Source organism: Paraburkholderia sp. RL17-380-BIE-A, assembly GCF_046028085.1.
Classification (GTDB): Bacteria; Pseudomonadota; Gammaproteobacteria; order Burkholderiales; family Burkholderiaceae; genus Paraburkholderia.
Genome location: NZ_JARESQ010000020.1, coordinates 1 through 111,374 on the forward strand (window position 1 = coordinate 1; position 111,374 = coordinate 111,374).

A 111,374-nucleotide genomic window follows, 5' to 3' on the forward strand; every position below is an offset into this window, starting at 1 on the left:
GCTGAAAACACTATATAAGTGAGAACCTTGGGTTTGGAACGGTCAAGCAAGTCTTGACAACAAGCGGTTGTTCCACCATAATCATCAGTTCTCTGCGGAGGGGTGCCCGAGTGGCTAAAGGGGGCAGACTGTAAATCTGTTGGCTTACGCCTACGTTGGTTCGAATCCAACCTCCTCCACCAGAATGCAAGTTGCAGCAGTTGTTTGGGAATCCATGGATCCTTGCGGGTGTAGCTCAATGGTAGAGCAGAAGCCTTCCAAGCTTACGACGAGGGTTCGATTCCCTTCACCCGCTCCAGCAACACAGAAGTAGCGCCCATGTGGCTCAGTGGTAGAGCACTCCCTTGGTAAGGGAGAGGTCGGCAGTTCGATCCTGCCCATGGGCACCAGAAGTACTCGGTGATTGTTTGCGCCCGGCGCAACGTACGGAAAAATCCTCTTAGGAGTCGAAAATGGCCAAGGGTAAGTTTGAGCGGACCAAGCCGCACGTGAACGTCGGCACGATCGGTCACGTTGACCACGGCAAGACCACGCTGACGGCAGCGATCACGACGGTTCTGACGCAGAAGTTTGGCGGCGAAGCGAAGGCATACGACCAGATCGACGCGGCGCCGGAAGAAAAGGCGCGTGGTATCACGATCAACACGGCACACGTCGAGTACGAAACGGCTAACCGCCACTACGCACACGTCGACTGCCCGGGCCACGCTGACTATGTGAAGAACATGATCACGGGCGCAGCGCAGATGGACGGCGCGATCCTGGTGTGCTCGGCCGCTGACGGCCCGATGCCGCAAACGCGTGAGCACATCCTGCTGGCGCGTCAGGTTGGCGTTCCGTACATCATCGTGTTCCTGAACAAGTGCGACATGGTGGACGACGCTGAGCTGCTGGAGCTGGTCGAGATGGAAGTTCGCGAACTTCTGTCGAAGTACGACTTCCCGGGCGACGAAACGCCGATCATCAAGGGTTCGGCCAAGCTGGCGCTGGAAGGCGACAAGGGCGAGCTGGGCGAAGTGGCGATCATGAATCTGGCCGACGCGCTGGACACGTACATCCCGACGCCGGAGCGCGCAGTTGACGGCGCATTCCTGATGCCGGTGGAAGACGTGTTCTCGATCTCGGGTCGCGGCACGGTGGTGACGGGTCGCGTTGAGCGCGGCGTTGTGAAGGTTGGCGAGGAAATCGAAATCGTCGGTATCAAGCCGACGGTGAAGACGACCTGCACGGGCGTGGAAATGTTCCGCAAGCTGCTCGACCAGGGTCAGGCAGGCGACAACGTCGGTATCCTGCTGCGCGGCACGAAGCGTGAAGACGTGGAGCGTGGCCAGGTTCTGGCCAAGCCGGGTTCGATCAACCCGCACACGCACTTCACGGCTGAAGTGTACGTGCTGAGCAAGGATGAAGGCGGTCGTCACACGCCGTTCTTCAACAACTACCGTCCGCAGTTCTACTTCCGTACGACGGACGTGACGGGCTCGATCGAGTTGCCGAAGGACAAGGAAATGGTGATGCCGGGCGACAACGTGTCGATCACGGTGAAGCTGATCAACCCGATCGCGATGGAAGAAGGTCTGCGCTTCGCAATCCGCGAAGGCGGCCGTACGGTCGGCGCAGGTGTGGTTGCCAAGATTCTCGAGTAACGCCAGACAGTTCTCGTTGATCGGTAGTTTCGGGGTTGGCGGTGTCGTCAACCCCAAAATGGTTTAGGGGTATAGCTCAACTGGCAGAGCGTCGGTCTCCAAAACCGAAGGTTGGGGGTTCGATTCCCTCTGCCCCTGCCAACTCTCGCGCCTTATGTGGCGCTTCGTTAAGGTGTTATGGCGAATCCTTCCGTCGAAACTGTAAATACATCCGGCGATAAGCTGATGCTCGTCGCGGGCGTATTGTTAGTCTTGGCCGGGTTCGTGGGGTTCTTCTGGCTTGGTGGCCAGGAATGGTACGTCCGCGGAGCCGCCTTGGCTGTAGGTGCGATCGCGGGTGTTGCAGTCGGTCTTCTCTCCGCGCCTGGCAAGGGTTTCATCGCTTTCGCCAAAGACTCGTATAAGGAAGTCCGTAAGGTTGTTTGGCCTACCCGCAAAGAGGCTACCCAGACAACGCTCGTAGTGTTCGGCTTCGTGTTCGTCATGGCGATCTTTCTCTGGGTTAGCGACAAATCCATTGAATGGGCGATTTTCTCGGTGATTCTGGGTTGGAAATGATATGAGTGATACTCCGGCATCCCCGAGCGGCAAGCGTTGGTACGTCGTGCACGCCTACTCCGGTATGGAGAAGAGCGTGCAGCGTGCGCTTCAGGAGCGTATCGAACGTGCCGGCATGCAAGACCAGTTTGGTCAAATCCTCGTTCCGACTGAAGAAGTGGTCGAGGTAAAAGGTGGTCACAAATCGGTGACCGAGCGTCGTTTCTTTCCGGGCTACGTGTTAGTCGAGATGGAAATGACCGACGAGACGTGGCACCTCGTGAAAAATACGGCGAAGGTGACGGGTTTCGTAGGTGGTGCGCGTAATCGCCCGAGTCCGATCTCTCCGCGCGAAGTCGAGAAGATCATGTCGCAGATGCAGGAGGGCGTGGAGAAGCCACGTCCGAAGACCCTGTTCGAAGTCGGCGAAATGGTGCGAGTGAAGGACGGTCCGTTCACGGACTTCAACGGTAGCGTCGAAGAAGTGAATTACGAAAAGTCGCGCGTCCGTGTTTCCGTTACAATCTTCGGCCGCGCGACACCGGTCGAGCTGGAATTCGGCCAAGTCGAAAAGCTGTAATCCAGAATTCTACGGAGCGCACCAGTCGGTGCGCTCCGTATTTCGCGCTTACGGTCCGCGTAATGGCCGTTGAGGAGCGTCAGTATCCGATTTTCCGGGGAACACGCGCTACTACTCACTGAACAACCGCATGTGCCCATGTGGTGTTCCAAAGAGGTTTTCAACATGGCAAAGAAAATCATCGGCTTTATCAAGCTGCAGATTCCTGCAGGTAAAGCCAATCCGTCGCCGCCGGTCGGTCCGGCACTGGGTCAACGCGGCCTGAACATCATGGAGTTCTGCAAGGCGTTCAACGCGCAGACCCAGGCACTGGAACCGGGTCTTCCGATTCCGGTCGTGATCACCGCGTTCGCGGACAAGAGCTTCACGTTCGTTCTGAAGACGCCGCCGGCAACGGTTCTGATCAAGAAGGCAGCGAAGATCGACAAGGGTTCGAGCAAGCCGCATACCGACAAGGTCGGCAAGATCACCCGCGCTCAAGCTGAAGACATCGCCAAGACCAAGATGCCCGATCTGACGGCAGCTGATCTGGACGCAGCGGTTCGTACGATCGCTGGTAGCGCCCGCTCGATGGGCATCACCGTGGAGGGCGTGTAAATGGCTAAGCTTTCAAAGCGTCTGCAAGCATTTGCAGCCAAGGTTGATCGTCAAAAGCTCTACGCGATTGACGAAGCTCTGTCACTCGTGAAGGAATGCGCAAGCGCGAAGTTCGACGAGTCGATCGACGTCGCAGTGCAACTCGGCATCGACGCGAAGAAGTCGGACCAAGTGGTTCGTGGTTCGGTCGTTCTGCCGGCTGGTACCGGTAAGTCGGTCCGTGTCGCCGTTTTCGCACAAGGCGAAAAGGCTGAACAGGCTCGTGCGGCTGGCGCTGAAGTCGTCGGTATGGAAGACCTGGCCGAACAAGTCAAGGCCGGCAAGCTGGACTTCGACATCGTGATCGCTTCGCCGGACACGATGCGCGTTGTCGGTACGCTCGGTCAGATCCTCGGCCCGCGCGGCCTGATGCCGAACCCGAAGGTCGGTACGGTTACGCCGGACGTCGCGACTGCGGTGAAGAACGCCAAGGCTGGTCAGGTGCAATTCCGTGTCGACAAGGCCGGTATCATCCATGCCACGATCGGCCGTGCTTCCTTCGAGCCGACGGCTCTGCGTAGCAACCTGAACGCTCTCGTCGACGCGCTCCAAAAAGCGAAGCCGGCAACGAGCAAGGGTGTTTATCTGCGCAAGGTTGCACTGTCGAGCACGATGGGCGTCGGCGTTCGCGTCGATCAGGCATCGATCGCAGCGCAGTAATAGAATTCATCGCCTCGGCGAGAGTCGAGGCGGTTTTATGGGCTTTGGGCGGTCGCAAAGTGGCAGTCTGCATTGAGCGACCGGTTGTCAAAGACCGTTGGCGGGCACGCAGCAGGTAGGCGGGTCCTTAATGTAAAGCCAACGCAGATGGCGAACCCGAAAAGGTTTTGTAGTGATGAAGCCGGTCGATGTCCGCAGCAATGCGAATGTCGGGCGGTTGAAATACTCCTGACTGGTCGGACGCCGTTATTGAACGCGGTACACAAGGCGCACGCTACGTGTATCGAATCTGGAGGTTAACCGTGCCACTTAACAAAGAAAGCAAGCAGGCCGTCGTCGCTGAGGTTGCCGCGCAAGTCGCGAAAGCCCAGACCGTGGTTCTGGCTGAGTATCGTGGAATCGCGGTTGGCGATCTGACCAAGCTGCGCGCGAAAGCGCGTGAGCAACAGGTTTACCTTCGCGTGTTGAAAAACACACTGGCGCGTCGCGCTGTTGAAGGTACCCCGTTTGCTCCGCTGGCAGAGCAGATGACTGGCCCCCTGATCTACGGCATCTCGGAAGATGCAATTGCTGCTGCTAAGGTCGTCAATGACTTCAGCAAGAGCAATGACAAGTTGGTCATCAAGGCTGGTTCCTACGAAGGCAAGGTGATGGACAAGGCTGGCGTGCAAGCGCTGGCGAACATCCCGAGCCGCGAAGAACTGCTCTCCAAGCTGTTGTACGTTATGCAAGCACCTGTTTCCGGCTTTGCGCGCGCTCTGGCCGCGCTGGCAGAAAAGAAACAAGGCGAAGAAACCGCTGCGTAATGCACTTCAGTCGAGCGTGATTGATCGCTGGCTGTATCCGAATTCAATTTAGGAGTATTTCAAATGGCAATCGCAAAAGAAGACATCCTCGAAGCCGTAGGCTCGATGTCGGTTCTGGAACTGAACGAGCTGGTTAAGGCGTTCGAAGAAAAGTTTGGCGTGTCGGCAGCTGCTGTTGCAGTGGCAGGCCCGGCAGGCGGCGGCGCTGCTGCTGCTGCTGAAGAGCAAACCGAATTCACGGTCAACCTGACGGAAGTCGGCGCGAACAAGGTTTCGGTCATTAAGGCTGTTCGTGAACTGACGGGTCTCGGCCTGAAGGAAGCGAAGGACCTGGTCGACGGTGCACCGAAGCCTGTTAAGGAATCGGTACCGAAGGCTGCTGCTGAAGAAGCCAAGAAGAAGCTGGAAGAAGCCGGCGCGAAGGCTGAAATCAAGTAAGTTTCAGCGCGCTGTGCGAAGGCTGGCGGTTTTCCACCGCCGGCCTTTTTGTGCTTTGTGGGGACCACGTTTTTGTCAGCTAATTTCGGCAAAAACTGAAGCCCCAGAAGCCAAAGAAAATCGCCATTCGGCAACATTGACCGGCGATTCTCTTTGTCTTCTGAAGCGACTGCAGAAGGCAAGTTTGGTCGGGTAGCGGGCAACATAGGCATCCGCTGCCGTCAGCCAGCGGTTGGTAGCGGCCAACCACCAAGCTTCTAGGCTCGTTCAAGCCATCGGACGGCCATCGGGTCTCAGTCGGTGAACACTCGGGTTGTCTCATCAAGGTATCCTGCCTCGACAACAATGCCCGCCGTGATTCGGAGATCGTATGCAATATTCCTTCACCGAGAAGAAGCGTATTCGCAAGAGTTTTGCGAAGCGCCCCATCGTTCACCAAGTACCTTTCCTGCTGGCTACCCAGCTTGAATCATTCAGCACGTTTCTGCAAGCAGACACGTCGTCGACGCAACGCAAGCCGGAAGGCCTGCAAGCTGCGTTTACCTCCGTTTTCCCAATTGTTTCGCATAACGGGTTCGCTCGTCTAGAGTTCGTCAGCTACATGCTGTCGCCGCCGGCATTCAACATCAAGGAATGTCAGCAGCGCGGTTTGACGTACTGTTCGGCCCTGCGCGCGAAAGTGCGTCTCGTGCTGCTCGACAAGGAATCGCCGAGCAAACCGGTCGTGAAGGAAGTGAAAGAACAGGAAGTGTACATGGGCGAAATTCCGCTCATGACGCCGACGGGTTCGTTCGTCATCAACGGCACGGAACGTGTGATCGTTTCGCAGTTGCACCGTTCGCCGGGCGTGTTCTTCGAGCACGACAAGGGTAAGACGCACAGCTCGGGCAAGCTCCTGTTCTCGGCACGTATCATTCCTTACCGCGGTTCGTGGCTCGATTTCGAGTTCGACCCGAAGGACGTGCTGTACTTCCGCGTCGACCGTCGCCGCAAGATGCCGGTCACGATCCTGCTGAAGGCAATCGGCCTCACGCCGGAACAGATCCTCGCAAACTTCTTCGTGTTCGACAATTTCACGCTGATGCCGGAAGGCGCACAGATGGAATTCGTGCCGGAGCGTCTGCGTGGTGAAGTCGCGCGTTTCGACATCACGGACCGTGATGGCAACGTGATCGTCCAGAAGGACAAGCGGATCAACGCGAAGCACATTCGCGACCTCGACAACGCCAAGACCAAGTTCATCTCGGTTCCGGAAGACTATTTGCTCGGCCGCGTGCTGGCGAAGAACGTCGTCGACGGCGACACGGGTGAAGTCATCGCTAACGCGAACGACGAAATCACGGAAACCGTGCTCGAGAAGCTGCGCGAGTCGAAGATCAAAGACATCCAGACGCTCTACACGAACGATCTGGATCAAGGTCCGTACATCTCGTCGACGCTGCGTATCGACGAAACCGCGGACAAGATGGCCGCGCGCATCGCGATCTACCGCATGATGCGTCCGGGCGAACCGCCGACCGAAGAAGCGGTCGAGGCGCTGTTCAATCGTCTGTTCTATAGCGAAGACGCATACGACCTCTCGAAGGTGGGTCGTATGAAGTTCAATCGCCGTGTCGGCCGCGACGAAATCGTCGGACCGATGACGCTGCAAGACGACGACATCCTCGCCACGATCAAGATCCTGGTCGAGCTGCGTAACGGCAAGGGCGAAGTGGACGACATCGACCACTTGGGCAATCGTCGTGTGCGTTGCGTCGGCGAACTGGCGGAAAACCAGTTCCGCGCGGGTCTCGTGCGTGTCGAGCGTGCTGTGAAGGAACGCCTCGGCCAGGCCGAAAGCGAAAACCTGATGCCGCACGACCTGATCAACTCGAAGCCGATTTCGTCGGCGATTCGCGAGTTCTTCGGTTCGTCGCAGCTGTCGCAGTTCATGGACCAAACGAACCCGCTGTCGGAAATCACCCACAAGCGCCGTGTTTCGGCACTTGGCCCGGGCGGTTTGACGCGTGAGCGCGCTGGCTTTGAAGTCCGCGACGTGCACCCGACTCACTACGGTCGCGTGTGCCCGATTGAAACGCCGGAAGGTCCGAACATCGGCCTGATCAATTCGCTCGCTCTGTACGCGCACCTGAACGAATACGGCTTCCTCGAAACGCCGTATCGCAAGGTCGTGGACAGCAAGGTGACGGATCAAATCGATTACCTGTCGGCGATCGAAGAAGGCCGTTACGTGATCGCTCAGGCGAACGCGGCCGTGGCGGAAGACGGCTCGCTGACCGACGAACTGGTGTCGTCGCGTGAAGCAGGCGAAACGCTGATGGTCACGCCGGACCGCATCCAGTACATGGACGTGGCGCCGTCGCAGATCGTGTCGGTGGCAGCATCGCTGATTCCGTTCCTCGAGCACGATGACGCGAACCGCGCATTGATGGGTTCGAACATGCAGCGTCAGGCTGTGCCGTGTCTGCGTCCTGAAAAGGCCGTGGTCGGTACGGGTATCGAGCGCACGGTGGCAGTCGACTCGGGTACGACGGTTCAGGCATTCCGCGGCGGTGTGGTCGATTACGTCGACGCAGGCCGTATGGTGATTCGCGTGAACGACGATGAAGCCGCTGCTGGCGAAACCGGCGTGGACATCTACAACCTGATCAAGTACACGCGTTCGAACCAGAACACGAACATCAACCAGCGCCCGATCGTGAAGGTCGGCGACATCGTGTCGCGTGGCGACGTGCTGGCTGACGGTGCATCGACCGACCTCGGCGAACTGGCTCTCGGCCAGAACATGCTGGTCGCGTTCATGCCGTGGAACGGCTACAACTTCGAAGACTCGATTTTGATCTCGGAGAAGGTGGTTGCCGACGACCGTTACACGTCGATCCACATCGAAGAACTGAACGTCGTTGCTCGTGATACGAAGCTCGGACCGGAAGAAATCACGCGCGACATCTCGAACCTGGCTGAAGTGCAACTCGGCCGTCTCGATGAGTCGGGCATCGTCTACATCGGCGCAGAAGTCGAAGCAGGCGACGTGTTGGTCGGCAAGGTCACGCCGAAGGGCGAAACCCAGCTGACGCCGGAAGAAAAGCTGCTGCGCGCGATCTTCGGTGAAAAGGCTTCGGACGTGAAGGACACGTCGCTGCGCGTGCCGTCGGGCATGAGCGGCACCGTGATCGACGTTCAAGTGTTCACGCGTGAAGGCATTCAGCGCGACAAGCGCGCGCAACAGATCATCGACGATGAACTGAAGCGCTATCGCCTCGACCTGAACGACCAGCTGCGTATCGTGGAAGGCGACGCGTTCCAGCGTCTCGCACGTATGCTGACCGGCAAGGTCGCGAACGGCGGTCCGAAGAAGCTCGCGAAGGGCACGAAGATCGAACAGGCTTACCTGGAAGATCTGGATCACTACCATTGGTTCGACATCCGCCTCGCGGACGAAGAAGCAGCGGCACAGCTCGAAGCGATCAAGGACTCGATCGAACAGAAGCGTCACCAGTTCGATCTGGCGTTCGAAGAAAAGCGCAAGAAGCTCACGCAAGGCGACGAATTGCCGCCGGGCGTGTTGAAGATGGTCAAGGTGTATCTGGCAGTCAAGCGCCGCCTGCAGCCTGGCGACAAGATGGCCGGCCGTCACGGTAATAAGGGTGTGGTGTCGAAGATCGTTCCGATCGAAGACATGCCGTACATGGCCGACGGCCGTCCGGCTGACGTCGTTCTGAACCCGCTCGGCGTGCCGTCGCGGATGAACGTGGGTCAGGTTCTCGAAGTGCATCTGGGTTGGGCCGCGAAGGGTCTCGGCTGGCGTATCGGCGAAATGCTGCAGCGTCAGGCGAAGATCGAAGAACTGCGCGAATTCCTGACCAAGATCTACAACGAGTCGGGCCGCGCCGAAGAGCTGGACAGCTTCACGGACGACGAGATCGTCGAACTGGCGAAGAACCTGCGCGAAGGCGTGCCGTTCGCTACGCCGGTGTTCGACGGTGCGACGGAAGAAGAAATGTCGCGCGCGCTGGATCTGGCATTCCCGGACGACATCGCGAAGAACCTCGGCATGACGCCGTCGAAGAACCAGGTGCGTCTGTACGACGGCCGCACGGGCGAAATGTTCGAACGTACGGTGACGGTCGGCTACATGCACTACCTGAAGCTGCACCACTTGGTCGACGACAAGATGCATGCGCGTTCCACGGGCCCGTACTCGCTCGTGACGCAGCAGCCGTTGGGCGGTAAGGCGCAATTCGGTGGCCAGCGTTTCGGTGAAATGGAAGTGTGGGCGCTCGAAGCGTACGGCGCATCGTACGTGCTGCAGGAAATGCTGACGGTGAAGTCGGACGACGTGACAGGCCGGACCAAGGTTTATGAAAACCTGGTCAAGGGCGATCACGTGATCGACGCCGGCATGCCGGAATCCTTCAACGTGTTGGTGAAGGAAATCCGCTCGCTCGGTATCGATATCGACCTCGACCGCAACTAATCGGACTACGGAGAGAAAGCAATGAAAGCTCTGCTCGATCTATTCAAGCAAGTCCAACAGCCTGAAGTTTTTGACGCGATCAAGATCGGTCTGGCTTCGCCGGACAAGATCCGTTCGTGGTCGTTCGGTGAAGTGAAGAAGCCGGAAACCATCAACTACCGGACGTTCAAGCCGGAACGCGATGGTTTGTTCTGCGCGAAGATCTTCGGGCCGATCAAAGACTACGAATGCCTTTGCGGCAAGTACAAACGCCTGAAGCACCGTGGCGTGATCTGCGAGAAGTGCGGCGTCGAAGTGACGCTGGCGAAAGTGCGTCGCGAACGCATGGGCCACATCGAACTGGCCTCGCCGGTTGCACACATCTGGTTTTTGAAGTCGCTGCCGTCGCGTCTGGGCATGGTGCTCGACATGACGCTGCGCGACATCGAACGCGTGCTGTATTTCGAAGCATATGTGGTGATCGATCCGGGCATGACGCCGCTGAAAGCGCGGCAGATCATGACCGAAGAGGATTACTACAACAAGGTCGAAGAATACGGTGACGAATTCCGTGCCGAGATGGGCGCGGAAGGCGTGCGCGAACTGCTGCGCGCGATCAACATCGACGAACAGGTCGAGATGCTGCGCACCGAACTCAAGAACACGGGTTCGGAAGCGAAGATCAAGAAGTACGCGAAGCGCCTGAAGGTGCTCGAGGCTTTCCAGCGTTCGGGCATCAAGCCTGACTGGATGGTGCTCGAAGTGCTGCCGGTGCTGCCGCCGGAACTGCGTCCGCTGGTGCCGCTGGACGGCGGCCGTTTCGCGACGTCGGACCTGAACGACCTGTATCGCCGCGTGATCAACCGTAACAACCGGTTGAAGCGTCTGCTCGAACTGAAGGCGCCTGAAATCATCGTCCGCAACGAAAAGCGGATGCTGCAGGAAGCCGTCGATTCGCTGCTCGACAACGGTCGTCGCGGTAAGGCCATGACCGGCGCGAACAAGCGTCCGTTGAAGTCGCTCGCTGACATGATCAAGGGTAAGGGCGGTCGTTTCCGTCAGAACTTGCTCGGTAAGCGCGTTGACTACTCGGGCCGTTCGGTGATCGTGGTCGGCCCGACGCTCAAGCTGCATCAGTGCGGTCTGCCGAAGCTGATGGCGCTCGAACTGTTCAAGCCGTTCATCTTCAACAAGCTCGAAGTGATGGGTGTCGCTACCACCATCAAGGCTGCGAAGAAGGAAGTCGAGAACCAGACGCCGGTGGTGTGGGACATTCTCGAAGAAGTCATTCGCGAACATCCGGTCATGCTGAACCGTGCGCCGACGCTGCACCGTCTTGGCATTCAGGCTTTCGAGCCGGTGCTGATCGAAGGTAAGGCAATCCAGCTGCACCCGCTCGTTTGCGCGGCGTTCAACGCCGACTTCGACGGTGACCAGATGGCTGTTCACGTGCCGCTGTCGCTGGAAGCGCAGATGGAAGCGCGCACGCTGATGCTGGCGTCGAACAACGTCCTGTTCCCGGCCAACGGCGATCCGTCGATCGTGCCGTCGCAGGATATCGTGCTCGGTTTGTACTACGCGACCCGTGAAGCCGTGAATGCTAAGGGCGAAGGCCTGACGTTCACCGGCGTTTCGGAAGCGCTGCGTGCCTACGAGAACAAGGAAGTCGAGCTCGCCTCGCGCGTCAACGTGCGGATCACCGAAATGGTCCACAACGAAGACAAGTCGGAAGGTGCGCCGGCGTTCGTGCCGAAGATCACGCTTTACCCGACCACCGTCGGCCGTGCAATCCTGTCGGAAATTCTTCCGCCGGGCCTGCCGTTCTCGGTGCTCAACAAGCCGCTGAAGAAGAAGGAAATCTCGCGCCTCATCAACACCGCGTTCCGCAAATGCGGTCTGCGTGAAACGGTGATTTTCGCCGACCAGTTGATGCAGTCGGGTTTCCGTCTGGCAACGCGCGCTGGTATCTCGATCTGCGTCGACGACATGCTCGTGCCGCCGCAGAAGGAAACCATCGTCGGCGACGCCGCGAAGAAGGTGAAGGAATACGACCGTCAGTACATGTCGGGTCTCGTCACGTCGCAAGAGCGCTACAACAACGTGGTCGACATCTGGTCGGCAACGTCGGAAGCGGTCGGCAAGGCGATGATGGAACAGCTGTCGACGGAGCCGGTCACGGATCGCGACGGCAACGAAACGCGTCAGGAATCGTTCAACTCGATTTACATGATGGCGGACTCGGGTGCTCGTGGTTCCGCGGTTCAGATTCGTCAGCTGGCCGGTATGCGTGGCCTGATGGCGAAGCCGGACGGCTCGATCATCGAGACGCCGATTACGGCGAACTTCCGTGAAGGCCTGAACGTGTTGCAGTACTTCATCTCGACCCACGGCGCACGTAAGGGTCTGGCTGATACGGCACTGAAGACGGCTAACTCGGGTTACCTGACGCGTCGTCTGGTCGACGTGACGCAGGATCTGGTGGTGGTCGAGGACGATTGCGGTACGTCCAACGGCGTCGCCATGAAGGCGTTGGTCGAAGGCGGTGAAGTCGTCGAAGCGCTGCGTGACCGTATTCTCGGTCGCGTGACGGTGGCTGACGTCGTCAATCCGGAATCGCAGGAAACGCTGTACGAAACGGGCACGCTGCTCGACGAAGACGCGGTCGAAGAAATCGAACGCCTCGGCATCGACGAAGTGCGCGTGCGTACGCCGCTGACTTGCGAAACGCGTTACGGTCTGTGCGCAGCCTGCTACGGCCGCGACCTGGGCCGCGGCTCGTCGGTCAACGTCGGCGAAGCAGTTGGCGTGATCGCTGCGCAGTCGATCGGCGAACCGGGCACGCAGCTTACGATGCGTACGTTCCACATCGGTGGTGCGGCATCGCGTGCGGCGGTTGCTTCGTCGGTTGAAGCGAAGTCGAACGGTACGGTGCGTTTCACGGCAACGATGCGTTACGTCACCAACGCGAAGGGCGAGCAGATCGTCATCTCGCGTTCGGGCGAAGCCATGATCACCGACGACCACGGTCGCGAGCGCGAACGTCACAAGGTGCCGTACGGCGCGACGCTGTTGCAACTGGACGGCGCGCAGATCAAGGCCGGCACGCAACTGGCAACGTGGGATCCGATGACGCGTCCGATCATCACCGAGTGGGGCGGTACGGTGAAGTTCGAAAACGTCGAAGAAGGCGTGACGGTTGCCAAGCAGATCGACGATGTGACGGGTCTGTCCACGCTGGTCGTGATCGACGTGAAGCGTCGTGGTTCGCAAGCTTCGAAGACGGTGCGTCCGCAGGTCAAGCTGCTCGACGCGAACGGCGAAGAAGTCAAGATCCCGAACACCGAGCACTCGGTGCAGATCGGCTTCCAGGTCGGCGCTCTGATCACCGTGAAGGATGGTCAGCAAGTGCAGGTCGGTGAAGTGCTGGCACGTATCCCGGTTGAATCGCAGAAGACGCGTGACATTACCGGTGGTCTGCCGCGTGTGGCTGAACTGTTCGAAGCACGTTCGCCTAAGGACGCGGGTATCCTGGCGGAAGTCACGGGTACGACGTCGTTCGGTAAGGACACGAAGGGCAAGCAGCGTCTCGTTATCACGGACCTCGAAGGCAACCAGCACGAGTTCCTGATCGCGAAGGAAAAGCAGGTTCTGGTGCACGATGGTCAGGTCGTCAACAAGGGCGAAATGATTGTCGACGGTCCTGCCGATCCGCACGACATCTTGCGTCTGCAAGGTATCGAAGCGCTGTCGCGTTACATCGTGGACGAAGTGCAGGACGTGTACCGTCTGCAAGGCGTGAAGATCAACGACAAGCACATTGAAGTGATTGTTCGTCAGATGCTGCGCCGCGTGCAGATTACGGACAACGGCGATACGCGTTTCATCCCGGGCGAACAGGTCGAGCGGTCGGATATGCTCGATGAGAACGACCGTATGATCGCGGAAGACAAGCGTCCGGCAACGTACGAAAACGTGCTGCTCGGTATCACGAAGGCCTCGTTGTCGACCGATTCGTTCATCTCGGCGGCGTCGTTCCAGGAAACGACCCGCGTGCTGACCGAAGCGGCGATCATGGGCAAGCGCGACGACCTGCGTGGTCTGAAGGAAAACGTGATCGTCGGCCGTCTGATTCCGGCCGGTACGGGTCTCGCGTTCCACAAGGCACGTAAGAGCAAGGAACTGTCCGACCGCGAGCGTTTCGATCAGATCGCAGCGGAAGAGTCGTTCGAGTTCGGTACGCCGGAAACCCCGGCCGCCGAACAGCAGCACTCAGGCGAGTAAGCTCAGGTCAGTAGGTCCAGGCGGTGCAAGCCGCTTGGAGCTCTAGCCAGCGAAGCCGCTCAGTTTCGACTGAGCGGCTTTTTTTATGCGCTTTCTTTTTGTGCGCTTGCCCATGCTTTGTTAGCCCGAATGGCTAACGTTGCAGTAAAGCGCGGGCGCAGCACGAATGCGTTGGTAAAATTCGTGTCACCGGCATCACGCTGCTTCTCTCAAATTCATGTCCCGTCCGCTCGAAATCCTCAACGAAGTCTTCGGTTACCCCGCGTTCAGAGGACAGCAGGGCGAAATTGTCGAGCACGTCGCCGGCGGCGGCGATTGCCTCGTGCTGATGCCGACGGGCGGCGGCAAGTCGCTCTGCTATCAGATTCCGTCGCTGGTGCGCCGTGAAGGCGGGTTCGGAACCGGCATCGTCGTTTCTCCGCTGATCGCGCTGATGCAGGATCAGGTGGCCGCGCTTACGGAAGTGGGTGTGCGGGCGGCGTATCTGAATTCGACGCTGTCGAGCGCAGAGGCGATGGCGACTGAGCGCGCATTGCGCGACGGTGAGATCGACCTGCTTTACGTGGCGCCGGAGCGTTTGATGACGCCCCGTTTCCAGGAGCTACTGGAGCGTACGCGCATCGGGTTGTTCGCCATCGACGAAGCGCATTGCGTGTCGCAATGGGGGCACGATTTCCGGCCGGAATACATCCAGTTGTCGGTGCTGCACGAGCGGTTTCCGAACGTGCCGCGCATCGCGCTCACAGCTACCGCGGATGCCATCACGCGGGACGAGATCATCCACCGTCTCGCCTTGGATGACGCACGTATTTTCGTGTCGAGCTTCGACCGGCCGAACATCCGCTATCGAATTGTCGAAAAGGACAACGCGCGTACGCAGTTGCTGGACTTCATCCGCGCGGAGCATTCGAAGCCGGACGGCACGACTGACGCCGGCGTCGTCTATTGCCTCTCGCGTCGCAAGGTCGAAGAGACTGCGGAGTGGTTGAAAGAAAAAGGGATGCGCGCGCTGCCGTATCACGCCGGTATGGAGTTTGAAATCCGCCAGAAGCATCAGGAGATGTTTCAGCGTGAAGAGGGAATCGTGATGTGCGCGACGATCGCGTTCGGCATGGGCATCGATAAGCCGGACGTGCGCTTCGTGGCTCACCTGGACTTGCCGAAGAGCGTCGAAGGCTATTACCAGGAAACGGGCCGCGCGGGACGCGACGGCATGCCGGCGAACGCATGGATGGCCTACGGTCTCGGCGACGTCGTCCAGCAGCGCAAAATGATCGACGAATCCGACGCCGACGACGCGCACAAGCGCGTGCAAACAGGCAAGCTGGACGCGCTGCTCGGTCTGTGTGAAGCGGCGACATGCCGGCGAGTGCGACTTCTCGCGTATTTCGGCGAGTCGAGCAAGCCATGCGGCAACTGTGACAACTGTCTTGAGCCACCGGCTACATGGGATGCGACGCGGGAGGCGCAGATGGCGCTCTCGTGCGTGTTCCGTGCTCAGCGGGCGAGCGGTTTTCATTTCGGCGCCGGCCATCTGATCGATATTCTGCGCGGCAACAGCAGCGAAAAAATCCTTCAGCGAGGTCACGAGAAGCTGACCACGTACGGTATCGGTTCGGCGCTCGGCGAACCGGAGTGGCGCGCGGTGTTTCGCCAGCTTGTCGCGTTCGGCTATCTGACCGTCGACCACGAGGGATTCGGCTCGCTGGTTCTAACCGAGGCAAGCAAACCGGTGCTCAAGGGCGAGCAGAACGTCACGATGCGCCGTTACGTCAAGCCGACGCGTACCCGTCCATCGTCCGGGCGCACCAGTGAGCGCGCCGACCCGACAATCGGCATGGGCCCGCGCGAACGTGCGCGCTGGGAACGGCTGCGTGCGTGGCGCACCGAAACGGCGAAGAGCGACGGCGTGCCGGCGTACGTGATCTTCCACGACGCGACTTTGGCTGAAATCGCCCGTAACGGCCCCGATTCCATCGAAGATTTGCGCGGCATTCCGGGTATGGGTGCGCGCAAACTCGACCGTTTCGGCGACGAGTTGCTAGAAGTCGTTGCCGCTGACTGAGCGCTCAGCGAGCGCCTGGGCAGCTCCGCAGGGGTGCGAAACATCGCAACCTGTTGACTCCCTTAGTAATTTCGGAATATTATGCTAGGTTCCGGTTCTTGGAATGCCTGCGCGCGAAGTCAAATCATGCGCTGGCGGACGGGTCCGGAAGTTCGATGCGCAATCGTTTCTGCTTTGCCCGGAAACAGATGCGTCGATTTTGTTCAATTTCAGGAATAAACAATGCCAACCATCAATCAACTGGTTCGCAAAGGCCGCGCGTCGGAAACGACGAAGAGCAAGAGCCCGGCTTTGCAGGACTGCCCCCAGCGTCGCGGCGTGTGCACCCGTGTGTACACCACGACGCCTAAGAAGCCTAACTCGGCACTGCGTAAGGTTGCCAAGGTTCGTCTGACGAACGGCTTCGAAGTCATTTCGTACATCGGTGGTGAAGGCCACAACCTGCAGGAACACTCGGTCGTGCTGATTCGCGGCGGCCGTGTGAAGGACTTGCCGGGTGTGCGTTACCACATGGTTCGCGGCTCGCTGGATACCCAGGGCGTCAAGGATCGTAAGCAGGCTCGCTCGAAGTACGGTGCGAAGCGTGCAAAAGCTGGTAAATAAGCTGGCAAGTAATTAGCCGGTCAGTAGTTTCAGGTCGCCTGCATAGGCGGTAATAGCGGTGGTGCCGGAATCGCCGGTGCTGTCGAGTAAGTGGTCACCCGACCAGGCTGGTAAGTCGTCAGAGATGAATCGGGTTAGTTGGTGGCCGCGGGGCTAAAAATAGCTCCAACTGAAAAGTTAAAGGAAGAAACATGCCGCGTCGTCGCGAAGTCCCCAAGCGGGAAGTGTTGCCGGATCCGAAGTTCGGTAACGTTGATGTAGCTAAGTTCATGAACGTGCTGATGCTCTCTGGCAAGAAGTCGGTTGCCGAGCGTATCGTGTACGGCGCTTTCGAACAGATCCAGACCAAGGGTGGCAAGGACCCGCTGGAAGTGTTCACGGTAGCGCTCAACAACGTCAAGCCGGTGGTCGAAGTGAAGAGCCGCCGCGTTGGTGGTGCGAACTATCAGGTTCCGGTCGAAGTGCGCCCGTCGCGTCGTATGGCATTGGCGATGCGTTGGCTGCGTGAAGCCGCGAAGAAGCGCAGCGAGAAGTCGATGGCCCTGCGTCTGGCAGGTGAACTCTCCGAAGCGGCCGAAGGCCGTGGCGGCGCAATGAAGAAGCGCGACGAAGTTCACCGGATGGCAGAAGCCAACAAGGCGTTCTCGCACTTCCGTTTCTAAGCTTCCCGAACCCGGGATTAGCAGAAAAAACGGAAAGAAATTCCGGGCGGGTGCGCTTACAAAGCGCCTCGCCCGTTTGTGTTACAGCGCGATGGGTATTTTCTCGCATCGCGTCATCCCAATAGAGGATCAAAGTGGCTCGCAAGACACCTATCGAGCGCTACCGTAACATCGGTATTAGCGCTCACATCGACGCCGGCAAAACGACGACGACCGAGCGCATCCTGTTCTACACCGGCGTGAACCATAAGATTGGTGAAGTTCACGACGGCGCTGCCACCATGGACTGGATGGAGCAGGAGCAGGAACGCGGCATCACGATCACGTCCGCTGCTACCACGGCGTTCTGGAAAGGCATGGCCGGCGACCGCGCTGAGCACCGCATCAACATCATCGACACCCCGGGCCACGTTGACTTCACGATTGAAGTCGAGCGCTCGATGCGCGTGCTCGACGGCGCGTGCATGGTTTACTGTGCGGTGGGTGGCGTTCAGCCCCAGTCGGAAACCGTGTGGCGTCAGGCTAATAAGTACAAGGTTCCCCGTCTCGCGTTCATCAACAAGATGGACCGCACCGGCGCGAACTTCTTCAAGGTTTACGACCAGCTCAAGCTGCGTCTGAAGGCGAACCCGGTTCCGGTCGTGGTGCCTATCGGCGCGGAAGAGAACTTCACGGGCGTCGTCGATCTGCTGAAGATGAAAGCGATCATTTGGGACGAAGCGTCCCAAGGCACGAAGTTCTCGTACGAAGAAATTCCGGCGGAACTGGCTGACTCGTGCACGGAATGGCGCGAGAAAATGGTCGAAGCGGCTGCCGAGTCGAGCGAAGAATTGATGAACAAGTACCTGGAAGAGGGCGAGCTCTCTGAAGCGGAAATCATCAAGGGTCTGCGCGACCGTACGATCGCTTGCGAAATCCAGCCGATGCTGTGCGGCACCGCGTTCAAGAACAAGGGCGTGCAACGCATGCTGGACGCCGTGCTCGACTTCCTGCCTTCGCCGATCGACATCCCGCCGGTTACCGGCGAGCTGGAAAACGGTGAAAAGGGCGAGCGCCGCGCTGCCGACGACGAAAAGTTCTCGGCACTGGCATTCAAGATCATGACCGACCCGTTTGTCGGCCAGCTGATCTTCTTCCGTGTGTACTCGGGCGTCGTGAATTCGGGCGACACCGTGCTGAACGCGACCAAAGACAAGAAGGAACGTCTGGGTCGTATTCTGCAGATGCACGCGAACCAGCGCGAAGAAATCAAGGAAGTCCGCGCGGGCGACATCGCAGCAGCAGTCGGCCTGAAAGACGCGACGACCGGCGACACGCTGTGCGATCCGCAAAGCCCGATCGTGCTCGAACGCATGATTTTCCCGGAGCCGGTGATTTCGCAGGCTGTTGAACCGAAGACGAAGCCTGACCAGGAAAAGATGGGTCTGGCGCTGAACCGTCTGGCACAAGAAGATCCGTCGTTCCGCGTTCAAACGGACGAAGAATCGGGCCAAACCATTATTTCGGGCATGGGCGAGCTCCACCTGGAAATTCTGGTTGACCGTATGAAGCGCGAATTCGGCGTGGAAGCGACTGTCGGCAAGCCGCAAGTTGCTTACCGCGAAACGATTCGCGGTAAGGCGGAAGACGTTGACGGCAAGTTCGTCAAGCAGTCGGGTGGTCGCGGCCAGTACGGTCACGCGGTCATCACGCTCGAGCCGAATGAGCAAGGCAAGGGCTACGAGTTCCTCGACGAGATCAAGGGCGGTGTGATTCCGCGCGAATACATCCCGGCGGTGGACAAGGGTATCCAGGAAACGCTGAAGGCAGGCGTGCTGGCAGGCTTCCCGGTCGTCGACGTCAAGGTTCACCTGACGTTCGGTTCGTACCACGACGTTGACTCGAACGAAAATGCGTTCCGCATGGCCGGCTCGATGGCGTTCAAGGAAGCAATGCGCAAGGCTCAACCGGTCATCCTCGAACCGATGATGGCTGTGGAAGTCGAAACGCCTGAAGATTACATGGGCAACGTGATGGGCGACCTGTCGGGTCGTCGCGGCATCGTGCAGGGCATGGACGACATGGTTGGCGGCGGCAAGATCGTTCGCGCCGAAGTCCCGCTGTCGGAAATGTTCGGCTACTCGACGTCGCTGCGTTCGCTGACCCAAGGTCGTGCAACGTACACGATGGAGTTCAAGCACTACTCCGAAGCACCGCGTAACGTGTCCGAAGCGATCATCAACGCGAAGTCGAAGTAATCGCGCGGCAAGTCATTCAACGATTAACTTTTTGAAAGAAGAGAAACATGGCTAAAGGTAAATTCGAACGGACCAAGCCGCACGTGAACGTCGGCACGATCGGTCACGTTGACCACGGCAAGACCACGCTGACGGCAGCGATCACGACGGTTCTGACGCAGAAGTTTGGCGGCGAAGCGAAGGCATACGACCAGATCGACGCGGCGCCGGAAGAAAAGGCACGTGGTATCACGATCAACACGGCACACGTCGAGTATGAAACGGCTAACCGCCACTACGCACACGTCGACTGCCCGGGCCACGCTGACTATGTGAAGAACATGATCACGGGCGCAGCGCAGATGGACGGCGCGATCCTGGTGTGCTCGGCCGCTGACGGCCCGATGCCGCAAACGCGTGAGCACATCCTGCTGGCGCGTCAGGTTGGCGTTCCGTACATCATCGTGTTCCTGAACAAGTGCGACATGGTGGACGACGCTGAGCTGCTGGAGCTGGTCGAGATGGAAGTTCGCGAACTTCTGTCGAAGTACGACTTCCCGGGCGACGAAACGCCGATCATCAAGGGTTCGGCCAAGCTGGCGCTGGAAGGCGACAAGGGCGAGCTGGGCGAAGTGGCGATCATGAATCTGGCCGACGCGCTGGACACGTACATCCCGACGCCGGAGCGCGCAGTTGACGGCGCATTCCTGATGCCGGTGGAAGACGTGTTCTCGATCTCGGGTCGCGGCACGGTGGTGACGGGTCGCGTTGAGCGCGGCGTTGTGAAGGTTGGCGAGGAAATCGAAATCGTCGGTATCAAGCCGACGGTGAAGACGACCTGCACGGGCGTGGAAATGTTCCGCAAGCTGCTCGACCAGGGTCAGGCAGGCGACAACGTCGGTATCCTGCTGCGCGGCACGAAGCGTGAAGACGTGGAGCGTGGCCAGGTTCTGGCCAAGCCGGGTTCGATCAACCCGCACACGCACTTCACGGCTGAAGTGTACGTGCTGAGCAAGGATGAAGGCGGTCGTCACACGCCGTTCTTCAACAACTACCGTCCGCAGTTCTACTTCCGTACGACGGACGTGACGGGCTCGATCGAGTTGCCGAAGGACAAGGAAATGGTCATGCCGGGCGACAACGTGTCGATCACGGTGAAGCTGATCAACCCGATCGCGATGGAAGAAGGTCTGCGCTTCGCAATCCGCGAAGGCGGCCGTACGGTTGGCGCAGGTGTGGTTGCCAAGATTCTCGAGTAAAATCGCGGATTGACGTATTTGCTGTAAGTGGTGCCCGGAGCCGGGCGCCCGCCCTCAGCGGGCATCCGGCTCTACGTTCTTTTACTGTCTGGCGGTGCAATATCGCCTCGCTCTTTCCAAGGAATTGTCATGCAGAACCAGAAAATCCGTATTCGCCTGAAGGCTTTCGACTATCGCCTGATCGATCAATCGGCTGCTGAAATCGTCGACACGGCAAAGCGGACTGGCGCAATCGTTCGTGGTCCGGTTCCCCTGCCGACCCGTATTCAACGCTTCGACATCCTGCGTTCACCGCACGTCAACAAGACGTCGCGCGACCAGCTCGAAATCCGTACGCACCAACGTCTGATGGACATCGTCGATCCGACGGATAAGACCGTTGACGCATTGATGAAGCTGGACCTGCCGGCTGGCGTGGACGTGGAAATCAAGCTGCAATAAGGCTTCAAAGCGTTGCCTGGCGTACCTGGCAACGCTAAGTCATTGATTGCTTGCGGAAAACGAGAGGCCTCGCTATAATAGTGGGCTTTTCGCGCATTTGCGCAAAAAAGTCGGTGTGCTGCAGCATGAATTCATGCCCGAAACGGCACCGGCATTTTGTAAATTAGCCCCGACCAATCGCAGTCGGGAATGGAGAAAACGATGAGCCTTGGACTCGTAGGTCGCAAGGTTGGCATGACCCGTATCTTCACGGCAGAAGGGGATTCGATTCCCGTTACCGTGCTGGACGTGTCCGACAACCGCGTGACGCAGATCAAGACTGTTGAAACCGACGGCTACACGGCCGTGCAGGTTGCATTCGGTACGCGCCGTGCATCGCGCGTGACGAAGCCGTTGGCCGGTCATCTCGCCAAAGCCGGTGTTCAAGCCGGTGAAATCCTCAAAGAATTCCAGATCGATGCTGCCAAGGCTGCCGAGTTGTCGAACGGCACCGTGGTCGGTCCCGACCTGTTCGAAGTAGGCCAGAAGGTCGACGTGCAAGGCGTGTCGATCGGTAAGGGCTACGCCGGTACCATCAAGCGTTACAACTTCGCATCCGGCCGTGCATCGCACGGTAACTCGCGCTCGCACAACGTGCCGGGTTCGATCGGTATGGCGCAGGATCCGGGTCGTGTTTTCCCGGGTAAGCGCATGACCGGTCACATGGGTGACGATACGGTAACCGTGCAAAACCTCGAAATCGCTCGTATCGACGCTGACCGCAAGCTGTTGCTGGTCAAGGGCGCCGTTCCGGGTGCGAAGGGTGGCAAGGTATTCGTTACGCCGGCCGTGAAGACGCGTGCCGTGAAAGGAGCGAAATAATGGAACTTAAGCTCCTGAATGCCAATGGTCAGGAAGGTGCAGGCGTTAGCGCGTCGGACGTCGTGTTCGGCCGCGATTACAACGAAGCCCTGATTCACCAGGTGGTGGTGGCGTATCAAGCGAATGCCCGTAGTGGTAACCGCGCGCAGAAGGACCGTGAGCAAGTCAAGCACACGACCAAGAAGCCGTGGCGCCAGAAGGGTACGGGCCGCGCCCGTGCCGGTATGTCGTCGAGCCCGTTGTGGCGCGGCGGTGGCCGGATCTTCCCGAATTCGCCGGAAGAAAACTTTTCGCACAAGGTCAACAAGAAGATGCATCGCGCAGGTCTCTGCTCGATCTTCTCGCAGCTGGCCCGCGAAGGCCGTATCTCGGTAGTCGACGAGCTGACGCTCGAAGCGCCGAAGACGAAGCTGCTGGCCGAAAAATTCAAGGCGATGGGTCTCGACTCCGTGCTGGTGATTACCGACACGGTTGACGAAAACCTGTACCTCGCGTCGCGCAACCTCGCCCATGTGGCAGTTGTCGAGCCGCGTTACGCCGACCCGCTGTCGCTGATCTACTTCAAGAAGATCCTGATCACGAAGGCTGCGGTCGCCCAGATCGAGGAGTTGCTGTCATGAGCGAGATTCGCAAGAACGATCATCGTTTGATGCAGGTCCTGCTCGCGCCGGTGATCTCCGAAAAGGCGACGCTGGTGGCCGACAAGAACGAGCAAGTCGTGTTCGAAGTCGCGCCCGATGCCACGAAGCAGGAAGTGAAAGCTGCAGTCGAGCTGCTGTTCAAGGTGGAAGTCAATTCCGTCAACGTGCTGGTCTCGAAGGGCAAAGCCAAGCGCTTTGGCCGCTTCATGGGCAAGCGCAAGGACGTGAAGAAGGCGTATGTCTGCCTGAAGCCCGGCCAGGAAATCAACTTTGAAGCGGAGGCCAAGTAATCATGGCAATCGTTAAAGTTAAGCCGACTTCGCCGGGCCGCCGCGCGATGGTCAAGGTGGTCAACAAGGATCTGCATAAGGGCAAGCCGTTCGCACCGCTGCTCGACTCGCAATCCACGACCGCCGGCCGTAACAACAACGGCCACATCACGACCCGTCATAAGGGTGGTGGTCACAAGCATCACTATCGTGTCGTCGATTTCCGTCGCAACAAGGACGGTATCGCAGCGAAGGTCGAACGCCTTGAGTACGATCCGAACCGTAGCGCGAACATTGCGCTGGTTCTGTACGCAGACGGCGAACGCCGCTACATCATCGCTCCGAAGGGTATCACCGTCGGTCAGCAACTGATGTCAGGTTCGGAAGCGCCGATTCGTGCAGGCAACACGCTGCCGATCCGCAACATTCCGGTCGGTACGACGATTCACTGCATCGAAATGCTGCCTGGCAAGGGCGCGCAAATGGCGCGTTCGGCTGGTACGTCGGCGATGCTGCTGGCTCGTGAAGGCATCTACGCACAGGTCCGCCTGCGCTCGGGTGAAATCCGCCGCGTCCACGTTGAGTGCCGCGCGACGATTGGTGAAGTTGGCAACGAAGAGCATAGCCTCCGTCAAATCGGTAAGGCTGGCGCGAACCGCTGGCGCGGTATCCGCCCGACGGTGCGTGGCGTTGCAATGAACCCGGTCGATCACCCGCACGGTGGTGGTGAAGGCAAGACGGCTGCAGGTCGCGATCCGGTGAGCCCGTGGGGCACACCTGCTAAGGGTTATCGCACCCGCAGCAACAAGCGCACGACGAGCATGATCGTCCAGCGCCGTCACAAGCGTTAAGGAGTAGGCAATGGCACGTTCTGTAAAAAAAGGTCCGTTCTGCGACGCCCATTTGCTGAAGAAAGTTGAGGCGGCAGCAGCTTCGCGGGATAAGAAGCCGATTAAAACCTGGTCGCGTCGCTCGACGATCCTCCCGGATTTCATCGGTCTGACGATCGCCGTTCATAACGGCCGTCAACACGTTCCGGTGTACATCTCGGAAAACATGGTCGGCCACAAGCTTGGCGAGTTCGCACTGACCCGTACGTTCAAGGGTCACGCAGCCGACAAGAAGGCTAAGAAATAAGGGGCTCATGATGGAAGTGAAAGCAATTCATCGCGGTGCCCGCATCTCGGCGCAGAAAACGCGCCTTGTGGCTGACCAGATCCGCGGTTTGCCGGTCGACAAGGCGCTGAACGTTCTGACGTTTTCGCCGAAGAAGGCTGCGGGAATCGTGAAAAAGGTCGTGCTGTCGGCGATCGCGAATGCGGAGCATAACGAAGGCGCCGATATCGATGAGCTCAAGATCACGAGCATCTACATCGACAAGGCTGCGTCGCTCAAGCGTTTTACCGCGCGCGCTAAAGGCCGCGGTAACCGCATCGAGAAGCAATCCTGTCACATCACTGTGACGGTCGGGAATTAAGGGGTCATACGATGGGACAGAAAATTCATCCGACTGGCTTCCGTTTGGCCGTCAGCCGCAATTGGGCGTCGCGTTGGTACGCGAACAACAACAATTTCGCGGCGATGTTGCAGGAAGACATCGGTGTTCGTGAATACCTGAAGAAAAAGCTGAAGAACGCGTCCGTCGGCCGCGTTGTGATCGAGCGTCCTGCAAAGAACGCCCGTATCACGATTTTCAGCTCGCGTCCGGGTGTCGTGATCGGTAAGAAGGGTGAAGACATTGAACTGCTGAAGTCCGAGCTGCAAAAGCGCATGGGCGTTCCGGTTCACGTCAACATCGAAGAAATCCGTAAGCCGGAAACCGATGCGCAACTGATCGCGGATTCGATCACGCAACAGCTCGAGCGCCGGATTATGTTCCGCCGCGCGATGAAGCGTGCGATGCAAAACGCGATGCGTCTGGGTGCTCAAGGCATCAAGATCATGAGCGCTGGCCGCCTGAACGGTATCGAAATCGCTCGTACGGAATGGTATCGCGAAGGTCGCGTGCCGCTTCATACGCTGCGTGCTGATATCGACTACGCAACGTCGGAAGCAAAGACGACGTACGGCATCATCGGCGTGAAGGTGTGGGTCTACAAGGGCGACACGCTCGGCCGCAACGACGCACCGGTGGTTGAAGAAGTCGCCGAAGAAAAGCGTCCGCGCCGCAACGCACGTCCGGGTGGCGATCGCCGTCCGCGTCGCGATGGTGAAGGTGGTGGCCCGGCAGGTGCACGCCGTGGCGCTCCCCGTCGTGCTGGCGGTGCCGGCGACGGCGGGAAGACTGGAGAATAACGATGCTGCAACCGAAACGCAGAAAGTATCGCAAAGAGCAGAAGGGTCGTAACACCGGTATCGCTACCCGCGGCAACGCGGTGTCGTTCGGTGAGTTCGGCCTGAAGGCTATCGGTCGTGGTCGCTTGACCGCGCGCCAGATTGAAGCGGCACGTCGTGCAATGACGCGTCACATCAAGCGTGGTGGCCGCATCTGGATCCGCATCTTCCCGGACAAGCCGATCTCGCACAAGCCGGCTGAAGTACGGATGGGTAACGGTAAAGGTAACCCTGAGTACTACGTCGCAGAGATTCAACCGGGCAAGATGCTGTACGAAATGGACGGCGTAACCGAAGAGCTGGCACGCGAAGCGTTCCGTCTGGCTGCAGCTAAGCTGCCGCTCAAGACGACGTTTATCGTGCGTCAGCTCGGCGCCTAAGGAGCAAATGATGAAGGCTTCCGAACTTCACCAGAAAGATCAGGCCGCGCTCAACAAGGAGCTGTCGGACCTGTTGAAGGCGCAATTCGGCCTGCGCATGCAACTCGCGACCCAGCAGCTCACGAACACGAGCCAGCTGAAGAAGGTTCGTCGCGACATCGCACGTGTGCGGACCGTCCTGACTGAGAAGGCGAACCAGAAATGAACGATAGCGTAAAAACCTCGCTCAAGCGGACGCTGGTCGGCAAGGTCGTCAGCAACAAGATGGACAAGACGGTCACCGTGCTGGTTGAGCACCGCGTGAAGCACCCGATCTACGGCAAGTACGTTGTGCGTTCGAAGAAGTACCACGCGCACGACGATGCGAACACGTACAACGAGGGCGACCTCGTTGAAATCCAGGAAACGCGTCCGATTTCGAAGACGAAAGCTTGGGTTGTGGCTCGCCTGGTCGAGGCTGCTCGCGTCATCTGACGCCGCAATGTTGTAGAAGTAATTGAAATCGCAGTAAGTTTCGCTTGCAAGACCGAGATTATTTGTTATAATCTCGGTCTTCCCTCTTTTATGGGAGCCCCGTCGCGGGCGAAGTTGGTGGGGGAAGCGGATCGGGCGCCAGTCTGTTCCGAAGGATTCACCGGATTGCGATGGCGGGTTTCGTTTGCCGTCGCTGCTGTTCATACCCAAGCAGCCGATTGGCTGACGGGACCAAGACTGACCGGGTACGCCATGGTGGTGTGGCCGGATTAAGTTGGGAAAGATAAACCATGATCCAGACCGAAACTCGGCTTGAAGTGGCCGACAACACGGGTGCACGTGAAGTCATGTGCATCAAGGTGCTCGGCGGCTCGAAGCGTCGTTATGCCAGCATTGGCGACATCATCAAGGTGACCGTCAAAGAAGCAACGCCGCGCGGGCGCGTGAAGAAAGGCGAAATTTATAACGCCGTGGTGGTTCGCACCGCCAAGGGCGTGCGCCGTCAGGACGGCTCGCTGATCAAGTTCGATGGCAACGCCGCTGTGTTGTTGAATGCCAAGCTCGAACCTATTGGCACCCGTATTTTCGGGCCTGTCACGCGCGAGTTGCGCAGCGAACGATTCATGAAGATCGTTTCGTTGGCACCTGAAGTGCTGTAAGGAGTCGCGATGAACAAGATTCGCAAAGGTGACGAAGTTATCGTCATCACCGGCAAAGATAAAGGCAAGCGCGGCGTCGTGCTGTCCGTTGGCGAAGGCAAAGTGATTGTCGAGGGTATCAACCTCGTCAAGAAGCACGTCAAGCCGAACCCGATGAAGGGTACGACGGGCGGTGTGGAAGCCAAGACGATGCCGCTGCAAATTTCGAACGTCGCATTGGTCGACGCGAATGGCAAGGCGTCGCGTGTAGGCATCAAGGTCGAGGGAGACAAGAAAGTCCGTTTCCTTAAAACGACCGGTGCCGAGCTGAGCGCCTGACGCTGCGGAGTAAAAAAATGGCTCGTTTGCAAGAGTTTTACAAAGAAAAGGTTGTACCCGGCCTCATCGAGAAGTTCGGTTACAAGTCCGTGATGGAAGTGCCGCGCATCACCAAGATCACCCTGAACATGGGTCTTGGCGAAGCCGTTGCTGACAAGAAGATCATCGAAAACGCCGTTGGCGACCTGACGAAGATCGCAGGCCAGAAGCCGGTGATCACGAAGGCACGCAAGGCAATCGCTGGCTTCAAGATCCGTCAAGGCTATCCGATCGGTGCAATGGTCACGTTGCGTGGTCAAGCAATGTACGAATTTCTGGACCGTTTCGTGACGGTCGCGCTCCCCCGTGTGCGTGACTTCCGTGGCGTGTCGGGTCGTGCATTCGATGGTCGCGGCAACTACAACATCGGTGTGAAAGAGCAGATCATTTTCCCCGAAATCGACTACGACAAGATCGACGCACTGCGTGGGCTGAACATCAGCATCACGACGACTGCGAAGACCGACGACGAAGCAAAGGCTCTGCTCGCCAGCTTCAAGTTCCCGTTCAGAAACTGAGGTTACCGTGGCTAAACTGGCACTGATCGAACGTGAAAAGAAGCGTGCTCGCCTGGCCGCTAAGTACGCTCCCAAGCGTGCAGAGCTGAAAGCGATCATCGGCGATATGAGCAAGTCGGACGAAGAGCATTACGCAGCACGTCTGGAACTGCAACAACTGCCGCGCAACTCTAATCCGACCCGTAAGCGCAATCGTTGCGCAATTACCGGTCGCCCGCGTGGCACGTTCCGTAAATTCGGGCTGGCGCGTAACAAGATTCGCGAAATCGCGTTTCGCGGCGAGATCCCTGGCCTGACCAAGGCGAGCTGGTAATAGGAGAAACGTAAATGAGCATGAGTGATCCTATCGCCGATATGCTGACTCGCATCCGCAATGCGCAGATGGTTGAGAAAGTCTCGGTGACTATGCCCTCGTCGAAAGTCAAGGTTGCGATTGCGCAGGTCCTGAAGGACGAAGGCTATATCGATGATTTCGCAGTGAAGTCCGAAGGTGCGAAGTCTGAATTGAACATCGTGTTGAAGTACTACGCTGGCCGTCCGGTCATCGAACGCATTGAACGCGTTTCGAAGCCTGGTCTGCGTGTGTACCGCGGCCGTAACGACATCCCCGTGGTCATGAATGGCCTCGGCGTGGCAATCGTGTCGACGCCGAAGGGCGTGATGACGGACCGCAAGGCGCGTGCAACGGGCGTTGGCGGCGAAGTCATCTGCTACGTCGCTTAAGGCCGAAAGGAGAGAAACATGTCTCGAGTAGGTAAAAGCCCGGTCGCGCTGCAAGGCGCAGAAGTGGCCCTGAGCGACGATCGCATCACCGTCAAGGGCCCGCTGGGTACGATTACGCAGGCGGCAAACCGCCTCGTGAAAGTGGTGAACGACAACGGCACGCTGAATTTTGAGCCGGTTGACGAAAGCCGCGAAGCGAATGCGATGTCGGGCACGATGCGCGCACTGGTTGCGAACATGGTGAACGGCGTGACGAAGGGTTTCGAGCGCAAGCTGACGCTGGTTGGCGTTGGTTATCGCGCACAAGCGCAAGGCGACAAGCTGAACCTGTCGCTGGGTTTCTCGCACCCTGTGGTGCACCAGATGCCGGAAGGCGTCAAGGCTGAAACCCCGACGCAAACCGAAATCGTGATCAAGGGGATCAATAAGCAACAAGTTGGCCAGGTCGCTGCAGAAGTGCGCGGCTATCGCCCGCCGGAGCCCTACAAGGGCAAGGGTGTGCGTTACGCCAATGAGGTTGTGATCCTCAAAGAAACGAAGAAGAAGTAAGGGTGCGCAATCATGGATAAGACTCAATCTCGCCTGCGCCGCGCTCGTCAGACGCGTATCAAGATCGCTGAGCTGCAGGTCGCGCGTCTCGCCGTGCATCGCACGAACACGCACATCTATGCGCAAGTGTTCTCGCCGTGCGGCACCAAGGTGCTCGCCAGCGCGTCGACGCTCGAAGCCGAAGTGCGTGCGCAATTGGCTGATCAAACGGGCAAGGGCGGCAACGTCGCTGCTGCCACGCTGATCGGTAAGCGCATCGCAGAAAAGGCTAAGGCTGCCGGCATCGAATCCGTCGCCTTCGACCGTTCGGGTTTCCGTTACCACGGCCGCGTGAAAGCGCTGGCTGATGCGGCGCGCGAAGCCGGACTCAAGTTCTAAGGGAAGAATTCGTCATGGCAAAGATGCAAGCGAAAGTTCAGGCTGACGAACGCGACGACGGCCTGCGCGAAAAGATGATTTCGGTCAACCGCGTGACCAAGGTTGTGAAGGGCGGCCGGATTCTCGGTTTCGCCGCACTGACCGTGGTTGGCGACGGCGATGGCCGCATCGGCATGGGCAAGGGCAAAGCGAAGGAAGTTCCGGTTGCTGTTCAAAAGGCAATGGAACAAGCTCGCCGTAACATGTTCAAGGTGCCGCTGAAGAACGGTACGTTGCAACACGAAGTGCATGGTAAGCACGGCGCATCCGCAGTTCTCCTCGCTCCGGCGAAGGACGGTACGGGCGTGATCGCTGGTGGCCCGATGCGCGCAGTGTTCGACGTAATGGGCGTGCAAAACGTGGTTGCTAAGAGCCACGGTTCGACGAACCCGTACAACCTCGTTCGTGCAACGCTCGACGGTCTGCGCAAGCAGTCCACGCCGGGCGACATCGCGGCGAAGCGCGGCAAGTCCGTCGAAGATATTCTGGGCTAAGGTGGACACCATGTCTGATAAAACTGTCAAGGTCCAGCTCGTCAAGAGCCTGATCGGCACCCGTGAGACGCACCGTGCAACGGTGCGTGGCTTGGGCCTGCGCCGACTCAACTCGGTCAGCGAGTTGCAGGACACGCCGGCTGTGCGCGGCATGATCAACAAGGTTTCGTACCTCGTTAAGGTCATCAGCTAAGCGGCTGACCAGGACTCAAGGAGTTGATAATGGAATTGAATAACCTGAAGCCGGCTGAAGGCTCGAAGCACGCTAAGCGTCGCGTCGGCCGTGGTATCGGCTCCGGTCTGGGCAAGACGGCTGGCCGCGGTCACAAGGGTCAGAAGTCGCGCTCAGGCGGCTTTCACAAGGTTGGCTTCGAAGGCGGTCAAATGCCGCTGCAACGTCGCCTGCCGAAGCGTGGCTTTACTTCGCTGACGAAGGAATTCGTTGGTGAGGTGCGTCTCTCGGATCTGGAAAAGCTGCCGGTCGACGAAATCGATCTGCTGGCTCTGAAGCAGGCCGGCTTGGTCGGCGAGTTGATCAAGAGCGCCAAGATCATCGCGACGGGCGAGCTCAAGCGCAAGGTCGTTGTGAAGGGTCTGGGTGCGACGAAGGGTGCGCGCGCTGCTATCGAAGCAGCCGGCGGCTCTTTTGCCGAGTAACGCGCAAGCTAATTGCCGTCACTAGCATTTGCATCGGAGAAGGTACTTGGCTAACAGCCCGAGTCTCGCAAAACCCGGTCGCGGCGCGGCGAAGTTCGGCGATCTGCGTCGGCGGGCAGTGTTCCTGCTGCTGGCGCTGATCGTCTACCGTATCGGCGCGCATATTCCGGTGCCGGGTATTGACCCGGACCAGCTGGCAAAGCTTTTCCAAAGCCAGTCGGGCGGCATCCTTGGCATGTTCAACATGTTTTCGGGTGGCGCACTTTCGCGGTTCACGATTTTTGCGCTGGGGATCATGCCGTATATTTCGGCGTCGATCATCATGCAGTTGCTGGCGATTGTCTCGCCGCAGCTCGAAGCGCTGAAAAAGGAAGGGCAAGCGGGTCAACGGAAGATTACGCAGTACACGCGTATCTTCACGGTCCTGCTGGCGACGTTCCAGGCGTTCGGCATTGCCGTGGCGTTGGAAAATCAGCCTGGCCTGGTGATTGATCCGGGAATGGTTTTTCGGTTGACGACGGTCGTGACGCTGGTGACCGGCACGATGTTCCTGATGTGGCTGGGTGAGCAGATCACGGAGCGCGGGCTTGGCAACGGTATCTCGATCATTATTTTCGGCGGGATTGCAGCGGGCTTCCCGAATGCAATCGGTGGTCTTGTTTCGCTGGTGCAAACCGGTTCGATGAGTCCGATATCCGCGATTATCGTCGTCGCGCTGATTGCTGCTGTGACGTATCTGGTGGTGTTCATCGAACGCGGCCAGCGCAAGATTCTTGTGAACTACGCAAAGCGGCAAGTCGGTAACAAGATTTACGGCGGTCAGTCTTCGCATTTGCCGCTGAAATTGAACATGTCGGGCGTGATTCCGCCGATCTTTGCATCGTCGATCATTCTCTTCCCGGCAACCATCCTGAACTGGTTTAGTTCGGGGTCGCGTACCAGCTGGTTCGCAGACACGTTGCACAACGTGGCCGAAGCCCTTAAGCCCGGTCAACCCGTGTACGTGTTGCTGTACGCGTTGGCGATCGTTTTCTTCTGTTTCTTCTACACCGCACTGGTGTTCAACAGCAGAGAGACGGCCGACAACCTGAAAAAGAGTGGCGCTTTCGTCCCAGGCATCCGCCCGGGCGATCAAACGGCCCGATACATTGACCGCATCCTCACGCGTCTGACGCTGGCCGGTGCGATCTACATCGTGTTCGTTTGTCTGCTGCCCGAGTTTCTGGTGCTGCGCTGGAACGTGCCGTTTTATTTTGGTGGAACGTCGCTGCTGATCATTGTCGTCGTCACAATGGATTTCATGGCGCAGGTGCAGTCGTACGTTATGTCGCAACAGTATGAATCGCTGCTGAAGAAAGCTAATTTCAAAGGCGGCGGCGTCCCGATGCGTTGAAAGGACTTATGGCCAAAGACGATGTGATCCAGATGCAGGGTGAAGTCATCGAAAACCTGCCTAATGCTACCTTCAGGGTGAAGCTGGAAAACGGCCATGTCGTATTGGGACACATATCTGGGAAGATGCGGATGCACTACATCCGGATCTTGCCGGGCGACAAGGTGACGGTTGAATTGACGCCTTACGATCTGTCGCGTGCGCGGATCGTGTTCCGGGCGAAGTGATTTGAAAAAAGGGTAATATCATGAAAGTGATGGCATCGGTTAAGCGCATTTGCCGCAATTGCAAGATCATCAAGCGCAAAGGCGTTGTGCGCGTGATTTGCAGCTCTGATCCGCGCCACAAACAGCGTCAAGGCTGAACGCCGCGCTTTTGCTTGCGCTTTTTGTTTGAGGAAAAACAATGGCTCGTATCGCAGGGGTTAACATCCCGAATCACCAGCATACCGAAATCGGCCTCACGGCTATCTACGGTATCGGCCGCACGCGCTCGCGCGACATTTGCGTCGCTGCTGGTGTGGCATTTTCGAAGAAGGTCAAAGACCTGAACGACGCAGACCTCGAAAAGCTGCGTGAAGAAGTCGGCAAGTTCATCGTTGAAGGCGATCTGCGCCGTGAAACGACGATGAACATCAAGCGCCTGATGGATCTCGGCTGCTACCGTGGCGTTCGGCATCGTAAGGGCTTGCCCCTGCGCGGCCAACGTACGCGTACGAATGCCCGTACGCGCAAGGGTCCGCGTCGTGCAGCGCAATCGCTGAAGAAGTAAGCGGAACTGACAGTTACAGGAAAACGTAATGGCTAAGGCTTCGAACAACTCCGCGGCGCAACGCGTTCGCAAGAAGGTCAAGAAGAACGTCGCCGAGGGCGTGGTTCACGTTCACGCGTCGTTCAATAACACCATCATCACGATCACTGATCGTCAAGGCAATGCACTTGCTTGGGCAACGTCGGGTGGTCAGGGCTTCAAGGGTTCGCGTAAGTCGACCCCGTTTGCAGCCCAGGTGGCAGCCGAATCGGCTGGCCGCGTGGCGATGGAATACGGCGTGAAGAACCTCGAAGTGCGGATCAAGGGCCCCGGTCCTGGCCGTGAGTCGGCGGTGCGCGCGTTGCATGGTCTTGGCATCAAGATCACCGCGATCTCCGACGTGACTCCCGTCCCGCACAACGGCTGCCGTCCGCCGAAGCGTCGTCGTATCTAAGACGCTTGTTTTGCCAGCGCCTGTTGCCGCCCTGCGCGGCGGCAGGCTGCTTGCGCTATTGAATTGACTAAGCCCACCGTTCGACCCAAAGGGTTCGGACTAGCGCGAATGCATGCATTTGCGTGATTAATCATAGAAGGAATCAACGTGGCACGTTATATCGGCCCTAAGGCCAAGCTGTCCCGCCGTGAAGGCACTGACCTTTTCCTGAAGAGCGCCCGTCGTTCGCTCGCTGACAAGTGCAAGCTTGACAGCAAGCCCGGCCAGCACGGCCGCACCTCGGGTGCACGTACGTCCGACTACGGCACGCAGCTGCGCGAAAAGCAAAAAGTGAAGCGCATCTACGGTGTCCTCGAGCGCCAATTCCGCCGTTACTTCGCTGAAGCTGACCGCTTGAAGGGCAACACGGGTGAAAACCTGCTGCAACTGCTCGAATCGCGTCTGGATAACGTCGTGTATCGCATGGGCTTCGGCTCGACGCGCGCTGAAGCGCGTCAGCTGGTGAGCCACAAGGCGATCACGGTGAACGGCGTTGTGTCGAACATCCCGTCGATGCAAGTGAAGGCTGGCGACGTCGTTGCTGTCCGCGAACAGAAGAAGAAGCAGGCGCGTATTCTCGAAGCGCTGTCGCTGGCTGAGCAAGGCGGTCTGCCGAGCTGGGTCGCTGTTGATTCGAAGAAGTTCGAAGGCACGTTCAAGCAGAAGCCGGAACGCAGCGACATCGCTGGCGATATCAACGAAAGCCTGATCGTCGAATTGTATTCGCGGTAATCGGATTAACGGCCGGGGCACCTCGATTGCGCTAAGCAAGGGGGCGTCTCGGCTGTTTATTTTCAGGTTGTTACCGGTCAGCCTTATCGGTGTAACGAGCCGAGGGTATTGAAAAGGAAAACCTATGCAAACCAGTTTGTTGAAGCCCAAGATCATCGCTGTTGAATCGCTTGGTGAGAGCCACGCGAAAGTGGTCATGGAACCGTTTGAACGCGGTTACGGCCACACCTTGGGTAACGCGCTCCGGCGCGTGCTGCTGTCGTCGATGGTGGGCTATGCGCCGACCGAGGTGACGATCGCAGGCGTCGTGCATGAGTATTCGACGCTCGACGGTGTGCAAGAGGATGTGGTCAACCTGTTGTTGAACCTGAAGGGCGTGGTCTTCAAGCTGCATAATCGTGACGAAGTGACGGTTACGCTGCGCAAGGAAGGCGAAGGCGTTGTCACCGCTGGCGACATCGAACTTGCGCACGATTGCGAAGTGATCAACCCGAATCACGTGATTGCGCATCTGTCGAAGGGCGGCAAGCTCGACGTGCAGATCAAGGTCGAAAAGGGCCGCGGCTATGTGCCGGGCAATGTGCGTCGTTATGGCGAAGAGTCGGCCAAGATCATCGGCCGTATCGTGCTGGATGCGTCGTTCTCGCCGGTTCGCCGCGTGAGCTATGCCGTGGAAAGCGCCCGCGTCGAACAGCGTACCGACCTCGACAAGCTCGTGATGAACATCGAAACCAACGGTGTGATTTCGCCGGAAGAAGCGATCCGTCAATCGGCGCGCATTCTGGTCGATCAACTGTCGGTCTTCGCTGCTCTGGAAGGCACCGAAGCAACGGCTGAAGCGCCGTCGCGCGCGCCGCAGATCGATCCGATCCTGCTGCGCCCGGTTGATGATCTCGAACTGACGGTTCGTTCCGCGAACTGCCTGAAGGCCGAGAACATTTACTACATCGGCGACCTGATCCAGCGCACGGAAAACGAGCTGCTCAAGACGCCGAATCTGGGCCGCAAGTCGCTGAACGAAATCAAGGAAGTACTGGCGTCGCGTGGTTTGACGCTCGGCATGAAACTCGAGAACTGGCCGCCGGCTGGTCTGGACAAGTAATCCCGGGGCAGAACCCCGTCGCTGCACTGGCAAAGACGCGGATTTTCCTTTAAAATCCGCGTCTTGTCTTTTTTCACTACCGGCCCGTGCACTCGCTACCGTTGGGAAACCGCGGGAAGTTCGAGAGCGATAGAAGAGCTGGACCAAAACTTTGAATCGAAGGAATTAACATGCGTCACCGTCATGGTTTGCGGAAACTGAACCGCACGAGCAGCCACCGTCTGGCAATGCTCCGTAATATGTCCAACTCGCTGATCGAGCACGAAGTCATCAAGACCACGCTGCCGAAGGCGAAAGAACTCCGTAAAGTCGTCGAGCCGCTGATCACGCTCGGCAAGAAGCCGTCGCTGGCAAATCGTCGTCTGGCATTCAACCGCCTGCGCGATCGTGACTCGGTCACGAAGCTGTTCGAAGTTCTGGGCCCGCGTTACGCTACCCGCCCGGGCGGCTACCTGCGCGTGCTGAAGTTCGGCTTCCGCGTTGGTGACAACGCTCCGATGGCACTGGTCGAACTGCTCGACCGTCCGGAAGTTGAAGAAGTCGAAGTGCAAGAAGCTGAGTAAGCTTTTTAGCATCAAAAGAAAGCCAGGCGCCAAGCCTGGCTTTTTTGTTTCCAGCGCCATAACGCGCGCGCCAGAATGCGGTGCGCGCGGCCATCTGCCGCATCGCCGTCTGCGGTAGGGCAAGGCTAGGTGATACGATATCGGCACCTGAATCGTGCCTGGCCGGAGCCATCTGTGAGCGTGAATGTGACCTTGATTCTGACGACGGTGCCTGACGCGGCCGTGGCTCAGAAGCTTGCTGCGGATGCCTTGGCCACACGGCTATGCGCCTGCGTCACGCAGCTAGGTGCCGTGCAGTCCAGCTACCACTGGCAGGGCGCGATCGAAACGGCGCACGAGATCCAGTTGCTGTTCAAGACTAGCGCGGCGCGTGCGCTTGAACTGGAGCAGTTCATTCAGGCTCACCATCCCTACGACACGCCGGAGATCCTCTCGTGGCAAGCGACGGCATCGGCCGCGTACGGCCAGTGGATCACTGCTGAAACTCAACGTACCCTCCATGTTTAACGGTCTCGACCGACGCGCGCGCAATGCGCTGCGTACGCTATTTTTCCTAGTTGGTTGCGTGTTTTTTGCGCAGTTCGGCACGCTGGCTCGTGCTGCGGATGACTTCCTTGATCCGGCGGTCGCCTTCAAATTCAGCGCGAAGGAGAGGCCCGGCGAAGTCGAGGTGACCTACAAAATCGCGGATGGCTACTACATGTACCGCGAGCGCTTCGCCTTCGCGACCCGCAACGGAACGGCCACGATCGGCGAACCGCGATTGCCCGCGGGGCACGTCAAGTTCGATCAGACCTTTAACAAGGACGTCGAGACGTATCGGAACGAGTTGACGATCCGGATTCCCGTTAAGCAAGCGGCCGGACCATTTGATCTGGCGGTGACGTCGCAGGGTTGTGCCGATGCGGGCATCTGCTACCCGCCGATGGAGCGCGTGTACCACGTCAGCGGCGCGGCTCTGCAACCGGCTGGCAGCGCGCAAGGCCCGAGCGCCAATGGTGCGCAACAATCGGCCGCCGCAAGCACCTCATGGTTTGAGCGTGCCACCAGCGCGGACTACGCGCAGTCGCTGCTGCAAGGCGGCGGCTTCTTCGCGATCGTCGGACTTTATTTCATCGCCGGCGCAGTGCTGAGTCTGCTCCCTTGTTCGTATCCGATGATTCCGATTCTTTCGGCGATCATTATCGGAGAAGGCGCGCGAGTGACACGTGCTCGCGGATTTTCGCTGTCGGCGGCCTACGTGATCGGTATGGCGCTCGTGTACACGGCGCTTGGCATAGGCGCGGCACTGATCGGGCAAAGCCTCGGCGCGTGGTTGCAGAATCCGTGGGTGCTGGGTGCTTTTGCCGTGCTGCTGACGGTTTTCGCGCTGACCCTGATCGCCGGCTTTGATATCGCGCTTCCGCAGCGTTGGCAGGACGGCGTCTCGCGCGCATCGGCGGGACGCTCCGGAGGCAAGTTTGCAGCGGTTGCCGTGATGGGCGCGCTGTCCGCACTGGTGGTCGGCGCCTGCATGACCGCTCCGCTCTTCGCAGTGCTGGCGTTCATTGCGCATACGGGCGACGCGCTGCTCGGCGGCGCGGCACTATTTTCGATGGGACTTGGCTTGGGCGTGCCGCTGCTGATTCTCGGTCTTGGCGCGGGCACGCTGTTGCCGCGCGCCGGCGCATGGATGGACGGCGTCAAGGTGTTCTTCGGCGTGGTGCTGCTCGCGGCGGCGCTGTGGATCGTCTGGCCGGTGCTGGGCGCGGCGGCGACCATGCTCTTGAGCGCGCTCTGGTTGCTGGTCGCCGCTGTCTCCCTCGGTTTGTTCGCGGCACCGGCCGCGCAGGCTTCCGTGTGGCGCCGGCTCGGCCGCGGTATCGGCGTCGCGCTGGCCGTCTGGGCAGCGGTCCTGCTGGTCGGGCTGGCGGCGGGTTCATCGGATCCTCTGCGCCCGCTTGCCGTCCTGGCGGCGCGCGGCGGCGAGGCGGGCGTCGCGGGCGCTTCGAAAAAGCCGGGCAGCGCGCCGCAGAGCGATCTGACGTTCGCCCAGGTTCGGTCATCGAATGAACTCGACGAGGCTGTCAAAACGGCTGCACAGCCCGCTATGCTCGATTTTTACGCCGACTGGTGCGTCAGCTGTAAAGAAATGGAGAAATTCACCTTCAGCGACGCTCGTGTCCAGGCGAAATTGAAGCAGATGAATCTGCTGCGCGCCGACGTCACCGCCAATAACGCCGACGATCAGACGTTGCTCAAGCGTTTCAGCCTGTTCGGGCCGCCGGGGATCATCTTCTTCGATCGGAGTGGCAAGGAAGTGCTGCGCGTCGTCGGATATGAGTCAGCGGATAAGTTCTTGCGCAGTCTGGACCGGGCGCGTGAGCCCGGGGCATGACGGCTTATGAGGGGCGCGCTACGGCGCCTGGCGTGTCTGCGGTAGTCAGCGGCACGCGGTGACGGCACGGCGCGTCTTGCAGTCGAGGCGATAAAAGCCGAAGCGGATCACCACGATCGCTGGCTGGTCGACAGCCGGCCTATCGCTCAATCGGATCTCGGTTCTGATCCGCGGCCGGTTGGAGTTTTTCCTGAAACGGGGAATTGAGCGCGCAACGCAGCGGGTCGAGTTGAATGTCGAAGGCAAGACGATCGCGGTCGAATTCGATTAGCGAGAAATTCGATTAGCGAGTACCCATGCACCATGAGACGCGAACTAACCATGACTTCGCAGAGACTGACGGTGCGCGCCGACTCAAGCGCCAAACAAAAAACGGAGGCTCGACTCACCGGCTGGCCTCCGTTTATCCCAACGCCTGAGCCGCCGCGAAAGGCGGCGTGTCGGGTTACTTCTGCGAACGCAAAATCCGCGCGGCATCCAATGCGAAATAGGTCAGCACACCATCCGCGCCGGCCCGCTTGAACGCCAGTAGCGATTCCATCATCGCCTTGTCATGATCGAGCCAGCCGTTCTGCGCGGCCGCTTTCAGCATGGCGTACTCGCCGCTCACCTGGTACACGTACGTCGGGAACTGGAACTCGTCTTTCACGCGGCGCACGATATCCAGATACGGCATGCCTGGCTTGACCATCACCATGTCCGCGCCTTCGTTGATGTCCGCTTGCACTTCGCGCAGCGCTTCATTCGAATTGGCCGGGTCCATCTGGTAGGTCATCTTGTTGCTTTTGCCGAGGTTCGTGGCGGACCCTACGGCATCGCGGAACGGGCCGTAAAACGCCGACGCGAACTTGGCGGCATAAGCCATGATGCGAGTGTGGACATGATCTTCGCTTTCGAGCATCTCGCGGATGGCGCCGATGCGGCCGTCCATCATGTCCGACGGCGCGACGATATCGACGCCCGCTTCAGCCTGTGCACGTGCCTGCTCGACCAGAATCTCGACTGTCTCGTCGTTGATGACGTAGCCGGCTTCGTCGAGCACGCCGTCCTGGCCGTGGCTCGTGTACGGATCGAGTGCGACATCGGTCAGCACGCCCAGTTCGGGGAAGTTCTTTTTGAGTTCGCGAACCGCGCGCGGAATCAGACCGGCCGGGTTGGTTGCTTCGCGGCCGTCAGGCGTTTTCAGTGCAGGTTCGATGGCGGGAAACAGCGACAGCACCGGCACGCCCAATTCGACGCATTGCTCGGCCACGCCCATCAGCAGATCCACCGAGACGCGCTCGACGCCCGGCATCGACGGAACGGCTTGCCGCACGTTCGTGCCTTCGACGATAAAGACCGGGTAGATCAGATCGTTGGTGGTGAGGATATTTTCCCGCATCAGACGACGCGAGAAGTCGTCGCGGCGCATGCGGCGCGGACGGTGGTGGGGATAGAAGCTCATAGACGAATCGAAGAAACGTGGATGTGTGGAGTGGCCAAGTAACGCCTGTCTCCGCTGCCGGAAACTTTTCGAGACAATGGTATATCATACCGATCGAGCAAGGCGCCTTGCGCTGACCTCCCCGCTTCTCCTCCCTGAGCGGGTGCCTGTCGTTTTTTCGATTAGGCTGTTTGACCCGCCGTTAAAGCGGCGGGTTTTTTTATGGGCGGCCGCAATAGCGTTTTCTCCTATCCGGCAGCGCTCTCCTCGCTTACTGAGGGGCGTCTGATTCGCCCTTCGCGTCGGGGATCAGCCAGCTTTCGATCAACTCGTGCGCCTCGTCGATACCGACGCGTTTGAGCGCCGAGAACAACTGGGCAGTCAATTCTCCGCGATAGCCGGCGGCGCGATATTCAGCCAGACCTTTCTGAGTCGCGCGCAGCGCATTCACGCTTTCCTGACGGGTCAATTTGTCGCACTTGGTGAGCAGCGTGTGGATCGGCTTGCCGGTCGGCGCGAACCACTCGATCATGCGGCGATCCAGATCCGTCAGCGGGCGGCGCGAGTCCATCATCAGGATCATGCCGCGCAATTGCGAGCGCGACTGCAGATAGGTGGACAGCAGCGCTTCCCAATGCGCTTTGGCCGCCCCCGGCACTTCCGCGTAGCCGTAGCCCGGCAGATCGACCAGATGCGCGGTCGGCTCGTCCGCCTTGCCCACCGAAAAGTAATTGATGTGCTGCGTACGGCCCGGCGTCTTGCTGGCGAAGGCCAGCCGCTTCTGATTGCACAGAATATTGATGGCCGTCGACTTGCCTGCGTTCGAGCGCCCCGCAAAGGCGATCTCGGGTTGCGAAGTGGCCGGCAGATCACGCAAGTGATTGACGGTCGTGAAAAAGCGGGATTGGTGGAGCAGGAAGGACATGATCAGGCCAGGATTCGAGACGCCGGGGAACCCGGAGTGGGGACGGGTCAAGCCCGACTGGCGTCTTAGCGATTAGCGAGTTATTGTACAATACGATGGTTTACTGAAAACCTGAGGGGGCCAGCCCACGTGCCTTGGCGGCTCCTGGCGGTCACTCGGTCGCCGTCGTATTTTGCAAAACCTTCAAGAAAAACGCCGGGCCTGGCGCGATGCGGCAGGTTTGGGGGCTCTCTAAAAATCCCACAAGACGAGACAGGGTGTGCGAATGAATCGACTGAGCAAGACTCTGATGGTGCTTCATGTAGCGGCAGGTCTTTCAGGTTTGGCAATTCAGGCACGAGCAGCAGATCCGGCAAAGCCGGACGTCAATCGGGGGCAGGCAATCGCGGTGCAGGTTTGCGCGTCGTGTCACGGCGCGGACGGCAACAGCGCCGGCGGCGCGTATCCGAAGCTGGCGGGCCAACACCCTGAGTATCTCGTCAAGCAGCTCAAGGATTTCAAAACGCAGCCGGGCGCCAAGCAGCCGGCGCGCAACAATGCGATCATGGCGGGCATGGCGGCGGCGCTCTCCGATCAGGACATGGTCAATGTCGCGGCTTATTTCGCGGCGCAGACCCCGAAGCCTGGCTATGCGCACAACAAAGACACCGTTCCGCTAGGACAGAAGATTTATCGCGGCGGGATTGCCGACAAGGGCGTACCGGCATGTGCAAGCTGCCACGGGCCGACCGGTCAGGGAATTCCGTCGCAGTATCCGCGGCTGTCGGGACAGTGGTCGGAATACACGGTGGCGCAGTTGCTGGCGTTCACGCAAGGTCCTGGCGCACGTAACAACAACGAGGCGATGCATGCCATTGCAACGCGTCTGTCGGACAGCGAGATCAAGGCTGTAGCCGATTACATCGCGGGCTTGCACTAGGAATAGGAAGCCCGCACGCAAGTGCAACCGGCCCGGCGAGGCCGGTACAAAACAAGAAAAGGGTGGGGGCGTCGTGCCTACGACAGCCCTTCACCCTTTTTTGCTGTTCAGTCGGAGTATGAATGAGCGTCACCACGTCGGGTTTGCAGTCGAAGTCGGGCAATCGCATTACGCGTAGCGTCATCGAAGTCTTGAGCTCGATGCGTTTTGCCATTTCGTTGCTCGTGATTCTGTCGATCGCCAGCATTATCGGCACCGTCCTCACGCAGGACGATCCGTATCCCAACTACGTCAATCAGTTCGGCCCGTTCTGGGCGGACATCTTCCGCTCGCTGAGCCTGTACACGGTGTACAGCTCGTGGTGGTTCATGCTGATTCTCGGCTTCCTGATGGTGTCGGTGTCGCTGTGCGTGATCCGCAACGCGCCGAAAATGGTCGCCGACGCGAAGAGCTGGAAGGACAAAGTCCGCGAAGGCAGCTTGCGCGCGTTCCATCACAAGGGCGAGTTCGCGGTGCAGGGCACGCGTGCAGAGACCTCGGCCGCGCTCGCCAAACTCTCGGGCAAGCTCGGCTACAAGTTCGTCACGCGTGAGTCCGAAGGCGCGACCCTGATCGCCGCCAAACGTGGCGCGTTGACCAAGTTCGGCTACATCTCGGCTCACCTTGCGATCGTGGTGATCTGTCTGGGCGGGCTGCTCGACAGCAATCTGCCGATCAAGCTGCAAATGTGGCTGTTCGACAAGTCGCCGATCCGCGCCAACACGGTGATCAACGAGATTCCACCGGAACACCGTTTGTCGCAATCGAACCCCACGTTCCGCGGTTACGCATGGGTTCCGGAAGGGCAGCACGTTTCCACGGCGATTCTGAACCAGCCGGACGGCTCGCTGATCCAGGACCTGCCGTTTTCGATCGAGCTGAACAAATTCATCGTCGACTATTACTCGACGGGCATGCCGAAGCTGTTCGCGAGCGACATCGTGGTGGTGGATCACAAGACCGGCGCGCGCGTGCCGGCCCGCGTCGAAGTGAACCAGCCGTTCACCTACGACGGCGTGTCGATCTATCAGTCGAGCTTCCAGGACGGCGGCTCGCAAATGCAGATGACGGCCTTCCCGATGAGCGGCGCCAGCGCGAAGAGCGCGCCGTTCGGCGGCACGATCGGCGGCAATGCGCCGTTGAGCACGGCCACGCCGCTTGCGGACGGCCAGACGGTGGAATTCACCGATTTCCGCGCGATCAACGTCGAAAACATCCAGAACGGCAGCGGCCAGACCGATGCGCGCGGCGTCGCGGCGCACCGCACGTTGAAAGAAGCGTTCGACGAGCGTCTCGGCTCCGGCGCCAAGACCTCGAAGCCGCTCGATCTGCACAATGTCGGCCCGTCGGTGCAATACAAGGTGCGCGACAAGGACGGCCAGGCGCGCGAATACAACAACTACATGCTGCCGGTGGACGTCTCGGGCGAAAAGATGTTTCTCGCCGGCATGCGCGTGAATCCGGACGATCCGTTCCGCTACCTGCGCATTCCCGCCGACAGCGGCGGCACGGTCAAGGACTGGATGAATCTGCGCGCCACGCTGGAGGATCCGGCCATGCGCGCCTCGGCCGCTCACCGTTTCGCGCTGCGCTCGGTGCCCGGTTCGAACACCGAATTGCAGCAGCATCTTGAAGAAAGCGCGTTGCGCGTGCTGACCCTTTTTGCTGGCGCGGATAACAGTATCAAGATGCCGAACGGCCAGCCGGTCGGCGGCTTCCAGGCGATTGCCGGCTTTATCGACCATTCGGTGCCGAAGGGCGAGCAGGAAAAGGCGGCCGGGTTGCTGCTGCGCATGCTGGAAGGCTCCACGTGGGATCTGTACCAACTGTCCCGCCAGCAACTCGGCGAGCCCGAAGCGGTGGCCAATGCAGACGCCAGCCGCTTCATCCAGAGCTCGATCAACGCGATATCCGACAGCTTTTTGTATGGATCGCCGGTCTACTTGCAACTTGACTCCTTCAAGCAGGTGCAAGCTTCGGTATTTCAGTTGACGCGCGCGCCGGGCAAAAAAGTCGTGTATCTTGGCAGCCTGCTCCTCGTGTTGGGCATCTTCTCGATGTTCTACGTCCGCGAACGGCGCCTGTGGTTCTGGCTCAAAGACACCGATCACGGCACGAACGTCGTGATGGCGATGTCGAGCGCGCGCAAGACGCTCGATTTCGAGAAAGAGTTCGTTCAGACGCGCGACGCCGTAGGCGCCGCACTGGGCGCCAAACTCACTGAAGCATCCGACGCCGCCAGCGCTTCCGACAAATCCGGCAACGCCGGCGCGCCGTCCGCAAGCTCACAAGATTCGACCCGGTAAGATCATGGACTTGACTCAGGTTTCCTCCTCCTCCTCTTCACCCTCGCGGCCCAAGAAGGCGCCCGCGAGTGAAGCGCCCAACCTCGCCCAGTACGACGAGCGGCCATTTCTGAAACGGCTCGGTATCGTCGACTGGCTGTTTGCCCTCGCGATGGTCGCGGGCGCCGGGTTTGCGCTGTCGCGCTACCACCCGTTCATGAATTACTACGACAAGCTGGTGCTCTGCTGCGCCGTGCCGGTGTTCGTGGTGCTCGGCTGGCGCTGGAAACCGGTGCGCCCGCTGATGGTGGGGATCGCGGCGCTGTCGCTGCTGGCCATCCAGATCTATCACGGTGATCTGAGCCGCGCGGACAACGCGTTCTTCCTCAAGTACTTCCTGTCGAGCCAGTCCGCGATTCTGTGGATGAGCGCGCTCTTCGTGTTCGCCACCGTGTTCTACTGGATCGGCCTGCTGTCACGTTCGCCGACCGGCGCGGCGATCGGCTCGAAGATGACGTGGGCGGCGGTGCTGATGGGCTTTGTCGGCCTGATGGTGCGCTGGTACGAGTCGTACCTGATCGGCGCGGATGTGGGCCATATTCCTATCTCGAACCTGTACGAAGTGTTCGTGCTGTTCAGCCTGATCACGGCGCTTTTCTACCTGTACTACGAGCAGCACTACAACACGCGCGCGCTTGGCGCGTTCGTGCTGCTGGTGATCAGCGCCGCGGTCGGCTTCCTGATGTGGTACTCGGTGGCGCGCGACGCGCAGCAGATTCAGCCGCTGGTTCCTGCGCTGCAAAGCTGGTGGATGAAGATTCACGTGCCGGCCAACTTCATCGGTTATGGCAGCTTCGCGCTATCGGCCATGGTGGGCGTCGCGTATCTGGCCAAAGAGCGCGGCGTGCTGGCTGACCGCCTGCCGGCGCTCGAAGTGCTCGATGACGTGATGTACAAGTCGATCGCCGTCGGTTTTGCATTCTTCACGATCGCGACGATTCTCGGCGCGCTGTGGGCCGCTGAAGCCTGGGGCGGCTACTGGAGCTGGGACCCGAAGGAAACGTGGGCGCTGATCGTCTGGCTGAACTATGCAGCGTGGCTGCATATGCGCCTCATGAAGGGGCTGCGCGGCGCGGTCGCGGCATGGTGGGCGTTGACCGGCCTGCTGGTGACGACCTTCGCCTTCCTGGGCGTCAACATGTTCCTGTCCGGCTTGCATAGCTACGGCAAACTGTAAGATTTGCCGCTCTGAACCGACAGAAAACCGCCGTGTGCTGCGCACCGGCGGTTTTTTTGTGGCTGGCGGAATATTCGCTGCATCCAGAGTGTTCGCCCTGACAGTACCTATGGATGACGGGACGGACGCCCGGACGAGCGATCATCACTATGGCCCCGTAAGATGCATAGACCGATGGGCCGGCAAGGAGCACCACGATGTGGATCAAGCGTAGCGACAGAATTCAACTCAACGGCGACGACATTGCGCGCAGCGAAATCACGCCGCAGCGTGTCTTTCAGAACCGGCGGCGCCTGTTGCAGGCGGCCGGCGCGGCGGCGCTCGGCAGTTTGATCGGCGTGAACGGCGAGGCGCTGGCGGCTTACACGTCGCCGGACCCGAAGGCGCAAAAGCTGGTGGCGAAAACCAACACCCGATTCGTCGCGCTCGACAAGATCACGCCGTACAAAGACATCACCACGTATAACAACTACTACGAATTCGGCACCGACAAGGCCGATCCCGCGCACAACGCCGGGACGCTGCGGCCGCATCCGTGGAAGGTGAGCGTCGAGGGCGAGATCAAGAATCCGAAGGTCTACGACATCGACGAATTGCTCAAGCTCGCGCCGCTCGAAGAGCGCGTGTACAGGTTGCGCTGCGTGGAAGGCTGGTCGATGGTGATTCCGTGGATCGGCGTGCCGCTTTCGGAGTTGATCAAGCGTGTGCAGCCGACTGGCAACGCCAAATACGTGCAGTTCATCACGTTGGCCGATCCGTCGCAAATGCCCGGGCTGTCGACCCCCGTGCTCGATTGGCCGTACTCCGAAGGTCTGCGCATGGACGAAGCGATGAATCCGCTGACGTTGCTCACCATGGGCCTCTACGGTCAGGTCCTGCCCAATCAGAACGGCGCGCCGGTGCGCGTCGTGGTGCCGTGGAAATATGGGTTCAAGAGCGCGAAATCGCTGGTGAAAATCCGTTTCCTCGACAAGCAGCCGCCGACCAGTTGGAACACGTATGCGTCGAACGAATACGGCTTTTATTCGAACGTGAATCCGAATGTCGATCACCCGCGCTGGAGTCAGGCGACCGAGCGGCGTATCGGCGAAGACGGTTTCTTCACACCCAAGCGTAAGACGTTGATGTTCAACGGTTACGGCGATCAGGTCGCATCGCTTTATCAGGGCATGGACCTGAAGAAAAATTTCTGAGCGACGCGAGCATGGCTTCCGATACGGATACGCAACCTGTTACCCAGACCGAACGCATAGCGCCACGTGCGCAGGCGTCCGCGTCGAACGCGAAGCGGGCGGCAACCGGGGCGCGCTGGATCGTGCCGGCCAAAGTCGTCGTATTCATCGCGGCGTGGTATCCGCTTGCGCGTATCGTGGTGTTCGGCTTGACTGACCGGCTCGGTGCGAATCCGATCGAGTTCATCACGCGTTCGACGGGTCTGTGGACGCTCGTCTTTCTCTGCATCACGCTGGCCGTGACGCCGTTGCGGCGGCTCACCGGCGTCGCCGCATTCGTGCGCTTTCGCCGGATGCTCGGGCTCTACGCGTTCTTTTACGCGACGCTGCATTTCACCACTTACCTGTGGTTCGACAAGTGGTTCGATGTCGCCGAGATTATCAAGGACATCGGCAAGCGGCCGTTCATCACGGTGGGCTTCGCGGCATTCGTGTTGCTGATCGTGTTGGCCGTGACGTCACCGCGCGCGATGGTGCGCAAACTCGGGCGCCGCTGGCAGATGCTGCATCGGTTCATCTATGCGATCGGTGCGCTCGCGATCCTGCACTTCTGGTGGATGAAGGCGGGTAAACACGATCTGATCTTGCCGAAGATTTACGGTGCGATCATGGTGGCGTTGCTCGGCTGGCGTTTGCTTGTCTGGTTGCGTGACAGGATGTCAAAGGCGCGTTGACTCGCCACGGACGCAGCGGTCGATCACGCAAACAAAAAAGAGGCGATGCCGCAGTGGCATCGCCTCTTTTACGTTGCGCAACGATTGACGCGAAGTATGACGTTTACGCCGGCAGAATCGTTTCGCCCGCAAACAGCTGTTGCACCTCTTCGCGCGCGCGAACCACATGCACCTGTGTACCATCAACCATCACCTCGGCCGCGCGCGGACGGGTGTTGTAGTTCGAGCTCATCACAAAGCCGTATGCGCCGGCCGAGCGGATCGCCAGCAGATCGCCCGGTTCGACCGCCAGCAGGCGTTCGCGGCCGAGCCAGTCGCCGCTCTCGCAAACCGGACCGACCACGTCGTACACATGAGCCGGCACATCGCGCTTCACGACCGGGTCGATTGCGTGATACGCCTCGTACATGGCAGGGCGCGCCAGATCGGTCATGGCCGCGTCGACGATCGCGAAATTCTTTTCCGCGCCCGGCTTCAGAAACTCGACGCGCGTAAGCAGCACGCCGGCGTTGCCGACCAGCGAGCGACCTGGTTCGAAATACACTTCGCGATGGCCGTGGCCGCGCGCTTCGATGCGATCGAGCACGGTGCGCACGAACTCGCCGATTTCCGGCGGCGTTTCGTCGTCGTACGTGATGCCGAGACCGCCGCCCACGTCGATATGGCGAATCTTCACGCCGTCCTGCTCGATCTGCTCGACCAGTTCCAGAACCTTGTCGACCGCGTCCAGATACGGCGAGACCTCCGTGATCTGCGAGCCGATATGGCAGTCGATACCGACCACCTCGAGATTCGCCATCGCCGCGGCTGCCTGGTACGTGGCGCGCGCGTCTTCGAAGGCGACGCCGAACTTGTTCGACTTCAGTCCGGTGGAAATATAGGGATGCGTCTTAGCGTCGACGTCCGGATTCACACGCAGCGAGACGGGCGCCTTCTTGCCCATTTCGGCGGCGACCGCATTCAGGCGGTCCAACTCAGGGATCGATTCGACGTTGAAGCATTTCACGCCGGCTGCGAGTGCGTCGCGCATTTCGTCCGCGTTCTTGCCGACGCCGGAAAACACGGTGTTTTCCGCTTTGCCGCCGGCGGCCAGCACGCGTGCCAGTTCGCCGCCCGAAACGATGTCGAAGCCGGCACCGAGGCGCGCGAACACGTTCAGCACCGCGAGGTTGCTATTGGCCTTGACGGCGACGTGCACGCTCGCGCGGCGGCCGGCGCAAGCACCTGCGTAGGCGTTCCACGCAGCGGTGAGCGCGGCGCGCGAATATACGTAGAGCGGCGTGCCGAACTGCTCGGCGAGAGAGACGGCGGACACGCCTTCGGCGTGCAGCACGCCGTCAACGTAGTCAAATGCGGATCGAGTCATGCGAAAGTCTTATTGAGCGGGGGTGACGGCAGAAGCAGGCAGCGGCGCCGACGGAGCGGATGCGGCGGAGGTGGGCGGCGCGGCGAGTTCGTTTTCCGGCGCCAACGAAAGCGGTGTGCCGGAGGTATCCGGAACGGTGCTCATGTCGGTGGATGTTGCCGGGGCTGAATGTGCGACGTCCGGCGGCGTTTGCGTGCGATCGATCGGCTTGGCCGGTAGCGGCGGCACGGTGGGCAAATAGAGCGAACCGCGTTGTCCGCAGCCAGCGAGTGCACAACCTGCGAGAATGGCTAAAACCGCTACAATCGCGCGGCCGGGCGCCGCCGCGCGCATCCGAGATACGACTCGCATGACTGTCCCTGAATAAATAATCGATGGAGTTTAGCATGTCCGATAGTGAATACCTGACCCGCGCGGAAGCCGCGCTAGCCGCCATCGAACGTGCGCTCGACGACACCGATGCCGACATCGAACTCGAGCGCAGCGGCAACGTCCTGACCCTCGAATTCGAGAACCGCTCGAAGATTATCGTGAACCTTCAGCCGCCCATGAGCGAGATCTGGATCGCCGCGAAGGCGGGCGGTTTCCACTTCCGATTCATCGACGGCGAGTGGCGCGACACGCGTAGCGGCACGGAGTTTTTCGCCGCACTGTCGGAGTACGCGACGCAGCAAGCCGGCGAACCGGTTCACTTCGAAGCGTAGAAACCGCGGGACGAAGTGCGCCGCTCAAGCGGCCGAATCGATCGCCCAGACCGCACAAGCAAAACGGCCGCGCATGATTCGCGCGGCCGTTTTGCTTTTTGAGCGACTTCGAGCGGATGCGTCAGTGTCCGCGGAACAGATTCATGATGTCCTGCTTCTCCTGCTCGCCGACCTGCTCGGGCGCTGCCGCCGATGCGCCGCTCGCTTCGGCATCCAGCGCCGCCTGACTGATGCCGACCGTGGCGACGAAACCATGCCCCGGCGTGAAGTCGTCGAAATACAACTCCGCGCCGAGTTCGGTCAGGCCGTCGGGCATCGGCATCTTGTACTCCGGCACGCCTTTGAGCGCCCGCCCCATGTATTCGACCCACACGGGCAACGACAGGCCGCCGCCAGTCTCCTTGTCGCCGAGGCTGCGCGGGTTGTCGTAGCCGATCCACGCAATGGCCGTGAGCGTGTGCTGATAACCCGCGAACCACGCGTCGCGCGAATCGTTGGTCGTACCCGTCTTGCCGGCGAGGTCGGTGCGCTTGAGCGCATTGGTCTTGGCGCCCGTGCCGCGTTGCGCGACGCTTTGCAGCAGGCTGTTCATCACATACGCATTACGCGGTTCGATGGCGTGCGGCGCGCTTTGCGCGGCCACCAGCGGTTGCGCGTGCGCGACTACGATGCCGCGCTGATCGGTGACTTCGGCGATCAGATACGGGTTGATCCGATAGCCGCCGTTGGCGAACACCGAATACGCGCCCGCCATCTGCAGCGGCGTGACGAGACCTGCGCCCAGCGCCATTGGCAGATAAGCCGGATGACGATCCGCGTCGAAGCCGAAGCGCGTGATGTACTGCTGCGCGTACTTCGTACCGATCTGGTTCAGAATGCGGATCGACACCAGGTTTCTCGACCGCTGCAACGCGGTGCGCATGGTCATCGGGCCGTCGAAGCCGCCGCCGTAGTTCTTCGGCTCCCACGCCTGTCCGCCGGTTTCAGCCGCGCTGAAGAAGAGCGGCGCGTCGTTGATCACGGTTGCCGGCCCGAGCCCCTTTTCGAGCGACGCCGAATAGATGAACGGCTTGAAGCTCGAACCCGGCTGACGCCACGCCTGAGTTACGTGATTGAACTTGTTCTTGTTGAAGTCGAAACCGCCGACCAGCGCGCGGATCGCGCCGTCTTGCGGGACCACGGAAACGAACGCGCCTTCCACCTGCGGCAATTGCGTGATCGACCAGTTGCCGTCGTCGTTCTTGATGAGCCGGATGATCGCGCCCGGCCGCACACGTTGATTCGGCTGCGCGCGCGGCCCGAGAGCGAATTGCACATAGCGCAGGCCGTCACCCTGGATCGTCGCGACATTGCCGTCGATGAACGTGACCTGCACCTGCTTCGGACTCGCGGCGGTGACCACGGCGGCAATGATCTCGCCGTTGTCCGGGTGCTCGAGCAGCGCGTCGTCGATGGCCTGCTCACGGTCGTCGGCGTCGGAAGGCAGCTCGATGAAGGCTTCCGGGCCGCGATAACCGTGGCGCCGTTCGTAGTCCATCAGACCTTTGCGCAGCGCCCGATAGGCGACGTCCTGGTCGGCCGAATCGATCGTGGTCACCACGTTCAGTCCGCGCGTATAGGCTTCTTCGCGATACTGCGCGTACATCATCTGACGCACCATTTCCGCGACGTATTCCGCGTGCACGCTGAATTCCTTGCCCGCGCCCTTGACCACGAGCGGCTGCCTGCTCGCTTCGTCGTACTGTTCCTGCGTGATGTAGTGCAGCTCGTACATGCGCTGCAGGATGTACTCCTGCCGCACCTTGGCGCGCTTCGGGTTGACCACCGGGTTATACGCGGACGGCGCCTTCGGCAGCCCGGCCAGCATGGCGGATTCGGCCAGCGTCAGATCCTTCAGGTCTTTGCCGAAATAGACGCGCGCCGCGCTTGCGAAACCGTAGGCGCGCTGACCGAGATAGATCTGATTCATGTACACCTCGAGAATCTGATCTTTGGACAGCTTCGACTCGATCTTGTACGCGAGCAGCATCTCGTAGATCTTGCGCGTGTAGGTCTTCTCGCTGGAGAGGAAGAAGTTGCGCGCCACCTGCATGGTGATCGTGCTCGCGCCCTGGGTGGCGTGGCCATTGGTCAGCGCGACGATGCCCGCGCGCGCAATGCCGGTGAGGTCGACGCCGCCGTGATCGTAGAAGCGCGCGTCTTCAATGGCGAGGATTGCCTTCTTCAGACTATCGGGCACGTCCTGAATATGGACGATGTCGCGCCGTTCCTCGCCGAACTCGCCGATCAGCACGTGGTCGGCTGTGTAGATACGCAACGGCACCTTGGGACGGTAGTCGGTCAACGCATCGAGCGACGGCAGATTGGGCGTGGCGACGACGAGCGCATAGCCGAGCACCAGCAGCACGCACAGAATGCCTGCGACGATCAGACCCACAAAGCCGATGATGAGCTTCAGCCACAGCGGGCGTTTGCGCTTCTGCGGCGCGGGCGGCGGGGACGTAGGAGACGTGGATTGCATATGGGCACCAAAAAACAGTCCCGCGATTATAGCCGCCAGGCTTTTCAGCTTTCGGCATGCTTACTGACACGTCTTCACAAGTCTGCGCGCCGCGCGGGAATGACTTCACTGTAGTCCCTTTGATCGCCTGCGGGACGCGCATTCCTCAACGTTAGCCATTTGGCTGAGTGTCGCGCGGCGCCGCGTCTACGCACAATTCCTCCTCATCACTCGCGTTCGAATGGTTCGTCGCGTGAGTCAGAGGGAGGGCTTCATGGCATTAAAAAGATCCTGGCTTCAGGCAGTGCAACCCGGTGCGCATCGTTATGCCGCGGGGATCGATGTGGGTTCGCAGGCCGTGCGCCTTGTGGTGCTCAGTCATCGGGCGCGCCCGCCTGCAGCACTGCATATCGAATACGTGAGCACCGTGCCGCTTCCCGCCGGTGCCATGGCCGGCGCTGAAATCGCCGACCGGCATGCGGTGGCGCGTGCCTTGCGCGACGCGTTTGCCGGACTGCCGCACGCGTGTGCGACGCGCGCCTTGCGATGCGCGATGGCGCTGCCCGCGTCGGCTACCGTGACCGCCACGGTGCCGCTCGCGCGACTTGCCGCGCAGAGCGGTTGCGCGGAAGACGGCGGGCATCAGCTGGCTGAACTCGAGCCGGCGGTGATGAGTGAAGTCGAGCGCATTGCCGGCCTCGAACGGCATGCCCTTGCAGTCGACTGGTATGTCGACGAAACGCCTTCGCCAGTGCGCTGCGTGACTATCGCCGCGACCGCGCGGCAACATCTCGAAGCGCGAATCGAATGTGCGGCGATCGCCGGCATCTCGCTCACCGCCATCGACGGTGAGCCGCATGCCGCGTTGCGCGCCATGCGCTATGCGGCGAGTTATGAACTCGATCCGCACGAGCCCTATGTCGCGTTGTGGATCGGCGCGGACGGCGTGTATGGCTGGCGGATCGCCGACGACGGCATCGCCGGCGAAATGCGCTACCCGGCACCGGAACACGCCGATCTCGCCGATGCGTTACGCGACCTGGCGCACGGTCCCGAACTCGACTGCGCGTTGTTGAGCGGTGAGGTCGATCTGCTCGACGGCGTGGGTTTCTCGATCGCGGATATCGCGGACGTGCTCGGCTGCTCGGTGCTGCCGTTCGAATGCGCGGTGCTGGGTGGCCACGAGCGGCCGTTGAGCGACCCGCTGTTGCACGAGCCGTCCGGTGCGGTCGCATTCGGGCTTGCGTTGCGCGGGGTGCTCGAATGACGGGCGGCGTGTTGCACGCGGCGGTCTCGAACTCGGGGACACCGTTACGTGGCGCGCGTTTCGCACGAGGGTGGCTCGGCGGTTTCAACTTACTGCCTTACCGGCAACGCAACGCGCGGCTCGCGCGCCGGCGGTGTCTGCTCGAATGGATTGCCGCCGCTTTCGCCGGTTGTGCCGCTGTCTTCGCATTGGCCGGCTGGCAGGCGGTCGAGCGAGCGCGCCTCGATGCACGGCGCGAGTCGATCGAGCGATCGCTCGCGCAATTATCAGCGCCGCTCGCTGAGCACGCGGCATTGCTCCGCACGCGTGACGAACAACGCCAGCACGTGGCACGCGCAAAGAGTTTGTCCGACCCGCTCACGCATTTACGCGATCTGTTCGATGCGCTGAGTTTCGAGCCGGGTGACGGCGTGCTGTTGCAGCAGTTGCGCCACCGTGAAGATGAGACCGAGTTGCTGGCGAGCTCGCGCGGCCATATCGCTTCGGCCGAGTGGCTCAAACGCCTGAGTGCGATTCACGGCGTGAAAGGGGTGGAGGTGAGCGACCTGCATAGCTCGGCTTCGCGCGGTGGGGCCGCTGCGCAGACAAGCATGACTGGACCGGTCGAATTCGGCGCGCGTCTGCGGTGGAGCGAGACGGCGCAAAAAACGACCCGCACGGGCGGGTCTGCCGCACAGCGTTCTGTGAAGTCTGAACAATCAGGAGGTGCGAAATGAGTACGGCCTTTGTCGAATTTGGCGGCGTGGCGCGCGCGCGCTTTTCACTTTCTCATTGGATGGCGCGCGCGCGTTTGCCGCTCGACGCATGGAGCGGGCGCCGCCGCTGGGCGGTCGCTTTGCTGATTGCCGTGCTGGTGTTCGGCCTTGGTACACACGGCTGGATTGTCGCGGACCTCGGCGGTGTCGAAGCGAGCCGGGCGGCGTTGGAAGCGGGCAGCCTGCGTCTCGCGAACGCAAGGCGCGCGCTTGCGCAATTGCCAGCGCTGCGCCGCGAAGCCGCCGCGGGTCCGATTGGCGCTTCGCTTGTCTCTTCGCTCGGCACTTCGATCGCGCGGTCATCGGGGCCGTGGAGTTCCGCCGACGACGTAAGCATCGTCTCCGAACTGGCTGCGCAGAATAGCGTCGCGTTGCTCTCGGTGGAGCCTGGCGCCGCGAGCGGAGCGGGCGCTGAGCGCATGCGGCCGCTGCAACTGACTGCGCGCACAGACTTCGTCCATCTCATGGCGTTTATGCGCGGGCTGTCGGACCTGCCCGTGCTGATCGTGCCTGTCGATGTGACCGTCAAGCGCGAGGCCGCCGCACTGTCGGTCAGCGCCACGCTGCGCGTGTTCAATGCGCTGCGGCCCGCGCCATCGGCAGCCTCCGTAGATGCGTTCGTCGAAAACAGTCTCGATTCGGATGACGAAGAAAACGTCGTCTTCTTCGATCCGTTTTCGCAACCACAGATGCAGGCGGCGGGCGAACTGCCCGACGTTTCGCAACTGCGTCTGGTCGGATTGCTGCGCGATCGCGCGCGAGGGCTGGCATTGCTCGATACACCGGACGGCGTCACGGTCGTCGAGTCCGGAGAGCAGATCGGCGCCGAACGTGTCACGAGGCTGGACGCGTTCGGCATTACCCTCGTGAAGGGCGGCGCGACTCGCACGCTGGCACTGACGGAGACTTCGTGATGAGACTGGCGAAGCCGTTTCCCTTTGCGTCTTCGGGCGTCGATACGTGTGCGTCGGCAGGCCGGCGAGTGTGCCTCGGCCTATGGGTCAGCGCGGCGCTGGCTGTCGGCGTTGCACGGGCGTCGACTCAACCGCTGCCGCCGTTGCCTCCCGAGATGCCGCTCGATCGCGCGGTCACGCCGCTCGATGTCTCGTACGACGTACCGCCGCTGCCAGGCGACGCTTCCGCCGCGGTGCCTAATCCGTTCCGACAGGACGCCGCCGGCGATGCTGACGCATCGCGTGCGAGCGCGGCGGCCGGCGATGCTCACGCGGATGCGCCGTCCTCCGACGCGCGCGCTGCCGACGCCACCAACGCCGACGCCACCGGCGCCAGCCATGCCTCCGCCTCCGCCAGCGACACCATCGCCAGCGACGCCACCACCGCCACCAACGGCCCGGTGCCGCAGCGACGGCAATCCAATGCCGCGGCTCGCGACAATGCCACCGGCTCCGCCGCGCTCGAAGGGCCTCCGGTGCCGCTGCCGCCGCTCGCGCGTCTGAGCGGCGAGCTGCGCAGTGCCGCCGACGCAGGCCTCGCCCCCGACGACAAACCGATCTCGATGAATTTTCAGCGTGCAGAACTCGGCGCCGTGCTCAATGCGTTTGCCCGGTTCACAGGATTGAACATCGTCGCGAGCGAAAGAGTGCGCGGCGCTGTCTCGCTGCGGCTCGACAAGGTGCCGTGGCGCACCGCGTTCGATACCTTGCTCGACGTCAACGGCCTCGCGATGGAGCGCCATGGCAACGTGATCTGGGTCGCGCCGATTGCCGATCTGGCCGCGCGCGAGCGGCAGCGCTTCGAAGCGCACGCCCGGGCCGCCGATCTCGAGCCGCTCGCGAGCCGCACGTTCGAGCTGCACTATGCGCACGCCGAGGACGTCAGGCGGCTGCTGACCGGTTCCGGCGCCCAGCGGGTCCTGTCCAAACGCGGTGCCGCCACTGCCGATCCGCGCACCAATCTACTGTTCGTGACCGATCTCGAAGCGCGCCTCGCGCAGATTGCGGCACTGCTCGCCTCGATTGACCGGCCGACGCGCCAGGTGTTGATCGAAGCGCGCATTGTCGAGGGCGAACATGGTTTTTCGCGCAACCTCGGCGTGAAACTCTCGATGGCGGCCAGCAATACCGAGGGCACCGCGAGAGGTTTGACCGACGCCGTCTACGATCTGTCGGCCCGGCCGATTGCAGGCTTCGACGCGGCGACCGCTGGTCTGACGTTATTCGCCGCCGGCGCGACGCGGTTGCTGAACATCGAGCTGAGCGCGCTCGAAGCGCAGGGGCGCGGCGAAATCGTCTCGAGCCCGCGCGTGGTCACGGCGGACCGGATGAAGGCAGTGGTCGAGCAGGGCACCGAATTGCCGTATCAGGCGAAAGTGGGGCAAGGCGTGTCGGGCGTGCAGTTTCGCCGCGCTACCCTCAAACTGGAGGTCGAGCCGCAAATCATGCCGGACGGCCGGGTGGTGCTGGACCTCGACGTCGCCAAAGACAGCGTTGGCGAACAGACCGACGCCGGGCCCGCGATCAACACCAAACACGTGCAAACGCGCGTCGAAGTGGAGGATGGTGGTACGGTGTCGATCGGCGGTATTTACGCGACCGATGACCGGGACGATGTGACTCGAGTGCCGGTTCTGGGCAAAATACCGTTTTTAGGTGCGCTTTTCCGCCATCGGGCTCACCGCGACCACCGCAGCGAACTGGCTGTTTTCATCACGCCGCGCGTCGTTCAGACAAATTAGGGCACGCTCCCGCCGCTACCGGGAAAATGCTGGGCCGCCCTGGGTTTTTTGCTCCGCCGGACGTTCGCTTTGGGGATTCCCCGTTGCGGCGGCTGGCGCGAAGCGACAGGGCGGGTGGCGTTCCCAGGCGGCGCGCAGGCTCGACAAGGCAGCCGCTTTGCCAGTAAGCTGCGGCACGAACCATACCGGATTAGCCAGAGGACACCGTTGCAAGCGCGGGACGCACACGCCAATGTATTTTTCGTAGGGCTCATGGGGGCAGGAAAAACCACCGTGGGCCGGGCCATTGCGCGCCGTCTCGATCGCCCCTTCTTCGATTCCGACCATGAAATCGAGGCACGCACGGGCGCGCGCATCCCGGTGATCTTCGAGATGGAGGGCGAAGCGGGCTTCCGCGAGCGCGAAGCGAGCGTGATTTCCGACCTCACCGCGCGCGACAATATCGTGCTCGCGACCGGCGGCGGCGCCGTGCTGCGGCCGGAAAACCGCGAGGCGCTGCGAAATCGCGGTCTGGTGATCTATCTGCGCGCCAATCCGCACGACCTGTGGCTGCGCACCCGGCGCGACAAGAATCGCCCGCTTTTGCAGACCGAAGACCCCAAAGCGCGTCTCGAAGCACTCTACGAAGTGCGCGACCCGTTATATCGGGAATGCGCGCATTTCGTGATCGAAACCGGCCGGCCTTCGGTCAACGGACTCGTCAACATGGTTCTGATGCAGCTCGAGATGGCCGGCGTCGCCAAACTTCCTGCGTCATAATGGACCGTATGATTACCGTCAATGTCGAACTGGGCGAGCGCGCCTACCCCATCCATATCGGTGCCGATCTGATCGGCCAGACCGCGTTGTTCGCGCCGCATATCGCCGGCAGTTCGGTCACCATCGTCACCAATGCCACCGTCGACCCGCTTTATGGCGACACGCTGCGCGCCGCGCTGGCGCCGCTTGGCAAGCAGGTCTCCACGGTAGTTTTGCCGGACGGCGAGGCATACAAGAACCTCGAAACCCTGAACCTGATTTTCGACGCGCTGCTTGGCGCCCGGGCCGATCGCAAGACCACGCTGATCGCGTTGGGCGGCGGCGTGATCGGCGACATGACGGGTTTTGCGGCGGCCTGCTACATGCGCGGCGTGCCCTTCATCCAGGTGCCGACCACGTTGCTTTCGCAGGTGGACTCATCGGTGGGCGGCAAAACCGGCATCAATCACCCGCTCGGCAAGAACATGATCGGCGCGTTCTATCAGCCGCAGGCCGTGATCGCCGACATCGGCGCGTTGCGTACGCTACCGGCGCGTGAACTGGCGGCGGGCGTCGCTGAAGTGATCAAGACCGGCGCCATCGCCGACGCGGGTTTCTTCAGCTGGATCGAAGCCAATATCGAAGCATTGAATCGCTGTGAACCTGCAGCGCTCGCCGAGGCGGTCAAGCGCTCGTGCGAGATCAAGGCGTCGGTGGTCGCGCAGGACGAACGCGAAGGCGGACTGCGCGCCATCCTCAATTTCGGCCATACCTTCGGCCATGCGATCGAAGCCGGTCTTGGTTACGGCGAGTGGCTGCATGGCGAGGCGGTCGGCTGCGGAATGGTGATGGCGGCAGATCTGTCCGTGCGGATGGGCTATCTCGACGAAGCGGCGCGCAAGCGTCTGGTCGACGTGATCGTTGCCGCGCATTTGCCGATCCGTGCGCCGGCGCTCGGCGACGCGCGCTATGTCGAACTCATGCGGGTCGACAAGAAGGCGGAAGCCGGCGCGATCAAATTCATTCTGTTGAAGCGTTTCGGTGAGACGCTGATCACCCAGGCGCCCGATGCCGAGGTGCATGCCACGTTGGCCGCCGCCGTCTGAATCGCGCGAGGCATCCAGCAACGCATCACGCACCAGCGTCACGAGGCGCCGCCCATGTTTCGGAGAACCCGGTGACTGACAGGCGCAGCGACGTTGTAAAGCATGACCCGGCGGCACGCGCGGCGACAACCGGCGCGCCGACGCAGGAAGCACTCGAAGCCCATCTTGCGCCGTACGCGGCGCATTCCGCGCAATCGCGCGGCCGTCGCTATCCGGAAGCCGCGCCCAGCGCGCGCACCGAATTCCAGCGGGACCGCGATCGTATCGTCCATTCGACGGCATTTCGCCGGCTCGAGTACAAAACGCAGGTCTTCGTCAATCACGAGGGCGATCTGTTTCGCACGCGTCTGACTCATAGCCTGGAAGTGGCGCAGATCGCGCGTTCGGTTGCACGCAATCTGCGTGTGAACGAGGACCTCGTCGAAGCCATTTCGCTCGCCCATGATCTTGGCCACACACCGTTTGGCCACGCGGGTCAGGACGCGCTCAACGAATGCATGCGCGAACATGGCGGCTTTGAGCACAATTTGCAGAGCCTGGCGGTGGTCGACGATCTTGAGGAGCACTACGGCGCGTTCAACGGCCTGAACCTGTGCTTCGAAACGCGTGAGGGTATTCTCAAGCATTGCTCGCGCGAGAATGCGCGGCGGCTGGGTGCATTGGGCGAGCGCTTTCTCGAGGGGCGGCAGCCGTCCGTCGAGGCGCAGATCGCGAACGTTGCCGACGAGATCGCGTACAACAACCATGATGTCGACGACGGCCTGCGTTCGGGCCTGCTCACCGTGGAGCAGCTCGCTGAAGTGGAGTTATGGCAGGTGCACTACGAGGCGGCGCGCAACGACTTTCCTCAGATCGAGGGTCGGCGGCTCATTCACGAGACGGTTCGCCGCATCATCAATACGCTGATCGTCGATCTGATCGATACGACCAAGCTGAATCTCGAACGGCATGCGCCGGCGTCGCTGGATGGCGTGCGTTCATCGCCCGCGCTCGTCGCGCATAGCGAAGCGATTGCCGCGCAGGCGGCCGCGCTCAAGCGCTTTCTGTTCAAAAATCTGTATCGCCATTATCGCGTGATGCGCATGGCCAACAAGGCGCGCCGCGTCGTCGCGGGTCTGTTCGACGCATTCACCGACGATCCGCGGCTGTTACCGCCGAGCTATCAGTCAACGGACGCATCGCTGCAACCGCGGCTGATCGCCCATTACATCGCGGGTATGACGGATCGCTATGCGGTCAAGGAGTACCAGCGCCTGTTCGTGATTGACGATAACTGATCAGGCGTCGTTTCAGGTTTGCGTGCGGCTGGGCTGTCTTCTTTGATGTTCGCGTCCGCCGCACATTGCCTTGACGTCGACAGCACGCACGGAGCGGCTCTCCGCATCGATGGAGCGGCTGACCGCACGTACACGAGCTGATGACCGCGCACGCGAGCTGCTGACCGCGCGCGCCCAAGCTGATGACCGTACGCACGCGAGCCGCTGGCCGCACGTACCCGAGTTGATGATCGGTACGCATGCGAGCCGCTGGCCATATGCACGCAAGCCGCTGACCGTACGCACGCAAGCCGCTGACCGCACGCACGCAAGCCGCTGACCGCACGCACTCGGGCCGCTGATCGCACCTACGCGAACTGCTACCCGCACGCATGCGACTTGCTGACCGCACGCCCCTAAGCTACCGACCTACGCACCCGAGCCAGCATCGCCCTCCGGCGACAGCCCGCCGCAGCAGGAATCGCCCGTTCGAGGCGACCCCGCTCGTCGTCTGCTCGCGCTTTAGCGCAACCGCGAGGCGAACAGCGCGCCGGCAATCAACGCCACGCCGCCGACGATCGCAATCGTCTGCCACGGATTTTCATGCACGTAGTCGTCGGCATCCGAAATGGCGACTTCGGCGCGTTCGCGCACGGCTTCGCGCGTGTCGTTCAAGCGGGCGCGCGCTACCTCGAGTTGCTTGCGAAGTTTGCTGCGCAGCGCCACTGCATCGGCCTGGGTGCCGTCCGCCAGCGTCGATTCGAGTTCCGACATTAGCGTGCGCAGTTCGCCTGCGATATCTTCGGCCGCATGGCGGCTATGGCGAGCGATACGCCGCGCACGGCGGCTGGTGCTGGTCCAGGATTCGCCGAGGGCGTCTCGCGTATTCGGAAGTGCAGTCATGGTCGCTCCGTCGATGAGGTGAAAGGGTCCCGCGCGCTGTCACGAAGACGCACTCTCACGTCTGAACGCGGGAAACACCCGGTGAACGCAACTTTGGTGCCAAACCCGGAGGCCCCATCCACCGTGGCGCGGGCGCATATTCGTCAGCACATATTGCACTGGCTGGCGCGATTGCGGGTCAAATTTACAAACGCTTGCGCCTCGCCACGGCTTTGCCTGCAAAGGTGGCAAAGGAGACGCGTTCGGCGCGCGCCAAAAAGTAAAACGCCGCCATGGGATGCATGACGGCGTTGTCCAAGCCACGAAAATTCGACTACCCTAACTCAACGGCCCCTAATTTTCCGAAGCGTTAGAAACGGTAACCGATATTGACGTAGGAAACGATCGGGTTCAGTTTGATCTTGGTTTGCGATTGCACATTCAGCGTGCCGACGGGCGTGTTCGCAGCGGTGTTGAGCTTCGCGGTCGTGCTGAGCGGCAGGTAGGAAATCGATACGCCCGCGAACCAGTGCTGGTTGAAGGCGTAGGTGAAGCCGGCATTAAACACCGGCTCCCACGAACTATCCGTAGTGACGCTGGTCGGACCATGCAGAACGTTTGCCTCGAATGCGCTGTTGGTGATCTTTTCGTCGGTGAACCAGATGCGGCTCACGCCAACGCCGAGATACGGCCGGAACGTGGCGGTCGGCGCATTGAAGTAGTACTTGAACAGCAGAGTCGGGCTCCACTGTTTTGCCTGACCCAGCTTGCCGAATTGTGCGAGGCTGCCCGAACCTTCCAGGTCGAACGAAGGCGGTATGCCGATCACGAACTCCGCTGCGATGTGGTCGGTGACGAAGTAGCCGGCAGTGAAACCAAGGGTGTCGGCTGAACTGAGTGTTGCACCGGTATTGGCTTCAGTGATGTTGGTCGGGCTACCACCAATGCTTGTTACTTTGAGCGGCTCGCTGCTCGATTGAGGCGCAAGATGGAACCAGCCCGTCGTGACGAAAAAGCTTCCGGCCGATTGCGCGTGAGCTGCCGTTGTCATGCAGGCTAGCGCCGCGATCCCCGTTACGGCCTGTTTTAATTTCATAAGTGCTCCTCCAAAAAAGGCCCGCTCATTATGACGAGAACGTTTGAAACAAACCATACGCGGCGGTTAGAGCTTTCTCCCTAAGCTCCGCGCGGTTTCTGGCTCTGCCGCGCCGCGTCTAACCTTGCGCGGATGCGGTTCTTCGGACCTTCGGGTATGTACCAACGCGACTATTGGATACTCCAGCATGGCACGGCTTGCACGTCTCTATGTCCCTGACCAGCCGCAGCACGTCATCCTCCGCGGGCTCGATCAGCAGCCCGCATTCGTCGACGACCAGGACTACGAGCTTTTCATCGATTGTTTGAAAGCGGCTTCACGCGACCACCATCTGTCCATCCACGCGTATGCGTTGATGCCAGGCGCGGTGCAACTGCTCGTCACGCCGACCGAGGAGTCGAGTCTGCCGAAGGCGATGCAGGCGGTCGGGCGCCGATACGTGGCGCACTTTAACAGGCGCTATGCGCGCCGGGGCACGTTGTGGGAAGGGCGCTACAGAGCGACGGTGATCGAAGGCGAGCGCTACTTTCTGCTGGCGAGCCGTGTCGTAGAGATGTGCCCGGTGCGCGCCGGGCTCGTGAGCGCGCCGGAAGATTACCGCTGGTCGAGTTACCGTCATCACATCGGCCTGACACTCGACAGCCTGATTACGGATCATCCGCTGTACTGGTCGCTCGGCAATACCCCATTCGAACGGCAGCGCGCGTACCGGGAACTGTGCGAGCAGCCGCTCGATGAACGGGAAGCCAGCCAGCTTCAGCAGGCCACCCTGAAAGGCTGGGTTCTGGGCAGCGACACCTACCGCGAGTGGGCGGCGCGGGCCGCCAACCGGCGTGTATCGCCGCTGCCGCGCGGGCGGCCGCGAAAGGTGCGCGAGACGCCGCAACAGCAATAAAACGTTTCGCATCAAAGGGCTGCATCGAAACGGCATCTCCGCATGCCGTTTTCTTTTGCACGTTTTGGATGTGGCACCAATAAAAAATAGCCGCAATGCACCAACTTGATAATTGGGGTTCAATCATCACGTTTTATTTGCTATTCCATTGATTCGTCGCGTATATTCCGAATTCCGGCGCTTTTTGACACGCGTAGCATCGAGCGTTGAGCGCGCCGTCGCGGTTGCGAACTCGGTTGTGAATCGCACTGCGGCAATAGAAAAACGGTTTAACGGCCTGTCCGGCCCCTTACAGACGGTGTCCCCATGAACGACCACCAGCAACCGATCCACCCGGTTCCCGCCGCGCAAGGTCTGTACGACCCGCAAAACGAGCATGACGCCTGCGGCGTCGGCTTTGTCGCTCACATCAAGGGCAAGAAAAGCCACGAGATCATCGAGCAGGGCCTGAAGATTCTCGAGAACCTCGACCACCGGGGCGCTGTCGGCGCCGATCCGCTGATGGGCGACGGCGCGGGCATCCTGATCCAGATCCCGGACGGCTTCTATCGCGAGGAAATGGCCAAGCAGGGCGTGGTGCTGCCGCCGCACGGCGAATACGGTGTCGGCATGGTCTTTCTGCCGAAAGAACACGCGTCGCGTCTCGCCTGTGAGCAGGAACTGGAACGCACGGTGAAGGCGGAAGGCCAGGTCGTGCTGGGCTGGCGCGATGTGCCGGTCGACCACACCATGCCGATTTCGCCTACCGTCAAGGCGAGCGAGCCGCTGATCCGCCAGATCTTCATCGGCCGTGGCAAGGACATCATGGTGACCGACGCGCTCGAGCGGAAGCTGTACATCATCCGCAAGACCGCGAGCCACCGCATCCAGGCGCTCAAGCTCAAGCACGGCAAGGAGTATTTCGTGCCGTCGTGCTCGGCGCGCACGGTCGTCTATAAGGGCCTGCTGCTGGCCGGCCAGGTCGGCGTGTACTACCGCGACCTGCAGGACGAGCGCACGGTGTCGGCGCTGGCGCTGGTGCACCAACGCTTCTCGACCAACACGTTCCCGGCGTGGGAACTGGCTCACCCGTACCGCATGATCGCCCACAACGGCGAAATCAACACGGTCAAGGGCAACGTGAACTGGCTCAACGCCCGTACCGGCGCGATCGCATCGCACGTGCTCGGCGACGACCTCCCGAAGCTCTGGCCGCTGATCTATCCGGGCCAATCGGACACCGCCTCGTTCGACAACTGTCTCGAACTGCTGGTGATGGCCGGCTACCCGCTCGTCCACGCAATGATGATGATGATCCCGGAAGCCTGGGAACAACACACGCTGATGGACGACAACCGCCGCGCGTTCTACGAATACCACGCCGCGATGATGGAGCCGTGGGACGGCCCCGCTGCAATCGCCTTCACGGACGGCCGCCAGATCGGCGCGACGCTCGACCGTAACGGTCTGCGTCCGGCGCGCTACATCATCACGGACGACGACCTCGTCATCATGGCGTCGGAAGCCGGCACGCTGCCCATTCCCGAGTCGAAGATCGTCAAGAAGTGGCGTCTGCAGCCGGGCAAGATGTTCCTGATCGACATGGAGCACGGCCGCATCATCGACGACAAGGAGCTCAAGGACAATCTCGCGAACGCCAAGCCGTACAAGAGCTGGATCGATGCCGTGCGCATCAAGCTCGACGAGATCGAGGCAAAGGCCGAAGACGTCGCCACGGAACGCCGCGAGCCCGCCGCGCTGCTGGATCGCCAGCAGGCGTTCGGCTACACGCAGGAAGACCTCAAGTTCCTGATGGCGCCAATGGCGCAAGCCGGCGAAGAAGCGGTCGGTTCGATGGGCAACGACTCGCCGCTGGCGGTCATGTCCAACAAGAACAAGACGCTCTACCACTACTTCAAGCAGCTGTTCGCGCAAGTGACGAACCCGCCGATCGACCCGATCCGCGAAAACATGGTGATGTCGCTGGTGTCGTTCGTCGGTCCGAAGCCGAACCTGCTCGACACGAACAACATCAACCCGCCGATGCGTCTCGAAGTGTCGCAGCCGGTGCTCGACTTCAAGGACATCGCGAAGATCCGCGAGATCGATCAGTACACGGGCGGCAAGTTCAGCTCGTATGAACTGAACATCTGCTATCCGGTGGCGTGGGGCAAGGAAGGCATCGAAGCACGCCTCGCCTCGCTGTGCGCGGAAGCCGTGGACGCGGTCAAGTCCGGCTACAACATGCTGATCGTGTCGGACCGCAAGACCGATCGCGACAACGTGGCGATTCCGGCGCTGCTGGCCACCGCCGCGATCCACACGCACCTCGTGCAGCAAGGTCTGCGCACGAGCACGGGTCTGGTCGTCGAAACCGGCTCGGCGCGTGAAACGCACCACTTCGCGCTGCTCGCGGGCTACGGCGCGGAAGCCGTGCACCCGTACCTCGCAATGGAAACGCTCGGCCAGCTCGCAGCCGGCCTGAAGGGCGACCTGTCGCCGGAAAAGGCGGTCTACAACTTCACCAAGGCAGTCGGCAAGGGCCTGATGAAGGTCATGTCGAAGATGGGCATTTCGACCTACATGTCGTACACCGGCGCGCAGATTTTCGAAGCGGTCGGCCTGGCTGAAGACCTGGTGGTGAAGTACTTCAAGGGCACCTCGTCGAAGGTGGGCGGCATCGGTCTGTTCGACGTGGCGGAAGAAGCGATCCGTCTGCACCGCGAAGCGTTCGGCGACAACCCGATTCTCGCCAACATGCTCGACGCAGGCGGCGAATACGCATACCGCGTGCGCGGCGAAGAACACATGTGGACGCCGGATGCGATCGCCAAGCTGCAACACTCGGCGCGCAGCAACTCGTACCAGACGTACAAGGAATACGCGCATCTGATCAACGATCAGACGAAGCGCCACATGACGTTCCGCGGCCTGTTCGAATTCAAGTTCGATCCGACCAAGGCCATCCCGCTCGACGAAGTCGAACCGGCGAAGGAAATCGTCAAGCGTTTCGCCACCGGTGCAATGTCGCTGGGCTCGATCAGCACGGAGGCTCACGCCACGCTGGCAATCGCCATGAACCGTATCGGCGGCAAGTCGAACACGGGTGAAGGCGGCGAGGACGTGAACCGTTACCGCAACGAGTTGCGCGGCATTCCGATCAAGAACGGCGACACGATGAAGTCCGTGATCGGCGACGAAGTGATCGTGGACATTCCGCTGAAGGCGGGCGATTCGCTGCGCTCGAAGATCAAGCAGGTGGCGTCGGGCCGTTTCGGCGTGACGGCGGAATACCTCGCGTCCGCTGATCAGATCCAGATCAAGATGGCGCAGGGCGCGAAGCCGGGCGAAGGCGGTCAGCTGCCGGGCCACAAGGTGTCGGAATACATCGGCAAGCTGCGTTACTCGGTGCCGGGCGTCGGCCTGATTTCGCCGCCCCCGCACCACGACATCTACTCGATCGAAGATCTGGCGCAGCTGATTCACGATCTGAAGAACGCCAACTCGGCGGCCAGCGTCTCGGTGAAGCTGGTGTCCGAATCGGGCGTCGGCACGGTTGCCGCAGGTGTGGCCAAGGCCAAGGCCGATCACGTCGTGATCGCCGGTCATGATGGCGGCACGGGCGCGTCGCCGCTGTCGTCGGTGAAGCACGCCGGCACGCCGTGGGAACTGGGCCTGGCCGAAACGCAGCAAACGCTGGTGCTGAACCAGTTGCGCGGCCGTATCCGCGTGCAGGCCGACGGTCAGATGAAGACCGGCCGCGACGTCGTGATCGGCGCGCTGCTCGGCGCGGACGAGTTCGGTTTCGCGACGGCGCCGCTCGTCGTCGAAGGCTGCATCATGATGCGCAAGTGCCATCTGAACACCTGCCCGGTCGGCGTCGCGACGCAAGATCCGGTGCTGCGTGCGAAGTTCCAGGGCCAGCCGGAACACGTCGTGAACTTCTTCTTCTTCGTTGCAGAAGAAGCGCGCGAAATCATGGCGCAACTGGGCATCCGCAAGTTTGAAGACCTGGTCGGCCACGCCGAACTGCTCGATACGAAAAAGGGCATCGAACACTGGAAGGCGAAGGGTCTCGACTTTTCGCGCGTGTTCTATCAGCCGCAAGTCTCGGCGGAAGTGGCGCGCAAGCATGTCGACGTGCAGGACCATGGTCTGGACAAGGCACTCGACCACACGCTGATCGAAAAGGCGAAGGCGGCGATCGAGAAGGGCGAGCACGTCTCATTCATCCAGCCGGTGCGTAACGTGAACCGTACGGTCGGCGCGATGCTGTCCGGCACGATTGCGAAGAAGTACGGCCACGACGGCCTGCCCGACGACACGATTCACATCCAGTTGAAGGGCACCGCGGGTCAGAGCTTCGGCGCGTTCCTCGCGAAGGGCATCACGCTGGATCTGGTCGGCGACGGCAACGACTATGTCGGCAAGGGCCTGTCGGGCGGCCGCATCATCATCCGTCCGACCAACGATTTCCGCGGCAAGTCGGAAGAGAACATCATCTGCGGCAACACAGTGATGTACGGCGCGATCGAAGGCGAGTCGTTCTTCCGCGGCGTGGCAGGCGAGCGTTTCTGCGTGCGTAACTCGGGTGCGACGGCGGTTGTCGAAGGCACGGGCGACCACGGCTGCGAATACATGACGGGCGGCACGGTGGTCGTGCTCGGCGAAACAGGCCGTAACTTCGCGGCCGGCATGTCGGGCGGCATCGCCTACGTGTACGACCCGGACAACTCGTTCGCGGGCAAATGCAACAAGTCGATGGTTGCGCTCGATCCGGTCTTGCAAACGGCCGAACAGGAACGCACGGTCGACAAGGGCCTGTGGCACACCGGCACGACCGACGAAGCGCTGCTCAAGGGACTCATCGAGCGTCACTTCCAGTTCACGGGCTCGCCACGTGCAAAAGCGCTGCTCGAAAACTGGGACGCGTCGCGCCGTCAATTCGTGAAGGTATTCCCGACCGAATACAAGCGCGCGCTGGGCGAAATGGCCGCGAAGAAGGCGAACAAGGAAGTGCTGGCCGCCTGATTCGCAACGCTGTTCATCAGCAAGACGTCACCTTTAGCCGTACCCGCCGCGTGCGACCGATCCACGGTGCTGCGCGGCGGGTGTAGATCACCCCACCTGATTAGATAGAGAAGAGAACCACATGGGCAAGGCAACCGGTTTTCTCGAGTTCGAACGCCGCCACGAGGCGTACGAAGCTCCGCTCACGCGTGTGAAGCACTACAAGGAATTCGTCGCCGCATTGACCGACGACGAAGCCAAGATTCAAGGCGCACGTTGCATGGACTGCGGCATTCCGTTTTGCAACAACGGCTGCCCGGTGAACAACATCATTCCGGACTTCAATGACCTGGTGTTCCATCAGGATTGGAAGAACGCGATTGAAGTGCTGCACTCCACCAATAACTTCCCCGAGTTCACGGGCCGCATCTGCCCGGCACCGTGCGAAGCGGCGTGCACGCTCGGCATTAACAACGACCCGGTCGGCATCAAGTCGATCGAGCACGCGATCATCGACAAGGCATGGACCGAAGGCTGGGTCGCGCCGTTGCCGCCGAAGCACAAGACCGGCAAGAAGGTCGCCGTGGTCGGATCCGGCCCCGCTGGGTTGGCCGTCGCGCAGCAACTCGCGCGCGCGGGGCACGATGTCACCGTGTTCGAAAAGAACGACCGCATCGGCGGGTTGCTGCGTTACGGCATTCCCGACTTCAAGCTGGAGAAGTGGCTGATCGATCGCCGCATGCGCCAGATGGAAGCCGAAGGCGTGACGTTCCGCGCCAACGTGTTCATCGGTAAAGCGGATTCGCTGCCGGCCTATATCGGCAACACGGCGAAGGAAACCATCACGCCGGATCAGTTGAAGGAAGAGTTCGACGCGGTCGTGATCGCGGGCGGTTCGGAAACGCCGCGCGATCTGCCGGTGCCGGGCCGTGAGCTGGAAGGCATCCACTACGCGATGGAATTCCTGCCACAACAGAACAAGGTCAATGCCGGCGACAAGGTCGCGAACCAGTTGCTCGCGAAAGGCAAGCATGTGGTCGTGATCGGCGGCGGCGATACGGGTTCGGACTGCGTGGGCACGTCGAATCGTCATGGCGCGAAGAGCGTCACGCAATTCGAACTGCTGCCGCAGCCGCCGGAAGAAGAGAACAAGCCGCTCGTGTGGCCGTACTGGCCGATCAAGCTGCGCACGTCGTCGTCGCACGACGAAGGCTGCTCGCGTGATTGGGCGGTCGCGACCAAGCGTCTCGAAGGCAAGAACGGCAAGGTCGAGAAGCTGATCGCGGCGCGCGTCGAGTGGAAGGACGGCAAGATGCAGGAAGTGCCGAACTCGGAATTCGAAATGAAGGCCGATCTGGTGCTGCTCGCCATGGGCTTTACGCAGCCGGTGTCGCCGGTGCTGGAAGCGTTCGGCGTCGACAAGGATGCGCGTGGCAACGTGCGTTCGTCGACCGAAGGCGACAAGGCGTATTACACGTCGGTGGACAAGGTGTTCACCGCGGGTGACATGCGCCGCGGCCAGTCGCTGGTGGTGTGGGCGATTCGCGAAGGCCGCCAGTGCGCGCGTTCCGTCGACGCGTTCCTGATGGGTCATTCGGAACTGCCGCGCTGAACGTCTCCGGCCGGTTTTTGCGCCTTGGCGCCAAAACCGGCCACTGCTTGCAGGAAGAGGTGGAGACGACACTGTGCCGCGTCAGCGGCGCATCGAGCGGTGAAAAAACAAAGCCGGGCACCTGAGAGGGTGACCCGGCTTTTCTATTTCGGCGCGCAACGACGCTACGTGCCTGACTTGCGATAGCGCGCCAACGTCAGTCCGTCCAGATCGATCTCCGGCTTGCGGTGCGTGATCAGATCCGCGACCACGCGCCCCGAACCCATCGACATCGCCCAGCCCGTCGAGCCGTGCCCGAGGTTCAACCACAGTTTCTCGATGCCGGACGGGCCGAGTAGCGGCGCGCCATCGGGTGTCATCGGACGGCGGCCCACCCAGAAATGTGCGGACGTGGGATTGGCCGCGTGCGGGAACCAGTCGCTGAGCACTTTCATCAGCGTTTGCAGGGCCTGTTCGCGCAAGGTGGTTTCACGATTGCCGAGTTCGGCGGTGCCGGCCACCCGCAGGTTGTCGCCGAAGCGCGTAATCGCCGTCTTCAGCGATTCGTCCATCAGCGCGGCGTGCGGGGCTTTCTCGTCATCGGTGACGGGCAGCGTCGCCGAATAGCCTTTCACGGGATAAAGCGGCACCTTCACGCCGAGCCGCGCGAGCAGCGTGGCACTGTCGACGCCCAGCGCCACCACTACCGCATCCGCATGCAGCATCTCGGCGCCGCGCTCGCTCTCGATACGCACCGCGCGCACCGCACCGCCTTGCACATCGAGCGACGTGACGCGCGTGTCAAAACGAAAGCGCACGTCGTTGCGCTCGCAGATTGCGCGCAGTTCACGGGTGAAGCGGGCGCAATCGCCGGCTTCGTCGTCGGGCAGATACAGGCCCGCGAGCGGCGCCTGACGCGCCCAGCGCAAGCCCGGCTCGATCTCGACACACTGCGCCGCGCTGACTTCACGGTGCGCAATGCCGGCGTCGCGCAGCACGGCGAGCGCCGGCTGCGCGAGTTCGACGTCGTACTCGCTGCGGAACAACTGCAGATAGCCCTGGCTGCGGCCATAGTCGAACGGATGGCGGCTGCGGAATTCGTGCAGAGACTCGCGGCTGTAGTAGGCAATACGCTGCATGCGCTGCTTGTTGACGCGAAACCGTTCGAGATCGCATTCACGCAGCCAGCGCGCAATCCAGCGCCACTGGGCCGGGTCGAAGGTCGGGCGAAAAATCAGCGGCGAGGCCGGCTTGAACAGGTATTTGAGAATCTTCGCCGGCATGCCGGGCGCGGCCCAAGGCGTCACATAGCCCGGCGCGATCACGCCCGCATTGCCGAAACTGGTGGAGAGCGCGACGTCCGGCTCGCGCTCGATCACGGTGACTTCGCAGCCCTGCTGGCGCAGGTAAAAAGCGGTGGCGACGCCGATCACGCCGCCGCCCAGAACAATCGTTTTCATGTGTGTGTACGGCGGATTCAGGCGGCAGGGCGGGTGGCCCCGAGCACCTTGCCCTTGGTCTCAGGCAGACACACCGCGGCGACGATCACGAGCAGATAACCGGAGCCCGCCACGATGCCCATTGCCTTCACCAGCGTCATGGTTTGCGACAGTGTACCGACCAGAATCGGAAAGAACGAGCCGAGTCCGCGCCCGAGGTTGTAGCAGAAGCCTTGTCCCGAGCCGCGTATCGCATTCGGATACAGCTCCGACAGATACGCGCCCACGCCCGCGAAAATCCCTTGCACCACGATGCCGAGCGGAAAGCCGAGCGCGAGCATCATGCCGTCGGTAATGGGCAGCATGGTGTAGACCATGCCGAGCACGAACGAGCCGATGGCGAACAGCACGAACGACGCGCGCCGGCCGATCTTGTCGCACAGAATCGCGCCGACGATATACCCCGTGAACGAGCCGACGATCAGCACGATCAGATAGCCACTCGTGTTGAACACCGACAGATGGCGCACGGTCTTCAGATACGTTGGCAGCCAGGTGGTAATTGCGTAATAGCCGCCGAGCATGCCGGTGCACAGCGCGCTGCCGAGCAGGGTGGTTCTGAGGTGAGCGGCCGAGAAGATTTGCAGGAAGTGCGAGGTGTCGAAACCACTTTCGCGGGCCCGGCGCGTTTCGAGAAAGATATCCGGATCGCTCACGTTGCGGCGAATGTAGATGATCCACGCCGCGGGCAGCAGGCCGATCCAGAAACAGGCGCGCCAGGCGTACTGTTCCGGCAGCAGCGCGAAGAAGGCCCAGTAAATGATCGCCGCAGCCGCCCAGCCGAACGACCAGCTGCTTTGCACGGTGCCCACGGCTTTCGCGCGATGCTGAGGCGAGCGAATGGTTTCGGCCATCATGATCGTCACGACCGACCATTCACCGCCGAAGCCGATGCCCTGCAACGTGCGCGTGGTGAGCAGTTGCCAGAACGAATGGGTGAAGCCGGACAGAAAGGTGAACAGCGCGAAGGTGGCGATGGTCCACTGCAGCACGCGGATGCGGCCATAGCGGTCGGCGAGAATGCCGGCGAGCCAGCCGCCCACCGCCGACGAGATCAGCGAACTGGTGGCGATCATGCCGGCTTCGCTCTTGGTCATGCCCCATGTCGCGATCAGCGTCGGAATGAGGAAGGAGTAAATCATGAAGTCGAAGGCATCGACTGCGTAACCGCCGAATCCGGCGTACAGGGTGCGGCGCTCGCGCTGGGTCAGTTCGGTGAACCATTGGAGAGAAGGCATTTTTGTTGTGGTCTCCAGGACTTGTCGGCCGGCCGTGGGCACGAAGGTGGGGTGTTTGTATTCTACGGGGCGGAGGATAGTGGGGCCAGTCGTGCTCAAAAATGGCCCGCGTTCCTTACCAACTACTACCGTGTAACCCAAAATATATCGAGCGTGGTTACACTGCGTCCGCAGCGCCGATGCTGCGACTCGCCTTCTCCGCCTCTCATCTCCGCGCCAGCCACGCCTAATGCCCGCCACCGCAAAAACCTGCTCGCCGTCCCGTCTCTCCGCGAGCACGTTTGTGCGGCCGCCGCAGATATCGGCCCACGAGACCATGGCATCGCGCCGGTGCTTTCTGAAGCGTTCAGCCGGCGTCCTGCTGATCTCCGGCGTGGGCGGCTCGCTGCTGTCCGCGTGCGGCGGCGGCAACCTCAGCGATGATTCGCCGGCAACGCCGCGCCTTGCGTCGGTCAGCAACTTCCGCGATGTCGCCGGAGCGGCACCGTATCCGACCGTCGACGGCAGGCAGATGCGCCGCGGCGTGTTCTATCGCGCGAACGTATTGACGCTAGACGCCGCCGACCAGGCCACGATCGACCGGCTCGGCATTGCATCGGTCTACGATCTGCGCACGCCGGCGGAAATCGCGCGAACCGCCGATATTCTGCCGGGCGGTGCGACAGCCCAGACGCTCAACGTGCTGGGCACCGCCGACTTCGTCGCGCCGGCCTTCGACACGGCGGCGGCCGCGGTCGCGTTCATGGAAGCGCAGGCGCGCGGCTACGTCACCGGCGCCGCCCAGCGCGCCGCTTACGGTGGGCTCCTAACAAGTCTGGCCGACGGTCCCGGCGCGCAACTGCTTCACTCCAGCGCGGGCAAGGATCGCGCGGGTTGGGTCGCCGCGCTCCTGCTCAGCATCGCGAACGTGCCGCTCGACGTGATCATGCGGGACTATCTGTTGAGCAACGTCTATCTGGCGCCGTGGATCAAGGCGCAAACCGACGCGCTGCGCGCGCAGGCCGGCGACGCTGTCGCTTCGGCCCGGGCGCCGTTGTTGAGTGTTCAGGAAAATTATCTGCAGGCCGGGTTCGATCAGGTGCAGGCGAGCTACGGGACGATGTCGAGCTATCTGACACGAGGCCTCGGCCTCTCGCAGAGGACGATCGATACCTTGCAGAGCCGCCTCGTGATCTGAACCACAAGAGCCTAGTGTTCACCGAAGGCAAAAAAAACCGCCCCAAACGACAGGGCGGATAGAGAAGGGCGGCATCGAGGTTGCCGGGGGCGACTATAAAGCCGCCGCGCCTGTGAAAGAGCCTCCAGTAAGGGCGCGTAAGCGCGTCCGGCCGCGCTCACGCCAGCGCCTGCACCACGGGCAATTCGATCCGCACTTCCAGACCGCCCTGCGCGTGATTGCGCACATGACAGCGTCCGCCGCGATCGTGCGCGAGCCGCGCGACGATCGCGAGGCCTAGGCCGCAATGGCCTTCGCCGCCACGCGCGGCGTCGAGTCGCACGAACGGCTTCATGGCGGCCGCGATGCGGTCGTCGGGAATGCCGGGGCCGTGATCGCGCACGCTGATCATCCAATGGCCATCGTGGCGCGCGGTGCCGATATCGACGGGCGGAGTGCCATGTTCGAGCGCGTTATCGACCAGATTCGTGACCAGCCGGTCGAGCAATGTGCGCGGCAGCGTAAACGACGAACCGGCGCGCAGATCGAGCGTGAACAGCGGCGTTTCGGTGCTGTCGCTGGCGGAGAACTGTTCCTGCAAAAAGTCGTCGACTTCGACCGGCGGCCCGGCTTCGGCGGACTGGCCCGCGAATTCGAGAAACTGCTGGACGATGTTGGTCAGCGAGTCGACATCGCGGATCAAACCGGCGCGTTCGTTTTCCGCCACCAATACGCTCGCGCGCAACTTCAGGCGCGTGAGCGGCGCTTTCAGATCGTGCGCGACGCCGGCCAGCATCACGGCCTGGTCGTCGCCGGCTTCGTTCAAGCGCCGCATCATGTCGTTGAACGAACCGATCAGGTCGCGCAATTCGCGTGGGCCTTGCACTGTTACGGGTTCCGGGCGGCCGCCCGAGCCGAACGCACGCGCGGCGTCGGCGACGCGCGACAGCGGCCGCTGCATCTGCCACGCGACGAACACGGAAAGGATCAACGCGGCGAGCAGCATCGAAATCGATTCGATCAGAAAGCGCGGGCGCGGCGGTACGTCGACCGGCACGACGACCCAGTTCGATTTGCCGGGAAACAGCACCCACAACTGCGGCGGGCGCAAGTCGTCGACGGCGATACGGGTGCCGGGCGGCAGATTCTCGCGCAGATGCCGGCTCAGTTCGACCAGCGGATGATGCGTCGGCTCTTGCAGATGCACGCTAGCCGGCATGTTCCAGGTGGGCACGAGGTGCACGCGCATGGCGGGCGCGAGCGCGGCGCCTTTCATCGGCTCGCCGTTGACGGCCTGCAACACGAGCAGAATGCCGCGCGCGAAGCCGTCGATTTCATGACGCGGCGGCTGCATCACCACCAGCACGAACCAGCCGGCCTGAATCGCGAACAAGACCGCTGCCGAGAGTAACGCCATCCTGCCGAACAGCGTGTTCAGCGGGTTTTTCATGCGCTTGCGGCAGCCTCGTCGGCGAACGGCGTGCCGTCGGCGTCGGGCACGAACACATAGCCTTTGCCGCGCACCGTTTGCACGTAGCAGGGATTGGACGGATCGTCTTCGATCACGCGGCGCAGGCGCCAGATCGGCACGTCGAGGCTGCGGTCGCGGAAAGCGAGGTTGTCGCGATGCACGAGATCGTGAATCAGCACGCGCGAGAGCACCTTGTACGGATTGTTGACGAAGATCTTCAGGAGCGCGAACTCACTGTCGCGCAGCGGCAGCTTCGAATTGTCCCGGCACAGCGAACGGGTTGCGAAATCGAGTTCGAACGGGCCGAAGCGATACGGCTTGCGGGCTTCCGGCGCGCTCGTGGTGGACGGCCCACGCCGGCGCAACACGGTGTGGATGCGCGCGAGCAATTCGCGTGGATCGAACGGCTTGGTCAGGTAGTCGTCCGCGCCGAGCGAGAGCCCGACAATGCGGTCGGCCACCGTGCCGCGCGCCGTCACGAAGATCACCGGAATGTCGTCGCCGGCGGCGCGCAGCGCGGTGAGCGCGCGCAGGCCGTCGGTGTTCGGCATCATGATGTCGAGCACGACGACCGACGGCCGTTCACGCTCGAGCCGGCGCTGGAGATGAGTGCCGTCGTGCAGCACGGACGCGTCGAAGCCGTTCGATTGCAGAAACTTGCAAAGCAGATCGCGTACGACCGGATCGTCGTCGACGATGAGGACCTGTGGATTCATGGCGAAATTTTAGACTGGCGCGTGCAACGCGCGTCCGACTCTTTTCTTACCAATGCTTACGTCACGCCGCGCCGCGGCGGGTGATGCCCTTGTCAGGCCCGCCACACAAGGCTCGCGGCATATTTCAGCGCGGCCATGTTCGGCAATGCGCGCAGCCATGCTGCCACTCCCTTCGCATAGCCAACATTCCTCCGAAGAAAGAATCTGTGCCTATTTGGAAGCGACCGCAACAGCGCGCAACGGCTCGTAAGAACCGCCGGAAAGCGCGCTTTCCTTCATGCATCGGCGCCGCACGCCCGGCGGGATGATTCGTCGTGCAGTACGTTGCGCCGCATGCTGAAAACAGCCTAACGCCTTGGGCCCACGGCAGGCGGCGTGAAATCGAAACCTAGCGCCACGCGAGGCTCATCATGACCGTTCCCAGCAATCTCTCATCCACCCGCTTTTCGTCCCTGGCGGCGACGCCGCCAGCAGGCAGGCCCGCAGCCGCCAACAACCCGGGTTCCGCTGCGCAGCCGCGGGAGTCCGCCGGCCAGGCGCAGCCGTCGCTGCCCGCCGGGCTCGTCGGCCACCATGTCAATACGACAGCCTGACGTCCTGAGGTCTGTGTGTCGACCCCGAGAATCCTTCATCGCTTCATGCGTGTCGCCGCGTGGTTGACGCTCGGCGCGGCGCTGCTGCCCCTGGGTGGCTGCGCCGTCGCCGCGCTGCCGTGCCGGCTGACTTCGGCCACGCTGAAAATCATCCCGGTGGTTGGCCATGCCGCGGCCTCGCCGTTCGACATGTGTTCATCCGCCATCGACTGAATCATGACACTCAAACGGATTGCCTGCGCGCTGGCGGTACTGGGCGGCGTGTTCTCGCTGACTGCGCAAGCGCAACCGCTCGTGCGGGAGGCGAGTGCGGCGAGTGCCGCAACGAAAGAGCCTTCCGCCGACGCGCGGCGGCGCTCGCCAGACGCGCCGTTCGCGTTTCGAGGCGTGGCGCTCGGCATCACGCTCGACGAATTCCGCGCCGGCTCGACCGTGCGGGCCACGCCGCTCGGCAGCGTGCCGGTCTGCGAGACGGACGTGCAGGCGGGCGCGCTCGGCATGCGGCTCAAGTCGCATGACAGCCTGACGGTGGCGTGCCGCTGGGCGCATCGCGCGGACAACGGCTGGGAGGTGTCGCAAGCGGTGGTCGACGGCGCGCCCGCGCTGGAGCATGTGCTGCGTTTCGCGCGTGTGGACGGACAAAGCGCGCTGCGTCTGTACGAGATTTCTTTCGTGATCGACGAGATCACCGCCGACGACTTGCGCGAAGCGCTCGCGGACCGATACGGGCCGCCGCGTCTCGCGACGCGGACCGTGTCGGCGTCGTCGGGCGCGATGCCCACGTATGTCTGGGAAAACGCCGTGAGTTCGATCACGTTGTGCTTTCTGCCGGGCACACGCAACGGCACGCTCACCTATTTGCTGAAGGGCTCGGATGCGTGGGTGAAGTCTGTCGTGCGGCAGTGGCAGGCGAGCGGCGCGGAGGCTGGTTGATGAGCGGCATTGAGTGGGGCCGCAAGGCCCGTTTCGAACCCGGCCGACCCGGCCAAGGAGTAGGTATGACTGCGGGCATGACTGCGCTACGTCTCACTGTCGCGCTAGGCGCGGCGATCTGCGTTGCGGCTTGCGGGAGCACGCAGCAAAGCTCGATCGTCGATACGCCGATGGCGCCGCCGCTTGCCTCGGCGCCACTGAACGTCAACACGCAAGGCGCGATCTATCAGGCCGGCAGTCCGCTGCTCCTGTACGAGACGCCGCGTGCCCAACATATCGGCGATGTATTGACGATCCGTCTCTCGGAATCGTATAGCGGCAATAACAGCGCGACCGCGGCGGCTAGCCGCTCGAGCAGCATTACCGCCGACGCCGCCGACCATTCCACCAACGCTGCCGCGCGCCTTGCGCGACTGTTCAACATCGGCTCGGCGAGCACCGAATACAAAGGGCAGGGCAGTCTCACCGATGCGAGCGGCATGAGCGGCACGCTCGCCGTCACCGTGATCGGCACGATGTCGACCGGCAACCTCGTGGTGTCGGGCGAGAAGGTCATTGCGATGAGCGGCAACCGCGACAGGTTGCGCCTGTCGGGCATCGTCAATCCTAAGGATATCGAAGCGGGCAACTACGTGGCGTCGAGCAAGGTCGCGAACGCGCGTATCGAACAGGCCGGTGTGGGGATGGTGTCCGACGCCACGACCATGGGCTGGCTGCAAAGAATGTTCATGAGCGTGCTGACGTTCTGATCACGTTCTGAGTCGTCGACGCATTGCGAACCTGCCAGCCAGGAGGTGCGATAGCCATCGCACCTCGCGTCACATGCTAGGCCGGCGGCGCACCGCGTTCGGCCGCACCGATTTCACCGTCCGGCACGAACACGTAGCCGCGTCCCCACACGGTTTGCACATAGCGTGGCTCGGACGGATCGACTTCGATCAGCCGGCGCAGACGCCAGATCGACACATCAAGGCTGCGATTGCGATGTATCTCGCTGTTGCCGTGCAGTTTCTCCAGCAACTGCGCGCGCGTGAGCACGGTCATCGCGTGGGTGACGAATATCTTGAGCATGGCGAATTCGCTCGAACGCAATGGAATGCGCTCGCCTTCGTGACGCAATTCGCGCGCCGGGAAATTCACTTCGAAACGGCCGAAGCGATACGGCGCGCGCTGCTCCGGCGCGCTCGGGGCAATCACGCTGCGACGGCGCAGCACGGTGCGGATCCGCGCAACCAGTTCGCTCGGTTCGAAGGGCTTGCCGAGGTAGTCGTCCGCGCCGAGTTCGAGACCAATCACGCGATCGATCGGATCGGCACGCGCGGTCAGCAGAATCACGGGAATGTCGTCGCCGGCCACGCGCAACGCGCGCAACGCGCTGATGCCGTCGAGTTGCGGCATCATGATGTCGAGGACGATCAGGTCGGGCCGCTCGTCCTGCAATTTGCGCTGCAGGCCGAGGCCATGTTCGAGCGTGTCGACCTTGAAGCCGCGCCCTTGCAGATATCCGCTGACGAGTTCACGTATCACGGGATCGTCGTCGACGACCAGAATGGATGGGTTCATTCAGGTCATCTTAGAGAACCGCGCGTGCGCAGCAAAGCGCGTCACGCTTTCGAATCCTTTCCCCTGTAAGAGAAAGCAAGCGATCTGTGCGCCTAGTTCGCCTGGGAAGTCTGAATGGTCTGTGGCGGCTGGCGAGAGAAGTCGGTTCGATCGACGACCATTCGCTCGATCAGGCCATTGAGCTTGGTCGATGCCGAAGAGAAGCGGTCGGTGTTCAGGCCCCCGGTCTGATAGCGGGCGGTGACGAGAATACGGCCGTTCTGAATCAGCGTCAGGTCGATGATCGACAGATACTGGATCGTTTCGTCGCTGAACGAACGGCGGCCGTAATCGATCGCGGCGTTGTAGACGAGCCGCGCCTCGCAACCGGCGGGCGACGTGCCCGGATTGTAGACTTCCGAACGAATGCCTCGCCGGTCGAGCGCGAGTTGCAGCGCCGGCACGAAATCGCCGACCGACACGTTCTGATTCACTTCGATGCAGACGTTGCGCAAGTCAGCCGGCCGGCCGTTGACGAAGGTCGGCGATGAATAGTTCGCCGCGATCGCGTAGCCCGCCTGAATCACCGAACCGGTGGCGTCGGCGGCCTGAATCAGCGTCCACGCGCAGCCGTTCAGGCCGACCGCCAGCGTGGCGGAGACGGCGAGCCACGCGCAGGGACGCTTCAACATGCGCCACGCAGCCCGCGGGGCTCGCGTGAATGCGTGGGCGGGCATGCTCGGCATGAAGGTCATGAGGCGGCGCCAGGTGACGGTCGGTGAATTCCGTAAATCACAGTGGACAACGGCGATCAGGCTCACGTTCAGCGCGTGACGCGCAGGCGCAATTCGTTTTGCCCTTGCACGCTTGCCGTGACGCTGACGCGCCGCGCGGGGGTGGTCACGATGAAATGCTGGCGCGTTGGCGTATTGATGTCGTGCACGACGTTCGGGAAGCAGGCAGCGATGTCGGCGCCGAATTCTTCCAGCGGATCGGAGACGACGCCGTCCGCTTGCCAGTGCGCGCGCCAGTGGCAGTCGTAGGCATGCGAGTTGGCGCGGCAGTCGTCGGCGCTTTCTGTGCCCGGCAGTTGTGCGGCGGCTTGGGTCTGCAACTGCCGGAAATCAGCGGCGTCGACGATGTGCTTGAGCGCGGGGCAAACGTCGGCGGGCTCGTTAGCCGGGTTAGCCTGGTTCGCTTGTGCCGCATAAGCGGCGCTCGTGACGAGCAGCGCGCCAAGAGCAAGCGCGAGACGCGGGGTCAAAGGATGGGAGCGGCGATCGAATGACATGTCGGGAATCCAGTAGCGGTGAATGACGTGGGGCAGGACGTGGTACGGCCCGCACGACTATCGTCGCCGCCGGAGGGCATTTTCAAAGCGCGGAACAGCTTGCCCGCTTCGCAAATGCTTTCGAACTCTTCTCGCGTGTTTCGGAATGTTGCGCCGCGTTGCGTTGCGTTGCTTTGCGCGGCGTGGCGTGCGGTGCGTCGCTCAGCCGAGAGTCAGGCCGCCGTCGACGTGGATTACCTGGCCGGTGATGTGGCGCGCTTCGTCGGAGAGCAGGAATGCGATCAGCGCGGCGATATCCGTGGGCTCGGCGACATGGCCGAGCGGCGTCGCTTCGGCGGCGCGAGTCCACACCGATGCATTATCGGCACTCGGTCCGCGATCTTTACGGGTAAAGCCGGGTGCCACGCAATTGACTGTCACGCCGTGCGGCGCGAGTTCCGCAGCCGCGGTTTTCGCCAGCGATTCGAGCGCCGCTTTCGCGGCGGCCGTTGCGGCAAACGGCGCGTCCGCGCGGTAGCGATGCGCGACGAACGAGCTGAGCGCGACCACGCGGCCGCGCTTCGACGTCTCCAGTGCGGGTGTCGCACGTTTGACGAGTGCCGCGAACGCGGCCGGCATGGCCGCGAAGGCTGCGCTCAACGCGTCGGCATCGAGCGCATTCAGCGTTTGGCGCTGCGCGTGTCCGGCGTTGGCGACCAGTTGATCGAGCGCGCCGAAGTTCGCCAGCGTTTGATGGATCACGTGTTCCGCGGCGCCGCGTTCGGCTAGATCGCCGAACACCGTCGCGCAGCGTGCGCCGTTCGCGCTGCAATCGGCGGCGACTTGCGCGAGTCGTTGGCGCGCTTCGTGATCGGCGCCGCGTGCGTGCAGCATCAGGGCCGAGCGCGGCGCGGCGATGCGTCGGGCCAGTGCGGCGCCAATGCCGGAGCCGGCGCCGGTGATCAGCGCGACACGCTCGAATCCGGCGCTGCCCGCGTCGTTCAGGTCGGCGATGGCGCTTATGTCGCTCATGCGGCGATCGCTTCGTCCGAGCGCTCGACGTCGAGCGTCTCGTCGTGGAACGCAGCGAGCGACTCGCGATGCGCGACACTGACAATCGCCGCCTTCGGCAGCCGTTCCGTGAACAGGCGATACAGGCGCGCCTCGTTGTCCGCGTCGAGCGCGCTGGTCGCTTCGTCGAGGAACAGATAGTCCGGCTTGTGCAGCAACACGCGCGCGGCGGCGAGGCGCTGTTGCTCGCCCGGCGAGAGAATGCGGGTCCAGTGCCCCGATTCCTGCAGACGGTCCGCGTATTCCGACAGATGGCAGACGACGAGCGCTTCGCGGCATTCGTCGTCGGTGTAGGTGTCCACGGAGGATGGGTAGGCGAGCGCCGCCTTGAGGGTGCCGATCGGCATGTAGCTGACCTGCGGGATGAACATGATGCGCGCGTTGACCGGTGCGTCGATCGAGCCGTCGCCGAACGGCCACAGGCCGGCGAGGGCGCGCATCAGCGTGCTCTTGCCCGAACCCGACGGGCCGCGCACCAGCCAGCGCGAGCCCGGCCGGATCGCCACATCGCGAATGCGCGACAGCGGGTTGCCGTTAGGCAGGGCGAGTTTGAGGCCCTCGGTGGAGAGCTGGTCTTCGTCGACGAAATGCAGATTGATGCCGCCGTGCGCGGTTGCCGGCGAGACCGATTCCTTCAGCCGCGGTGCGTGCACGACGCGCTTGAATTCACGCAACCGGTTCACGGTGGCGCGCCATTCGACCAAGGTGCCGTAACTGTTGATGAACCACGAGAACGAGTCGCTGACGGTGCCGAATGCGCTGGAAATCTGCATCAGCACACCGAACGTGAAGGCGCCGGCGAAGTAGCGGGGCGCGGCGACCACCAGCGGAAAGATGATCGCGATCTGGCCGTAGAAGCTCAGCACGAACGTGAGGCGCTTGGTGTACTTCATCACCTGCCACCAGTTGTCGCGGATGCGGCCGAACAGCGAGTGTGCGTTCTTCTTCTCGGTTTCCATACCGTTGTAGAAGGCGATCTGCTCGGCGTTTTCACGCAGACGGATCAGGCCGAAACGGAAATCCGCCTCGACTTTCTGCGCCTGGTAGTTGATCGGCACGAGCGGATGGCCGACCTTCTGGATGATCAGCGAACCGACCACGGCGTAGAGTGCCGCCGCCCACACCATATAGCCGGGGATCTCGATCGGCATGCCGCCGAGCGAAATGGTCAGCGCGCCGGCAAGCGACCACAGGATCGTGATGAACGACACCAGCGTGACGACCGTGGAGAGCAGGTCGAGCGTGAGTGAAAGGGTGCTGGTGGCGAACGATTGCAGGTCGTCGCTGATCCGCTGGTCGGGGTTGTCGGCGAGGCGGTCGCGCTCGATCCGGTAGAACGCGCTGTCATTCAACCACTCGTTCAGGTAGCGCGTGGTCAGCCACTGGCGCCAGCGAAAGCCGAGCATCTGGCGCAGGTAACGGCCGTACACCGCGAGGATGATGAAGCCGAACGCGAGCCCCGAGAACACCATCAGCAGGTGCGGGAAGTCATGCACGTTCTTGGTTTGCAGCGCGTTGTAGAAGTCGGCGCTCCAGCGATTCAGGCGCACGTTGATCCACACCACGAGCAGATTCATCACGATGATCGCGATGAGCAGGCCCCATGCCGTTTTTCGTTCTTCGGAAACCCAGTAGGGTTTGATCAGGCTCCAGGCGGAGACTTTTTCGTCGGGCGGCAGCGCGGGGCTGGCAGTGGTATTCGGTGTCATGAGCATCCTGAAGTAGTGCTGGCCCATTAGGGGCTGACCCATGTGGGGCTGACCCATCGGGGCAGGTCCGTCTGCGGGCTGCCCTGCGGCGGGTTTGCGGTACAGGCCCGGGCGTCGTGCTCGACGAACGCACGCGCGGGTGAGCGTCCGATTCTGGCGCGAAGCCCTTAAGCGAAAATTAAGTTGCGCCGCGAGGCCTCGCCCCGATACCGCGCGAACGCGGCGTGGCCGTCTGGTGCGCCGGCCGCGCCGCGTTCGTGCGGCATCTGTGCTGGCATTGTGCCAGAGCACCGCCCCAGGCCGTATTGATTAAGCGAAAGATGGTGCCGGATCAAACCGCGTGCGGCGCGGCGGGGCGCTGGTTTGCGGGGGGCGCGTCTTTTATGGTCTAATGGACTTCGACGAAACAGGGGTGCTTCGCGCCACAGGCGGCATGGTTTTCATGCTGCGGCGGCGAGGCTGAGAGAGACCCTTTGCACCCGATCCGGGTAATACCGGCGCGGGAAGTTTCCGGAAGCAGCCAGTCTTCCATTCCCCGCCGGGCGGCGTTAGTCATTGGAACGCGCATTGCCCGGCCGGCCTCACCCGCCGGTTTCGTCCTGGGTACGTGCGTTTTGTTGGCCGTACGGAAAGGACTCGATGACCGCCTATTCTTCAGATATGTGTTTTGCTCTTCGGCACGCCGCTGGTGCGCCGTGCCGCTTTGCCTTTGCTTGCCATCCTGAATGGGAGTGCGCACGATGACGCGTTCTGCGCAACCCGATTTCGCCGTTCTCGGCGGTGGCCTGTGCGGGCGGCTGGTCGCGTGGCGTCTCGCCGGTGAGGGGCATCGCGTGGCGCTGTATGAGCGAGGCGATGCCGCCGGTTCGCAAGCCGCCGCGTGGGTCGCCGCGGCCATGCTTGCGCCGCTCGCGGAAGCCGCGAGTGCCGAGCTGCTCATCACGCGCCTTGGCGCGAGTTCGCTCGATACATGGCCGCAAGTGCTTGCCGAGTTGCCCGAGCCGGTGTTCTTTCAGCGCAATGGCACGCTGGTCGTCTGGCATCACGCCGACCGCACCGAAGCACCGCTGTTCGAGCGCCGCGTGCGCTCCAATGCGCCGGCTGAATTGCTGGACGGCGGTTTCGTCACGCTGTCGGGCGCGCAACTCGGCGCCGCCGAGCCCGCGTTGGCGGGCCGTTTCAATCAGGGCTGGCTGTTGCCACATGAAGGCCAGCTGGATAACCGTCAGGTGCTGAGCGCGCTGGCCGCGGGCCTCGCGCAACGTGGCGTCGAAACGCACTGGAATACGGCGGTCGACGATCACGCGCTGCCGCCCGCCCGCGTCACGATCGACTGCCGCGGCCTCGGCGCGAAGCCCGTGCTGCCCACGCTGCGGGGCATTCGCGGCGAAGTCGCGCGCGTGCATGCGCCCGGTATCAAGCTGACGCGGCCGGTGCGGCTGCTGCATCCGCGCTATCCGCTCTATATCGCGCCGAAGCAGGACGATCTCTACGTGATCGGCGCCACCGAAGTGGAAGGCGAGGACATGTCGCCGGTCAGCGTGCGCTCGGCGCTCGAACTGCTGAGCGCGGCGTTTTCCGTGCATCCCGGCTTCGGCGAGGCACGCATCCTCGAACTGAATTCGCAGTGCCGCCCAACTTTGCCGGACCACCGTCCGGCCTTGCTGTGGGATGGCGCGCAGACGCTGCGCGTGAACGGCCTGTACCGGCACGGCTACATGATCGTGCCCGAAGTCGCCGACGAAGCCGTGCGCTTCGCCGCGGCGCTGCTCGACGGCCGCATCGGCGACGCCGATGCTTTCGCCGACTGGCAGCGCGATGCGCGCTGGAGCGAGCTCTTTCAACTGGACGCCGCGCGGGAGCCGGCATGAGCGTTGCGCAAGTGGTCCACACCCAAACGAGCGCCGCATACCATGCCGCTTTCGCCATCGATTGAACCGTATTCGAACACCATGGACATTCATATCAATCAGAAGCCGTTGTCGCTACCCGAAGGCGCGACTGTCGCCGACGCGCTCGCCGCGTACGGCGCACGTCCGCCGTTCGCGGTCGCGCTGAACGGCGATTTCGTGGCGCGCACCCAGCATGCGGCGCGCGCGCTGCAGGCGGGCGACAAGCTCGATGTCGTGCAACCCGTGGCCGGCGGCTGAGCGCCTCGCCGGGATGCCCGATTGCAGGAAACCAAGGATTATGCAAATGACCTCCTCCCAAACTGCCGACGCGCTCACGCTCTACGGCCAGACCTTCGCGAGCCGTGTGCTGCTCGGCACCTCGCGCTATCCGTCGCTGCAATCGCTGTCCGATTCCATCGACGCGGCGCTCCCCGGCATGGTGACCGTCGCGCTGCGCCGGCAAATGAACGAAGGCGGCGCGGAAGCGGGCTTCTTCGACCTCCTCAAGCGCCACGGCGTACCGCTGCTGCCGAACACGGCCGGTTGCCTGACCGTCGGCGAGGCGGTGACGACCGCGCATATGGCGCGCGAAATCTTCGAAACCGAGTGGATCAAGCTCGAACTGATCGGCGACGACTACACGTTGCAGCCCGACCCGGTCGGCCTGATCGAAGCGGCCGCGCAACTGGTCAAGGACGGCTTCAAGGTGCTGCCGTACTGCACGGAAGATCTCGTGATCGGCCGCCGTCTGCTGGACGCCGGTTGTGAAGCGCTGATGCCGTGGGGCGCGCCGATCGGCACCGGCAAGGGCGTGATCAATCCGTACGGCCTGCGCGTGTTGCGCGAGCGGCTGCCGGACGTGCCGCTGATCGTCGACGCCGGACTCGGCGTGCCGTCGCATGCGGCGCAGGTCATGGAATGGGGCTTCGACGGCGTGCTGCTGAACACCGCCGTCTCACAGGCCACGCACCCCGACGCAATGGCGCGCGCCTTCGCGCTCGGCGTCGAAGCGGGCCGCCAGGCTTTTCTGGCGGGGCCGATGGCCGCGCGCGAAAGCGCGCACGCGAGCACGCCGGTGGTCGGCATGCCGTTCTGGCATCAAGACGGGAGCGCCGCATGACGCAGAGTTTGACATTGAAGGATCGCGACCTCTTCTGGCCGCCCGCCGACGAACTCACCGAAGCCGCCGAGCGCATCCGCGCCCGGCTGGGCGACTGGCCGCCGACGCATGCGCAGTGGCGCATCTGTCTGACCGCGCCGGAGGAACTGAACGGCGGCGACCTGATTTTGATTGCCGACGCGCAGCAGCACGGCGAACAGATGGCGCGCTGGCTGGTGCACGGCGCCGGCGTGATCGAAGCCGCCGAGGAAAAGGCCACGCTGCATCTGGGCGGTGAAAAATACCGCCTGGAAGGCCATCTGGCGGAAGACTGGATTCCCGCGCTGGCGGCTTTCCTCGACTGCGGTTTCGATCCGCATGACGCGCTGGTCCTGGCGCTGGCCTGGCGCGACGGCGACGAAACTCGTGCCGACGACGCTTTTCCCGCCGATATCAACCACTTCCCGCGTCTTGCCGGCTTGCCCGAGGCGCCGCCGCAGGCTTTTGCACGCTGTCCCGAGCGGCTCGGCCTGTATCCGGTGCTGCCGACCGCTGAATGGGTCGAACGGGTGGTGGGCTTTGGCGTGAAGACAGTGCAACTGCGCCGCAAATCCGCCGAACCCGCCGACGAACTGAAGCGCGAAATTGCTCGCTGCGTGGCCGTTGGCCGCCAGTACGACGCTCAGGTCTTCATCAACGACCACTGGCAGGCCGCGCTCGAAGCCGGCGCGTACGGCGTCCACCTCGGTCAGGAAGACGTGCATACGGCTGACCTCGCCGCGCTCGCGGCGGGAGGCGTGCGTCTCGGCCTGTCGACCCACGGTTTCTACGAAATTCTGAAAGCGCTGCATTTCCGGCCGAGCTACATTGCACTGGGCGCGGTGTTTCCGACCACCACCAAGGTCATGCCGACCGAGCCGCAGGGCCTGCGGCGTTTGGCCCGCTACGTGCGACTGCTCGACGGCGTCGTGCCGCTGGTGGCGATCGGCGGCATCGACCTGCAGGTGCTGCCCGACGTGCTGGCGACAGGCGTCGGCTGCGCGGCCGTGGTGCGCGCGGTAACGGAAGCGGCCGATCCGGCGGCGGCCGTTTCTGCACTGCAACAAGCGTTTACGCAATAATCGTGAGAATTGGTTAAGGGTCGGGGCAGCGTCACGGCAACTTTTGCACGGTGGCCCTATAATTCGCCTTCCGTGTAAAAGGACTGTCAGTTTCGTGTCTTCTTCCCCCGAGACCTTACTCGAGTTGCGCGACGTCGACTTCGGTTACGGCGACCGGCTCGTCCTGTCGAACCTGAATCTGCGCTTCAAGCGCGGCCAGGTGGTCGCGGTCATGGGCGGTTCGGGCTGCGGCAAGACCACGGTGCTGCGCCTGATCGGCGGCCTCGTGCGCGCGCAGCGCGGCGAGATCCTGTTCCACGGCCAGGACGTCGGCCGGCAAACGCGCGACGGCCTCTACGCGCTGCGGCGCAAGATGGGCATGCTGTTCCAGTTCGGCGCCCTGTTCACCGACATGTCCGTGTTCGACAACGTCGCCTTCGCGCTGCGTGAGCACACCGACCTTCCCGAAGAACTGATCCGCGATCTGGTGCTGATGAAGCTCAACGCGGTCGGCTTGCGCGGCGCGCGCGACCTGCTGCCGTCGGAGATCTCGGGCGGCATGGCGCGGCGTGTGGCACTGGCGCGCGCCATCGCGCTCGATCCCGAACTGATGATGTACGACGAGCCGTTCGCCGGTCTCGATCCGATCTCGCTCGGCATCACCGCGAACCTGATCCGTGCGCTGAATCAGGCGCTCGGTGCCACGTCGATCCTCGTCACGCACGACGTGCCGGAATCGTTCGCGATCGCCGATTACGTCTACTTTCTCGCCAATGGCGGGGTTCACGCCGAAGGCACGCCCGCTGAACTGCGGGAGTCGACCGATCCCACCGTGCGCCAGTTCATCGACGGCGCGCCGGACGGTCCCTTCAAGTTTCACTATCCCAGCAAGACGCCGCTCGCGGCGGACTTCGGTATCGGCGGAGGTCAGCCATGATCAGTATGATCGGCCGCTCGGTGCTCGACGGGCTGGGCACGGCCGGCTATGCCACGCGTTTCTTCTTCCGGCTGCTGCTCGAATTCTTCCCGTTGTTGCGCCGTCCACGTCTTGTCACGAAGCAGATCCACTTCGTGGGTAATTATTCGCTGGTGATCATTGCCGTGTCGGGCCTGTTCGTCGGCTTCGTGCTCGGTCTTCAGGGCTATTACACGTTGAACCGGTACGGCTCCGAGGAGGCGCTCGGGTTGCTGGTCGCGCTGTCGCTCGTGCGTGAACTCGGCCCGGTGGTCACGGCGCTGCTGTTCGCGGGGCGCGCCGGCACGTCGCTCACAGCTGAAATCGGCTTGATGAAAGCAGGCGAGCAGCTGACCGCGATGGAAATGATGGCCGTGGACCCGGTCAAGGTCGTGATCGCGCCGCGCCTGTGGGCGGGCATCATTTCAATGCCGATCCTCGCCGCGATCTTCAGCGCGGTCGGCGTGCTCGGTGGCTATGTGGTGGGCGTTCTGCTGATCGGCGTCGATGCCGGCGCGTTCTGGTCGCAGATGCAAGGTGGCGTCGATGTCTGGCGCGACGTCGGCGCCGGCGTTGTCAAAAGCGTGGTGTTCGGCCTCGCGGTGACGTTCGTTGCGCTGTTTCAAGGCTATGAAGCCAAGCCGACGCCGGAAGGCGTGTCGCGCGCCACGACCAAGACCGTCGTGTACGCGTCACTTGCGGTGCTCGGCCTCGATTTTCTGCTGACCGCATTGATGTTCAGCTAAGGCTGCGCCGCACTTTTTTAGCTGGCGGCGCGTGATTCGACGCGCGCGGCGGAAGTGCCAACGGCGTGGCGGATTCACTTTGGGATAACGATGAAAAAGACTGCTCTCGACTTCTGGGTCGGCCTGTTCGTGGTGTTGGGTTTCGTGGCGTTGCTGTTTCTGGCGTTGAAGGCCGGCAACATGAGCTCGTTGTCGTTCCAGGCAACCTATCCGGTGAAGCTCAAGTTCGACAACATCGGCGGATTGAAGGCGCGCGCGCCCGTGAAGAGCGCGGGCGTGACGGTTGGCCGCGTCGGTTCGATCGGCTTCGACAGCAACGCGTACCAGGCCGTCGTCACGATCGATCTGGACAAGCAGTACCAGTTTCCGAAAGACACGTCGGCGAAGATCCTGACCTCGGGTCTGCTCGGTGAACAATACATCGGGCTCGAACCCGGCGGCGACAGCGAGATGCTCAAGGCGGGCGACACCATCTCCATGACGCAATCGGCGATCGTGCTGGAAAACCTCATCGGACAATTCCTGTACAGCAAGGCTGCGGATTCGGGTGCGTCCAAGCCTGGCGCCGCCGCGAGCACACCCGCGCCCGTGGCGCCGAGCCTGCCCGCGTCCGGCGCGGGCGCTCAATAAGGAGAACAAGAATGCAGACCACACGCATCAGGGCCGCGCGCGCTTTCCCGGTCGCAAGGCTGGCGGTAGTCGCAACGCTGCTCGCCGGCTGTACGACCGTGCAGACGCCGACCAAGGGCGACCCGCTCGAAGGCTTGAACCGCACCATGTTCACCGTCAACGACAAGATCGACCAGTACGCGCTCAAGCCGGTCGCGAAGGGCTACGTGTGGGCGACCCCGCAGCCGGTGCGCGACAGTGTGACGAACTTCTTCTCGAACATCGGCGACGTCTACATTGCGGCGAACAACCTGCTGCAATTGAAGATCACCGACGGTGTCGAAGACATCATGCGGATCGTGATCAACACGGTCTTCGGTGTGGGCGGTCTGTTCGACGTGGCGACGCTTGCCAAGCTGCCCAAGCACGACAACGACCTCGGCTTGACGCTCGGTCACTACGGCGTGCCAGCGGGCCCGTACCTCGTGCTGCCGCTGTTCGGGCCGAGCACCGTGCGCGACGCGGTCGGATCGATCGGCAATTACTATGTGAACCCGCTCAGCTACATTCATCCGGATGGTCTGAGCTGGGCGCTGTACGGCCTGAACGTGGTCAATACGCGCGCCAATCTGCTGAGCGCGAGCGATGTGCTTGAAGGCGCCGCGCTCGACAAATATTCGTTCGTGCGCAACGCGTATCTGCAGCGCCGTCAGTACCTGCTGTCCGACAACAAGCAGGCGCAAGGACTGCCGAACTACGGCGACGAAGCGCCGCTGCCGAACTACGGCGACGTCGACGGCAGCGCGGCGGGTGCGCCGACTGGCGCCGCGACGGGTACGGCCGGCGCGGCAGGCACGCCGGGTGCTGCTGCCGCGAAGGCGGCGCCGGCTTCCGGGGCGACCGCGGCAACGCCGCCGCAGGCGGCATCGGGCACGGCGGCAGCGCCGGAAGCCGCGTCGGGCAGCGTCGAATCGCCGCCGCTCGACCTCAACGGCGGCCCTGAAACGACGCAGATCCCGGCTGGCCAACTGGTTCCGCCCTCGCGTTTCAACTTTCCGTCATTCAAATTGCGTTGATCGTGCAGCCGTAACAGATCGATACGACTCTCGCAGTTTGCGCATGGATTGCGGCTGAACTCGCGTGTTAATGTCGGCTCAAACGGTTGCACTATTTTTAAGGCAGGGCTCCATATGAAAAAATTGTTCTTGATTCCGTTGTTTGCCGCGCTGTTCTCATTTGCCAGCGCCGGCGTCTCGGCACAAACCGTCGACTCCAATTCCCCCGACGGCATGATCAAAACGGTCACCCAGCAGGTGATCGATGCAGTGCGTGCCGACAAGTCGATCCAGCAAGGCGACATTTCGCACATCACCACACTCGTGAACGAGAAGATCCTGCCGTACACGGATTTCCGTCGCACCACCCAGCTGGCGATGGGCCGCAACTGGCGCACCGCATCGCCGGAGCAGCAAAACGCAGTGGTCGAGCAGTTCAAGATGCTGCTGATCCGTACGTACTCGGGCGCGCTGGCCCAAGTGCGCGATCAGCAGATCCAGTACAAGCCGTTCCGCATGAACCCGGACGACACCGACACGGTGGTGCGCTCGGTCGTGATGAACAACGGCTCGCCGATCGAACTCGACTACCGTCTGTACAAGACGCCACAAGGCTGGCGCGTGTATGACATCAACGTGCTCGGCGCATGGCTGATCCAGGCGTATCAGCAGCAGTTCAACGAGCAGATTCAGCAGAAGGGCGTGGACGGGCTGATCCAGTTCCTCACGCAGCGTAACCAGCAACTCGCCGCGGGCAAGCAGTCGTGAGCGAAGTGCTGAGCCCCGTCGCCAACCGCTTCGAGAGCGGCGCGACGCTGACCCACGAGAGCGCGAACGCCGCGCTCTCGGCGGGTTTGCAACGTATCGCGGCGGGCGCGAACGGCGTGGACTGCGCACCGCTCGCGCAGTTCGATTCGTCCGCGCTGGCCGTCCTCCTCGCGTGGCAGCGTGCCGCCCAGGCGCGCGGCGGCGCGTTCGAGATCGTCAATCTGCCGGCTGGTCTCGCCAGCCTCGCGCAAGCCTACGGCGTCGATACTCTCTTATCGGCGCGACATTGACGCTCTGAGCGCGTCACTTCCAAACCTCCCGCCTGAGATAGGGCCACCGATTTTTGCCCTATAATCAAACGTTTTTTGGGGCTCATAACCGGCCCCAATTCCGTTTCTTCCAGCATTTGTGCGCCCCCTCCGGGCTCCTTTAGGCGCCGCGACGCACGCGGCCCACAGTCAATGTCAGCCATAGAAATTCGTAACGTCAAGAAGCGCTACAAGGACTTGCAGGCGCTCAAGGGCGTCAGCCTTACAGTTGAAGAGGGCGAGTTCTTCGGGCTGCTCGGTCCGAACGGCGCGGGCAAGACAACGCTCATCAGCATCCTCGCCGGGCTCGCGCGCGCCGATGAAGGCAGCATCGCCGTGCGTGGCCACGACGTGGTCAGCGATTTCCGCGCTGCGCGTCGCGCACTCGGCGTTGTGCCGCAGGAGCTCGTGTTCGATCCGTTCTTCACGGTGCGCGAAACCTTGCGCATTCAGTCCGGCTACTACGGTCTGCGCAACAACGACGCGTGGATCGACGAGATCATGGCCAATCTCGACCTCACCGACAAAGCCGACGCCAATATGCGCGCACTGTCGGGCGGTATGAAGCGCCGCGTGCTGGTCGCGCAGGCGCTCGTGCACCGGCCGCCGGTGATCGTGCTCGACGAGCCGACCGCGGGCGTCGACGTCGAATTGCGGCAAACGTTGTGGAAATTCATTTCGCGCCTGAACCGCGAAGGCCACACTATCGTGCTGACCACGCACTATCTGGAAGAAGCCGAATCGCTGTGCGATCGCATCGCCATGCTGCGGCGCGGCGAGGTCGTGGCGCTCGAGCGCACCAGCACGCTGCTGCAACGTTTTGCCGGTATGCAACTGTTCCTGCGGTTCGCGCAAGGCGTATTGCCGGCCGATCTGCGTCCGCTCGAAGTGGAGAGCGGCACGGGCAACGGCAACGGCCGCCAGCATCTGCTGCGTCTTGCAAGCTACGACGACGTCGAAAAAATTCTCGCGCAGTGCCGCACGGCGGGCTGCACATTCGAAGAAATCGAGGTCCGCAAAGCCGACCTCGAAGATGTGTTCGTTCAGGTAATGAACGGTCCGGAAGTGATCGAGGGACTTGCATGAGCGGTTTCCGTACGCTGTTTTACAAAGAGCTCCTGCGGTTCTGGAAGGTGGCGTTCCAGACGGTGCTGGCGCCGGTCATTACCGCGCTGCTCTATCTGACGATTTTCGGTCACGCCTTGCGCGGTCACGTGCAGGTCTATCCGGGTGTCGAATACACGAGTTTCCTGATTCCGGGTCTCGTGATGATGAGCGTGCTGCAGAATGCATTCGCCAATAGCTCGTCCTCGCTGATCCAGTCGAAGATCACGGGCAACCTGGTGTTCGTGTTGCTGCCGCCGCTGTCGCACTACGAGATGTTCGGCGCCTATGTGCTCGCGGCCGTGGTGCGCGGTCTCGCCGTGGGTTTCGGCGTGTTCATCGTGACGATCTGGTTCGTGCCCGTCAGCTTCACCGCGCCGCTGTTCATCATTCTGTTCGCCATTTTCGGCGCGGCGATTCTCGGCACGCTGGGTTTGATCGCGGGTATCTGGGCCGACAAATTCGACCAGCTCGCCGCGTTTCAAAACTTTTTGATCATGCCGCTCACGTTCCTCTCGGGCGTGTTCTACTCGACTCACACGCTGCCACCGGTGTGGCGTGAAGTGTCGCGGCTCAATCCCTTTTTCTACATGATCGACGGCTTTCGCTACGGGTTCTTCGGGATGTCGGATATCAATCCGCTCGTGAGCCTCGCGATCGTCGCCGGTTTCTTTGTGGTGCTGGCCGTGGTGGCGATGCGCATGCTCGCTTCCGGCTACAAACTGCGCCACTGATCAGGAGCTTCTCTCATGTTGCCGACTCCCGAACAGGTCAAGCAATACATCGCGGCTGGGCTCGCCTGCCAGCATCTCGAAGTCGAAGGCGACGGCCAGCATTTCTTTGCGACCATCGTTTCGCCGAGCTTCGAAGGCAAGCGTCTGATTCAACGCCATCAACTCGTGTACGCGGCGCTCGGCGACCGCATGCGCGAAGAAATCCACGCGCTCAGCATGAAGACGCTGACGCCCGCCGAATGGCAGAACGCATAATCTGGAAATTTAGTGCGAATTACTCAAGAAGGGCGCGACGCCGGTAGCGGCGCGCCGAACACAGTCAAAGCAGCCCCGGCCGAAGTCCGGGTCAATCAGGAACTGACAGGCATGGATAAACTCGTCATTGAAGGTGGCTACCCGCTGTCGGGTGAAGTCGTCGTCTCGGGTGCGAAGAATGCGGCGTTGCCGATTCTGTGCGCGGGTCTGCTGAGCGCGGAACCGGTGCATCTGGAGAACGTGCCCGACCTGCAGGACGTGCGCACGATGCTCAAGCTGCTCGGCCAGATGGGCGTGCAGATCGAGAGCGGCGAAGGCCGCGTGTCGCTGAACGCGTCGAAGGTGGATAACCTCGTCGCGCCGTATGAGATGGTGAAGACCATGCGCGCGTCGATCCTCGTGCTCGGCCCGCTGGTCGCGCGCTTCGGTCACGCGCGTGTCTCGCTGCCGGGTGGCTGCGCAATCGGCGCGCGTCCGGTGGATCAGCACATCAAGGGCCTGCAGGCCATGGGTGCCGAGATCACGATCGAGCACGGCTTTATCGAAGCCCGCGCGAAGCGTCTGAAGGGCACGCGCATCGTCACCGACATGATCACCGTGACCGGCACCGAAAATCTGCTGATGGCAGCCGTGCTGGCTGAAGGCGAAACCGTCATCGAGAACGCGGCACGTGAGCCGGAAGTCGGCGACCTCGCGCATCTGCTGGTCGCGATGGGCGCAAAGATCGAAGGCATCGGCACCGATCGCCTCGTGATTCAGGGCGTCGACAAGCTGCATGGCGCGAAGCACACGGTGATTCCCGATCGCATCGAAGCCGGCACGTTCCTGTGCGCGGTGGCGGCAGCCGGTGGCGACGTCATGCTGCGTAAAGTGCGTCCGCTGATTCTCGAAGCGGTGACCGAAAAGCTGCGCGAAGCCGGCGTCACGGTCGAAGAAGGCGACGACTGGATGCGCGTGCGCATGGACAAGCGTCCCAACGCGGTTACGTTCCGCACCTCCGAATACCCGGCGTTCCCGACCGACATGCAGGCGCAGTTCATGGCGCTGAATACGATCGCGAACGGCACCTCGCAAGTCGTCGAGACGATCTTCGAGAATCGCTTCATGCACGTGCAGGAATTGAACCGGCTCGGCGCGAACATCACGATCGACGGCAACACCGCGCTCGTGAGCGGCGTCGAGCAGCTCTCCGGCGCGAAGGTCATGGCGACCGATCTGCGCGCGTCCGCGAGTCTCGTGATCGCCGCCTTGCGTGCCGACGGTGAAACGCTGATCGACCGGATCTATCACCTCGACCGCGGTTACGACCGGATGGAAACCAAGCTCACCGCTATCGGCGCGAAGGTGCGCCGTATCTCGGGGAGCCAGGCATGAGCGCGATGCCGCAAACTTCGTCGTCGCCGGCGGTGAGCGCGCCGCTCACGCTAGCGTTGTCGAAAGGGCGTATCTTCGAGGAGACGTTGCCGCTGCTCGCCGCAGCCGGCATCGAAGTGGCCGAAGATCCGGAAACCTCGCGCAAGCTGATCCTGCCGACCACGGACGCCAATGTGCGCGTGATCATTGTGCGCGCCACCGACGTGCCGACCTATGTCGAATACGGCGCGGCCGACTTCGGCGTGGCGGGCAAAGACGTGCTGCTCGAACATGGCGGCAGCGGCCTGTATCAGCCGGTCGACCTGGATATCGCGCGCTGCCGCATGTCGGTCGCGGTCGCGGCCGGTTTCGATTATGCGAACGCGGTGCGCCAGGGCGCGCGCTTGCGCGTGGCGACCAAGTACGTTGAAACCGCGCGCGAGCATTTCGCCGCCAAGGGCGTGCACGTCGATCTGATCAAGCTGTATGGCTCGATGGAACTGGCGCCGCTGGTCGGCCTGGCCGACGCAATTGTCGACCTGGTGAGCTCGGGCAACACCTTGCGCGCCAACAATCTTGTCGAGGTGGAGGAGATCATGCAGATTTCGTCGCGCCTCGTTGTGAACCAGGCGGCGCTCAAGCTCAAGCGCGCCGCGTTGCGGCCGATCCTCGACGCGTTCGAACGCGCGTCGAAAGCCGGCTCGACGACGGCCTGATACTGATCGTGTTGGTGTGACCACGTTCTAGAGCGCGCCTTACCGAAACGGATACCCGTATGTCTATCAAGATTCGCAAACTCGATTCCACTGCTCCCGACTTCCAGAAGTCGCTGCACGCGGTGCTCGCGTTCGAGGCGAGCGAAGACGAAGCAATCGAGCGCTCGGTCGCGCAGATTCTGAACGACGTGAAGGCGCGCGGCGACGCCGCGGTGCTCGAATACACGAGCCGCTTCGACCGTGTCGAAGCCAGGAGCGTGAGCGCGCTCGAACTGCCGATGGCGGAGCTGGAAGCGGCGCTGGAAGGTCTGGAGCCCAAGCGCCGCGCGGCGCTCGAAGCGGCGGCGGCGCGGGTGCGCGGCTATCACGAGAAGCAGAAGATCGAATGCGGCAGCCATAGCTGGCAATACACGGAAGCCGACGGCACCGTGCTCGGCCAGAAGGTCACGCCGCTCGATCGCGCGGGTATCTACGTGCCGGGCGGCAAGGCGGCGTATCCGTCGTCGGTGCTGATGAACGCGATTCCGGCGCGCGTGGCCGGCGTGCGCGAAATCGTCATGGTCGTGCCGACGCCGGACGGCGTGAAGAATCCGCTGGTGCTCGCTGCCGCGCTGCTGGGCGGCGTGGATCGCGTGTTTACGATCGGTGGCGCGCAGGCGGTCGGCGCGCTCGCGTACGGTACGGAAACGGTGCCCGCGGTCGACAAGATCTGCGGTCCCGGCAACGCTTATGTCGCGTCGGCCAAGCGCCGGGTGTTCGGCACGGTCGGCATCGACATGATCGCCGGGCCGTCGGAAATTCTCGTGCTGTGCGACGGCACGACCGACCCGCGCTGGGTCGCGATGGACCTGTTCTCGCAGGCCGAGCACGACGAACTCGCGCAGTCCATTCTGCTGTGTCCGGACGACGCGTTCATCGGCCGCGTGAAAGATGCGATCGACGAACTGCTTCCCACCATGCCGCGCCGCGATGTGATCCAGGCATCGCTGGAAGGCCGCGGCGCGCTGATCAAGGTGCGCGACATGGAGCAAGCCTGCGCGATCGCCAACGACATCGCCCCGGAACACCTCGAAATTTCGGCGCTGGAGCCGCAGCAGTGGGGCCAACTGATCCGCCATGCCGGCGCGATCTTCCTCGGCCGCTACACCAGCGAAAGCCTCGGCGACTACTGCGCGGGGCCCAATCACGTTTTGCCTACGTCTCGTACCGCACGGTTCTCGTCCCCTTTGGGCGTCTATGATTTCTTCAAGCGTTCGAGCGTGATCGAGGTCAGCGCGGAAGGCGCGCAGACGCTCGGCGAGATTGCCGCCGAACTCGCTTACGGCGAAGGCCTGCAGGCGCATGCCCGCAGCGCCGAATACCGGATGCGGCAAAACGGCTGAGGGCGTCGAATCCGGCGCTCGAACCGCGGGCATCGAGCCGATGCCCGCGAACGCCAGCGACGGATTGCGCGCGGTTCCACGTTCAATAACGACAACAGAGACCAACCTGGGGCGGCCAGCATGCCGCCGACGCCGGGCCGGCGTTTCCTCGCGGCCCGCTCCACCGACCTATGACGACACCTCAAGACATCATCCGCCGCGACGTGCTCGCGATGACGAGCTATCCGGTTCCGGACGCGACGGGCTATATCAAGCTCGACGCGATGGAAAACCCGTTCCCGCTGCCGCCGGTGCTGGCCGCGCATCTGGGCGAGCATCTGGCCGGGGTCGCGCTGAACCGCTATCCGGCGCCGCGCCCGGATGCGCTGATCGAGAAGATCAAGCGTGTGATGAAAGTGCCCGCCGGCTGTGACGTGCTGCTCGGCAACGGCTCGGACGAAATCATCAGCATGGTGTCGGTCGCGTGCGCGCAGCCGGGCGCCAAGGTGCTCGCGCCGGTGCCGGGCTTCGTGATGTATCAGATGTCGGCGAAACTGGCGAATCTCGAGTTCGTCGGCGTGCCGCTGAAGGCGGATTTCACGCTCGACACCGAAGCGATGCTGGCCGCCATCGCCGAGCACCAGCCGGCGATCGTTTATCTCGCGTATCCGAACAACCCGACCGGCACGTTGTTCGACGACGCCGACATGGAGCGCATCATCGCTGCGGCCAATAAGAGCCTCGTGGTGATCGACGAGGCCTACCAGCCGTTCGCGCAGCAAAGCTGGCTGCCGCGCGCCGACGCGTTCGACAATGTCGTAGTCATGCGCACGGTGTCCAAGCTCGGTCTGGCCGGCATCCGTCTCGGGTATCTGGTCGGCAAGCCGGCCTGGCTGACCGAATTCGACAAGGTGCGGCCTCCGTACAACACCAACGTGCTCACGCAAGCCGCCGCCGATTTCCTGCTCGATCACATCGACGTGCTCGATTCCCAAGCCGCGCAATTGCGTGACGAACGGACGAAACTCGCGCACGCGGTGGCCGAGTTGCCGGGCGCCGAAGTGTTCCCAAGCGCCGGCAACTTCCTGCTGGTGCGCGTGCCGGATGCATCGGTCCTGTTCGAAACGCTACTGGCGGCGCGGGTTTTGATCAAAAACGTGAGTAAAATGCATCCATTGCTGGCCAATTGCGTGCGTTTGACCGTCGGTTCGCCGGAAGAAAACGCGCAGTTGCTCGCCGGACTGAAGCTCGTATTGCATTGAAAGCGTGCCGAATGGCCGCGCAAACGCTTGTCCCGACTGCGGAAAGCACGCGCGGCCCGACGTTTTCCCATCCCACCTACCTATCGCTTTCTAGCTAGATTCGAGGAATTACCATGCGCCTTGCGGAAGTCGTTCGCAACACCAGCGAAACGCAGATCCGTGTGAAGATCAATCTGGACGGCACCGGTCAGCAGAAGCTGGCCACCGGTGTGCCGTTTCTGGACCACATGCTCGACCAGATCGCGCGGCATGGATTGTTCGACCTCGAGATCGAAGCGCATGGCGATTTGCATATCGACGACCATCACACGGTCGAAGACACCGGCATCACGCTCGGCCAGGCCGTTGCGAAAGCGATCGGCGACAAGAAGGGCATCCGCCGTTACGGCCATTCTTACGTGCCGCTCGACGAAGCGCTGTCGCGTGTCGTGATCGACTTTTCCGGCCGTCCGGGGCTCGAATTCCATGTGCCGTTCACGCGCGCGCGTATCGGCACGTTCGACGTCGATCTATCCATCGAATTTTTCCGCGGCTTCGTGAATCACGCCGGCGTGACGCTGCATATCGACAACCTTCGCGGCCTGAACGCTCATCACCAGATGGAAACGGTGTTCAAGGCGTTCGGGCGTGCGTTGCGCATGGCTACCGAACTGGACGAACGCGCGGCGGGGCAGATTCCGTCGACCAAGGGCAGCCTTTAAGCGCTCATTAGCTGGCTCATTTACCTGGACCGGGAGCGGCGCCGATTGCGCTCGCGCCCGGTGTGCGATGGACATTCTGAAGTCGTTTATTTCGCTGCTGGCGCTGATCAACCCGGTCGGCGCCATTCCGTTTTTCATGAGCCTCACGGCGAATCAGAGCGACGCCGAGCGGCGCAGGACCATCCGGATCGCGGCGATTTCGGTGTTCTGCGTGATTGCGGTGACCACGCTGCTCGGGCAGCAGATCATCAGCTTCTTCGGCATTTCGGTCGGCTCGCTCGAAGTGGGCGGCGGGATCATCATGCTGCTGATGGCGATCAACATGCTGAACGCGCAGATCGGCAACAGCCGTTCCACGCCGGAAGAGCGCCATGAAGCCGAGCAGAAGGACAACATCGCGGTCGTGCCGCTGGCGATTCCGCTGTTGACCGGTCCGGGCGCGATCAGCACCACGATCATTTATGCGGCCGGTTCGGCGCACTGGTACGACCGCATCAGCCTCGTCGCGATCGGCGCGGTGTTGGCGGCGATCTGTTTTTTTTCGCTGCGCCTCGCCGAACCGATTGCCCGCTGGGTCGGTCGCACGGGTATCAACATCGGTACGCGGCTCATGGGTTTGATGTTATCGGCGCTGGCGGTGGAATTCATCGTCGATGGATTGAAGGCATTGCTGCCTAACTTGAAATGAAAACTTCGATAGCGATTGTGGATTACGGAATGGGCAACCTGCGTTCGGTTGCCCAGGCGCTGCGCAAAGCCGCGCCGGAAGCGGATGTGGCGATTGTCGACCGGCCGGAGGCGATTCGTGCCGCCGACCGCGTGGTGCTGCCAGGCCAGGGGGCGATGCCCGACTGCATGCGCAGTCTCGGCGAGTCCGGCCTGCAGGACGCGGTGATCGAAGCATCGCGCAGCAAGCCGCTAATGGGCGTGTGCATCGGCGAGCAGATGCTGTTCGACTGGAGCGCGGAGGGCGACACGCCCGGCCTCGGCCTGCTGCCCGGCAAGGTGCTGCGCTTTGACCTGGAAGGCCAACTGCAGGACGACGGCTCGCGCTTCAAGGTCCCGCAAATGGGCTGGAACCGCGTGCGTCAGACGCAGCCGCATCCGCTGTGGGACGGTGTCGCCGACAACGCGTTTTTCTACTTCGTGCACAGCTACTATGTGGTGCCGGACAACGCCGCCCATACCGCGGGCGAAACGGTCTACGGCGTGCCCTTTACCTCGGCGGTGGCGCGGGATAACATCTTCGCGACCCAATTCCACCCGGAAAAGAGCGCCGAAGCGGGGCTGCGCGTGTATCGCAACTTCGTGCACTGGAACCCGTGAGCGCCTTTCTTCATCCTGTTGCCGTGCGTCGCTCCGCCATAAGCGGAACGGGCGCCGTGCGCCACAATTGCGACACCACGATTTCGCTTGCCCACGACGCCACGCAAGGGCGTCGAAAGAGTTGTACTAAACTAGCGAAACGGCGTCCCGGCGGGCTGGACCTTCAGCCGCTCGCGCCGACCCTCAACCCATTCCCAGACAACACCCGATTGCTATGCTGCTGATTCCCGCCATCGACCTGAAAGACGGTCAGTGTGTACGCCTCAAACAGGGCGATATGGACCAGGCGACGATATTTTCCGAGGAACCGGCGGCGATGGCCCGACATTGGGTCGATCGCGGTGCCCGGCGTCTGCACCTCGTCGACCTGAATGGCGCGTTCGCCGGCAAGCCGAAGAACGAAGACGCGATTCGCGCGATCATCGAAGAGGTGGGCGGAGAGATTCCCGTTCAGCTGGGCGGCGGCATTCGCGACCTGAATACGATCGAGCGCTATCTGGACGACGGTTTGTCGTACGTGATCATCGGCACGGCGGCCGTGAAGAATCCTGGCTTTCTGCAGGACGCCTGCACGGCGTTCGGCGGCCATATCATCGTCGGGCTGGATGCGAAAGACGGCAAGGTCGCAACCGACGGCTGGAGCAAGCTGACCGGTCACGAAGTGGCCGATCTCGCGCGCAAGTTCGAGGACTACGGCTGCGAGTCGATCATCTACACCGACATCGGCCGTGACGGCATGCTGCAGGGCATCAACATCGAAGCAACGGTGCGTCTCGCGCGCGCGGTGAAGATTCCGGTGATCGCGAGCGGCGGTTTGTCGAACCTCGCGGACATCGAATCGCTGTGCGAAGTCGAAGACGAAGGCATCGAAGGCGTGATCTGCGGCCGGGCCATCTACTCGGGCGATCTCGACTTTGCGGCGGCGCAAACCCTCGCAGACCGGCTGCGCGAATCGGACGACGCTTAAGGCGGGGAGGCGGGGCCGGCAGGCTCGCCGCTCGCGCCTCGTGCGTTCGTCCGCTCGGCATCGCGGTGATCAAATCACCGGCGTCCGAGCAGCGCGGCCTGACACCGGCATACCGTCTCGAGCCGGTTGCGTGGAACTCACCGGCGGCGTGGCTCGCCGCGCCGGCACTGTGCCGCTCGTCCAGGCGAGCGGCCTCATCAGCGGTATTGGCAGAATTGCAAGATCATGGCTCTAGCTAAACGCATCATCCCCTGTCTCGACGTCACGGCTGGCCGCGTGGTCAAGGGCGTCAACTTCGTCGAACTGCGCGATGCGGGCGACCCCGTCGAAATCGCCCGCCGTTACGACGATCAGGGCGCGGACGAACTCACCTTCCTCGACATCACCGCGACCTCGGATCAGCGCGATCTGATCCTGCCGATCATCGAAGCGGTCGCCTCGCAAGTGTTCATTCCGCTGACGGTCGGCGGCGGCGTGCGCGCCGTCGAAGACGTACGGCGCCTGCTGAACGCGGGCGCGGACAAGATCAGCATGAATTCGTCGGCGGTGGCGAATCCGCAGCTCGTGAAAGACGCAACGGACAAATACGGTTCGCAATGCATCGTCGTCGCGATCGACGCCAAGCGCGTCTCCGTGCAAGGCGAAACGCCGCGCTGGGAAGTCTTCACACATGGCGGGCGCAAGGCAACCGGTCTGGATGCGATCGAATGGGCGCGCAAGATGGCCGAACTCGGCGCCGGCGAAATCCTGCTGACCAGCATGGATCGCGACGGCACCAAGAGCGGCTTCGACCTCGCGCTCACGCGCGCGGTGTCCGACGCGGTGCCGATCCCGGTGATCGCCTCGGGCGGCGTGGGCAATCTGCAGCATCTGGCCGACGGTATCAAAGAGGGCCACGCGGACGCGGTACTCGCCGCGAGCATTTTCCACTACGGCGAACACACCGTGGGCGAGGCCAAGCGCTTCATGGCCGATCAGGGCATTTCGGTGAGGTTGTGACGTGGTGAATCCCTCGGCAATCAATTGGCTCGACAAGGTCAGGTGGGACGCGAACGGCCTCGTGCCCGTGATCGCGCAGGAAGCGTCGACGAACGACGTGCTGATGTTCGCGTGGATGAACCGCGAAGCGCTGGCGAAAACCGTCGAAACGGGCCGTGCGGTGTATTTCTCGCGATCGCGTCAGCGGCTGTGGTTCAAGGGCGAAGAGTCCGGCCACGTGCAGCATGTGCATGAACTGCGGCTCGATTGCGACGAAGACGTCGTGCTGCTGAAAGTGGAGCAGGTGTCGGGCATTGCCTGCCACACCGGCCGCCACTCGTGCTTTTTCCAGAAATTCGAAGGCTCGGTGGAGGATGGCGACTGGGTCGCCGTCGATCCGGTGCTGAAAGATCCCGAACACATCTACAAATGACGCAATCCACGCAAACCACGTCGGCTAACCCCGCTTCCACGACCGACACGCTGCTGCGCCTCGCGGCGATCATCGACAGCCGCAAAGGCGGCGATCCGGACGTCTCGTACGTGTCGCGCCTGTTCCACAAGGGCGACGACGCGGTGCTGAAGAAGATCGGCGAAGAAGCCACGGAAGTCGTGCTGGCCGCCAAAGATGCGCGCCACGGCGGCGCGCCGAAGGCGCTGGTGGGCGAAGTCGCGGACCTGTGGTTTCACTGTCTCGTGATGCTGTCGCACTTCGATCTGAGCCCGGCGGACGTGCTCGCCGAACTCGAGCGCCGTGAAGGCATGTCGGGTATCGAGGAAAAGGCGCTGCGCAAGAGCCGCGACCGCGAGCAGAACGGCGACTGAGCGGCGACTGAGCGACGGCTGTGCCGCGGCGATCCGCGGCCGTCTTGAAGTGGCGAGCATCGGCGCCCATATTGCACTGAACACATCTGACGCGCATCCTCGGGAGGACGCAAGCATGGAACAGTCGCACGAAAGCTATCCGCCGCCGGCTTACCGCAATGCCCTCGAACCGGAACGCGAGCGCAGCCTGCGCACGCTCACCCACGTGCTGTATGCGCTGTACGCGGTCCACTGGCTGACAGGCGGCCTGACGATCCTGATCGCGATCATCATCAACTACGTGAAACGGCCCGACGTGGTGGGCACGCCCTACGAAGCCCATTTCGAATGGCAGATCCGCTCTTTCTGGATGGCGCTGCTGGGTTATGCGATTGGCGGCGTGCTGCTGTTCGTCGTGATCGGCATTCCGGTACTGTGGGCCGTGAGCATCTGGATGTTGTACCGTATTATCAAAGGCTGGCTGTATCTGTACGATAACAAGCCGCTCGCGAATCCGCGTGGCTGGTTCTGAGTTTCGTCCGACTGTTGCCGGGCCTGACATGAACTGCGCCGCGCACGCTTCGCGCTCCAGCCATACTGCGTCAGGAATACGATGAGCCACGACCCGAACTGCCTTTTCTGCAAGATCGCCGCCGGCGAGATCCCGTCGACCAAAGTCCACGAAGACGAAGAGTTCGTCGCCTTTCGCGACATTCGTCCGGCCGCCGAAACGCATGTGCTGGTGATCCCGCGCAAGCACATCGCCACGCTGTCGAATTGCACCGAAAGCGATGCACCGCTGCTTGGTAGAATGCTTGTCTTGACCGCGCGTCTGGCCGATCAGTTGGGCGTGGCGTACACCGGTGGCGAAACGGGCTTTCGCACGGTAATCAATACCGGCCCTGGCGGCGGGCAAGAGGTGTATCACATTCACGCACATATTCTCGCGGGACCTCGCCCCTGGCAGCGCATGGGCTGACAGGGCAACGCTGACAGGGCATCGCGGCGGCGCGGCGAGTTTTGTTCGTGGACAATAGCGCGAGCGTTGTTTTTGCCGCATTGTAACGACGCCGACGCGATCGTCTGGCCACAATGACATTCCGTGTCGCGGGTTGAATCGGAAGAACTCGCGGTAACGTATAGATGAAGCGCACGCGCTTCGATTCATGCCGCAAGGCGCACGAGTTTCACCGCATCATGGTGCGGTATCGGGGTTAAGGAGAGTAGTCATGGGTTCGTTGAGCATTTGGCATTGGCTGATCGTGTTGTTGATCGTGGCGCTCGTCTTCGGCACGAAGAAGCTGCGCAATATCGGCACCGATCTGGGTGGCGCGGTGAAGGGCTTCAAGGAAGGCATGAAGGAAGCCGAAACGCCGGCAGGCGAAGCGCAACAGCGCGAACTGCCGCGTAACGGCGCCGTGGATGTGGATGCGAAGGAAAAGGCGCCGCGTTCCGGCGATTACCGCTAAGCCGCGGCTTAACCGCGTTACTGACGGACATTCCACTTCATGCTGGACCTCGGTCTAACCAAGATGGCGCTGATCGGCGTCGTCGCGCTGGTCGTACTCGGGCCTGAGCGCCTGCCACGCGTCGCCCGTACGGCCGGCGCGTTGTTCGGCCGCGCGCAGCGGTATATCAACGACGTGAAGGCCGAAGTCACGCGCGAAATCGAACTCGACGAATTGCGTCGTATGAAAAGCGAGTTCGAGGCCGCCGCGACCAACGTCGAAACCTCTGTTCAGGACAATCTGCGCAAGCATGAGGGCGAGCTGAACGACGCGTGGAACAGCGGCACGTCGGTGTCGCCGAGCATTGCGGGCGGCGCGCTCGAAGACGTTGGCAACGCAGGCAATACGTCGTGGCCGAGCAGCACGCCGGCTGCGGCGCCCAAACGCAAGAACTGGCGCGTCAAGCAGACGGCCATGCCCACCTGGTACAAGCGCGCGACCACGCGCCGCACGCGCGTGCAGTCGGGTGCGGCGCGCGTGGCGCGGCATACGCCGGCCACCATGCGTCGTCCGACGCGCTTCTTCTGATGATCAGAACGACAATCTCTAACCGAGGGCCGGTGTGAGCGACCCCCAGCAAACCCAGGACGAAGGCACTGAAGAGACCTTCATTTCCCACCTCGTAGAATTGCGCGACCGTATCATTCGCGCCGGCCTTGCCGTCATCGTGGTGTTCGTGGGACTCGTGTATTGGGCGCCGGATATTTTCCGGTTGCTGGCGCGGCCTCTGATGCAGAACTTGCCGAAGGACGGCAAGATGATCGTCACCGACGTAACCGGCTCGTTCTTCGTGCCGATGAAGGTGACCATGCTGGTGGCCTTCGTGATCGCGCTGCCGATCGTGCTGTACCAGATCTGGGCGTTCGTCGCGCCGGGTCTTTATCAGCATGAGAAGAAACTGGTCGGGCCGCTGGTCGGCAGCAGCTACACGCTATTCCTGTGCGGCATGGCGTTCGCGTACTTCGTGGTGTTCCCGACCATTTTCCGCGTCATGGCGCACTACAACGCGCCGCTCGGCGCGGAGATGACCACGGACATCGACAATTACCTGAGTTTCGTGCTGACCATGTTCATCGCGTTCGGCGTGACGTTCGAAGTGCCGATCGTCGTGGTGCTGCTGGTTCGGATGAACGTGGTCACGCTCAAGAAGCTCAAGGAGATCCGTCCGTATGTGATCGTCGGCGCGTTCGTGATTTCGGCCGTGGTCACACCGCCGGACGTATTCTCGCAACTGATTCTGGCGATCCCGCTGATCGTGCTGTACGAAGCGGGGATTATTGCGGCGCGGTTGATCGTGGGTAAGCAGCCGGCGGTGATTGAGGACGCGGGCGCGTCGGATTAATGCTTAGGCGTGAATAAAACGAAAAGGGCGGTCTATTGCAGACCGCCCTTTTTATTGCGCGCTCGTTGCTCGCGGTTAGTTCATCCGAAGCTTTCGTGCGTCCACAATCATTTATCGATTGGCCATTGGATACAACGGCCCTGTAAAAGCAGAGGTTCACCTGTGAAGACAGAGACTTGGAGCAGTCTGAGCGCGTTTGTTGCGGAAGATGCCGGAAAACCGATTGTCGGTCGGCTCCAACTGGCGAGGGACACGGACCTGTATCACGATCTGGATATGGATCCAGCGCGTATCGCGGAATTTATGAGGAGATGGGCCGCACGCTTCGGCGTGGATGTGGGCGGTTTCGATCTGCACTACCATTACCCGGCTGCGAAGCTGAACATTGGCCCTTTCTTCGCCACCGTGGCCAAGTCGCCGTTCAGCGCCAGTGCGCGCGAAACCCTCGGCGGTAGATCGCTCACGCTCGGCATGCTCGAAGAGGCAATGAAAGCGGGGCGGTGGCAAGCGTAGCTCAACACGACCTGGCCCCCGCGCACCTCAACCCCCATCATCATCCTGCTGATCACCACCACCGCCGTTGTCCTCAACCGGTTGTTTCGGTGGAGGCGGGCGTTTGCCGATGGTGACGTCCAGATCCATCTCACGGCTCTTGCGCACGAGGTGCACCTTCGCCGCCGTGCCCGGTTTGATCTGCGCGATCACATTCAGCAGGCGAGTGGTGTCAGTGATCTCCTGCCCGTTCACGCTCACAAGGATATCGCCCGGCTTGATGCCAGCGCGGTCCGCAGGGCCGTTCTTCAGCACACCCGCCACGATCGCCCCAGACTTCTGCTCCAGCCCGAACGATTCGGCGATTTCCGGCGTGACGTCCTGCGGCTCGACGCCGATCCAGCCGCGCGTGACCGAACCCGTGGTGATGATGCTCTCCAGCACGCTGCGCGCCGTCGACACAGGAATCGCGAAGCCAATGCCGAGCGAGCCGCCCGAGCGGGAATAGATGGCGGTGTTGATGCCGAGAAGGTTGCCTTTCACGTCGACCAGTGCGCCACCCGAGTTACCCGGGTTGATGGCCGCGTCGGTCTGAATGAAGTTTTCGAACGTGTTGATGCCAAGGTGATTGCGCCCGAGCGCGCTGACAATACCCATGGTCACCGTCTGGCCGACGCCGAACGGATTGCCGATGGCGAGCACTACGTCGCCCACGCGCGTCTGGTCCATGCGGCCGAGCGTGATGGTGGGCAGGTTGGTCATGTTGACCTTGAGCACGGCCAGATCCGTTTCCGGATCGACGCCGATCACTTTCGCATTCGTGGTGCGGCCGTCGGCCAGCGCAATTTCGATCTGGTCGGCGCCGTCCACGACGTGCTGGTTCGTTAGAATGTAACCTTCCGAACTCACTATCACGCCGGAACCCAGATTCGACGCGGGCTGTTCCTGCTGCTTGCGCTTATTCTTGTCGCCGAAGAAGTAGCGGAACAGCGGGTCTTTCGCACGCGGGTCGGGTGGCAGTGAGCCATCCTTGCTGGAGAACACATTGACGACCGCGGGCATGGCCTTTTGCGCGGCGTCCGCATAGGACGCCTGGGCTGGGCCGCTGCCGATGCCTGGCGCCACTTCCCGCAGGGCGACGATCGGTTCGGCGAGTTGCTTGCCGAATTGCCCCTGGCGCTGCAGCCATTGCGGTTTGAGCGTCGCAATGATGAACATGAGCGCCAACAGCACGGTCACCGCTTGGGCAAAGAACAGCCAAAAGCGTCTAAGCATCTGAAGACTAGAGGTTTATATGGATCGGATCGAACTTGAATTGTACTTGAACAATCTCCTTGAAACCGCGCGCTTCAAGGACTATTGCCCCAATGGACTGCAGGTCGAAGGGCGTCGCAAGATCAATAAGCTCGCGACCGGCGTGACCGCTTCGGCGGCCTTCCTGGAGGCCGCGCTCGACTGGGGCGCGGACGCCGTGCTGGTCCATCACGGCTACTTCTGGCGCAACGAGGCGCCGCAGATCACCGGCCGCAAATATGCGCGTCTGAAACTGCTGATCGCCAACGAACTGAATCTGTTCGCTTATCACCTGCCGCTCGACGACCATCCCGAGTTCGGCAACAACGCGCAGATCGGCGCGAAGATGGGCTGGATCAGCGACGCGCGCTTCGGCGAGAACGACCTCGGCTGGCTCGCCACGTTTCCGATGCCGATCACGCTCGCTCACTTCACCGCGCAAGTCGAGCAGACACTCGGCCGCACGCCGCTCGTGTTCGGCGACGCGGATCGCGAACTACGCCGCGTGGCCTGGTGCACGGGCGCCGCGCAAGGCATGTTCGACGCGGCCATCAACGCGGGTGCCGACGTCTACCTGACCGGCGAAGTGTCGGAGTCGGTCATGCACACCTCGGCGGAAAGCGGCGTCACATTTCTCGCGGCCGGCCACCATGCAACGGAGCGCTTCGGCGTGCAGGCGGTGGGCAAGCATCTGTCCGAGCAGTTCGATATCGAACACCTCTTTATCGATATCCCTAATCCCGTTTGAATCACCGGATTTACGTAAAACGCATTAGCTAAGCAAAAGGCACGAATAACGCAGAGGGCACTTAAAAGGAGGTGCGAAAAAGTTTGCGATCCGTACGGAGTAACCCTGATTTATCAAGGGCTTCGCACGGTTTTTGGCAATCGGCCCTTGTAAATGGCGACTCCATTCGCGCAAACTAGCGGCGGTAGAAGCGACGTGAAGGAAAAATCCAACTCAGAAGTGGGGCGTGTGATGCGAGACAAGGAAGATGAACGCGTCGACGGCAGCCGCCGTACCTGGCTGATAGCGACGACCGTAGCAGGTGGCATTGGAGGCGTTGCCACTGTCGTACCCTTTGTTAGTTCGTTTGCACCATCTGAAAAGGCCAAGGCAGCAGGTGCCCCGGTCGAAGTCGATATTAGCGATCTCAAGCCCGGCGACATGAAGACCGTTGCCTGGCGCGGTAAGCCGGTGTGGATCATCAACCGCACCGACAGGATGCTCGCCGATGTCCAGAAAGCCGATAACGAAGTAGCGGATCCCCACACCAAGAATCCTTTTTCGATGCCGTTGCCGGAGTACTGCAACAACGAGTTCCGTTCACGCGCCGACCACAAGAACCTTTTCGTCGCCGTTGCCGTGTGCACCCATTTGGGTTGTACGCCGACGCCGCGCTTCCAGGAGGGCGCGCAGCCGAATCTTCCGGACGACTGGCCAGGCGGCTTTCTGTGCCCGTGCCACGGCTCGACCTATGACATGGCCGGCCGCGTCTTCAAGAACAAACCTGCGCCGCAGAACCTCGACATCCCGCCTTACATGTTCACGTCGGCTACCGGCCTCGTGATCGGCAAGGACGAGAAAGGAGAAGCGTAATGGCGATCGAACACGAAGTAGAGACGACCGGGCTGGTCGGCTGGATCGACCGGCGCTTTCCGCTGACCTCCACCTGGAAGAAGCACGTTTCCGAGTACTACGCGCCGAAGAATTTCAACTTCTGGTATTTCTTCGGTTCGCTCGCGCTCCTGGTGCTGGTCAATCAGGTCGTCACCGGCATCTTCCTCACCATGAACTACAAGCCCGACGCGACGCTCGCGTTCTCGTCGGTCGAGTACATCATGCGCGAGGTGCCGTGGGGCTGGCTGATCCGCTATATGCACTCCACGGGCGCGTCGATGTTTTTCGTCGTCGTGTATCTGCATATGTTCCGCGGGCTGATGTACGGCTCGTACCGCAAGCCGCGCGAGCTGGTGTGGATCTTCGGCTGCGCGATTTTCCTGTGCCTGATGGCCGAGGCGTTTTTCGGCTATCTGCTGCCGTGGGGCCAGATGTCGTTCTGGGGCGCGCAGGTGATCGTGAACCTGTTCTCGGCGATTCCGTTCATCGGGCCGGATCTGTCGCTGTGGATTCGCGGCGACTACGTGGTCTCGGACGTCACGCTGAACCGCTTCTTCGCGTTTCACGTGATTGCGATTCCGCTCGTGCTGATCGGTCTGGTGGTCGCCCACCTGGTCGCGCTGCATGAAGTCGGCTCGAACAATCCGGACGGCATCGAGATCAAGGCGAAGAAGGATCCGGACGGCATTCCGCTCGACGGCATCCCGTTCCACCCGTACTACTCGGTGCACGATTTCATGGGCGTGACGGTGTTCCTGCTGATCTTCGCCGCGATCATTTTCTTCGCGCCGGAGATGGGCGGCTACTTCCTCGAAGCGAACAACTTCGTGCCGGCCAACCCGTTGCAGACGCCGCCGGAAATCGCGCCGGTCTGGTACTTCACGGCCTTTTACGCGATGCTGCGCGCCACCACCGATCCGTTCAAGATTGTGTTGATGGTCGTGATCGCGCTGCTCGGCCTGCTCGCGCTGGTGCGCGCGCGCGGCAAGTGGAAGCTCGGTCTGCCGGTGCTCGCGGTGCTGGTGATTCTGGCCATGGCGTTCACCGAATCGAAGTTCTGGGGCGTGGTGGTGATGGGCAGCGCGGTGGTATCGCTGTTCTTCCTGCCCTGGCTCGACCGCTCGCCGGTCAAGTCGATCCGTTACCGGCCGTTCTTTCATAAGGTGTTCTACGGCATTTTCGTGCTCGCGTTCCTGACCCTGGCCTTCCTCGGCACGAAACCGCCGTCGCCGGTCGCCACGTTGATCGCTCAGATCTGCGCGCTGATCTACTTCGCGTTTTTCCTCGGTATGCCGTTCTGGACGCGGCTTGGCACGTTCAAGCAGCCGCCCGAGCGGGTGCGGTTCAAGCCTCACTAATCGCGAGCCAGGAGAACACGAAATGAAAAAACTGCTTACGAAGTGCGCGCTGATCGGCGTGACACTGCTCGCGGTGCTGGCCGCCCCGGCTCACGCGGACGAGAATTTCCCGCTCGACCGCGCGCCCGATAACGCGGAGAATTTCGCTTCTTTGCAGCACGGCGCGCAATTGTTTGTAAACTACTGCCTGAATTGCCACAGCGCGAATCTGATGCGCTACAACCGGCTGACCGACATCGGCATCATGCCGAACGAAATTCAGGCGAACCTGCTGTTCACCACGGATAAAATCGGTAACACCATGACCGTGGCGATGCGGCCCGAAGACGCGAAAGCGTGGTTCGGCGCGAGTCCGCCGGATTTGTCGGTGGAAGCGCGAGCGCGCGGCAAAGACTGGCTCTACACGTATTTGCGCAGCTTTTACCGCGACAATACGCGGCCGACGGGCTGGAACAATCTGGTGTATGAAAACGTGAGCATGCCTCACGTGCTGTGGCAGCTTCAGGGGCAACGTACCGCGAAGTTTGGTGACGAAACCGACGAAAAAACTGGCGAGACGGTACACAAATTTGTCGGCTTCCAGCAGGTCACTCCGGGGACGATGTCGCCGGTAGATTATGATTCTGCTGTGGCCGACCTCGTGTCGTACCTGTCATGGATGTCCGAACCGACCCAGAAAACCCGCAAACAGCTTGGCGTGTGGGTGCTGATGTTCCTCGGTATCCTGAGCTTTTTCGCCTGGCGACTGAACGCCGCGTACTGGAAACATATCAAATAATCACGCCGTCACCCGGCGTGGGGCCGGCGCCAGGAAAAACCTGCTGAACGGTTTTTCCGCGCGCTGGCCTTTCAGCTTTTTGAGGAAACGTAAACATGATGGTTCTGTATTCCGGCACAACTTGCCCGTTCTCCCAGCGCTGCCGGCTGGTGTTGTTCGAAAAGGGCATGGACTTCGAGATCCGCGACGTCGACCTGTTTAACAAGCCGGAAGACATCGCCGTGATGAATCCGTACGGTCAGGTGCCGATTCTCGTCGAACGGGACCTGATTCTGTACGAATCGAACATCATCAACGAGTATATCGACGAGCGCTTCCCGCACCCGCAGCTGATGCCGGCCGATCCGGTTCAGCGTGCCCGCGCCCGCCTGTTCCTGCTCAACTTCGAAAAAGAGCTGTTCGTGCACGTCGGCACGCTCGAAAACGAAAAGGGCAAGGCCGCCGAGAAGAATCACGAGAAGGCCCGTCTCGCGATCCGCGATCGTCTGACGCAGCTCGCGCCGATCTTCCTGAAGAACAAGTACATGCTTGGCGAAGAGTTCTCGATGCTCGACGTCGCGATTGCTCCGCTGCTGTGGCGTCTGGACCACTACGGCATCGAACTGTCGAAGAACGCCGCCCCGCTGATGAAGTACGCCGAGCGCATTTTCAGCCGCCCGGCTTACATCGAAGCGCTGACGCCTTCGGAAAAGGTGATGCGTCGTTGAGTTTGGCTTTGGGGTGAGGGCGCCGCGCGGCTGGGTGAGCGCGGGCCCGCGCCCGGTAAGAGGACTGTTGATGCAAGAGATTTCCACCAAGCCTTACCTGCTGCGCGCGCTCTACGAGTGGTGCACGGATAACGGCTATACCCCGCACATTGCGGTCCGGGTCGACAACCAGACGCGCGTGCCGCGTCAGTTCGTGCGCGACAACGAAATCGTGTTGAACATCAGCTTCGAGGCGACCAGCCAGCTGCAGATGGGCAACGAGTGGATCGAGTTCAGCGCGCGTTTCTCCGGCAAGTCGCACAAGATCGAAGTGCCGATCGCCAATATTCTCGCGATCTACGCGCGCGAAAACGGGCAGGGCATGGCATTCCCGGTCGAGTCGAC

The 111,374-nt window shown here is 61.8% G+C and carries 120 protein-coding genes, 4 tRNA genes and 1 riboswitch (1 of these 125 running past the window's edge); of the genes, 106 read left to right on the forward strand and 18 right to left on the reverse strand.

The annotated features are described in order from the left end of the window. Positions 1-96: 96 nt before the first annotated feature. The 11 genes from P0D68_RS28075 (at position 97) to rplL (ending at position 5,300) form a co-directional block, all read left to right on the forward strand. Positions 97-182 (forward strand) — tRNA-Tyr (locus P0D68_RS28075). Positions 183-224: 42 nt separating this feature from the next. Next, positions 225-298: transfer RNA gene (locus P0D68_RS28080), tRNA-Gly, on the forward strand. 16 nt (positions 299-314) lie between these two features. Further along, positions 315-389 (forward strand) — tRNA-Thr (locus tag P0D68_RS28085). 63 nt (positions 390-452) lie between these two features. Continuing rightward, positions 453-1,643, forward strand: a complete 1,191-nt coding sequence (gene tuf / locus P0D68_RS28090; protein ID WP_007180138.1) for an elongation factor Tu — start codon at positions 453-455, stop codon at positions 1,641-1,643. Between the two features lie 65 nt (positions 1,644-1,708). Then, positions 1,709-1,784, forward strand: a tRNA-Trp gene (locus P0D68_RS28095). Positions 1,785-1,820: 36 nt separating this feature from the next. After that, positions 1,821-2,201, forward strand: a complete 381-nt coding sequence (secE, locus tag P0D68_RS28100) for a preprotein translocase subunit SecE (protein WP_408187767.1) — start codon at positions 1,821-1,823, stop codon at positions 2,199-2,201. Position 2,202: 1 nt separating this feature from the next. Beyond that, positions 2,203-2,760: a transcription termination/antitermination protein NusG gene (gene nusG, locus P0D68_RS28105; protein ID WP_007180147.1), complete on the forward strand. Its 558-nt coding sequence runs from the start codon at positions 2,203-2,205 to the stop codon at positions 2,758-2,760. A 165-nt stretch (positions 2,761-2,925) separates the two neighbouring features. Beyond that, positions 2,926-3,357: a 50S ribosomal protein L11 gene (gene rplK / locus P0D68_RS28110; protein WP_007180146.1), complete on the forward strand. Its 432-nt coding sequence runs from the start codon at positions 2,926-2,928 to the stop codon at positions 3,355-3,357. After that, on the forward strand, positions 3,358-4,056 hold the full coding sequence (gene rplA / locus P0D68_RS28115) for a 50S ribosomal protein L1 (RefSeq protein ID WP_007180145.1): 699 nt from the start codon (positions 3,358-3,360) through the stop codon (positions 4,054-4,056). A gap of 302 nt (positions 4,057-4,358) precedes the next feature. After that, positions 4,359-4,862 carry a 50S ribosomal protein L10 gene (gene rplJ / locus P0D68_RS28120; protein WP_008922978.1) on the forward strand — a complete coding sequence of 168 codons (504 nt, stop codon included), beginning with the start codon at positions 4,359-4,361 and terminating at the stop codon, positions 4,860-4,862. Positions 4,863-4,925: 63 nt separating this feature from the next. Next, on the forward strand, positions 4,926-5,300 hold the full coding sequence (gene rplL / locus P0D68_RS28125; protein WP_091798332.1) for a 50S ribosomal protein L7/L12: 375 nt from the start codon (positions 4,926-4,928) through the stop codon (positions 5,298-5,300). 75 nt (positions 5,301-5,375) lie between these two features. Here rplL and P0D68_RS28130 read toward each other — a convergent pair whose 3' ends face one another. After that, positions 5,376-5,546 carry a hypothetical protein gene (locus P0D68_RS28130; protein ID WP_408187768.1) on the reverse strand — a complete coding sequence of 57 codons (171 nt, stop codon included), beginning with the start codon at positions 5,544-5,546 and terminating at the stop codon, positions 5,376-5,378. A gap of 124 nt (positions 5,547-5,670) precedes the next feature. Here P0D68_RS28130 and rpoB point away from each other — a divergent pair, with 124 nt between their 5' ends. The 38 genes from rpoB to dsbD all read left to right on the forward strand — a co-directional run bounded on the left by rpoB (position 5,671) and on the right by dsbD (position 38,026). After that, positions 5,671-9,777 carry a DNA-directed RNA polymerase subunit beta gene (gene rpoB, locus P0D68_RS28135; RefSeq protein WP_408187769.1) on the forward strand — a complete coding sequence of 1,369 codons (4,107 nt, stop codon included), beginning with the start codon at positions 5,671-5,673 and terminating at the stop codon, positions 9,775-9,777. A gap of 21 nt (positions 9,778-9,798) precedes the next feature. Beyond that, positions 9,799-14,037 (forward strand): DNA-directed RNA polymerase subunit beta', encoded by a 4,239-nt coding sequence (rpoC, locus tag P0D68_RS28140; RefSeq protein WP_091798343.1) that lies wholly within the window; start codon positions 9,799-9,801, stop codon positions 14,035-14,037. Positions 14,038-14,254: 217 nt separating this feature from the next. Beyond that, a complete protein-coding gene (recQ, locus tag P0D68_RS28145) occupies positions 14,255-16,102 on the forward strand; it encodes a DNA helicase RecQ (RefSeq protein ID WP_408301838.1) in 1,848 nt (615 codons plus the stop codon). A 222-nt stretch (positions 16,103-16,324) separates the two neighbouring features. Then, positions 16,325-16,705: a 30S ribosomal protein S12 gene (gene rpsL, locus P0D68_RS28150; protein WP_006998493.1), complete on the forward strand. Its 381-nt coding sequence runs from the start codon at positions 16,325-16,327 to the stop codon at positions 16,703-16,705. A gap of 191 nt (positions 16,706-16,896) precedes the next feature. After that, positions 16,897-17,367 carry a 30S ribosomal protein S7 gene (gene rpsG, locus P0D68_RS28155; protein WP_006053291.1) on the forward strand — a complete coding sequence of 157 codons (471 nt, stop codon included), beginning with the start codon at positions 16,897-16,899 and terminating at the stop codon, positions 17,365-17,367. 134 nt (positions 17,368-17,501) lie between these two features. Then, on the forward strand, positions 17,502-19,604 hold the full coding sequence (gene fusA / locus P0D68_RS28160; RefSeq protein WP_091798348.1) for an elongation factor G: 2,103 nt from the start codon (positions 17,502-17,504) through the stop codon (positions 19,602-19,604). A gap of 47 nt (positions 19,605-19,651) precedes the next feature. Beyond that, positions 19,652-20,842 carry an elongation factor Tu gene (tuf, locus tag P0D68_RS28165; RefSeq protein ID WP_007180138.1) on the forward strand — a complete coding sequence of 397 codons (1,191 nt, stop codon included), beginning with the start codon at positions 19,652-19,654 and terminating at the stop codon, positions 20,840-20,842. A 129-nt stretch (positions 20,843-20,971) separates the two neighbouring features. Continuing rightward, positions 20,972-21,283 (forward strand): 30S ribosomal protein S10, encoded by a 312-nt coding sequence (gene rpsJ / locus P0D68_RS28170; RefSeq protein ID WP_006998489.1) that lies wholly within the window; start codon positions 20,972-20,974, stop codon positions 21,281-21,283. A gap of 201 nt (positions 21,284-21,484) precedes the next feature. Further along, complete coding sequence (gene rplC / locus P0D68_RS28175) at positions 21,485-22,144, forward strand: 50S ribosomal protein L3 (protein WP_007180137.1); 660 nt, start codon at positions 21,485-21,487, stop codon at positions 22,142-22,144. Further along, positions 22,144-22,764: a 50S ribosomal protein L4 gene (gene rplD / locus P0D68_RS28180; RefSeq protein ID WP_007180136.1), complete on the forward strand. Its 621-nt coding sequence runs from the start codon at positions 22,144-22,146 to the stop codon at positions 22,762-22,764. The genes rplC and rplD overlap by 1 nt, the downstream gene beginning before the upstream one ends. Further along, positions 22,761-23,075, forward strand: coding sequence for a 50S ribosomal protein L23 (rplW, locus tag P0D68_RS28185; protein WP_007180135.1), 315 nt, complete (start codon positions 22,761-22,763; stop codon positions 23,073-23,075). Before rplD ends, rplW begins: the two co-directional genes overlap by 4 nt. 2 nt (positions 23,076-23,077) lie before the next feature. Beyond that, positions 23,078-23,905 carry a 50S ribosomal protein L2 gene (gene rplB, locus P0D68_RS28190; protein ID WP_091798350.1) on the forward strand — a complete coding sequence of 276 codons (828 nt, stop codon included), beginning with the start codon at positions 23,078-23,080 and terminating at the stop codon, positions 23,903-23,905. A 10-nt stretch (positions 23,906-23,915) separates the two neighbouring features. After that, entirely contained in the window at positions 23,916-24,191 is a 276-nt protein-coding gene (gene rpsS, locus P0D68_RS28195; RefSeq protein ID WP_004199273.1) for a 30S ribosomal protein S19, read from the forward strand. A 7-nt stretch (positions 24,192-24,198) separates the two neighbouring features. Next, positions 24,199-24,531 carry a 50S ribosomal protein L22 gene (gene rplV, locus P0D68_RS28200; RefSeq protein ID WP_007180133.1) on the forward strand — a complete coding sequence of 111 codons (333 nt, stop codon included), beginning with the start codon at positions 24,199-24,201 and terminating at the stop codon, positions 24,529-24,531. Between the two features lie 11 nt (positions 24,532-24,542). Beyond that, a complete protein-coding gene (rpsC, locus tag P0D68_RS28205) occupies positions 24,543-25,349 on the forward strand; it encodes a 30S ribosomal protein S3 (RefSeq protein ID WP_007180132.1) in 807 nt (268 codons plus the stop codon). 2 nt (positions 25,350-25,351) lie between these two features. Further along, positions 25,352-25,768 carry a 50S ribosomal protein L16 gene (gene rplP / locus P0D68_RS28210; protein WP_007180131.1) on the forward strand — a complete coding sequence of 139 codons (417 nt, stop codon included), beginning with the start codon at positions 25,352-25,354 and terminating at the stop codon, positions 25,766-25,768. A gap of 10 nt (positions 25,769-25,778) precedes the next feature. Continuing rightward, positions 25,779-25,973 carry a 50S ribosomal protein L29 gene (gene rpmC / locus P0D68_RS28215; RefSeq protein ID WP_007180130.1) on the forward strand — a complete coding sequence of 65 codons (195 nt, stop codon included), beginning with the start codon at positions 25,779-25,781 and terminating at the stop codon, positions 25,971-25,973. Beyond that, a complete protein-coding gene (gene rpsQ, locus P0D68_RS28220; protein WP_007180129.1) occupies positions 25,970-26,242 on the forward strand; it encodes a 30S ribosomal protein S17 in 273 nt (90 codons plus the stop codon). The genes rpmC and rpsQ overlap by 4 nt, the downstream gene beginning before the upstream one ends. 290 nt (positions 26,243-26,532) lie before the next feature. Then, entirely contained in the window at positions 26,533-26,901 is a 369-nt protein-coding gene (gene rplN / locus P0D68_RS28225) for a 50S ribosomal protein L14 (protein ID WP_006052212.1), read from the forward strand. Positions 26,902-26,910: 9 nt separating this feature from the next. After that, positions 26,911-27,219 (forward strand): 50S ribosomal protein L24, encoded by a 309-nt coding sequence (rplX, locus tag P0D68_RS28230; RefSeq protein ID WP_006052213.1) that lies wholly within the window; start codon positions 26,911-26,913, stop codon positions 27,217-27,219. A 17-nt stretch (positions 27,220-27,236) separates the two neighbouring features. Continuing rightward, the gene (gene rplE, locus P0D68_RS28235; protein ID WP_006052214.1) at positions 27,237-27,776 is read left to right on the forward strand and encodes a 50S ribosomal protein L5; all 540 of its coding nucleotides are present in this window, start codon (positions 27,237-27,239) and stop codon (positions 27,774-27,776) included. Positions 27,777-27,783: 7 nt separating this feature from the next. Then, on the forward strand, positions 27,784-28,089 hold the full coding sequence (gene rpsN, locus P0D68_RS28240; protein WP_006052215.1) for a 30S ribosomal protein S14: 306 nt from the start codon (positions 27,784-27,786) through the stop codon (positions 28,087-28,089). 14 nt (positions 28,090-28,103) lie between these two features. Further along, complete coding sequence (gene rpsH, locus P0D68_RS28245; RefSeq protein WP_006052216.1) at positions 28,104-28,499, forward strand: 30S ribosomal protein S8; 396 nt, start codon at positions 28,104-28,106, stop codon at positions 28,497-28,499. 18 nt (positions 28,500-28,517) lie between these two features. Continuing rightward, entirely contained in the window at positions 28,518-29,048 is a 531-nt protein-coding gene (gene rplF / locus P0D68_RS28250; protein WP_012434569.1) for a 50S ribosomal protein L6, read from the forward strand. A gap of 12 nt (positions 29,049-29,060) precedes the next feature. Continuing rightward, the gene (gene rplR, locus P0D68_RS28255; protein ID WP_006052218.1) at positions 29,061-29,426 is read left to right on the forward strand and encodes a 50S ribosomal protein L18; all 366 of its coding nucleotides are present in this window, start codon (positions 29,061-29,063) and stop codon (positions 29,424-29,426) included. 14 nt (positions 29,427-29,440) lie between these two features. After that, entirely contained in the window at positions 29,441-29,959 is a 519-nt protein-coding gene (gene rpsE / locus P0D68_RS28260; protein WP_007180127.1) for a 30S ribosomal protein S5, read from the forward strand. Positions 29,960-29,969: 10 nt separating this feature from the next. Further along, positions 29,970-30,152, forward strand: coding sequence for a 50S ribosomal protein L30 (rpmD, locus tag P0D68_RS28265; protein ID WP_007180126.1), 183 nt, complete (start codon positions 29,970-29,972; stop codon positions 30,150-30,152). Positions 30,153-30,181: 29 nt separating this feature from the next. Next, entirely contained in the window at positions 30,182-30,616 is a 435-nt protein-coding gene (rplO, locus tag P0D68_RS28270; protein ID WP_007180125.1) for a 50S ribosomal protein L15, read from the forward strand. Positions 30,617-30,662: 46 nt separating this feature from the next. Next, positions 30,663-32,009, forward strand: coding sequence for a preprotein translocase subunit SecY (secY, locus tag P0D68_RS28275; protein WP_091798353.1), 1,347 nt, complete (start codon positions 30,663-30,665; stop codon positions 32,007-32,009). An 8-nt stretch (positions 32,010-32,017) separates the two neighbouring features. Further along, a complete protein-coding gene (gene infA, locus P0D68_RS28280) occupies positions 32,018-32,236 on the forward strand; it encodes a translation initiation factor IF-1 (protein WP_004521905.1) in 219 nt (72 codons plus the stop codon). Between the two features lie 20 nt (positions 32,237-32,256). Then, on the forward strand, positions 32,257-32,373 hold the full coding sequence (rpmJ, locus tag P0D68_RS28285; RefSeq protein ID WP_004199844.1) for a 50S ribosomal protein L36: 117 nt from the start codon (positions 32,257-32,259) through the stop codon (positions 32,371-32,373). A gap of 41 nt (positions 32,374-32,414) precedes the next feature. Further along, the gene (gene rpsM, locus P0D68_RS28290) at positions 32,415-32,780 is read left to right on the forward strand and encodes a 30S ribosomal protein S13 (protein WP_006052223.1); all 366 of its coding nucleotides are present in this window, start codon (positions 32,415-32,417) and stop codon (positions 32,778-32,780) included. Between the two features lie 28 nt (positions 32,781-32,808). Next, on the forward strand, positions 32,809-33,213 hold the full coding sequence (gene rpsK, locus P0D68_RS28295) for a 30S ribosomal protein S11 (RefSeq protein ID WP_006052224.1): 405 nt from the start codon (positions 32,809-32,811) through the stop codon (positions 33,211-33,213). 147 nt (positions 33,214-33,360) lie between these two features. Continuing rightward, a complete protein-coding gene (gene rpsD / locus P0D68_RS28300) occupies positions 33,361-33,984 on the forward strand; it encodes a 30S ribosomal protein S4 (protein WP_007180123.1) in 624 nt (207 codons plus the stop codon). 124 nt (positions 33,985-34,108) lie between these two features. Beyond that, entirely contained in the window at positions 34,109-35,086 is a 978-nt protein-coding gene (locus tag P0D68_RS28305; protein ID WP_408301842.1) for a DNA-directed RNA polymerase subunit alpha, read from the forward strand. A gap of 170 nt (positions 35,087-35,256) precedes the next feature. Further along, the gene (rplQ, locus tag P0D68_RS28310; protein WP_006052227.1) at positions 35,257-35,649 is read left to right on the forward strand and encodes a 50S ribosomal protein L17; all 393 of its coding nucleotides are present in this window, start codon (positions 35,257-35,259) and stop codon (positions 35,647-35,649) included. Between the two features lie 174 nt (positions 35,650-35,823). Beyond that, entirely contained in the window at positions 35,824-36,156 is a 333-nt protein-coding gene (gene cutA / locus P0D68_RS28315) for a divalent-cation tolerance protein CutA (RefSeq protein WP_408301844.1), read from the forward strand. After that, complete coding sequence (gene dsbD, locus P0D68_RS28320; RefSeq protein ID WP_408301846.1) at positions 36,149-38,026, forward strand: protein-disulfide reductase DsbD; 1,878 nt, start codon at positions 36,149-36,151, stop codon at positions 38,024-38,026. The genes cutA and dsbD overlap by 8 nt, the downstream gene beginning before the upstream one ends. A gap of 445 nt (positions 38,027-38,471) precedes the next feature. Here the strand turns inward: dsbD and hemB are convergent, their stop codons facing one another. Together hemB and yihA are read right to left on the reverse strand one after the other, a co-directional pair. Beyond that, positions 38,472-39,470: a porphobilinogen synthase gene (gene hemB, locus P0D68_RS28325; protein WP_091798361.1), complete on the reverse strand. Its 999-nt coding sequence runs from the start codon at positions 39,468-39,470 to the stop codon at positions 38,472-38,474. Between the two features lie 250 nt (positions 39,471-39,720). Beyond that, positions 39,721-40,374, reverse strand: a complete 654-nt coding sequence (yihA, locus tag P0D68_RS28330; protein WP_408301849.1) for a ribosome biogenesis GTP-binding protein YihA/YsxC — start codon at positions 40,372-40,374, stop codon at positions 39,721-39,723. Between the two features lie 265 nt (positions 40,375-40,639). On the opposite strand from yihA, the gene P0D68_RS28335 reads away from it, so the two are divergent. From P0D68_RS28335 to msrQ, 5 genes are all read left to right on the forward strand, one after another. Next, positions 40,640-41,293, forward strand: a complete 654-nt coding sequence (locus tag P0D68_RS28335; RefSeq protein WP_091798367.1) for a c-type cytochrome — start codon at positions 40,640-40,642, stop codon at positions 41,291-41,293. 122 nt (positions 41,294-41,415) lie between these two features. After that, positions 41,416-43,638: a cytochrome c biogenesis protein ResB gene (locus tag P0D68_RS28340; RefSeq protein ID WP_408301852.1), complete on the forward strand. Its 2,223-nt coding sequence runs from the start codon at positions 41,416-41,418 to the stop codon at positions 43,636-43,638. 4 nt (positions 43,639-43,642) lie between these two features. Next, positions 43,643-44,854 (forward strand): c-type cytochrome biogenesis protein CcsB, encoded by a 1,212-nt coding sequence (gene ccsB / locus P0D68_RS28345; RefSeq protein ID WP_408301854.1) that lies wholly within the window; start codon positions 43,643-43,645, stop codon positions 44,852-44,854. A gap of 197 nt (positions 44,855-45,051) precedes the next feature. Beyond that, positions 45,052-46,047, forward strand: coding sequence for a protein-methionine-sulfoxide reductase catalytic subunit MsrP (gene msrP / locus P0D68_RS28350; protein WP_408301856.1), 996 nt, complete (start codon positions 45,052-45,054; stop codon positions 46,045-46,047). A gap of 11 nt (positions 46,048-46,058) precedes the next feature. Beyond that, a complete protein-coding gene (gene msrQ, locus P0D68_RS28355; protein ID WP_408301858.1) occupies positions 46,059-46,760 on the forward strand; it encodes a protein-methionine-sulfoxide reductase heme-binding subunit MsrQ in 702 nt (233 codons plus the stop codon). Positions 46,761-46,863: 103 nt separating this feature from the next. Here the strand turns inward: msrQ and lysA are convergent, their stop codons facing one another. Together lysA and lptM are read right to left on the reverse strand one after the other, a co-directional pair. After that, positions 46,864-48,126: a diaminopimelate decarboxylase gene (gene lysA, locus P0D68_RS28360; RefSeq protein ID WP_408301860.1), complete on the reverse strand. Its 1,263-nt coding sequence runs from the start codon at positions 48,124-48,126 to the stop codon at positions 46,864-46,866. A 9-nt stretch (positions 48,127-48,135) separates the two neighbouring features. Further along, entirely contained in the window at positions 48,136-48,477 is a 342-nt protein-coding gene (gene lptM / locus P0D68_RS28365; protein WP_408187813.1) for an LPS translocon maturation chaperone LptM, read from the reverse strand. Between the two features lie 35 nt (positions 48,478-48,512). Between lptM and cyaY the strand changes: the two genes are divergently transcribed. Beyond that, positions 48,513-48,830, forward strand: a complete 318-nt coding sequence (gene cyaY, locus P0D68_RS28370; RefSeq protein WP_091798393.1) for an iron donor protein CyaY — start codon at positions 48,513-48,515, stop codon at positions 48,828-48,830. 121 nt (positions 48,831-48,951) lie between these two features. On the opposite strand, the gene P0D68_RS28375 is transcribed toward cyaY, so the two are convergent. Continuing rightward, entirely contained in the window at positions 48,952-51,351 is a 2,400-nt protein-coding gene (locus P0D68_RS28375) for a penicillin-binding protein 1A (RefSeq protein WP_408301863.1), read from the reverse strand. Positions 51,352-51,604: 253 nt separating this feature from the next. On the opposite strand from P0D68_RS28375, the gene pilM reads away from it, so the two are divergent. From pilM to P0D68_RS28415, 8 genes are all read left to right on the forward strand, one after another. Next, complete coding sequence (gene pilM, locus P0D68_RS28380; protein ID WP_408301865.1) at positions 51,605-52,597, forward strand: type IV pilus biogenesis protein PilM; 993 nt, start codon at positions 51,605-51,607, stop codon at positions 52,595-52,597. Continuing rightward, positions 52,594-53,313: a fimbrial assembly protein gene (locus tag P0D68_RS28385; RefSeq protein ID WP_408301867.1), complete on the forward strand. Its 720-nt coding sequence runs from the start codon at positions 52,594-52,596 to the stop codon at positions 53,311-53,313. The genes pilM and P0D68_RS28385 overlap by 4 nt, the downstream gene beginning before the upstream one ends. Next, entirely contained in the window at positions 53,310-54,266 is a 957-nt protein-coding gene (locus tag P0D68_RS28390) for a hypothetical protein (RefSeq protein WP_408301868.1), read from the forward strand. Before P0D68_RS28385 ends, P0D68_RS28390 begins: the two co-directional genes overlap by 4 nt. After that, complete coding sequence (locus tag P0D68_RS28395; RefSeq protein ID WP_408301870.1) at positions 54,266-56,047, forward strand: type IV pilus secretin PilQ; 1,782 nt, start codon at positions 54,266-54,268, stop codon at positions 56,045-56,047. The genes P0D68_RS28390 and P0D68_RS28395 overlap by 1 nt, the downstream gene beginning before the upstream one ends. A gap of 207 nt (positions 56,048-56,254) precedes the next feature. Continuing rightward, on the forward strand, positions 56,255-56,806 hold the full coding sequence (locus P0D68_RS28400) for a shikimate kinase (RefSeq protein ID WP_091798410.1): 552 nt from the start codon (positions 56,255-56,257) through the stop codon (positions 56,804-56,806). Then, positions 56,806-57,891 (forward strand): 3-dehydroquinate synthase, encoded by a 1,086-nt coding sequence (gene aroB, locus P0D68_RS28405; RefSeq protein ID WP_177205059.1) that lies wholly within the window; start codon positions 56,806-56,808, stop codon positions 57,889-57,891. The genes P0D68_RS28400 and aroB overlap by 1 nt, the downstream gene beginning before the upstream one ends. 71 nt (positions 57,892-57,962) lie before the next feature. Then, positions 57,963-59,168, forward strand: a complete 1,206-nt coding sequence (locus P0D68_RS28410) for a deoxyguanosinetriphosphate triphosphohydrolase (protein ID WP_408301872.1) — start codon at positions 57,963-57,965, stop codon at positions 59,166-59,168. Between the two features lie 70 nt (positions 59,169-59,238). Next, positions 59,239-59,487, forward strand: coding sequence for a hypothetical protein (locus P0D68_RS28415; RefSeq protein ID WP_408301874.1), 249 nt, complete (start codon positions 59,239-59,241; stop codon positions 59,485-59,487). A gap of 182 nt (positions 59,488-59,669) precedes the next feature. Here P0D68_RS28415 and P0D68_RS28420 read toward each other — a convergent pair whose 3' ends face one another. Both P0D68_RS28420 and P0D68_RS28425 read right to left on the reverse strand, forming a co-directional pair. Further along, the gene (locus P0D68_RS28420; RefSeq protein ID WP_007180171.1) at positions 59,670-60,050 is read right to left on the reverse strand and encodes an ElaB/YgaM/YqjD family protein; all 381 of its coding nucleotides are present in this window, start codon (positions 60,048-60,050) and stop codon (positions 59,670-59,672) included. 349 nt (positions 60,051-60,399) lie between these two features. Then, on the reverse strand, positions 60,400-61,125 hold the full coding sequence (locus P0D68_RS28425; protein WP_408185634.1) for an OmpW/AlkL family protein: 726 nt from the start codon (positions 61,123-61,125) through the stop codon (positions 60,400-60,402). A gap of 187 nt (positions 61,126-61,312) precedes the next feature. Here P0D68_RS28425 and P0D68_RS28430 point away from each other — a divergent pair, with 187 nt between their 5' ends. From P0D68_RS28430 to P0D68_RS28440, 3 genes are all read left to right on the forward strand, one after another. Beyond that, a complete protein-coding gene (locus P0D68_RS28430; protein WP_007180173.1) occupies positions 61,313-62,020 on the forward strand; it encodes a transposase in 708 nt (235 codons plus the stop codon). A gap of 306 nt (positions 62,021-62,326) precedes the next feature. Next, entirely contained in the window at positions 62,327-67,030 is a 4,704-nt protein-coding gene (locus P0D68_RS28435) for a glutamate synthase-related protein (protein ID WP_091798420.1), read from the forward strand. A 121-nt stretch (positions 67,031-67,151) separates the two neighbouring features. Further along, positions 67,152-68,621, forward strand: a complete 1,470-nt coding sequence (locus P0D68_RS28440; RefSeq protein WP_091798423.1) for a glutamate synthase subunit beta — start codon at positions 67,152-67,154, stop codon at positions 68,619-68,621. 164 nt (positions 68,622-68,785) lie between these two features. Here P0D68_RS28440 and P0D68_RS28445 read toward each other — a convergent pair whose 3' ends face one another. Continuing rightward, positions 68,786-70,060, reverse strand: a complete 1,275-nt coding sequence (locus P0D68_RS28445) for a D-amino acid dehydrogenase (protein ID WP_408301879.1) — start codon at positions 70,058-70,060, stop codon at positions 68,786-68,788. A gap of 17 nt (positions 70,061-70,077) precedes the next feature. Beyond that, a complete protein-coding gene (locus P0D68_RS28450) occupies positions 70,078-71,337 on the reverse strand; it encodes an MFS transporter (protein ID WP_408185636.1) in 1,260 nt (419 codons plus the stop codon). Between the two features lie 229 nt (positions 71,338-71,566). On the opposite strand from P0D68_RS28450, the gene P0D68_RS28455 reads away from it, so the two are divergent. Further along, on the forward strand, positions 71,567-72,514 hold the full coding sequence (locus tag P0D68_RS28455) for a tyrosine-protein phosphatase (protein ID WP_408301881.1): 948 nt from the start codon (positions 71,567-71,569) through the stop codon (positions 72,512-72,514). Positions 72,515-72,671: 157 nt separating this feature from the next. Here the strand turns inward: P0D68_RS28455 and P0D68_RS28460 are convergent, their stop codons facing one another. Beyond that, entirely contained in the window at positions 72,672-73,943 is a 1,272-nt protein-coding gene (locus P0D68_RS28460) for an ATP-binding protein (RefSeq protein WP_408301883.1), read from the reverse strand. Next, a complete protein-coding gene (locus P0D68_RS28465) occupies positions 73,940-74,680 on the reverse strand; it encodes a response regulator (RefSeq protein ID WP_408301885.1) in 741 nt (246 codons plus the stop codon). The genes P0D68_RS28460 and P0D68_RS28465 overlap by 4 nt, the downstream gene beginning before the upstream one ends. Before the next feature lie 638 nt (positions 74,681-75,318). Between P0D68_RS28465 and P0D68_RS28470 the strand changes: the two genes are divergently transcribed. From P0D68_RS28470 to P0D68_RS28480, 3 genes are all read left to right on the forward strand, one after another. Beyond that, positions 75,319-75,486, forward strand: coding sequence for a DUF6726 family protein (locus tag P0D68_RS28470; protein ID WP_216668815.1), 168 nt, complete (start codon positions 75,319-75,321; stop codon positions 75,484-75,486). Positions 75,487-75,489: 3 nt separating this feature from the next. Next, the gene (locus P0D68_RS28475; protein WP_408185639.1) at positions 75,490-76,206 is read left to right on the forward strand and encodes a hypothetical protein; all 717 of its coding nucleotides are present in this window, start codon (positions 75,490-75,492) and stop codon (positions 76,204-76,206) included. A 77-nt stretch (positions 76,207-76,283) separates the two neighbouring features. Next, on the forward strand, positions 76,284-76,955 hold the full coding sequence (locus P0D68_RS28480) for a flagellar basal body L-ring protein FlgH (protein ID WP_091800977.1): 672 nt from the start codon (positions 76,284-76,286) through the stop codon (positions 76,953-76,955). A gap of 76 nt (positions 76,956-77,031) precedes the next feature. On the opposite strand, the gene P0D68_RS28485 is transcribed toward P0D68_RS28480, so the two are convergent. The 5 genes from P0D68_RS28485 to P0D68_RS28505 form a co-directional block, all read right to left on the reverse strand. Then, positions 77,032-77,769 (reverse strand): response regulator, encoded by a 738-nt coding sequence (locus P0D68_RS28485; RefSeq protein ID WP_408301889.1) that lies wholly within the window; start codon positions 77,767-77,769, stop codon positions 77,032-77,034. 92 nt (positions 77,770-77,861) lie between these two features. Then, the gene (locus P0D68_RS28490; RefSeq protein ID WP_286162016.1) at positions 77,862-78,440 is read right to left on the reverse strand and encodes a hypothetical protein; all 579 of its coding nucleotides are present in this window, start codon (positions 78,438-78,440) and stop codon (positions 77,862-77,864) included. A gap of 131 nt (positions 78,441-78,571) precedes the next feature. Continuing rightward, positions 78,572-79,039 (reverse strand): hypothetical protein, encoded by a 468-nt coding sequence (locus tag P0D68_RS28495; protein ID WP_408185643.1) that lies wholly within the window; start codon positions 79,037-79,039, stop codon positions 78,572-78,574. A 201-nt stretch (positions 79,040-79,240) separates the two neighbouring features. Further along, entirely contained in the window at positions 79,241-80,050 is an 810-nt protein-coding gene (locus P0D68_RS28500; protein ID WP_408301891.1) for an SDR family NAD(P)-dependent oxidoreductase, read from the reverse strand. Continuing rightward, positions 80,047-81,798, reverse strand: a complete 1,752-nt coding sequence (locus P0D68_RS28505) for an ABC transporter ATP-binding protein/permease (protein ID WP_408301893.1) — start codon at positions 81,796-81,798, stop codon at positions 80,047-80,049. Before P0D68_RS28505 ends, P0D68_RS28500 begins: the two co-directional genes overlap by 4 nt. 398 nt (positions 81,799-82,196) lie before the next feature. Further along, positions 82,197-82,321, forward strand: a riboswitch (TPP riboswitch). Positions 82,322-82,538: 217 nt separating this feature from the next. Here P0D68_RS28505 and P0D68_RS28510 point away from each other — a divergent pair. The 30 genes from P0D68_RS28510 (at position 82,539) to P0D68_RS28655 (ending at position 105,254) form a co-directional block, all read left to right on the forward strand. Next, a complete protein-coding gene (locus tag P0D68_RS28510) occupies positions 82,539-83,669 on the forward strand; it encodes an FAD-dependent oxidoreductase (RefSeq protein ID WP_408301895.1) in 1,131 nt (376 codons plus the stop codon). 81 nt (positions 83,670-83,750) lie between these two features. After that, on the forward strand, positions 83,751-83,948 hold the full coding sequence (thiS, locus tag P0D68_RS28515) for a sulfur carrier protein ThiS (protein WP_408301978.1): 198 nt from the start codon (positions 83,751-83,753) through the stop codon (positions 83,946-83,948). 46 nt (positions 83,949-83,994) lie between these two features. After that, positions 83,995-84,810, forward strand: coding sequence for a thiazole synthase (locus tag P0D68_RS28520; protein ID WP_408301897.1), 816 nt, complete (start codon positions 83,995-83,997; stop codon positions 84,808-84,810). Continuing rightward, positions 84,807-85,910, forward strand: coding sequence for a thiamine phosphate synthase (gene thiE, locus P0D68_RS28525; RefSeq protein WP_408301899.1), 1,104 nt, complete (start codon positions 84,807-84,809; stop codon positions 85,908-85,910). The genes P0D68_RS28520 and thiE overlap by 4 nt, the downstream gene beginning before the upstream one ends. A gap of 94 nt (positions 85,911-86,004) precedes the next feature. Next, complete coding sequence (locus tag P0D68_RS28530; protein WP_091798466.1) at positions 86,005-86,826, forward strand: ABC transporter ATP-binding protein; 822 nt, start codon at positions 86,005-86,007, stop codon at positions 86,824-86,826. After that, positions 86,823-87,590 (forward strand): lipid asymmetry maintenance ABC transporter permease subunit MlaE, encoded by a 768-nt coding sequence (gene mlaE, locus P0D68_RS28535; RefSeq protein WP_408185647.1) that lies wholly within the window; start codon positions 86,823-86,825, stop codon positions 87,588-87,590. The genes P0D68_RS28530 and mlaE overlap by 4 nt, the downstream gene beginning before the upstream one ends. A 90-nt stretch (positions 87,591-87,680) precedes the next feature. Next, positions 87,681-88,220 carry an outer membrane lipid asymmetry maintenance protein MlaD gene (gene mlaD / locus P0D68_RS28540; RefSeq protein WP_408185648.1) on the forward strand — a complete coding sequence of 180 codons (540 nt, stop codon included), beginning with the start codon at positions 87,681-87,683 and terminating at the stop codon, positions 88,218-88,220. Between the two features lie 11 nt (positions 88,221-88,231). Continuing rightward, entirely contained in the window at positions 88,232-89,275 is a 1,044-nt protein-coding gene (locus P0D68_RS28545) for an MlaA family lipoprotein (protein ID WP_408301902.1), read from the forward strand. 114 nt (positions 89,276-89,389) lie between these two features. Next, entirely contained in the window at positions 89,390-90,022 is a 633-nt protein-coding gene (locus P0D68_RS28550; RefSeq protein WP_408301904.1) for an MlaC/ttg2D family ABC transporter substrate-binding protein, read from the forward strand. After that, on the forward strand, positions 90,019-90,312 hold the full coding sequence (locus tag P0D68_RS28555) for an STAS domain-containing protein (protein ID WP_091798483.1): 294 nt from the start codon (positions 90,019-90,021) through the stop codon (positions 90,310-90,312). The genes P0D68_RS28550 and P0D68_RS28555 overlap by 4 nt, the downstream gene beginning before the upstream one ends. A 171-nt stretch (positions 90,313-90,483) precedes the next feature. Beyond that, positions 90,484-91,416, forward strand: a complete 933-nt coding sequence (locus tag P0D68_RS28560; RefSeq protein ID WP_091798486.1) for an ABC transporter ATP-binding protein — start codon at positions 90,484-90,486, stop codon at positions 91,414-91,416. Further along, a complete protein-coding gene (locus P0D68_RS28565; protein ID WP_091798489.1) occupies positions 91,413-92,168 on the forward strand; it encodes an ABC transporter permease in 756 nt (251 codons plus the stop codon). The genes P0D68_RS28560 and P0D68_RS28565 overlap by 4 nt, the downstream gene beginning before the upstream one ends. 15 nt (positions 92,169-92,183) lie before the next feature. Further along, complete coding sequence (locus P0D68_RS28570) at positions 92,184-92,423, forward strand: BolA family protein (RefSeq protein WP_006052280.1); 240 nt, start codon at positions 92,184-92,186, stop codon at positions 92,421-92,423. Between the two features lie 111 nt (positions 92,424-92,534). After that, entirely contained in the window at positions 92,535-93,797 is a 1,263-nt protein-coding gene (murA, locus tag P0D68_RS28575; protein ID WP_408301980.1) for a UDP-N-acetylglucosamine 1-carboxyvinyltransferase, read from the forward strand. Beyond that, positions 93,794-94,492: an ATP phosphoribosyltransferase gene (gene hisG / locus P0D68_RS28580; RefSeq protein WP_091798495.1), complete on the forward strand. Its 699-nt coding sequence runs from the start codon at positions 93,794-93,796 to the stop codon at positions 94,490-94,492. The genes murA and hisG overlap by 4 nt, the downstream gene beginning before the upstream one ends. Positions 94,493-94,551: 59 nt before the next feature. Continuing rightward, positions 94,552-95,874, forward strand: a complete 1,323-nt coding sequence (gene hisD / locus P0D68_RS28585) for a histidinol dehydrogenase (RefSeq protein ID WP_091798498.1) — start codon at positions 94,552-94,554, stop codon at positions 95,872-95,874. A 170-nt stretch (positions 95,875-96,044) separates the two neighbouring features. Continuing rightward, on the forward strand, positions 96,045-97,115 hold the full coding sequence (gene hisC / locus P0D68_RS28590) for a histidinol-phosphate transaminase (RefSeq protein WP_408185653.1): 1,071 nt from the start codon (positions 96,045-96,047) through the stop codon (positions 97,113-97,115). A 113-nt stretch (positions 97,116-97,228) separates the two neighbouring features. Continuing rightward, positions 97,229-97,816, forward strand: coding sequence for an imidazoleglycerol-phosphate dehydratase HisB (gene hisB, locus P0D68_RS28595; RefSeq protein WP_007180208.1), 588 nt, complete (start codon positions 97,229-97,231; stop codon positions 97,814-97,816). Between the two features lie 67 nt (positions 97,817-97,883). Then, positions 97,884-98,504: a MarC family protein gene (locus P0D68_RS28600; protein ID WP_408215335.1), complete on the forward strand. Its 621-nt coding sequence runs from the start codon at positions 97,884-97,886 to the stop codon at positions 98,502-98,504. Then, on the forward strand, positions 98,501-99,142 hold the full coding sequence (gene hisH, locus P0D68_RS28605; RefSeq protein ID WP_408301908.1) for an imidazole glycerol phosphate synthase subunit HisH: 642 nt from the start codon (positions 98,501-98,503) through the stop codon (positions 99,140-99,142). Before P0D68_RS28600 ends, hisH begins: the two co-directional genes overlap by 4 nt. 214 nt (positions 99,143-99,356) lie before the next feature. Continuing rightward, positions 99,357-100,109, forward strand: coding sequence for a 1-(5-phosphoribosyl)-5-[(5-phosphoribosylamino)methylideneamino]imidazole-4-carboxamide isomerase (gene hisA, locus P0D68_RS28610; protein WP_042329166.1), 753 nt, complete (start codon positions 99,357-99,359; stop codon positions 100,107-100,109). A gap of 225 nt (positions 100,110-100,334) precedes the next feature. After that, positions 100,335-101,108 carry an imidazole glycerol phosphate synthase subunit HisF gene (hisF, locus tag P0D68_RS28615; protein WP_408301910.1) on the forward strand — a complete coding sequence of 258 codons (774 nt, stop codon included), beginning with the start codon at positions 100,335-100,337 and terminating at the stop codon, positions 101,106-101,108. A gap of 1 nt (position 101,109) precedes the next feature. Further along, a complete protein-coding gene (gene hisI / locus P0D68_RS28620) occupies positions 101,110-101,520 on the forward strand; it encodes a phosphoribosyl-AMP cyclohydrolase (protein WP_177205060.1) in 411 nt (136 codons plus the stop codon). Continuing rightward, entirely contained in the window at positions 101,517-101,912 is a 396-nt protein-coding gene (locus tag P0D68_RS28625; protein WP_091798513.1) for a phosphoribosyl-ATP diphosphatase, read from the forward strand. The genes hisI and P0D68_RS28625 overlap by 4 nt, the downstream gene beginning before the upstream one ends. A gap of 115 nt (positions 101,913-102,027) precedes the next feature. After that, positions 102,028-102,423 (forward strand): DUF4870 family protein, encoded by a 396-nt coding sequence (locus P0D68_RS28630; RefSeq protein WP_091798516.1) that lies wholly within the window; start codon positions 102,028-102,030, stop codon positions 102,421-102,423. Positions 102,424-102,504: 81 nt separating this feature from the next. After that, entirely contained in the window at positions 102,505-102,870 is a 366-nt protein-coding gene (locus tag P0D68_RS28635; RefSeq protein ID WP_091798519.1) for a histidine triad nucleotide-binding protein, read from the forward strand. A 250-nt stretch (positions 102,871-103,120) separates the two neighbouring features. After that, positions 103,121-103,360, forward strand: a complete 240-nt coding sequence (tatA, locus tag P0D68_RS28640) for a Sec-independent protein translocase subunit TatA (protein WP_007180217.1) — start codon at positions 103,121-103,123, stop codon at positions 103,358-103,360. Between the two features lie 39 nt (positions 103,361-103,399). Next, a complete protein-coding gene (gene tatB / locus P0D68_RS28645; protein WP_091798523.1) occupies positions 103,400-103,927 on the forward strand; it encodes a Sec-independent protein translocase protein TatB in 528 nt (175 codons plus the stop codon). A 34-nt stretch (positions 103,928-103,961) separates the two neighbouring features. Beyond that, entirely contained in the window at positions 103,962-104,741 is a 780-nt protein-coding gene (gene tatC, locus P0D68_RS28650) for a twin-arginine translocase subunit TatC (protein WP_091798526.1), read from the forward strand. A gap of 162 nt (positions 104,742-104,903) precedes the next feature. Further along, positions 104,904-105,254, forward strand: a complete 351-nt coding sequence (locus P0D68_RS28655) for a DUF1493 family protein (RefSeq protein ID WP_408301914.1) — start codon at positions 104,904-104,906, stop codon at positions 105,252-105,254. A 27-nt stretch (positions 105,255-105,281) separates the two neighbouring features. On the opposite strand, the gene P0D68_RS28660 is transcribed toward P0D68_RS28655, so the two are convergent. Next, a complete protein-coding gene (locus tag P0D68_RS28660) occupies positions 105,282-106,508 on the reverse strand; it encodes a Do family serine endopeptidase (protein WP_091798532.1) in 1,227 nt (408 codons plus the stop codon). Between the two features lie 19 nt (positions 106,509-106,527). Between P0D68_RS28660 and P0D68_RS28665 the strand changes: the two genes are divergently transcribed. The 6 genes from P0D68_RS28665 to P0D68_RS28690 form a co-directional block, all read left to right on the forward strand. After that, on the forward strand, positions 106,528-107,274 hold the full coding sequence (locus P0D68_RS28665; protein ID WP_408301916.1) for a Nif3-like dinuclear metal center hexameric protein: 747 nt from the start codon (positions 106,528-106,530) through the stop codon (positions 107,272-107,274). A 231-nt stretch (positions 107,275-107,505) separates the two neighbouring features. Next, positions 107,506-108,126: a ubiquinol-cytochrome c reductase iron-sulfur subunit gene (gene petA / locus P0D68_RS28670; RefSeq protein WP_091798537.1), complete on the forward strand. Its 621-nt coding sequence runs from the start codon at positions 107,506-107,508 to the stop codon at positions 108,124-108,126. After that, positions 108,126-109,505: a cytochrome b gene (locus P0D68_RS28675; protein WP_091798540.1), complete on the forward strand. Its 1,380-nt coding sequence runs from the start codon at positions 108,126-108,128 to the stop codon at positions 109,503-109,505. The genes petA and P0D68_RS28675 overlap by 1 nt, the downstream gene beginning before the upstream one ends. Before the next feature lie 22 nt (positions 109,506-109,527). After that, positions 109,528-110,283 (forward strand): cytochrome c1, encoded by a 756-nt coding sequence (locus tag P0D68_RS28680; RefSeq protein ID WP_408185658.1) that lies wholly within the window; start codon positions 109,528-109,530, stop codon positions 110,281-110,283. A gap of 95 nt (positions 110,284-110,378) precedes the next feature. Beyond that, a complete protein-coding gene (locus tag P0D68_RS28685; RefSeq protein ID WP_006052302.1) occupies positions 110,379-110,990 on the forward strand; it encodes a glutathione S-transferase N-terminal domain-containing protein in 612 nt (203 codons plus the stop codon). A 70-nt stretch (positions 110,991-111,060) separates the two neighbouring features. Further along, a protein-coding gene (locus tag P0D68_RS28690; RefSeq protein ID WP_408301919.1) for a ClpXP protease specificity-enhancing factor crosses the window boundary here: on the forward strand, positions 111,061-111,374 show its 5' portion. It continues 196 nt past the right edge of the window; the window shows 314 of its 510 coding nt (coding positions 1-314); its start codon is at positions 111,061-111,063; its stop codon lies beyond the right edge, outside the window.

Excerpts from the sequence above, each read along its gene's own strand:
- tuf (WP_007180138.1), top strand. The coding sequence starts at position 453 with ATGGCCAAGGGTAAGTTTGAGCGGACCAAGCCGCACGTGAACGTCGGC.
- P0D68_RS28520 (WP_408301897.1), top strand. The coding sequence starts at position 83,995 with ATGACCTCCTCCCAAACTGCCGACGCGCTCACGCTCTACGGCCAGACC.
- hisF (WP_408301910.1), top strand. The coding sequence starts at position 100,335 with ATGGCTCTAGCTAAACGCATCATCCCCTGTCTCGACGTCACGGCTGGC.
- P0D68_RS28445 (WP_408301879.1), bottom strand. The coding sequence starts at position 70,060 with ATGAAAACGATTGTTCTGGGCGGCGGCGTGATCGGCGTCGCCACCGCT.
- hisC (WP_408185653.1), top strand. The coding sequence starts at position 96,045 with ATGACGACACCTCAAGACATCATCCGCCGCGACGTGCTCGCGATGACG.
- msrQ (WP_408301858.1), top strand. The coding sequence starts at position 46,059 with ATGGCTTCCGATACGGATACGCAACCTGTTACCCAGACCGAACGCATA.
- rpsE (WP_007180127.1), top strand. The coding sequence starts at position 29,441 with ATGGCAAAGATGCAAGCGAAAGTTCAGGCTGACGAACGCGACGACGGC.
- thiS (WP_408301978.1), top strand. The coding sequence starts at position 83,751 with ATGGACATTCATATCAATCAGAAGCCGTTGTCGCTACCCGAAGGCGCG.
- P0D68_RS28425 (WP_408185634.1), bottom strand. The coding sequence starts at position 61,125 with ATGAAATTAAAACAGGCCGTAACGGGGATCGCGGCGCTAGCCTGCATG.
- rplQ (WP_006052227.1), top strand. The coding sequence starts at position 35,257 with ATGCGTCACCGTCATGGTTTGCGGAAACTGAACCGCACGAGCAGCCAC.
- rplF (WP_012434569.1), top strand. The coding sequence starts at position 28,518 with ATGTCTCGAGTAGGTAAAAGCCCGGTCGCGCTGCAAGGCGCAGAAGTG.
- hisA (WP_042329166.1), top strand. The coding sequence starts at position 99,357 with ATGCTGCTGATTCCCGCCATCGACCTGAAAGACGGTCAGTGTGTACGC.
- rpsH (WP_006052216.1), top strand. The coding sequence starts at position 28,104 with ATGAGCATGAGTGATCCTATCGCCGATATGCTGACTCGCATCCGCAAT.
- rplW (WP_007180135.1), top strand. The coding sequence starts at position 22,761 with ATGAGCGAGATTCGCAAGAACGATCATCGTTTGATGCAGGTCCTGCTC.
- P0D68_RS28485 (WP_408301889.1), bottom strand. The coding sequence starts at position 77,769 with ATGAACCCATCCATTCTGGTCGTCGACGACGATCCCGTGATACGTGAA.
- secE (WP_408187767.1), top strand. The coding sequence starts at position 1,821 with ATGGCGAATCCTTCCGTCGAAACTGTAAATACATCCGGCGATAAGCTG.
- rplO (WP_007180125.1), top strand. The coding sequence starts at position 30,182 with ATGGAATTGAATAACCTGAAGCCGGCTGAAGGCTCGAAGCACGCTAAG.
- lptM (WP_408187813.1), bottom strand. The coding sequence starts at position 48,477 with ATGCGAGTCGTATCTCGGATGCGCGCGGCGGCGCCCGGCCGCGCGATT.
- P0D68_RS28625 (WP_091798513.1), top strand. The coding sequence starts at position 101,517 with ATGACGCAATCCACGCAAACCACGTCGGCTAACCCCGCTTCCACGACC.
- infA (WP_004521905.1), top strand. The coding sequence starts at position 32,018 with ATGGCCAAAGACGATGTGATCCAGATGCAGGGTGAAGTCATCGAAAAC.
- tatB (WP_091798523.1), top strand. The coding sequence starts at position 103,400 with ATGCTGGACCTCGGTCTAACCAAGATGGCGCTGATCGGCGTCGTCGCG.
- hisD (WP_091798498.1), top strand. The coding sequence starts at position 94,552 with ATGTCTATCAAGATTCGCAAACTCGATTCCACTGCTCCCGACTTCCAG.
- P0D68_RS28470 (WP_216668815.1), top strand. The coding sequence starts at position 75,319 with ATGCGTGTCGCCGCGTGGTTGACGCTCGGCGCGGCGCTGCTGCCCCTG.
- P0D68_RS28570 (WP_006052280.1), top strand. The coding sequence starts at position 92,184 with ATGTTGCCGACTCCCGAACAGGTCAAGCAATACATCGCGGCTGGGCTC.
- P0D68_RS28665 (WP_408301916.1), top strand. The coding sequence starts at position 106,528 with ATGGATCGGATCGAACTTGAATTGTACTTGAACAATCTCCTTGAAACC.
- rplP (WP_007180131.1), top strand. The coding sequence starts at position 25,352 with ATGCTGCAACCGAAACGCAGAAAGTATCGCAAAGAGCAGAAGGGTCGT.
- P0D68_RS28465 (WP_408301885.1), bottom strand. The coding sequence starts at position 74,680 with ATGAATCCACAGGTCCTCATCGTCGACGACGATCCGGTCGTACGCGAT.
- P0D68_RS28385 (WP_408301867.1), top strand. The coding sequence starts at position 52,594 with ATGACGGGCGGCGTGTTGCACGCGGCGGTCTCGAACTCGGGGACACCG.
- rplV (WP_007180133.1), top strand. The coding sequence starts at position 24,199 with ATGATGGAAGTGAAAGCAATTCATCGCGGTGCCCGCATCTCGGCGCAG.
- P0D68_RS28505 (WP_408301893.1), bottom strand. The coding sequence starts at position 81,798 with ATGACACCGAATACCACTGCCAGCCCCGCGCTGCCGCCCGACGAAAAA.
- P0D68_RS28335 (WP_091798367.1), top strand. The coding sequence starts at position 40,640 with ATGAATCGACTGAGCAAGACTCTGATGGTGCTTCATGTAGCGGCAGGT.
- P0D68_RS28420 (WP_007180171.1), bottom strand. The coding sequence starts at position 60,050 with ATGACTGCACTTCCGAATACGCGAGACGCCCTCGGCGAATCCTGGACC.
- recQ (WP_408301838.1), top strand. The coding sequence starts at position 14,255 with ATGTCCCGTCCGCTCGAAATCCTCAACGAAGTCTTCGGTTACCCCGCG.
- thiE (WP_408301899.1), top strand. The coding sequence starts at position 84,807 with ATGACGCAGAGTTTGACATTGAAGGATCGCGACCTCTTCTGGCCGCCC.
- rpoC (WP_091798343.1), top strand. The coding sequence starts at position 9,799 with ATGAAAGCTCTGCTCGATCTATTCAAGCAAGTCCAACAGCCTGAAGTT.
- P0D68_RS28680 (WP_408185658.1), top strand. The coding sequence starts at position 109,528 with ATGAAAAAACTGCTTACGAAGTGCGCGCTGATCGGCGTGACACTGCTC.
- hisG (WP_091798495.1), top strand. The coding sequence starts at position 93,794 with ATGAGCGCGATGCCGCAAACTTCGTCGTCGCCGGCGGTGAGCGCGCCG.
- tuf (WP_007180138.1), top strand. The coding sequence starts at position 19,652 with ATGGCTAAAGGTAAATTCGAACGGACCAAGCCGCACGTGAACGTCGGC.
- P0D68_RS28440 (WP_091798423.1), top strand. The coding sequence starts at position 67,152 with ATGGGCAAGGCAACCGGTTTTCTCGAGTTCGAACGCCGCCACGAGGCG.
- mlaE (WP_408185647.1), top strand. The coding sequence starts at position 86,823 with ATGATCAGTATGATCGGCCGCTCGGTGCTCGACGGGCTGGGCACGGCC.
- P0D68_RS28450 (WP_408185636.1), bottom strand. The coding sequence starts at position 71,337 with ATGCCTTCTCTCCAATGGTTCACCGAACTGACCCAGCGCGAGCGCCGC.
- P0D68_RS28480 (WP_091800977.1), top strand. The coding sequence starts at position 76,284 with ATGACTGCGCTACGTCTCACTGTCGCGCTAGGCGCGGCGATCTGCGTT.
- P0D68_RS28660 (WP_091798532.1), bottom strand. The coding sequence starts at position 106,508 with ATGCTTAGACGCTTTTGGCTGTTCTTTGCCCAAGCGGTGACCGTGCTG.
- rplA (WP_007180145.1), top strand. The coding sequence starts at position 3,358 with ATGGCTAAGCTTTCAAAGCGTCTGCAAGCATTTGCAGCCAAGGTTGAT.
- P0D68_RS28545 (WP_408301902.1), top strand. The coding sequence starts at position 88,232 with ATGCAGACCACACGCATCAGGGCCGCGCGCGCTTTCCCGGTCGCAAGG.
- hisH (WP_408301908.1), top strand. The coding sequence starts at position 98,501 with ATGAAAACTTCGATAGCGATTGTGGATTACGGAATGGGCAACCTGCGT.
- P0D68_RS28490 (WP_286162016.1), bottom strand. The coding sequence starts at position 78,440 with ATGTTGAAGCGTCCCTGCGCGTGGCTCGCCGTCTCCGCCACGCTGGCG.
- rplK (WP_007180146.1), top strand. The coding sequence starts at position 2,926 with ATGGCAAAGAAAATCATCGGCTTTATCAAGCTGCAGATTCCTGCAGGT.
- P0D68_RS28475 (WP_408185639.1), top strand. The coding sequence starts at position 75,490 with ATGACACTCAAACGGATTGCCTGCGCGCTGGCGGTACTGGGCGGCGTG.
- rpsJ (WP_006998489.1), top strand. The coding sequence starts at position 20,972 with ATGCAGAACCAGAAAATCCGTATTCGCCTGAAGGCTTTCGACTATCGC.
- P0D68_RS28460 (WP_408301883.1), bottom strand. The coding sequence starts at position 73,943 with ATGAAAAACCCGCTGAACACGCTGTTCGGCAGGATGGCGTTACTCTCG.
- rplL (WP_091798332.1), top strand. The coding sequence starts at position 4,926 with ATGGCAATCGCAAAAGAAGACATCCTCGAAGCCGTAGGCTCGATGTCG.
- rpsQ (WP_007180129.1), top strand. The coding sequence starts at position 25,970 with ATGAACGATAGCGTAAAAACCTCGCTCAAGCGGACGCTGGTCGGCAAG.
- rpmC (WP_007180130.1), top strand. The coding sequence starts at position 25,779 with ATGAAGGCTTCCGAACTTCACCAGAAAGATCAGGCCGCGCTCAACAAG.
- P0D68_RS28375 (WP_408301863.1), bottom strand. The coding sequence starts at position 51,351 with ATGCAATCCACGTCTCCTACGTCCCCGCCGCCCGCGCCGCAGAAGCGC.
- cyaY (WP_091798393.1), top strand. The coding sequence starts at position 48,513 with ATGTCCGATAGTGAATACCTGACCCGCGCGGAAGCCGCGCTAGCCGCC.
- hisB (WP_007180208.1), top strand. The coding sequence starts at position 97,229 with ATGCGCCTTGCGGAAGTCGTTCGCAACACCAGCGAAACGCAGATCCGT.
- rpmJ (WP_004199844.1), top strand. The coding sequence starts at position 32,257 with ATGAAAGTGATGGCATCGGTTAAGCGCATTTGCCGCAATTGCAAGATC.
- P0D68_RS28340 (WP_408301852.1), top strand. The coding sequence starts at position 41,416 with ATGAGCGTCACCACGTCGGGTTTGCAGTCGAAGTCGGGCAATCGCATT.
- nusG (WP_007180147.1), top strand. The coding sequence starts at position 2,203 with ATGAGTGATACTCCGGCATCCCCGAGCGGCAAGCGTTGGTACGTCGTG.
- P0D68_RS28675 (WP_091798540.1), top strand. The coding sequence starts at position 108,126 with ATGGCGATCGAACACGAAGTAGAGACGACCGGGCTGGTCGGCTGGATC.
- petA (WP_091798537.1), top strand. The coding sequence starts at position 107,506 with ATGCGAGACAAGGAAGATGAACGCGTCGACGGCAGCCGCCGTACCTGG.
- mlaD (WP_408185648.1), top strand. The coding sequence starts at position 87,681 with ATGAAAAAGACTGCTCTCGACTTCTGGGTCGGCCTGTTCGTGGTGTTG.
- rpsS (WP_004199273.1), top strand. The coding sequence starts at position 23,916 with ATGGCACGTTCTGTAAAAAAAGGTCCGTTCTGCGACGCCCATTTGCTG.
- P0D68_RS28565 (WP_091798489.1), top strand. The coding sequence starts at position 91,413 with ATGAGCGGTTTCCGTACGCTGTTTTACAAAGAGCTCCTGCGGTTCTGG.
- P0D68_RS28455 (WP_408301881.1), top strand. The coding sequence starts at position 71,567 with ATGCCCGCCACCGCAAAAACCTGCTCGCCGTCCCGTCTCTCCGCGAGC.
- tatA (WP_007180217.1), top strand. The coding sequence starts at position 103,121 with ATGGGTTCGTTGAGCATTTGGCATTGGCTGATCGTGTTGTTGATCGTG.
- P0D68_RS28685 (WP_006052302.1), top strand. The coding sequence starts at position 110,379 with ATGATGGTTCTGTATTCCGGCACAACTTGCCCGTTCTCCCAGCGCTGC.
- P0D68_RS28560 (WP_091798486.1), top strand. The coding sequence starts at position 90,484 with ATGTCAGCCATAGAAATTCGTAACGTCAAGAAGCGCTACAAGGACTTG.
- P0D68_RS28630 (WP_091798516.1), top strand. The coding sequence starts at position 102,028 with ATGGAACAGTCGCACGAAAGCTATCCGCCGCCGGCTTACCGCAATGCC.
- rplB (WP_091798350.1), top strand. The coding sequence starts at position 23,078 with ATGGCAATCGTTAAAGTTAAGCCGACTTCGCCGGGCCGCCGCGCGATG.
- rplE (WP_006052214.1), top strand. The coding sequence starts at position 27,237 with ATGGCTCGTTTGCAAGAGTTTTACAAAGAAAAGGTTGTACCCGGCCTC.
- murA (WP_408301980.1), top strand. The coding sequence starts at position 92,535 with ATGGATAAACTCGTCATTGAAGGTGGCTACCCGCTGTCGGGTGAAGTC.
- rpsL (WP_006998493.1), top strand. The coding sequence starts at position 16,325 with ATGCCAACCATCAATCAACTGGTTCGCAAAGGCCGCGCGTCGGAAACG.
- P0D68_RS28390 (WP_408301868.1), top strand. The coding sequence starts at position 53,310 with ATGAGTACGGCCTTTGTCGAATTTGGCGGCGTGGCGCGCGCGCGCTTT.
- pilM (WP_408301865.1), top strand. The coding sequence starts at position 51,605 with ATGGCATTAAAAAGATCCTGGCTTCAGGCAGTGCAACCCGGTGCGCAT.
- rpsC (WP_007180132.1), top strand. The coding sequence starts at position 24,543 with ATGGGACAGAAAATTCATCCGACTGGCTTCCGTTTGGCCGTCAGCCGC.
- hemB (WP_091798361.1), bottom strand. The coding sequence starts at position 39,470 with ATGAGCTTCTATCCCCACCACCGTCCGCGCCGCATGCGCCGCGACGAC.
- rpmD (WP_007180126.1), top strand. The coding sequence starts at position 29,970 with ATGTCTGATAAAACTGTCAAGGTCCAGCTCGTCAAGAGCCTGATCGGC.
- ccsB (WP_408301854.1), top strand. The coding sequence starts at position 43,643 with ATGGACTTGACTCAGGTTTCCTCCTCCTCCTCTTCACCCTCGCGGCCC.
- dsbD (WP_408301846.1), top strand. The coding sequence starts at position 36,149 with ATGTTTAACGGTCTCGACCGACGCGCGCGCAATGCGCTGCGTACGCTA.
- rplN (WP_006052212.1), top strand. The coding sequence starts at position 26,533 with ATGATCCAGACCGAAACTCGGCTTGAAGTGGCCGACAACACGGGTGCA.
- P0D68_RS28500 (WP_408301891.1), bottom strand. The coding sequence starts at position 80,050 with ATGAGCGACATAAGCGCCATCGCCGACCTGAACGACGCGGGCAGCGCC.
- rplX (WP_006052213.1), top strand. The coding sequence starts at position 26,911 with ATGAACAAGATTCGCAAAGGTGACGAAGTTATCGTCATCACCGGCAAA.
- P0D68_RS28600 (WP_408215335.1), top strand. The coding sequence starts at position 97,884 with ATGGACATTCTGAAGTCGTTTATTTCGCTGCTGGCGCTGATCAACCCG.
- P0D68_RS28305 (WP_408301842.1), top strand. The coding sequence starts at position 34,109 with ATGCAAACCAGTTTGTTGAAGCCCAAGATCATCGCTGTTGAATCGCTT.
- msrP (WP_408301856.1), top strand. The coding sequence starts at position 45,052 with ATGTGGATCAAGCGTAGCGACAGAATTCAACTCAACGGCGACGACATT.
- P0D68_RS28395 (WP_408301870.1), top strand. The coding sequence starts at position 54,266 with ATGAGACTGGCGAAGCCGTTTCCCTTTGCGTCTTCGGGCGTCGATACG.
- P0D68_RS28495 (WP_408185643.1), bottom strand. The coding sequence starts at position 79,039 with ATGTCATTCGATCGCCGCTCCCATCCTTTGACCCCGCGTCTCGCGCTT.
- P0D68_RS28435 (WP_091798420.1), top strand. The coding sequence starts at position 62,327 with ATGAACGACCACCAGCAACCGATCCACCCGGTTCCCGCCGCGCAAGGT.
- P0D68_RS28635 (WP_091798519.1), top strand. The coding sequence starts at position 102,505 with ATGAGCCACGACCCGAACTGCCTTTTCTGCAAGATCGCCGCCGGCGAG.
- P0D68_RS28550 (WP_408301904.1), top strand. The coding sequence starts at position 89,390 with ATGAAAAAATTGTTCTTGATTCCGTTGTTTGCCGCGCTGTTCTCATTT.
- rplD (WP_007180136.1), top strand. The coding sequence starts at position 22,144 with ATGGAACTTAAGCTCCTGAATGCCAATGGTCAGGAAGGTGCAGGCGTT.
- P0D68_RS28510 (WP_408301895.1), top strand. The coding sequence starts at position 82,539 with ATGACGCGTTCTGCGCAACCCGATTTCGCCGTTCTCGGCGGTGGCCTG.
- rpsG (WP_006053291.1), top strand. The coding sequence starts at position 16,897 with ATGCCGCGTCGTCGCGAAGTCCCCAAGCGGGAAGTGTTGCCGGATCCG.
- rplR (WP_006052218.1), top strand. The coding sequence starts at position 29,061 with ATGGATAAGACTCAATCTCGCCTGCGCCGCGCTCGTCAGACGCGTATC.
- aroB (WP_177205059.1), top strand. The coding sequence starts at position 56,806 with ATGGACCGTATGATTACCGTCAATGTCGAACTGGGCGAGCGCGCCTAC.
- P0D68_RS28430 (WP_007180173.1), top strand. The coding sequence starts at position 61,313 with ATGGCACGGCTTGCACGTCTCTATGTCCCTGACCAGCCGCAGCACGTC.
- rplC (WP_007180137.1), top strand. The coding sequence starts at position 21,485 with ATGAGCCTTGGACTCGTAGGTCGCAAGGTTGGCATGACCCGTATCTTC.
- rpsK (WP_006052224.1), top strand. The coding sequence starts at position 32,809 with ATGGCTAAGGCTTCGAACAACTCCGCGGCGCAACGCGTTCGCAAGAAG.
- rpsM (WP_006052223.1), top strand. The coding sequence starts at position 32,415 with ATGGCTCGTATCGCAGGGGTTAACATCCCGAATCACCAGCATACCGAA.
- yihA (WP_408301849.1), bottom strand. The coding sequence starts at position 40,374 with ATGTCCTTCCTGCTCCACCAATCCCGCTTTTTCACGACCGTCAATCAC.
- rpoB (WP_408187769.1), top strand. The coding sequence starts at position 5,671 with ATGCAATATTCCTTCACCGAGAAGAAGCGTATTCGCAAGAGTTTTGCG.
- lysA (WP_408301860.1), bottom strand. The coding sequence starts at position 48,126 with ATGACTCGATCCGCATTTGACTACGTTGACGGCGTGCTGCACGCCGAA.